Source organism: Paenarthrobacter nitroguajacolicus, from assembly GCF_007786235.1.
In the GTDB taxonomy this organism is placed as follows: Bacteria; Actinomycetota; Actinomycetes; order Actinomycetales; family Micrococcaceae; genus Arthrobacter; species Arthrobacter nitroguajacolicus_A.
The window spans coordinates 1-115,343 of record NZ_VNFK01000011.1 but is presented as its reverse complement, the minus strand read 5'-3'; the positions used below and the strand labels follow the sequence as shown (position 1 = coordinate 115,343).

General features: G+C 63.3%; 98 protein-coding genes, 4 tRNA genes and 2 riboswitches (1 of these 104 running past the window's edge). Of the genes, 46 read left to right on the top strand and 56 right to left on the bottom strand.

Annotation, left to right across the window (positions count from 1 at the left end; translation table 11 throughout):
* From FQP90_RS14850 to FQP90_RS14830, 5 genes are all read right to left on the bottom strand, one after another.
* Window positions 1–313 carry the 5' end (the start) of a sugar ABC transporter ATP-binding protein gene (locus FQP90_RS14850; protein ID WP_144651780.1) on the bottom strand. Its footprint begins 1,217 nt before the window's first position, so only the first 313 of its 1,530 coding nucleotides appear in the window; its start codon is at window positions 311–313; the stop codon falls past the left edge of the window.
* A 63-nt stretch (window positions 314–376) separates the two neighbouring features.
* Complete coding sequence (locus FQP90_RS14845; RefSeq protein ID WP_244296792.1) at window positions 377–1,405, bottom strand: substrate-binding domain-containing protein; 1,029 nt, start codon at window positions 1,403–1,405, stop codon at window positions 377–379.
* Between the two features lie 225 nt (window positions 1,406–1,630).
* On the bottom strand, window positions 1,631–2,407 hold the full coding sequence (locus FQP90_RS14840; protein ID WP_244296791.1) for an SDR family oxidoreductase: 777 nt from the start codon (window positions 2,405–2,407) through the stop codon (window positions 1,631–1,633).
* Window position 2,408: 1 nt separating this feature from the next.
* Window positions 2,409–2,813, bottom strand: coding sequence for a NifU family protein (locus FQP90_RS14835; RefSeq protein ID WP_144651777.1), 405 nt, complete (start codon window positions 2,811–2,813; stop codon window positions 2,409–2,411).
* The gene (locus FQP90_RS14830; RefSeq protein ID WP_144651775.1) at window positions 2,810–3,817 is read right to left on the bottom strand and encodes an amidohydrolase family protein; all 1,008 of its coding nucleotides are present in this window, start codon (window positions 3,815–3,817) and stop codon (window positions 2,810–2,812) included. Before FQP90_RS14830 ends, FQP90_RS14835 begins: the two co-directional genes overlap by 4 nt.
* Window positions 3,818–3,992: 175 nt before the next feature.
* Here FQP90_RS14830 and FQP90_RS14825 point away from each other — a divergent pair, with 175 nt between their 5' ends.
* The 7 genes from FQP90_RS14825 (at window position 3,993) to FQP90_RS14795 (ending at window position 10,050) form a co-directional block, all read left to right on the top strand.
* Window positions 3,993–4,949 carry a LysR family transcriptional regulator gene (locus FQP90_RS14825; protein ID WP_244296790.1) on the top strand — a complete coding sequence of 319 codons (957 nt, stop codon included), beginning with the start codon at window positions 3,993–3,995 and terminating at the stop codon, window positions 4,947–4,949.
* Window positions 4,950–5,074: 125 nt separating this feature from the next.
* A complete protein-coding gene (locus tag FQP90_RS14820) occupies window positions 5,075–5,962 on the top strand; it encodes an NAD-dependent epimerase/dehydratase family protein (protein ID WP_144651773.1) in 888 nt (295 codons plus the stop codon).
* 252 nt (window positions 5,963–6,214) lie between these two features.
* Entirely contained in the window at window positions 6,215–7,009 is a 795-nt protein-coding gene (locus FQP90_RS14815) for an SDR family NAD(P)-dependent oxidoreductase (RefSeq protein WP_144651771.1), read from the top strand.
* Window positions 7,010–7,041: 32 nt separating this feature from the next.
* Window positions 7,042–7,491 carry a hypothetical protein gene (locus tag FQP90_RS14810; RefSeq protein WP_244296789.1) on the top strand — a complete coding sequence of 150 codons (450 nt, stop codon included), beginning with the start codon at window positions 7,042–7,044 and terminating at the stop codon, window positions 7,489–7,491.
* Window positions 7,492–7,502: 11 nt separating this feature from the next.
* On the top strand, window positions 7,503–7,841 hold the full coding sequence (locus tag FQP90_RS14805; RefSeq protein ID WP_144651767.1) for a Dabb family protein: 339 nt from the start codon (window positions 7,503–7,505) through the stop codon (window positions 7,839–7,841).
* Between the two features lie 38 nt (window positions 7,842–7,879).
* Window positions 7,880–8,845, top strand: a complete 966-nt coding sequence (locus FQP90_RS14800; RefSeq protein WP_144651765.1) for an NAD-dependent epimerase/dehydratase family protein — start codon at window positions 7,880–7,882, stop codon at window positions 8,843–8,845.
* Between the two features lie 128 nt (window positions 8,846–8,973).
* The gene (locus FQP90_RS14795; RefSeq protein ID WP_144651764.1) at window positions 8,974–10,050 is read left to right on the top strand and encodes an SDR family oxidoreductase; all 1,077 of its coding nucleotides are present in this window, start codon (window positions 8,974–8,976) and stop codon (window positions 10,048–10,050) included.
* Window positions 10,051–10,123: 73 nt separating this feature from the next.
* On the opposite strand, the gene FQP90_RS14790 is transcribed toward FQP90_RS14795, so the two are convergent.
* The 5 genes from FQP90_RS14790 to FQP90_RS14770 form a co-directional block, all read right to left on the bottom strand.
* Window positions 10,124–11,176 carry a 1-phosphofructokinase family hexose kinase gene (locus FQP90_RS14790; RefSeq protein WP_244296788.1) on the bottom strand — a complete coding sequence of 351 codons (1,053 nt, stop codon included), beginning with the start codon at window positions 11,174–11,176 and terminating at the stop codon, window positions 10,124–10,126.
* Between the two features lie 12 nt (window positions 11,177–11,188).
* On the bottom strand, window positions 11,189–12,130 hold the full coding sequence (locus tag FQP90_RS14785; RefSeq protein ID WP_144651760.1) for a transketolase family protein: 942 nt from the start codon (window positions 12,128–12,130) through the stop codon (window positions 11,189–11,191).
* Window positions 12,127–13,014, bottom strand: a complete 888-nt coding sequence (locus FQP90_RS14780) for a transketolase (protein ID WP_144651758.1) — start codon at window positions 13,012–13,014, stop codon at window positions 12,127–12,129. The genes FQP90_RS14785 and FQP90_RS14780 overlap by 4 nt, the downstream gene beginning before the upstream one ends.
* A gap of 248 nt (window positions 13,015–13,262) precedes the next feature.
* Window positions 13,263–14,009: an IclR family transcriptional regulator gene (locus FQP90_RS14775; protein WP_144651756.1), complete on the bottom strand. Its 747-nt coding sequence runs from the start codon at window positions 14,007–14,009 to the stop codon at window positions 13,263–13,265.
* The gene (locus FQP90_RS14770; RefSeq protein WP_144651754.1) at window positions 13,972–14,802 is read right to left on the bottom strand and encodes an IclR family transcriptional regulator; all 831 of its coding nucleotides are present in this window, start codon (window positions 14,800–14,802) and stop codon (window positions 13,972–13,974) included. The genes FQP90_RS14775 and FQP90_RS14770 overlap by 38 nt, the downstream gene beginning before the upstream one ends.
* A gap of 148 nt (window positions 14,803–14,950) precedes the next feature.
* Here FQP90_RS14770 and FQP90_RS14765 point away from each other — a divergent pair, with 148 nt between their 5' ends.
* Window positions 14,951–16,429, top strand: coding sequence for an NAD-dependent succinate-semialdehyde dehydrogenase (locus FQP90_RS14765; protein ID WP_144651752.1), 1,479 nt, complete (start codon window positions 14,951–14,953; stop codon window positions 16,427–16,429).
* Window positions 16,430–17,103: 674 nt separating this feature from the next.
* Here the strand turns inward: FQP90_RS14765 and FQP90_RS14760 are convergent.
* From FQP90_RS14760 to FQP90_RS14740, 5 genes are all read right to left on the bottom strand, one after another.
* Window positions 17,104–18,612 carry a carboxyl transferase domain-containing protein gene (locus FQP90_RS14760; protein ID WP_144651750.1) on the bottom strand — a complete coding sequence of 503 codons (1,509 nt, stop codon included), beginning with the start codon at window positions 18,610–18,612 and terminating at the stop codon, window positions 17,104–17,106.
* Entirely contained in the window at window positions 18,613–19,887 is a 1,275-nt protein-coding gene (locus FQP90_RS14755; RefSeq protein ID WP_244296787.1) for a CaiB/BaiF CoA transferase family protein, read from the bottom strand.
* Window positions 19,888–19,908: 21 nt separating this feature from the next.
* The gene (locus FQP90_RS14750) at window positions 19,909–21,138 is read right to left on the bottom strand and encodes an amidohydrolase (protein ID WP_144651748.1); all 1,230 of its coding nucleotides are present in this window, start codon (window positions 21,136–21,138) and stop codon (window positions 19,909–19,911) included.
* Window positions 21,139–21,189: 51 nt separating this feature from the next.
* Window positions 21,190–21,924: a hypothetical protein gene (locus tag FQP90_RS14745; protein ID WP_144651746.1), complete on the bottom strand. Its 735-nt coding sequence runs from the start codon at window positions 21,922–21,924 to the stop codon at window positions 21,190–21,192.
* Between the two features lie 80 nt (window positions 21,925–22,004).
* Entirely contained in the window at window positions 22,005–22,766 is a 762-nt protein-coding gene (locus tag FQP90_RS14740) for a DUF5058 family protein (protein ID WP_144651744.1), read from the bottom strand.
* Between the two features lie 272 nt (window positions 22,767–23,038).
* On the opposite strand from FQP90_RS14740, the gene FQP90_RS14735 reads away from it, so the two are divergent.
* Window positions 23,039–24,487 (top strand): amidase family protein, encoded by a 1,449-nt coding sequence (locus FQP90_RS14735; protein WP_144651742.1) that lies wholly within the window; start codon window positions 23,039–23,041, stop codon window positions 24,485–24,487.
* Here the strand turns inward: FQP90_RS14735 and FQP90_RS14730 are convergent.
* The 8 genes from FQP90_RS14730 to FQP90_RS14695 all read right to left on the bottom strand — a co-directional run bounded on the left by FQP90_RS14730 (window position 24,468) and on the right by FQP90_RS14695 (window position 31,945).
* Window positions 24,468–25,424, bottom strand: a complete 957-nt coding sequence (locus FQP90_RS14730) for an Lrp/AsnC family transcriptional regulator (protein ID WP_144651740.1) — start codon at window positions 25,422–25,424, stop codon at window positions 24,468–24,470. The genes FQP90_RS14735 and FQP90_RS14730 overlap by 20 nt on opposite strands.
* A 141-nt stretch (window positions 25,425–25,565) precedes the next feature.
* Window positions 25,566–26,405, bottom strand: a complete 840-nt coding sequence (locus tag FQP90_RS14725) for an aldo/keto reductase (RefSeq protein WP_144651738.1) — start codon at window positions 26,403–26,405, stop codon at window positions 25,566–25,568.
* Window positions 26,406–26,542: 137 nt separating this feature from the next.
* Window positions 26,543–26,983: a hypothetical protein gene (locus tag FQP90_RS14720; RefSeq protein WP_144651736.1), complete on the bottom strand. Its 441-nt coding sequence runs from the start codon at window positions 26,981–26,983 to the stop codon at window positions 26,543–26,545.
* Between the two features lie 8 nt (window positions 26,984–26,991).
* Window positions 26,992–27,645, bottom strand: a complete 654-nt coding sequence (locus tag FQP90_RS14715; RefSeq protein WP_144651734.1) for a bacterial proteasome activator family protein — start codon at window positions 27,643–27,645, stop codon at window positions 26,992–26,994.
* A gap of 79 nt (window positions 27,646–27,724) precedes the next feature.
* Window positions 27,725–27,916, bottom strand: coding sequence for a YbdD/YjiX family protein (locus FQP90_RS14710; RefSeq protein ID WP_144651732.1), 192 nt, complete (start codon window positions 27,914–27,916; stop codon window positions 27,725–27,727).
* Window positions 27,916–30,186, bottom strand: coding sequence for a carbon starvation CstA family protein (locus FQP90_RS14705; RefSeq protein ID WP_144651729.1), 2,271 nt, complete (start codon window positions 30,184–30,186; stop codon window positions 27,916–27,918). The genes FQP90_RS14710 and FQP90_RS14705 overlap by 1 nt, the downstream gene beginning before the upstream one ends.
* A gap of 202 nt (window positions 30,187–30,388) precedes the next feature.
* A complete protein-coding gene (locus FQP90_RS14700; RefSeq protein WP_144651727.1) occupies window positions 30,389–30,931 on the bottom strand; it encodes a PadR family transcriptional regulator in 543 nt (180 codons plus the stop codon).
* Window positions 30,932–30,961: 30 nt separating this feature from the next.
* Window positions 30,962–31,945: an NAD(P)H-quinone oxidoreductase gene (locus FQP90_RS14695; protein ID WP_144651725.1), complete on the bottom strand. Its 984-nt coding sequence runs from the start codon at window positions 31,943–31,945 to the stop codon at window positions 30,962–30,964.
* A gap of 101 nt (window positions 31,946–32,046) precedes the next feature.
* Here FQP90_RS14695 and FQP90_RS14690 point away from each other — a divergent pair.
* From FQP90_RS14690 to FQP90_RS14675, 4 genes are all read left to right on the top strand, one after another.
* Window positions 32,047–32,137: transfer RNA gene (locus tag FQP90_RS14690), tRNA-Ser, on the top strand.
* Between the two features lie 189 nt (window positions 32,138–32,326).
* The gene (locus FQP90_RS14685; RefSeq protein WP_144651723.1) at window positions 32,327–33,112 is read left to right on the top strand and encodes a VOC family protein; all 786 of its coding nucleotides are present in this window, start codon (window positions 32,327–32,329) and stop codon (window positions 33,110–33,112) included.
* 178 nt (window positions 33,113–33,290) lie between these two features.
* Complete coding sequence (locus tag FQP90_RS14680; protein ID WP_167510499.1) at window positions 33,291–33,782, top strand: septum formation family protein; 492 nt, start codon at window positions 33,291–33,293, stop codon at window positions 33,780–33,782.
* Between the two features lie 181 nt (window positions 33,783–33,963).
* Complete coding sequence (locus FQP90_RS14675; protein ID WP_144651719.1) at window positions 33,964–38,499, top strand: ExeM/NucH family extracellular endonuclease; 4,536 nt, start codon at window positions 33,964–33,966, stop codon at window positions 38,497–38,499.
* Between the two features lie 82 nt (window positions 38,500–38,581).
* Here FQP90_RS14675 and cycA read toward each other — a convergent pair whose 3' ends face one another.
* Window positions 38,582–40,042, bottom strand: coding sequence for a D-serine/D-alanine/glycine transporter (cycA, locus tag FQP90_RS14670; RefSeq protein WP_144651717.1), 1,461 nt, complete (start codon window positions 40,040–40,042; stop codon window positions 38,582–38,584).
* 144 nt (window positions 40,043–40,186) lie between these two features.
* A riboswitch (glycine riboswitch) is annotated at window positions 40,187–40,286 on the bottom strand.
* Window positions 40,287–40,360: 74 nt separating this feature from the next.
* On the bottom strand, window positions 40,361–42,310 hold the full coding sequence (locus FQP90_RS14665; RefSeq protein ID WP_144651715.1) for an FAD/NAD(P)-binding protein: 1,950 nt from the start codon (window positions 42,308–42,310) through the stop codon (window positions 40,361–40,363).
* Window positions 42,311–42,370: 60 nt separating this feature from the next.
* Between FQP90_RS14665 and FQP90_RS14660 the strand changes: the two genes are divergently transcribed.
* A complete protein-coding gene (locus FQP90_RS14660; protein ID WP_144651713.1) occupies window positions 42,371–44,623 on the top strand; it encodes a prolyl oligopeptidase family serine peptidase in 2,253 nt (750 codons plus the stop codon).
* Between the two features lie 155 nt (window positions 44,624–44,778).
* Window positions 44,779–44,866 (top strand) — tRNA-Ser (locus FQP90_RS14655).
* Between the two features lie 66 nt (window positions 44,867–44,932).
* On the opposite strand, the gene FQP90_RS14650 is transcribed toward FQP90_RS14655, so the two are convergent.
* Both FQP90_RS14650 and FQP90_RS14645 read right to left on the bottom strand, forming a co-directional pair.
* A complete protein-coding gene (locus FQP90_RS14650; RefSeq protein WP_144651711.1) occupies window positions 44,933–46,363 on the bottom strand; it encodes an MFS transporter in 1,431 nt (476 codons plus the stop codon).
* Window positions 46,364–46,478: 115 nt separating this feature from the next.
* Window positions 46,479–48,644, bottom strand: coding sequence for a RecQ family ATP-dependent DNA helicase (locus FQP90_RS14645; RefSeq protein WP_144651709.1), 2,166 nt, complete (start codon window positions 48,642–48,644; stop codon window positions 46,479–46,481).
* 125 nt (window positions 48,645–48,769) lie between these two features.
* Between FQP90_RS14645 and FQP90_RS14640 the strand changes: the two genes are divergently transcribed.
* The 4 genes from FQP90_RS14640 (at window position 48,770) to FQP90_RS14625 (ending at window position 52,443) form a co-directional block, all read left to right on the top strand.
* Window positions 48,770–50,188 carry a phosphomannomutase/phosphoglucomutase gene (locus tag FQP90_RS14640; protein ID WP_144651707.1) on the top strand — a complete coding sequence of 473 codons (1,419 nt, stop codon included), beginning with the start codon at window positions 48,770–48,772 and terminating at the stop codon, window positions 50,186–50,188.
* A gap of 12 nt (window positions 50,189–50,200) precedes the next feature.
* Window positions 50,201–50,668 carry a hypothetical protein gene (locus tag FQP90_RS14635; RefSeq protein WP_144651705.1) on the top strand — a complete coding sequence of 156 codons (468 nt, stop codon included), beginning with the start codon at window positions 50,201–50,203 and terminating at the stop codon, window positions 50,666–50,668.
* A gap of 22 nt (window positions 50,669–50,690) precedes the next feature.
* Window positions 50,691–51,158, top strand: a complete 468-nt coding sequence (locus FQP90_RS14630) for an RrF2 family transcriptional regulator (protein ID WP_144651703.1) — start codon at window positions 50,691–50,693, stop codon at window positions 51,156–51,158.
* A gap of 127 nt (window positions 51,159–51,285) precedes the next feature.
* Entirely contained in the window at window positions 51,286–52,443 is a 1,158-nt protein-coding gene (locus FQP90_RS14625; protein WP_144651701.1) for a globin domain-containing protein, read from the top strand.
* A gap of 89 nt (window positions 52,444–52,532) precedes the next feature.
* Here FQP90_RS14625 and FQP90_RS14620 read toward each other — a convergent pair whose 3' ends face one another.
* Window positions 52,533–54,359 (bottom strand): phosphoenolpyruvate carboxykinase (GTP), encoded by a 1,827-nt coding sequence (locus FQP90_RS14620; protein WP_144651699.1) that lies wholly within the window; start codon window positions 54,357–54,359, stop codon window positions 52,533–52,535.
* Window positions 54,360–54,643: 284 nt separating this feature from the next.
* Here FQP90_RS14620 and FQP90_RS14615 point away from each other — a divergent pair.
* Window positions 54,644–54,717, top strand: a tRNA-Arg gene (locus FQP90_RS14615).
* A gap of 142 nt (window positions 54,718–54,859) precedes the next feature.
* Here FQP90_RS14615 and FQP90_RS14610 read toward each other — a convergent pair.
* Genes FQP90_RS14610 through FQP90_RS14600 form a run of 3 tightly spaced genes read right to left on the bottom strand, consistent with a single transcriptional unit; the run spans window position 54,860 to window position 57,838 of the window.
* Window positions 54,860–55,816: a fumarylacetoacetate hydrolase family protein gene (locus FQP90_RS14610; protein ID WP_144651697.1), complete on the bottom strand. Its 957-nt coding sequence runs from the start codon at window positions 55,814–55,816 to the stop codon at window positions 54,860–54,862.
* Window positions 55,813–56,598 (bottom strand): cyclase family protein, encoded by a 786-nt coding sequence (locus FQP90_RS14605; RefSeq protein ID WP_144651695.1) that lies wholly within the window; start codon window positions 56,596–56,598, stop codon window positions 55,813–55,815. The genes FQP90_RS14610 and FQP90_RS14605 overlap by 4 nt, the downstream gene beginning before the upstream one ends.
* On the bottom strand, window positions 56,591–57,838 hold the full coding sequence (locus tag FQP90_RS14600) for an MFS transporter (protein ID WP_144651693.1): 1,248 nt from the start codon (window positions 57,836–57,838) through the stop codon (window positions 56,591–56,593). The genes FQP90_RS14605 and FQP90_RS14600 overlap by 8 nt, the downstream gene beginning before the upstream one ends.
* A gap of 156 nt (window positions 57,839–57,994) precedes the next feature.
* Between FQP90_RS14600 and FQP90_RS14595 the strand changes: the two genes are divergently transcribed.
* Window positions 57,995–58,624 carry a TetR/AcrR family transcriptional regulator gene (locus tag FQP90_RS14595; protein ID WP_144651691.1) on the top strand — a complete coding sequence of 210 codons (630 nt, stop codon included), beginning with the start codon at window positions 57,995–57,997 and terminating at the stop codon, window positions 58,622–58,624.
* A 78-nt stretch (window positions 58,625–58,702) separates the two neighbouring features.
* On the opposite strand, the gene FQP90_RS14590 is transcribed toward FQP90_RS14595, so the two are convergent.
* Window positions 58,703–59,431, bottom strand: coding sequence for a FadR/GntR family transcriptional regulator (locus FQP90_RS14590; RefSeq protein ID WP_144651689.1), 729 nt, complete (start codon window positions 59,429–59,431; stop codon window positions 58,703–58,705).
* A 318-nt stretch (window positions 59,432–59,749) separates the two neighbouring features.
* Here FQP90_RS14590 and FQP90_RS14585 point away from each other — a divergent pair, with 318 nt between their 5' ends.
* From FQP90_RS14585 to FQP90_RS14530, 12 genes are all read left to right on the top strand, one after another.
* Window positions 59,750–61,387, top strand: a complete 1,638-nt coding sequence (locus FQP90_RS14585; protein ID WP_144651687.1) for an ABC transporter substrate-binding protein — start codon at window positions 59,750–59,752, stop codon at window positions 61,385–61,387.
* A 100-nt stretch (window positions 61,388–61,487) separates the two neighbouring features.
* Window positions 61,488–62,444, top strand: coding sequence for an ABC transporter permease (locus tag FQP90_RS14580; protein WP_024819607.1), 957 nt, complete (start codon window positions 61,488–61,490; stop codon window positions 62,442–62,444).
* 3 nt (window positions 62,445–62,447) lie between these two features.
* On the top strand, window positions 62,448–64,568 hold the full coding sequence (locus FQP90_RS14575) for a dipeptide/oligopeptide/nickel ABC transporter permease/ATP-binding protein (RefSeq protein ID WP_144651685.1): 2,121 nt from the start codon (window positions 62,448–62,450) through the stop codon (window positions 64,566–64,568).
* Complete coding sequence (locus FQP90_RS14570; protein WP_144651683.1) at window positions 64,565–65,371, top strand: ABC transporter ATP-binding protein; 807 nt, start codon at window positions 64,565–64,567, stop codon at window positions 65,369–65,371. Before FQP90_RS14575 ends, FQP90_RS14570 begins: the two co-directional genes overlap by 4 nt.
* Before the next feature lie 37 nt (window positions 65,372–65,408).
* Window positions 65,409–66,326: a dihydrodipicolinate synthase family protein gene (locus FQP90_RS14565; protein WP_144651681.1), complete on the top strand. Its 918-nt coding sequence runs from the start codon at window positions 65,409–65,411 to the stop codon at window positions 66,324–66,326.
* Between the two features lie 18 nt (window positions 66,327–66,344).
* Entirely contained in the window at window positions 66,345–67,304 is a 960-nt protein-coding gene (locus FQP90_RS14560; RefSeq protein ID WP_144651837.1) for an ROK family protein, read from the top strand.
* Window positions 67,305–67,314: 10 nt separating this feature from the next.
* Complete coding sequence (locus FQP90_RS14555) at window positions 67,315–68,001, top strand: N-acetylmannosamine-6-phosphate 2-epimerase (protein ID WP_144651679.1); 687 nt, start codon at window positions 67,315–67,317, stop codon at window positions 67,999–68,001.
* Between the two features lie 134 nt (window positions 68,002–68,135).
* Window positions 68,136–69,593, top strand: a complete 1,458-nt coding sequence (locus FQP90_RS14550; RefSeq protein WP_144651677.1) for a dihydrolipoyl dehydrogenase family protein — start codon at window positions 68,136–68,138, stop codon at window positions 69,591–69,593.
* 71 nt (window positions 69,594–69,664) lie between these two features.
* On the top strand, window positions 69,665–70,462 hold the full coding sequence (locus tag FQP90_RS14545; protein ID WP_144651675.1) for an ABC transporter ATP-binding protein: 798 nt from the start codon (window positions 69,665–69,667) through the stop codon (window positions 70,460–70,462).
* The gene (locus FQP90_RS14540; protein ID WP_144651673.1) at window positions 70,459–72,495 is read left to right on the top strand and encodes a YhgE/Pip domain-containing protein; all 2,037 of its coding nucleotides are present in this window, start codon (window positions 70,459–70,461) and stop codon (window positions 72,493–72,495) included. Before FQP90_RS14545 ends, FQP90_RS14540 begins: the two co-directional genes overlap by 4 nt.
* Window positions 72,492–73,127 (top strand): TetR/AcrR family transcriptional regulator, encoded by a 636-nt coding sequence (locus tag FQP90_RS14535; protein ID WP_144651671.1) that lies wholly within the window; start codon window positions 72,492–72,494, stop codon window positions 73,125–73,127. Before FQP90_RS14540 ends, FQP90_RS14535 begins: the two co-directional genes overlap by 4 nt.
* Before the next feature lie 152 nt (window positions 73,128–73,279).
* Complete coding sequence (locus tag FQP90_RS14530) at window positions 73,280–73,861, top strand: hypothetical protein (RefSeq protein ID WP_244296786.1); 582 nt, start codon at window positions 73,280–73,282, stop codon at window positions 73,859–73,861.
* A 186-nt stretch (window positions 73,862–74,047) separates the two neighbouring features.
* On the opposite strand, the gene FQP90_RS14525 is transcribed toward FQP90_RS14530, so the two are convergent.
* Genes FQP90_RS14525 through FQP90_RS14500 form a run of 6 tightly spaced genes read right to left on the bottom strand, consistent with a single transcriptional unit; the run spans window position 74,048 to window position 82,368 of the window.
* Window positions 74,048–75,466, bottom strand: a complete 1,419-nt coding sequence (locus FQP90_RS14525; RefSeq protein ID WP_144651667.1) for an NAD(P)/FAD-dependent oxidoreductase — start codon at window positions 75,464–75,466, stop codon at window positions 74,048–74,050.
* A gap of 43 nt (window positions 75,467–75,509) precedes the next feature.
* Window positions 75,510–77,114, bottom strand: coding sequence for a dipeptide ABC transporter ATP-binding protein (locus tag FQP90_RS14520; protein ID WP_144651666.1), 1,605 nt, complete (start codon window positions 77,112–77,114; stop codon window positions 75,510–75,512).
* Window positions 77,111–77,968, bottom strand: coding sequence for an ABC transporter permease (locus FQP90_RS14515; protein ID WP_144651664.1), 858 nt, complete (start codon window positions 77,966–77,968; stop codon window positions 77,111–77,113). The genes FQP90_RS14520 and FQP90_RS14515 overlap by 4 nt, the downstream gene beginning before the upstream one ends.
* Window positions 77,965–78,993: an ABC transporter permease gene (locus FQP90_RS14510; protein WP_144651662.1), complete on the bottom strand. Its 1,029-nt coding sequence runs from the start codon at window positions 78,991–78,993 to the stop codon at window positions 77,965–77,967. Before FQP90_RS14510 ends, FQP90_RS14515 begins: the two co-directional genes overlap by 4 nt.
* Window position 78,994: 1 nt before the next feature.
* Window positions 78,995–80,680, bottom strand: coding sequence for an ABC transporter substrate-binding protein (locus tag FQP90_RS14505; RefSeq protein ID WP_144651660.1), 1,686 nt, complete (start codon window positions 80,678–80,680; stop codon window positions 78,995–78,997).
* A complete protein-coding gene (locus FQP90_RS14500; RefSeq protein WP_144651658.1) occupies window positions 80,677–82,368 on the bottom strand; it encodes an amidohydrolase in 1,692 nt (563 codons plus the stop codon). Before FQP90_RS14500 ends, FQP90_RS14505 begins: the two co-directional genes overlap by 4 nt.
* Before the next feature lie 179 nt (window positions 82,369–82,547).
* Between FQP90_RS14500 and FQP90_RS14495 the strand changes: the two genes are divergently transcribed.
* Together FQP90_RS14495 and FQP90_RS14490 are read left to right on the top strand one after the other, a co-directional pair.
* Window positions 82,548–83,225 (top strand): TetR/AcrR family transcriptional regulator, encoded by a 678-nt coding sequence (locus FQP90_RS14495; protein WP_144651656.1) that lies wholly within the window; start codon window positions 82,548–82,550, stop codon window positions 83,223–83,225.
* 110 nt (window positions 83,226–83,335) lie between these two features.
* The gene (locus tag FQP90_RS14490; RefSeq protein ID WP_144651654.1) at window positions 83,336–84,814 is read left to right on the top strand and encodes a gamma-aminobutyraldehyde dehydrogenase; all 1,479 of its coding nucleotides are present in this window, start codon (window positions 83,336–83,338) and stop codon (window positions 84,812–84,814) included.
* Here FQP90_RS14490 and FQP90_RS14485 read toward each other — a convergent pair.
* Window positions 84,771–85,703, bottom strand: coding sequence for an EamA family transporter (locus FQP90_RS14485; protein WP_144651652.1), 933 nt, complete (start codon window positions 85,701–85,703; stop codon window positions 84,771–84,773). The genes FQP90_RS14490 and FQP90_RS14485 overlap by 44 nt on opposite strands.
* A gap of 72 nt (window positions 85,704–85,775) precedes the next feature.
* Here FQP90_RS14485 and FQP90_RS14480 point away from each other — a divergent pair, with 72 nt between their 5' ends.
* A complete protein-coding gene (locus tag FQP90_RS14480; protein ID WP_144651650.1) occupies window positions 85,776–86,696 on the top strand; it encodes a LysR family transcriptional regulator in 921 nt (306 codons plus the stop codon).
* A 143-nt stretch (window positions 86,697–86,839) separates the two neighbouring features.
* Window positions 86,840–87,139 carry a hypothetical protein gene (locus FQP90_RS14475; protein ID WP_144651648.1) on the top strand — a complete coding sequence of 100 codons (300 nt, stop codon included), beginning with the start codon at window positions 86,840–86,842 and terminating at the stop codon, window positions 87,137–87,139.
* 3 nt (window positions 87,140–87,142) lie between these two features.
* Here FQP90_RS14475 and FQP90_RS14470 read toward each other — a convergent pair whose 3' ends face one another.
* Window positions 87,143–87,667: a SixA phosphatase family protein gene (locus tag FQP90_RS14470; protein ID WP_144651646.1), complete on the bottom strand. Its 525-nt coding sequence runs from the start codon at window positions 87,665–87,667 to the stop codon at window positions 87,143–87,145.
* A 134-nt stretch (window positions 87,668–87,801) separates the two neighbouring features.
* A complete protein-coding gene (locus tag FQP90_RS14465; protein ID WP_090825043.1) occupies window positions 87,802–88,668 on the bottom strand; it encodes a winged helix-turn-helix domain-containing protein in 867 nt (288 codons plus the stop codon).
* A 661-nt stretch (window positions 88,669–89,329) separates the two neighbouring features.
* Here FQP90_RS14465 and FQP90_RS14460 point away from each other — a divergent pair.
* The 4 genes from FQP90_RS14460 to FQP90_RS14445 all read left to right on the top strand — a co-directional run bounded on the left by FQP90_RS14460 (window position 89,330) and on the right by FQP90_RS14445 (window position 93,848).
* Window positions 89,330–90,070: a response regulator transcription factor gene (locus tag FQP90_RS14460; RefSeq protein ID WP_144651644.1), complete on the top strand. Its 741-nt coding sequence runs from the start codon at window positions 89,330–89,332 to the stop codon at window positions 90,068–90,070.
* 3 nt (window positions 90,071–90,073) lie between these two features.
* Window positions 90,074–91,570: a sensor histidine kinase gene (locus FQP90_RS14455; RefSeq protein ID WP_144651642.1), complete on the top strand. Its 1,497-nt coding sequence runs from the start codon at window positions 90,074–90,076 to the stop codon at window positions 91,568–91,570.
* Between the two features lie 132 nt (window positions 91,571–91,702).
* Window positions 91,703–91,863, top strand: a riboswitch (cyclic di-AMP (ydaO/yuaA leader).
* 7 nt (window positions 91,864–91,870) lie between these two features.
* The gene (locus FQP90_RS14450) at window positions 91,871–92,713 is read left to right on the top strand and encodes a hypothetical protein (RefSeq protein ID WP_144651640.1); all 843 of its coding nucleotides are present in this window, start codon (window positions 91,871–91,873) and stop codon (window positions 92,711–92,713) included.
* 172 nt (window positions 92,714–92,885) lie between these two features.
* On the top strand, window positions 92,886–93,848 hold the full coding sequence (locus tag FQP90_RS14445; RefSeq protein WP_144651638.1) for a dolichyl-phosphate beta-glucosyltransferase: 963 nt from the start codon (window positions 92,886–92,888) through the stop codon (window positions 93,846–93,848).
* 19 nt (window positions 93,849–93,867) lie between these two features.
* Here FQP90_RS14445 and FQP90_RS14440 read toward each other — a convergent pair whose 3' ends face one another.
* From FQP90_RS14440 to upp, 5 genes are all read right to left on the bottom strand, one after another.
* The gene (locus tag FQP90_RS14440) at window positions 93,868–95,259 is read right to left on the bottom strand and encodes a pyridoxal phosphate-dependent decarboxylase family protein (RefSeq protein WP_144651636.1); all 1,392 of its coding nucleotides are present in this window, start codon (window positions 95,257–95,259) and stop codon (window positions 93,868–93,870) included.
* A gap of 51 nt (window positions 95,260–95,310) precedes the next feature.
* A complete protein-coding gene (locus FQP90_RS14435; protein ID WP_144651634.1) occupies window positions 95,311–96,000 on the bottom strand; it encodes an HAD-IA family hydrolase in 690 nt (229 codons plus the stop codon).
* Window positions 96,001–96,062: 62 nt separating this feature from the next.
* Complete coding sequence (locus FQP90_RS14430) at window positions 96,063–96,440, bottom strand: VOC family protein (protein WP_144651632.1); 378 nt, start codon at window positions 96,438–96,440, stop codon at window positions 96,063–96,065.
* Between the two features lie 545 nt (window positions 96,441–96,985).
* Window positions 96,986–97,774, bottom strand: coding sequence for a hypothetical protein (locus FQP90_RS23335; RefSeq protein ID WP_167510498.1), 789 nt, complete (start codon window positions 97,772–97,774; stop codon window positions 96,986–96,988).
* A 526-nt stretch (window positions 97,775–98,300) separates the two neighbouring features.
* A complete protein-coding gene (gene upp, locus FQP90_RS14415; protein ID WP_018777973.1) occupies window positions 98,301–98,936 on the bottom strand; it encodes a uracil phosphoribosyltransferase in 636 nt (211 codons plus the stop codon).
* A 22-nt stretch (window positions 98,937–98,958) separates the two neighbouring features.
* Between upp and FQP90_RS14410 the strand changes: the two genes are divergently transcribed.
* Window positions 98,959–99,516: a nucleoside deaminase gene (locus FQP90_RS14410; protein WP_144651629.1), complete on the top strand. Its 558-nt coding sequence runs from the start codon at window positions 98,959–98,961 to the stop codon at window positions 99,514–99,516.
* A gap of 24 nt (window positions 99,517–99,540) precedes the next feature.
* Complete coding sequence (locus tag FQP90_RS14405; RefSeq protein WP_144651627.1) at window positions 99,541–99,921, top strand: VOC family protein; 381 nt, start codon at window positions 99,541–99,543, stop codon at window positions 99,919–99,921.
* Window positions 99,922–99,928: 7 nt separating this feature from the next.
* On the opposite strand, the gene FQP90_RS14400 is transcribed toward FQP90_RS14405, so the two are convergent.
* Genes FQP90_RS14400 through FQP90_RS14385 form a run of 4 tightly spaced genes read right to left on the bottom strand, consistent with a single transcriptional unit; the run spans window position 99,929 to window position 103,562 of the window.
* Entirely contained in the window at window positions 99,929–101,143 is a 1,215-nt protein-coding gene (locus tag FQP90_RS14400; protein ID WP_144651625.1) for a DNA glycosylase AlkZ-like family protein, read from the bottom strand.
* Window positions 101,144–101,165: 22 nt separating this feature from the next.
* Window positions 101,166–102,158: a glycosyltransferase family 4 protein gene (locus FQP90_RS14395; RefSeq protein WP_208760013.1), complete on the bottom strand. Its 993-nt coding sequence runs from the start codon at window positions 102,156–102,158 to the stop codon at window positions 101,166–101,168.
* Entirely contained in the window at window positions 102,159–102,557 is a 399-nt protein-coding gene (locus FQP90_RS14390; RefSeq protein ID WP_144651623.1) for a 6-pyruvoyl trahydropterin synthase family protein, read from the bottom strand.
* A 3-nt stretch (window positions 102,558–102,560) separates the two neighbouring features.
* Window positions 102,561–103,562: a zinc-dependent alcohol dehydrogenase gene (locus tag FQP90_RS14385; RefSeq protein WP_144651621.1), complete on the bottom strand. Its 1,002-nt coding sequence runs from the start codon at window positions 103,560–103,562 to the stop codon at window positions 102,561–102,563.
* 137 nt (window positions 103,563–103,699) lie between these two features.
* Here FQP90_RS14385 and FQP90_RS14380 point away from each other — a divergent pair.
* The 3 genes from FQP90_RS14380 to FQP90_RS14370 all read left to right on the top strand — a co-directional run bounded on the left by FQP90_RS14380 (window position 103,700) and on the right by FQP90_RS14370 (window position 106,706).
* Window positions 103,700–103,789 (top strand) — tRNA-Ser (locus FQP90_RS14380).
* 284 nt (window positions 103,790–104,073) lie between these two features.
* Complete coding sequence (locus tag FQP90_RS14375; protein ID WP_144651619.1) at window positions 104,074–106,134, top strand: alpha/beta hydrolase; 2,061 nt, start codon at window positions 104,074–104,076, stop codon at window positions 106,132–106,134.
* Window positions 106,134–106,706 carry a hypothetical protein gene (locus FQP90_RS14370; protein WP_144651617.1) on the top strand — a complete coding sequence of 191 codons (573 nt, stop codon included), beginning with the start codon at window positions 106,134–106,136 and terminating at the stop codon, window positions 106,704–106,706. Before FQP90_RS14375 ends, FQP90_RS14370 begins: the two co-directional genes overlap by 1 nt.
* Window positions 106,707–106,962: 256 nt before the next feature.
* On the opposite strand, the gene FQP90_RS14365 is transcribed toward FQP90_RS14370, so the two are convergent.
* The 6 genes from FQP90_RS14365 to FQP90_RS14340 all read right to left on the bottom strand — a co-directional run bounded on the left by FQP90_RS14365 (window position 106,963) and on the right by FQP90_RS14340 (window position 115,260).
* Window positions 106,963–107,460, bottom strand: a complete 498-nt coding sequence (locus FQP90_RS14365; protein ID WP_144651616.1) for a hypothetical protein — start codon at window positions 107,458–107,460, stop codon at window positions 106,963–106,965.
* Window positions 107,461–107,551: 91 nt separating this feature from the next.
* Complete coding sequence (locus FQP90_RS14360; RefSeq protein ID WP_144651614.1) at window positions 107,552–107,815, bottom strand: hypothetical protein; 264 nt, start codon at window positions 107,813–107,815, stop codon at window positions 107,552–107,554.
* Window positions 107,802–108,086 carry an alpha/beta hydrolase gene (locus FQP90_RS23880; protein WP_144651833.1) on the bottom strand — a complete coding sequence of 95 codons (285 nt, stop codon included), beginning with the start codon at window positions 108,084–108,086 and terminating at the stop codon, window positions 107,802–107,804. The genes FQP90_RS14360 and FQP90_RS23880 overlap by 14 nt, the downstream gene beginning before the upstream one ends.
* 131 nt (window positions 108,087–108,217) lie before the next feature.
* A complete protein-coding gene (locus FQP90_RS14350; protein WP_144651612.1) occupies window positions 108,218–108,778 on the bottom strand; it encodes a DUF805 domain-containing protein in 561 nt (186 codons plus the stop codon).
* Window positions 108,779–109,437: 659 nt separating this feature from the next.
* Window positions 109,438–109,818 carry a hypothetical protein gene (locus tag FQP90_RS14345; protein WP_144651610.1) on the bottom strand — a complete coding sequence of 127 codons (381 nt, stop codon included), beginning with the start codon at window positions 109,816–109,818 and terminating at the stop codon, window positions 109,438–109,440.
* On the bottom strand, window positions 109,819–115,260 hold the full coding sequence (locus tag FQP90_RS14340) for a DUF6531 domain-containing protein (RefSeq protein WP_144651608.1): 5,442 nt from the start codon (window positions 115,258–115,260) through the stop codon (window positions 109,819–109,821). It abuts the gene before it with no gap.
* Window positions 115,261–115,343 lie beyond the last annotated feature (83 nt).

The window sequence follows — 115,343 nt, the reverse complement described above, 5'->3', positions numbered from 1 at the left end:
CCTGGTGGATGATGGCAACCCCACTGTTCAACGCCGAGGCTGGACCGGTGGGAGCGTAGGGAGTTCCGTTCAGCCACATTTCGCCGGCATCCGGAGATTTGATACCCGCCAGGATGGAGCTCAGGGTGGACTTTCCAGCGCCATTCTCACCGATGAATCCCAGGACCGTTCCCGCCTTCAGCGTGATGTCCACTCCGTGCAGAACTGTGTTGCCGCCGTACTGTTTGGTGAGGCCTATTCCTTTGAGGGCGTTGGGCTCCTCGGTCAGCGTTCCTCCGTTGAGGGGTGCCGGTCCCGTGCTCAGGATTGACATGGATTTCCTTCTTGGTTCGGGGGAAGTGCCGGCCTGCCCGGTACAGGGCAGGCCGGCTCCGTGCTATTTCGCGGGGCCGTAGTATCCGGCGGAACGAGCCTCTTCGAGGTTCTCTTTTGTCACCAGGACGGTTGGCTGCAGTTGCTCCTTTTCAATGGAGGCAGCATCGCCCTTCATCGCTTCAATGGCGGTGCGAACGGCCAACTCGCCCATTTGGAAGGGTTCCTGGGACATCGTGGCCAGAACCTGCCCGGCCTCGATGGCGTCATAGACCTGAGGGAAGCCGTCAACGCTGACGATCTTGAGGTTGGAGCGGCCGGCCTGCGCTGCTGCCTTCGCCGCACCAAGGGCCATTCCGTCATTTTGGGCAAAGATTGCCTGCAGGTCAGGGTTGGCCGTCAGGACATCCTGGGCCACGTTGTAGGCCTTGTTCTCGTCCCAGTCGGCGTTGGTGGTGGAGACCACCTTGATGTCCGGATTCTTTTCCAGAATGCTTCCGCATCCTTTGGAGCGCTCAATCTCTGTGGAGGAACCAAGCACGCCCTTGATGATGGCCAGGTTTCCCTTGCCGCCCATCTGCTTGGCCAGGTAGTCGCAGAGTTCCGTGGAAGCCTTGATGCTGTCGCTGCCAATGAAGGTTGTTACGTCGCCCTGGGGCCGCTGGTCAATGGCAATAACGGGGATGTTTGCCCCCTTGGCCTCCGCAACACCGGCCGCACCGGCCGTCGCATCCTGCATGGCGAAAATGACTGCCCCGACTTGCTGGGTCACCAGGTTCTGAACCTGGTTGACCTGCTGCGAGGAATTGCCGTTTGCATTCAGGATGACGAGTTCATAGCCTTCGTCGGCAGCGGCCTTCTTCATGCCATCAACGGCGGCTACGTAAAACAATGAGTGAAACTCAGGCATCGATACGCCGATGGTCTTTTTGCCCGAACCGCCTGCGTTGGCGGCTCCGTCCGCGCTGCAACCAGTCAGCGCCAGGGCAGCCGTGGCGAGCATCGCCAGAGCAACTCCCGTGGGGCGGCGCAGCTTCCTTTGACGGCCTGCCTGAACAGGGTCCGTTTGCGTTGTACGGCTTGATTCGTTCATCACGATGGGCCTTACCTCTCTGTAAGAAAATCTCGACGGTGTGATGAGGGTTGGGGATGTGAAGCTCTTCGCACTCTCGGGGTAGCGGGGCTTTCCGCTTGCCGGCCCTCGACCGGGCACCTGCGAAGCTATTTCAAGTCTGTGAGGACCGTCACGATAAGTCCAAGTCAAAGATTCTTCGCAGCTGATAACCCTGGGTTATCGCGGGAGGCAGCGAGTTGCGTCCTACCAGGCGGTAAAGCCACCATCCACCACGAGGTCCGCGCCAGTGCAGAAGCTGGCTGCAGACGACAGCAGGAACACCGCGGGCCCTGCCATTTCAAGCGGCTCGGCCGGACGCCCCAAAGGCGTGTTCCGGGTGACGGCCTCGTCCAGGATGCTTGCCACTTCCGCACGGTCATTCATAGGTGTTCTGGTAAAGCCGGGAGAAATGGAATTGACCCGGATACCGTAGGGAGCCCACTCTGTCGCCAACGACTTTGAAAGGTGCGCTACGGCGGCCTTGGAACTGTTGTAGTGCGATTGGAGCATTTCCCGGTGGGAGACGATTCCGGAGATGGATGCCAAATTCACGATCGCGCCCCCACCGTTGCGCTTCATGGCTCGGGCCTGCGCCTGGCAGCTCAGGAACACTCCGGTGACGTTGATCTGGAACACGCGCTCGAACTGCTCCAGGGTCATGTCTTCTGCCGCAACGGCATGGGCAATTCCGGCCGAGTTCACCGCTGCCGTGAGCGGACCCAACGAACTTTCCACCCTTTCCACGGCAGCCTGCATCTGTTCAGGCTTGGTCACATCAGCCGGAATGAACTCAGCGTTCCTTCCGGCCGCCCTGATGGCCTCCAACGTTGCCGAAGCATCACTGGACGGCAGGTCCACCACGGCGACGTGGCTGCCCATTTCCGCCAACGCCGTGGCAATGGCACTACCAATGCCGGACGCCCCGCCCGTCACCATGGTGACGCCGCCGTCGAGTCTGAACGAGAGCTCGGAAGGGTTCACGTCAGCACCTTCCCGCATCGGCCACGGCCGCCGTCTGGCACGCCGCTGGCTGTGTGGGCCGAAGTGGCAGCGACGGCCGTGCAGCCGGCTGCCCAGGGCGGTAATGCGCCGAACTGCCAAGGGTGGCAGCAATCCGGTCCAAGGCCCTCTGGGAAGCGTGGACCTGCGAAGACCTGACACCTTTTACGCCGTCCACCTGCATCAGGCGGGAACGGACCAGACCGGCAAAAGTCACTGATATGGCTGGGCAGGAGTGGCACGCGTTATGGAAATCGACAGTCACCACACCGTCCTCAACTGCTGCGATGGTTAGGTCACCCGAGTGCCCCTTGAGAAGGGGGCGAATGTAGGACAGGGCCTCTTGAAGGTCTTCTTCCCGGGGTTCTGGATTGGCTGCACCCGTCACAGCAGCCCCAATTCCTTCTTCTTCACCTCGAGGTCAATCCCCAGGCCTTTGGCAAAGTTCAAGCCAAAGACCTGCTCCTTGATCTCCGGAGTCAGCTCCGGGTATCCGTACTTGTCCTGGAGTTCCTCGGGCATTTCGAGGTTGGCCCACGTGTCGATGTAGGTCTGCATGTGCGGCCACAGGAAGCCTTCAGATCCGTAGCAAAGCTTGTCCGCTCCGACGAAGAGCAGGGTCTGCCCCAGACGGTGCAGCATCGGGTAGGGCTGAAGGTAATACTGGTTGTGCCACAGCGGAAGCATCAAGTAGATGTTGGGAAAACGGGACGCAATGCTGACCAGCTCATCGACGTAGGGATCGCCGAGGTGGTGGATCCCGAAGTTCAATTCCGGGAAGTCATACGCGGCCATTTGAATGTCATTGGGGCGGAACGCTTCCACCGGCTGCATGCCCAAGGGATAGCCCTTGTGGAACTGCACCATCTTGATGCCGAGCTCGATTGCCTTTTCCCACAGCGGGTAGGCGATCTCCTTGTCATCAGCCCGCCAGTGGTGTTCCTCATCGTGGTACTGGTAGAACTTGAAGCTGACCGCACCCCACTCCTTGACCTGCCGCTCCATCTCTTCCAGCGCGAAGTCCAGCCCTTGCCACACGGGGTCCACGCCGCCGGTGAAGTAAAAACGGGACGGGTTGGAAGCAGCCAGTTGATAGTTCAATTCGGCGGGCCCCAGCGAGTTCTGCCATTGGCCAAAGAGCGGCACCGTGCACACCATCGCGATGTCCGTGTCGGACTGCTCAAAGAGCGTCTTGTTTGCCCATTCGACATCCACAGGATCGTAGTAGTCCGGCTTGTCGGCCGGACCCTTGGTGGCCATGAGCTTATTGAACTGCCCCTGGTTGGTGCGGTGCGCGCGAACCTGCCGGCCGTCACCCCCGGGCCGGATCTGCCGATCGGTGAAATCCTGCGTGTGAACAACGCAGTCGAAGACGAACATTCCGTTTTTCATCGTGTTACCTCCAAGAATCGGTGCACGGCTTCAACAAAATCGTGAATCGGTGCTCCGGGGCGTTTGCATTGCGGCCGCCTGCCGCTGCTTTGAACTGATGTCACCAGCTTGTGTCGCAGCACACAGGAAAGTCCAAGAGCTATTTCCAGCGCCTTGCATAACCTATGCTTATAAGGTGACTTTGAGGCAGATGGAATACCTACTGGTCGTGGCAGAGGAAGGGTCCTTCACCCGGGCGGCTGAACTCCTCCGTGTATCCCAGCCAGGACTAAGCCAACAAATCCGCGCGCTGGAGCGCGCCGCGGGTGGTGAGCTCATAGAGCGAACCACCGGAACGGTGCGGCTGACCCCTGCCGGCCGCGCCTACGCTGAACACGCGCGCATCTCATTGAAGGCTGCCGAGGACGCGAAGCGGGCGGCCCGCGAAGTCCTCAACGGTGAAGCAGGCGAATTGGTGATTGCCACAGTGCACTCCATAGCCGCGGGCATCCTGCCGCCCTCTTTGCTCCGTTGGCATAACGACAACCCAAAGATTCCCGTCACCCTGTTGGAGTTCGCCCACAGGAGGACGTTGGAGGAGTCAGTGGCCTCCGGAACGGGAGATCTGGCGGTCGGACCCACGCCCAAGCAGTGGAGCGGACCGGTCATCGACCTGGGCCATGAGATCTTTGTGCTGTATCTGGCTCCCGAGGACCCCATCCTGAAAGACGTCCAACCGTATGCGGGACAGGCCCCGCAAGGGGCACCCCAGTCCCGCGGGATCCTTCCCGTGAGCTCGCTGCACTCGCATTCCTGGATAACCTTCGAAGGAAATCACGGGCTGGGCGAATTCATCCGCGAGTACATGCAATCCACCAATATCACCCCTGATTTCGTGTTCCACACCGGGCAGATAGACAGCGCCGTCAAGCTGGCAGGAGCGGGCGCCGGTGTTGCGTTGCTCCCAGCCAACGCCCTCCCCATGGACGGGCCCGGGGTGGCTGTGGAACCCTTCCCTCCCCTGACCCGGGACTTGTCTGTGTACAGCCGCACCAAGTTGTCGCCTACCGCCGAGAGGTACGTGGAACTGCTGCAGGAACTGCCAGCCGTGCTGGAACCGCGCAACGGCCGGTCCAAAGAACCCAAGCCATAATCAAACCCGATGGGTCCCACAACGGATTTCTATTAGAGACCCTGCAATTGCCGTGGAACGATGTTCACGGACGTGCATAGCGGAATGCGCAGCACGCGGGGACGTTCAGCCGAAAGGGAATCAGAATGTCTGTACTTGTCACCGGCTCAACCGGGTACCTGGGACTGGCAATTGCCTTACGGCTCAAGATGGCAGGCCATGAGATCTTTGGGCTCACGGACACTGTGACGGGAACGAGGGTCCTGGAGGCCCGTGGGATAACTCCCATTCTGGCCACCCTCGAAGACGGGGAGACCATCCGGAACGTCACGCAACTGGTGGATGCTGTGGTTGATGTTTCAGGGCACTTGCCGGCAGCGAAACTGTTCCTCGCCACGCTGGAGGGTACTGGCAAACGGTACATCCGAAGCAGCACTGCAAGGGTGTACGTGGACGCATCCCTTGGCTCGCTGAACAGGACCGTCCACAAAGAGGGGATGGCGGTCTCTCCGATTCGGGGGATAGCCCAAATCCTCGAAACGGACGCCCGGGTGCAGCAAGCCGCGGAGAGGGACATTCACACCACGGTCCTTCGCCCTTCGATTGCCTACGGGGAGGCTGGCGGTCCTGTGATCGGGGGCCTGATTAAGCGGGCCATCACTGCGGGACAAAGCCTGTACATAGGCCCGGGCGCCAACAGGCAATCCCACGTGTACATCGCCGACGCGGCTGAATCGTTCGCGCTTGCCCTGGCCAAGGCACCCGCAGGGAGTCTCTACAACATCGCTGCCGGCGAATCGTCAGTGGGCGACATCGCCCAGGACATCGCCGGGATCCTCGGATACGCCGATGCCCAGTCATGCACCATGGATACGGCCTACACGGCATACGGCGTGACGTTCGTCGATGGCGTGCTTGCAGGCAACTGCCGCGTGGATGCTACCAAGGCAAGGATTGAACTGGGCTGGCAGCCAAACGGGCCGGGGCTCCAGGACGAATTACGCGAGGGATCGTACTCCTTCATGTGGTCCTGACGAGGCCCCGGGAAGTCATAAGCAGCGCTTTGCCCCTGCATTGCATTCTGGTCTTGGACGCCCGGCCGCCCTTCGTGGAAGCATTGATTTCAAGCCCATTCGAGGGAACCCAGGACCCAAGCAAAAGAACTAAAACGAATATCCACCAATCCTTTGCCCCTCGAACCCGGGACCTTGCGCCGCCTGGCAGCTAGGCTCGGTGTCCTCTGCGAACGTCTGATTTGCATGAACAGAGGAAGGCAAACACGGACCATGAATCAAACTTTCAGCGGCAAAACTGTCCTCATAACAGGGGCGAGCCAGGGAATCGGGCTCGCTGCCGCGGAACTCTTCCTCAAGGAAGGAGCAAACGTTGTTGGAGTCAGCCGCGAACACGTGGAAACGGCGGGCATTGAAGGCGCGGAGGCCGGCAGGCTCCTGCACATTGCCGCGGATCTGGCTCTTCCGGAGTCCCCCGGGCCCGCCGTGCAACAAGCCATTGAACGATTCGGTGGAATAGACGTCCTTGTCAACAACGCTGGGGCGGTGTCGGTCCGGGAGGGCTTCCTGGACGTCACCGACGATATGTGGCGTTCCACCATGGAACTTAACTTCATGGCATATGTGAGGATGTGCCGGGAAGTCCTGCCATCCATGATTGCGGCCGGTTCAGGATCAATCGTCCATGTGGGCTCGGAAGCAGGAAGGACCCCTCTGGTGGATGCCCCGGACTACAGCGTTTCCAAGGCCGCAGTACTGTCTCTGTCCAAGATGCTGTCCCGCGAGTTCGGGCCGAAGGGAATCAGGTCCAATGTAGTTGCACCGGCGCATATCTACACCTCAATGTGGGATCGCCCCGGAGGATTCCTCGACTCCCAGGCCCGCAAATTCGGTGTACCGCGGGAAGAGGCAATCCAAGCGTTCGTCAATGACTCGGGACTGCCGGTAGGGAGGCTGGGGAATGCCGACGACGTCGCCCCAGTCATCCTCTTCCTGGCATCACCCGCCGCAAGCTTCATCACCGGAGCCGAATACACCGTCAACGGAGGCGTCACCACGTTCGTGTGATTCCTCCTCGCCTGCCATCGAGAGGACACCTAGTGACAACCCAGGAAAGCTCGGCCACCGTCCCACGTGGAAGCCAGCGAGCGGGAGCCGTAGTGGCCCGAAACTTCGTTGGCTGGCCGGAAGAAGTCCTCCGCGACTTTCATGAGAACGCCTACAACTTCAACGTCGGACAAAGAATCGTCTCGGAGACCGACCACGTAAGGGTCTGGGAAATCAGGCTGGACCCGGGTCAGCGCCTCCACGCCCACCGTCATGTCCTGGACTACTTCTGGACTGCGGTCACCGCAGGACGCAGCAGGCAGCACGAAGACGACGGCACCACACGGGAAGTGGACTATGCCGTGGGCGATTCGCGTCATTTCCATTTTCTTCCCGGCGAATACCTGCTCCACGATCTGGAAAATATTGGGCTGTCGCCATTGATCTTCGTCACCGTTGAGCACAAGACCCATCCCGGACGAATGAACCACCACAACAGATAGGCCACAGAAAGATGTTCTACCAACTCGTCAGTTTCACCTTTCCCGAGGACATCACCCACGAGGCACGCAGCACCTTTGAAGACGCCTTGAGGAGCCTTCCGGGCAAGATTCCGGATTTGGAGGACGTACGGGTCATCAGGGCCGTCGACGACGTCAACGTCACCGGATACATGTCAGTGTTCCCCTCCGAGGATCACTATCAGCGATACCTCGTTCACCCGGAGCACGCCCCGATCGGAACCATGGCCGAAGCTGTTTGTTCGGCCATCAGCCGGCTCCTCCTGGACGATGACCGTCCCAACGTCCTGCCCCAAGGGCAGCAGGACGAACAACTGAACCACGTGGCCTAAGCAGCCCCCAGACAAACCCCGCAGAGAAAAGGAAAACAATGCATATCTTCGTAACTGGAGCCACTGGCTACATCGGACAGGCGGTGTCACAGAGGTTCCTTCAGGCCGGTCACTCCGTCAGCGGCCTCGTCCGCAGCGAAAGCGGCGCCAAGGCCCTGCGTGCCCGGGACATCAATCCCGTGCTCGGCGGACTCGACGACGCCACCACCCTCCGCGAAGCTGCCCTGGCTGCCGATGCGGTGGTTGACACTGCTACGGCCGATCACGCTGACTCAACGCAGGTGTTCCTCTCGGCCCTGGAAGGAACGGGAAAGAAGTTCATCCGCACCAGCGGAACGGGCGTCTACACAGACCTGGCACAGGGTGAGCTGAACCAGACCGTCTTCACCGAAGACGTGGTCCATGACCCCGCAGAGATCGTGGCCACCCGGTACTCCACCGACCAAGCGGTCACCGAAGCCTCCGGAAGGGGGATCCACACGGTGGTCCTGCGGCCGTCGATGATCTTTGGCGATGGCGCCAGCGAACAATTGCCCTTGCTCATCCGTCAGGCCATCACCTCGGGACGCAGCTTGTATGTGGGCCGAGGCGACAACCGCTGGTCCAACGTGTACATTTCCGATCTTGCCGAGGCCTACCTCCTGGCTTTGGAAAACGCCCCTGCAGGGAGCGTCTACAACCTGGCCTCGGGTGAAGCCCGGATGGGCGACATCGCAGAGACCATCGCCAGGCTGGTGGGCCTGGAGTCAGCAGAGTCATGCCCGCCCGAGGTAGCCTACGAAGCCTTGGGGCAGCGGTGGGTTGACGTAGCAATCTCGAGCAACAGCCGCGTGGATTCGGCAAAAGCCCGGGCCGAGCTCGGTTGGAATCCGGTGGGACCGGACCTGCTTGACGATCTTGGTACCGGCTCGTACAAGCGGATCTGGGCTTACAAGGGAGACCCGCACGACCACGTCCAGGCCGTAGCGGGCGACGACACCCTCCAAGGCGCCGGCTCCCTCTAGGGCCGCTACCGCCGTCGAGCATTAACAAACAACGTGCACCTGCGCGTTCATCTTCGGCATTGGGCCGGGCCACCTGGCCCGGCCCAATGCCATTTCAACCACAGCAGTCAGCTGGGAATGGACATGTGATGAAAGAGTTTCATAGCGAGGGCCCCGGTACGGTACTGGTGGCCGGGGCGCATGGCGTCATTGGACGCGCGGCAGCCCTTCGCCTGGCCGACGACGGCTGGAACGTGGTGACGGTTGCGCGGCGCGGCCCCCTGGAGGAGCTCCACGAACGGAGCACCGTTCGCCACGTCAGCGTCGACCTCCTTGACCCGGCGTCGGTCAGAGAGAATTTCGCCGATCTGGCAAGGGTCACCCATGTGGTGTACGCCGCTTACGTGGACCTCCCGATGAAGGCCGCTGTGGAGCCCAACACCGCCATGCTGGTCAATATCCTCGATGCTTTGGAGGTCACTGGCGCCACCCTCGAGAGAGTCGTCATGGTGGGAGGCGGGAAGTCGTACGGGGAACACCTGGGCCACTACAAGACGCCCGCCAAGGAATCAGACCCCCGGTTCCTTGGACCCATTTTCTACAACAACCAGGAGGACGCGCTGAGGCAGCGCGGCCAGGAGCGCAACTTCTCGTGGACCGTTCTCCGCCCTGATGGCGTGTTCGGTTTCAGCGCCGGATCCCCGATGAACATCGTCAACGGGTTGGCGGTTTTCGCCGCAGTAAGCAAGGAAGAAGGCGTCCCGCTCCGTTTCCCGGGTCTGCCGGGAACATGGAAGGCCCTGCACCAAGCCACGGATGCCGGACTTCTTGCACGGGCCGTTTCGTGGGCCCTGACCGCTCAAGCAGCGCATGCCGAAATCTTCAATGTCACCAACGGTGACAACTTCCGGTGGAACCAACTCTGGGAGGTGCTGGCCGGGTTCTTCGATATGCCGACGGCCGAACCCCAGCCCCTGTCCCTGTCAGATCAGATGGGTGACAAGGACGGGCTGTGGCAGAAGATGGTGGACCGTCACGGACTGCGGCCAACGCCGTGGGACACCATTGCTTCGTGGCCGTTCGTTGACGGCTGGATGGCGTCTGACTTCGACATGGTGCAGAGCACTATCAAGATCAGGCAGGCAGGATTCAATGACTGCGTCGACTCCCACGAGAGCCTGCGAACACACCTGGAATATCTGCGCAGCAACCGGTACATCCCGTAAACGTCCGCGGGCAAGGGAAAGCCAGGGCCCGGACGTTGCGAGACACGGGCCCTGGCAGATCGTGGGCGATAAGTTACCGGGAAAGTACGTAGTCCGGGTCCGGCGCGGACACTGAGATGCCTGCCGGTGAGAAGACGACCCGCGGAAGGATGGTAGTGGCTTCCTGCACGGCGAGCGCACCCCAGGCGACGGCGCGGGCAAGGGCCTCGCAGACCACTTCCGTTGAGTACGGGGCCGCTGATGAGTGCGGCAGTGCGCTGAGGTAGCCCGCAAGTGCGGCGTCTCCGGCTCCCGTGGTGTTGAGGACCCTGGCTGAAGGGCCCCTTGCCCAGAGAACACCATGCTCGTTGACCGCCACCAGCCCGTCGCTTCCCAGGCTGGCCAAGACGGTCCTGATCCCCCTTTGCCGGAGCACGTTGGCGGCGAACACCACATCCCTCATGGTCCGTAGCGCCGTCCCAGTGATCTCAGCCAGCTCTTCCCTGTTGGGCTTGACCAGGTCCACGGGCGTTGCTGATGAGGCCCAAGCTTTAAGGGTTTCTCCAGAGGTATCCAGGCACGTTGAGACTCCTTGCTGATGTGCAGCACGGAAGAGCCTGCCAGGATCGACTTCGCGGCCGGTGCTGCTGTCCACCGGAAGCGAACCGCCCAGGACCAACCAGTCTGCCTGGACCCTTTTGACTTCATCGAGCGTCGCGTCGCAGAGCTGTTGCCATTTCTCCGCAGTCAGCGGTGCTGCATTCTCGTTGAAGTTTGTGGTGGCGCCGTCCGTGTCCACGATGATTGCGTTGACCCTGGTGGCTGCAGTGACTCCCACGGTCTTGAACACCTTGTTGCGTACGCTCTCGCTGCCTTCGGCCAGCTCGAGGTCCTCGTCGTTGATGGGCACCACAGCGATGGCGACGTTTCCAGCGAGGCTCAGGGCACGTGCAACGTTGATGCCTTTGCCTGCCAGGTACGTTTCAACCCTGGTTGCCCTGTTGACGTGCCCCTCTACCATGCGGTCCAGGAAGTAGACCCTGTCAATGGCCGGGGCTGGGGTGAGGGTGACAATGCGTGAAAGGCCGGCGGGCACGCGTTGCTGCACGGCCTTAAGGGGGCTCAAAGTCTGGAGTGGCTTGGACATAATGGAGGTCATTCACTTCCGCGACTTCAGGGTTGCCTTGATGTGCTCCGCAACTTTGGCAGGTGACAGTCCGTATTTGTCCAAAAGGAACTCGTTCGGCGCGGATTCGGACCAATGATCGGCAAGCCCGAGCCTGGTGACTCGTGCAGGCTCTTCGGATCCTGCGGTCAGCTCACAGACCAGGCCCCCGAGTCCTCCGAGAACGCTGTGCTCTTCCACGGTGACAATCAAGGGCGCAGAGCGGAGCTCCTGCAGGAGTTCCTGATCGTCCAAGGGCTTCAGCATCGGAACGTGGATGTGTTTTGCCGTGATTCCTTCTTGCTCAAGGGAATCGAGCGCCTGCGCAACCCTGGAGGTCTGCACCCCGGTTGAGACGACCGTGAGATCGGTTCCGTGGCGCAGGACCACGGGCTTGTGCGGCGCGAACACGTAGTCTTCGTCAAATACGTCCTGGACGGCGTCGCGGGCGAAACGAATGTAGACGGGGCCGTCGTAGTCCGCCACCCACTTGATGGCGGCGCGCGCCTCGGTGGCGTCGGCTGGGGCGATGACCGTCATGTTGGGCATGGCCCGCATGATGGCGAAATCTTCGATGTCCTGGTGTGTCTTGCCGCTCGAGCCGTTGAGCAACCCGGAGTAGGCCGCTGCGATGCGGACTGGGGCCTTGGTCTGGGACACCAGCATCCTGACCTGGTCCAGTGCCCGGTTGGTGAAGAAGACCCCGAACGATGACAGCCATGGCCGGTACCCAAGGGTACTGAGGCCGAAGGCCATGCCGACGATGTTTTGCTCTGCGATGCCAACCTGGATGAACTTTTCCGGATGGGACTCTGCAATGATGTCCGCGCGTGTGGACGTCGCAAGGTCCCCGTCCAGGACCAGGATGCGCTCATCCAGTTCAGACAGTTCTGAAAGCGTCTCTCCCCAAACCTGGCGTTGTGCTTTGGTGCTCACTTGACTGACTCCATCTTCTGGCCGAGTTCTTCCCGGGCGGTCCGCAATTGTTCCTCTGTGGCGATGCCGTTATGCCACTTGTACGTGCCACTGGTAAATGAGACTCCGAACCCCTTGGTGGTGTTCGAAATGATCGCTGTCGGTTTTCCGGAGACTCCGCGGAAAGACTGCGCAAAGGTGAGGGCGTCCGAGATCTCTTTGAGATCGTGCCCATTGATGCTGATGGTGTTCCATCCAAATCCGGTGAACACGGCTTCCAGGTCCACGTGGCCCACGGGCTCGCTGCGGTCGAACCGGTCCCGCGGCCCCGCCGGCCAGCCATACTGCTGCAGGCCATTGACGTCCACGATCGCCGTCAGGTTATCCAGTCCAAAGCGTGGTGCTGATAGGACTGTTTCCCACACCATGCCTTCTCCGAGTTCACCGTCGCCCAACATGACCCAGGTGTGGAAGTCCTTTCCCAGCTTCTTGGCGCCGAGCGCCATGCCGGCGCCGCTGGACAAACCTTGACCCAGCGACCCTGTTGACGCGTCCACTCCAGGGGTCAGGAGCATATCCGGGTGCCCTTGGAGGCGGGAGTTTCCGTGGTCAAAGGTTGCCAGCTCCTCAACGGGAAAGTATCCCCTGAGTGCCAGGACGGTGTAGAGGCCAATTGCGCAGTGACCCTTGGACAGGATGAACCGGTCCCTTTCGGGATTGCGCGGGTTATTCGGATCAATGCGCATGTGCTTGAAGTAGAGGGAGACAAGCACGTCCATGGCAGACATGGGACCGCCGATGTGGCCGGCCTTGCTGGCGGCCACAGTGTCGATGACGCGCCACCGGGCTTCTTGGATGATGCTGCTCATCTCCAGGTCGGTGAGGACCTCAGTTTTCGTATTCATGGGTAAACCTCTCTCAACGAAGTTACGTCAAATGTATCGCCTTGCGGACAGTTTGTCTATGATATGAGAATTAAATGTTGATGCAGGAAACCCGGACTCCCGACGGCGGCGCCCCTCCCTGCCGTGGCGCCACAAAGGGCACAACAAAAGAGCCCCCTTGCGGGGGCTGGAAATAGGGTGGCGGTGAAGGGTCGGGCAACGGCCGGGCGTCAGCGGCCGGAGTCGGCCTGGTCCGTCCCGGCCGGGTGTCACCGACTGGCTTTGAGCACTTCCTGGATCTTGCCAGCAGACGTCAAAAGCTCAGAAGCATACTCAGACTCGTTCCCAAGAATGTCGTCAGTCAGCCCAGCCAGCGATATGGCGCAACTGACCTTGCCGTCCGGGCCGAAGACCGGAGCGCCCAGGGCCGATACTCCCGCGGTCACGTCCTCGCGCGACACACTGTAACCGCGCTGGCGAATCTCCTTGCCGTCGCGCTCCAGACCCTCAAGCGAGGTCAGCGTATTCGGCGTCAACTTCTCAAGGCTGAGACCGGACAATCCCTCAAGGAGGCCCGGAGAATACGCCAAAACTGCCCGGCTAGTTGCCCCTGCATTTACCGGGAGCGTACCTCCGGGGCTGAGGGCCAGCAGAGAGACGCGGGTTCCCCTCACCCAATCCAGGCATGCCACAGTGTTTTCCCGTGGAGCGCAGAGATATACCGTCTGGCCGGTGACGCGATTAAGTCGCTGAAGTTCGCCTTGTGCCGCCCTGGCTTCAGGGAGGGTGTCCAGGACCGCACGCGCCAGGTGCAGTACTTCCACGCCGAGTTGGATGCGCCCATCCTCTGCAGTTGAGGTGAGGCCGACCAGCCTCAACGCATCGGTGAGCCGGTAGACGCTGGGCCGCGGCATATCGAGCTCCTCAGCCAACTCGCTGATGGGCAAGGCTCCCCCGTCTGCGAGAGAATGCAGCAGCTTACTGCTCTTGGCTAGCAGCTGAATTGGCTTGGCCACGGTTCACCCTTCCTGTGAATGACTCTGAGCCCAGCTTCAGGCTCACTGCGCGCGCCGCCTGGGTCACCAGGGCCACCACGTCAATATCCCCGGAGAACAGACGACCGGAAAGTCCGCTGATCGACAGCGCAGCCACGACGTGCCCCTTGTGGTCGAAGATCGGGGCACCAACGCCACCGATGCCGTCAACCCAATCTGCTTCGGCCACCGCCACACCGCTTGCGGCGGTTTCATCGAGGAGCCGCACCAGTTGCTCCCGATCCGGCGCGATCGCGCTGACGGGGGCCCGGGAGGCGGCGTCGCGAAGGTATCGGGCCACGAAGTCGGGGCTTTCAAAAGCCAGAATGGCCCGCGGGGCAACACCCTCGCCAAGTGGCAACGACTCCCCCAGACGAAGGCTATGGATCTGGACGTCGCGTCCGTCGATTCTCTCTATGCACACGGCAGACATTCCGCGGCGAATACAGAGGAAGACGGTCTCCCCGGTGGCCTCATGCAGGCGCGTGAGTTCCGGCAGGGCCAGGCGTCGGACATCCAATTGAGCTTCCAGCCGGGCCCCCAGCCAGAGGAAGTCCAGGCCAAGGCGGAACTTGCCGCGCTTGCTGCCTTGCTCCACCCACCCAATGGCATCCAAGGAGGACAGCAAGCGGTACAGGGAACTGACCGGTTCGCCCGTGGCGTCGGACAACTGCCCCACAGTGAGCTCCCCGGAAGCGGCCAGCGCCTGAAGAACAGCCACCGACTTGGTGACCAGGCCCATGCCACCGACGGAGGCCTCACCAGTGTCAGTCATTTTGTTTCTCTCACCTCGCGGACAACCCTTGGACATTGACGATACGGGGCGCTCCAGCCGCAAGCAAGCAGAGAACTTCTCGCAGTGCAGACAATATGTCCGCAAGGCGATATAATCAGAATCACACCACCCAGCAAGGAGAACAAAGATGACCACTGCTTCGCGCGAGAGCGAGCTGCTCGCCTCCGTACCTACTGGCTTGTTGATTGGCGGCGACTGGCGCGCCGCCACCTCAGGTGCCACGTTCGACGTCGAAGATCCCGCCACCGGCAAGGTCCTGGTGAGCATCGCGGACGCTGGGCCTGAGGACAGTCTGGCCGCACTTGACGCCGCAGCGGCTGCCCAGGCTTCATGGGCGGCCGTTGCGCCCAGGGAACGCGGTGAGATCCTGCGCCGCGCCTTCGAATTGGTCACGGCGCGGGCAGAAGACTTTGCCCTGCTGATGACCCTTGAAATGGGCAAGCCGCTGGCCGAGGCCAGGGGCGAAGTGGCCTATGGGGCCGAATTCCTCCGCTGGTTTTCGGAAGAAGCCGTCCGTGCGTCGGGCCGCTACTCGGTCTCTCCCGACGGGAAGTCCCGGCTTTTGGTTCAAAAGAAGCCGGTAGGTCCCTGCCTCCTGATAACACCGTGGAACTTCCCCCTGGCAATGGCCACCAGGAAGATCGCTCCCGCCGTGGCCGCCGGATGCACCATGGTGCTCAAGCCCGCGAGGTTGACTCCTCTGACATCCCAGCTTTTCGCGCAGGTCATGCAGGAGGCCGGCCTCCCCGCCGGCGTCCTCAACGTCGTCCCATCCACCAGGGCGGGCGCCACCACCGGACCGCTGATCAAGGACTCCCGGCTCCGGAAGCTCTCCTTCACCGGTTCAACCGAGGTCGGCAGGCGACTGCTGTCAGATGCCGCTGAGACGGTGCTGCGCACATCGATGGAGTTGGGTGGGAATGCACCGTTCGTCGTCTTCGACGATGCGGACATCGATGCCGCTGTTGAAGGGGCCATGCTGGCGAAGCTGCGCAACATGGGCGAAGCGTGCACTGCGGCCAACCGGTTCATCGTCCAAGATTCGGTGGCTGATGAATTTACGGAAAAGTTCGCGGCCCGCATGGCGTCGATGACCACCGCGCGCGGAACGGAACCGGGCTCCACTGTGGGGCCGCTGATCGATGCCAAGAGCAGGGACAAAGTCCACGCACTGGTGACGGATGCAGTATCCGCTGGCGCAACGGTCGTCACGGGCGGGACCACCGTGGACGGGCCGGGATACTTCTACGCGCCAACTATCCTCGCGGGAGTTACCGAGGGATCACCCATTCTCTCCGAGGAAATATTCGGCCCCGTCGCGCCAATCGTCACCTTCTCCACCGAGGAGGAAGCGGTCAGGTTGGCAAACAACACCGAGTACGGGCTTGCAGCCTACGTCTTTACCAAGGACCTGGATCGCGGGCTGAGGATGGGAGAGAAACTTGAGACGGGCATGCTGGGCTTGAACGCGGGCGTCATCTCCAATGCAGCGGCTCCCTTCGGTGGAGTGAAGCAATCCGGCCTGGGCCGTGAAGGCGGAGCCGAAGGCATCGAGGAATACCTCTCCACCCAGTACATCGGCATTGCAGTTCCAGCTGGGGCTTAGGCGCGGCACCAAAGCTGCAGCTGCGGTCCGCGGATGCACCGTTGAGTCGACGTCGGGCCGTAGCGCAGCAGGTCAACCGGGATGAGATGGGCAAAGAGCCACCTTGATGGCCGGGAATGGGAAGCTGACGAGTTTGACCGCCAGGCGGTGGACTTCCAGTGTCAGCTGCGAGGCACCTTGAGTTGTATTGCGTGCGGTGCCCCCGCAGTATTTCAGTCTTCATCGGCCAAACGACGGCCCACGTTCAGCGCCAGCCATCGGCATGGTTGTGTGGTGAGGACGCCAGGATGGGGTGTCTTTCGGTACCTCACGTGAGACGGCCAGGAGGGCTTCCCCCCAAAAAAGCGTCAATGGCGGCGAGTTGCGCCTCGCCCCGCTCTGCGACGCAGCTACCACCTTGCCGCTGTGTGCACCCAGCAACCACACGGGCCACACTATCGGCGGGCAGATCCGACTGGGATTCATCACCCTGGAACACTTGGTTCGGGAGGGTGTGTCTCGGGCATGGACGATGAGGACGCGCGACAGACCGCCGTTTTGGTTTTGTGGCACGGGGTCCGCGGCTTCAACTTCCCAAGCACCGGAACGCTTGGATTTCCTGCGGAAACTGGTTCCGGCACGAGTGCATGACTTATTGACCGGCGCCCCGGCCAGACGGCAATAACTCCCGCAACTTAGCTAACCAACGCCCGGTATTTGGCCCGCCTTTGGTGAAGCCCGGGGGCACCCCGCCGCGCCAGGCCTTGAAGTTCGACGGCGATCACCCCACCCAGGCGGTGGCAGAATTCCACCGGGGCGGCCGCCGCATCCGGGATTTCCTCCACCACCACGTCCACCACGCCACAGACCGCGAGTGCCTCGGCGGTGATGCCCTGACTTTCTGCGAGCGCCGCAGCATGCGCAGTGGTCCGGTGGACGATGGCGCTGGCACCTTCCGGTGGCAGCGGCGCGAGCCAGGCGTTCCCTGCGGCGATGGTCCGGTCGGCCGGCAGGAGGGCCAGCGCCCCTCCCCCGGTCCCTTGCCCCAGCAGGACTGACAACGTAGCTGTTCCCACTCCGAGGAGGTCGTACAACGAGCGGGCGATCTCGGCGGCAAGCCCGCCTTCTTCGGCTTCCCGGGACAGGGAGGCGCCCGGCGTGTCGATCACAGTGACCAGCGGCAGCCGCAGTTCGTTGGCCAGACGCATCCCGCGCCGGGCATCCCGCAGTGAGGCCGGTCCCATCGCATTGTTCCGTAGATGCCCCACGAGTACGCACGAGGTGGCGCCGAACCGGGCAAGGGCCACCAGCATGCCGTGGTCCTTGGTGCCGTCACCCGCGCCACGCAGGAGCACAACATTGCCCGCGGCCTGCTGAAGGAGCTCGGCTGTGGATGGCCGCAGGGTGTCCCGGGAACGGAGGACGGACTCCCAGGCGGTCCCCCCGGCTGCCCCGGTCGTGGCGTGCGCGACCGGCGGCACCACAACATCCGCCACAGTGTCCCCGGGCCGAAGCAACTCCAGCACCCGCCTGAAGTAATCCCCCAGCCCTTCGGGCGGAACCACGGCGTCCACCAACCCATGGTCGAACAGGTTCTCCGCGGTTTGGACGCCTGATGGGAAAGCTTCACCATGGAGTGCCTCATAGACGCGCGGACCAAGGAACCCCAGGAGGGCACCCGGCTCGGCAGCAGTCACGTGCCCCAGCGAACCCCACGACGCCATGACGCCCCCAGTGGTCGGATGCCGCAGGTACACCAAGTACGGCAGCCCCGCGGTTCGATGCGCCTGTACAGCGGCCACGATGTCCACCATCGCCAGGAAGGCGGGCGTTCCCTCCTGCATGCGCGTCCCTCCGGACGCCGGCATAGCGACCACCGGCAAGCCAAGGTCCGTGGCGCGTTCGACGGCGGCAACCAGCCTTCGGGCGGTATGGCGCCCAATCGATCCGGCAAGGAAAGCGAAATCGGAGACCACGACGACGACGCGATGGTTGCCTATTCGGCCCTCACCCGTCAGGACAGATTCGTCGCTGCCCGACTTGTCCCGGGCGGAGGCCAAGTCGGCCGCGTACCCAGCGTCGCCGGAACCACCGCCAACCGCCCCGCGAACGGGCGCGTCCCACGAAACAAACGTGCCGGCGTCGAGCAGGTGATCCAGCATTTCCCGGGCACCGAGCCGACGGCGCGTGGCAGTGGCCGCCATTCAGCCCACCTCCGTAGTGGCCAGCCATTCGCGGACGCCTTCACCGTGCTGGTCCAGCAGCGGCGGGGCGGTGTGCGAACGTCGGGTGGATTCGGTTCCGTCGGCCTGATCAAAGAAGCGAAGCGGCGGCCCTGGCAGGGTGACGGACCCCAACAGCGGGTGCTGGACGTCAACCAGCAATCCTTGGGATGCCAGTTGAGGCCATTCGTAAACTTCCTTGAGGGTGCGCACTTTGCCGGCTGGCACTCCCGCCTCTGCGAGCTTGGCCAGCAGCGGTTCGGGATCGTAGGTGGCGAAAGCTGCCTCCACGACCTCAAGGACGCGGGCCCGGTTCCGGACCCGGTCGGCGTTGGTGCCGAGCCCTTCTGCTGCAGGATCGATGCCGAACGCGGAGGTGAACGCAGCCCACAGCTTCTCGCTGCCGACGCTGATCTGCACACTTCCGTTACGGCACCGGAACAGGCCGTAGGGGGCGATTGAAGGATGGTGGTTGCCCTGCGCTTCCGGGGATTCGCCGGCAACAGTGACCTTGGTTCCCTGGAATGCGTGCACGCCCACCAAGGAGGCCAGAAGCGACGTCCGCACTACTTGCCCCCGGCCAGTCTGTTCACGTTCCAGCAGGGCGGCCACCACGCCGTACGCCCCGTACATGCCGGAGAGCAGGTCAGCGATGGGCACACCCACGCGCTGCGGGTCATCCGGACCCGAGCCCGTCAGGGACATGAGCCCGGCCTCGCCCTGGAGGATTTGGTCGTAGCCGCTGCGATGCGATTCCGGGCCGTCGTGGCCGAATCCGGTGATGGACAGGATGACCAAGCGCGGATTGATGCGGTGCATGGCATCGGTGCTGAAGCCAAGCCGTTCCAGGACCCCGGGCCGGAAGTTCTCCACCACAACGTCGGCCCGTTCCAGGAGTTGCCGGAGGACGCTTTGGCCGTCCTCGCTCTTGAGGTCCAGCGCCATGGATTCCTTGTTGCGGTTGCATGACAGGAAGTACGTCGCCTGCGGATCGTCCTTGGGTCCTACGAAGGGCGGCCCCCAGCCACGGGTGTCGTCACCGGTCCCCGGGTTCTCGATCTTGATGACCCTCGCGCCAAGGTCACCCATCATCATGGTCGCGTGCGGGCCTGCGAGCGCCCGGCTGAGGTCCACCACCAGGCGGCCAGCGAGCGGGCCTTGCCTAGTCTGTCCGGCTGTGGCTTCCTGGGCGGCTGGACTCACTGCGAGCGGGCCTTGTTCAGGACGTGTAAACGGTGCGGTCAATGCTGACGTCATGGAGATTCCTTGAAGTGAAAGTCAGTTGCCCAGCCGGGACAGGAGGACGGCGACGGCGGCAGAGACTCCCCCGGCCAGCGAACCTTCCAGCTCGGGAGCGAAGAACGGCGAATGGTTGACGGGGACGGGACCCGGGCTTTGGTGGCCGGCTGCGGGGGTGCCCCCGAACATCCAGAACACTGACGGCACTCCAATGGCGGTGCCCAAGTGTCCGAAATCCTCGCTGCCCATCATGGGCGGGGTGATTTCGACGGCCTCGGAGCCCAGGGCAAGCCGAAGTGCCTCAACAACGGAAGGAACGGCGTCGGGATCGTTGAAGCACTGCGGGAAGCGGTACATTTCCTCAATGTCCGGCCGGGGCGCTCCGGACGCGGCGGCCTCTGCCTCGATGATGCGGCGGACTGCGCCGAGGACTTGGGCGCGGACGTCCTCATCGAAGGTGCGGATGTTGAGGGTGAACTCGGCCGAGGCCGGGATGATGTTTTCCTTGAGTCCCGCGTGGAACGTCCCCACTGTGACCACTGCGGACTTCCGCGGATCCAGTTCGCGGGACACGATGCCCTGCAGCCGGGTGACCATGTGGGCGCCCATCACGATGGGGTCGATGGCGTCCTGCGGCTGGGAACCATGCGACTGCTGGCCGTGGACGGTGACCCGGAGCGAGTCCGCCATGGCAGCAACCGGGCCACTCGAGATCGCCACCGTTCCCACTGGCCGCGGCATGACGTGCTGGCCGAAGACCACTTCCGGCCGAGGTGCCTTATCCCACAGTCCGTCGTCGAGCATGGCCAGTGCACCCGCCGCAGTTTCTTCGCCGGGCTGGAAGATCAGCACCAGTGTCCCCGCCCAAGCGTCCAGGTTGCCGGCCAGCACCTCTGCCGCACCCAGCAGGCTGGCCACGTGGGTGTCGTGGCCACAGCCGTGCATGACCGGCACTACGGTGCCGTCCGGCAGCGTTCCGGTATCCGTGCTGGCGTATTCCAGCCCGGTGGCTTCTTCGATGGGCAGTCCGTCGGAATCGGCGCGGAAGGCCACTACGGGACCATCACCGTTTCGGAGGATGCCCACCACACCGGTTCCGCCGCAGCGGAAGTGCTCAAGGCCCAGGCCGTCCAACTGTTCCTCGATCAACGAGGCCGTGGCGAACTCCTGCATGGAGAGTTCCGGATGTGCGTGGAGGTGCCGGTACAGGGAGTGGAGTTTGGTGGTCTGGTCGGAATCGAGCTGGAGGGCAGTGACTGTTGACGTCATGGGAATCCTGTCTTGCTGGTGGATGGGGGTGCTTGGGTGGTCCGGGCGCCGCTACTCGATGTGGATGGGCTTCGCTTCAGAGATGGCGGCTTTGCCGCGGAAGAACCAGGCCAGCAGGATGGTTCCCAGCACAGCGATGGCGGTGGACACCATCGCGAGCGACGGAACCAGCGGCAGCACGACGAAGACGACGACGGCTGAAACCAGCAGGGCGAACACGGTGGTGCGGGGTTGCTTCATGGACACGATGGCCTGCACCAGGACCGCCCCCAGCACAGTGGGCAGCACATAGAGCCGGGTAACGAGCAGGACCGACGGCGGGATGACGCTGATCAGCCAGCTACCCAGCAGGCCAACGAAGATCGCCAGCGAGATCAGGTGCACCACCGCTGCCCCGCAAATGGCAACGACGGCGGCCAATTCCGCCCGCTTGCTGCCCGGCTTCGCGCCGATGTTGGTTTGGGCGATCAGTGCCGCCGGCAGGAGCTTGTTGGAGATGTTGCCGATCATGAACGCCTGGTACATCGCGGCCGGTCCCAGGATCGGGTAGTACGTGAGCGGTTCGACGATCCAAATGATGCCGAACGTGGCAGCAACCGCGGCGAAGGCGATCCACAGCTGCGCCGGGCCAATATCCAAGCCAGTGGCGAAGACGAGGTACAGCGGCCCTGCCACGGAGATCAGCAGGCCACCGATCATGGTGATCTGGCCCCAGCGGGACGTGGTGCGGTTGAAGTCCGCCATGGCGGTAGAGGTGGTGGCGGGAGCGGAAGTAAGGGAAGACATGAGGGGTGTTCCTTTCGTGCTCAAGGAAGGTGGTGCTCAGGGGATGACGACGGCGGCCGGTTGAGTCAGGTGCGGTGTCGTCAGGAGCCGACGGCCGGACCGACGGCGAGATAGGCGGCGCTCAGACCGATGACGATGGAGATACCGAGTCCCCACTCACGCAGCCAGCTCTTGCCGAGCTTCTTGGCCAGCAACAGGCACGCCCCCATGACCGCCGCGGAGACAACAAAGGACAGCACATGGATAGAGGACTTGGGGAGCTCGGTGAGCCCCAGGCAGGAAAAAGCGCCGATCAGTGCCGCCGCCGGGACGATTGCCATGGCCGCGGGGTTTACGGAGCGGATCTTGGCGTCGCCCTTACGCAGCAGCGGCGTCAGGATCAGGGTGGCGAGCATCCACATGGCTCCGCCAATGCTCATGGCAAAGAACGCGACGGCGAAAACACTCTGCGTGTAGCTGGCATCGCCGAGCTTGGCGCCCATGGAACCTGCCGCGATGCCGGCGGCCGATACGTCGTAAGCGGCGGAACCGATCAGACCGATCCTGGACAGCACGGCCGGCGCACCGAAGAGTCCGAGCAGGGCGATGGCGACGAGCGAAACCGCCAACGAGGGACCGATGGCCGAGACAGCGCCGGAGCGGAAAGAGGTCTTGATGTCCTGTGTGCTCATGTCCACGGAGGGAGCAGCACGCCGGGCCGCCTTCATGAAGATGACGGACTGGATGATGATGACGCCGAACACTCCTGCAACACAGATCCAGAGGACGGGGTTGTTGGCGATCGCCATGATGTCGGTGGAATCGTTGGGGGCGAGCGGTTGAAGAGCCAGGGGTTGGTGCATGGAAACCTCCCAGGTGTGGCCCCTCGGCAATTCCGCAACCGGACGACGCTGTGCGGTATGGGTGCAGTGGGGCAAATCCTTACCCATCGACCAGATCGGCCAGTGGGTTATCAACACCCTCCGCTATGAGCCGGATCACACACAATAGCTGACGGAATCAGCCATCACTGTGGCCGAATCAGTCAAAGCTTGCTGTGAAAGCGTCGGAGGCTTCCCCGAGGAAGTGTGACCCGGCACACTTTCAGGCAGTAGCAATCCAGCAAAGGAGCACCATGCCTGACACCCTTGGCGAGCTGTCCGCCGTCGAACTTTCCGCAGCCATCCGCGACAAGAAGGTCTCGGCGCGCGAAGCCCTGGCCGATCACCTGGAACGCATTTCCGAAGTGAACCCAGTCATCAACGCCGTGGTGACCCTCGACCCGGACGGCGCCCAGGCCCTGGCACACGACGCGGACCAGCTCACAGCCTCAGGGGCTGAGCTTCCGCCCCTGCACGGCGTACCCATGACGCACAAGGACACCAACAACACCGCTGGAATGCGCACCACCCAGGGCTCGCTCGCCCTGCGTGACTTCGTGCCCGACGCCGACGACCTCATCGTTGCGCGGCTGAAGGCCGCAGGTGTTGTCAGTACCGGAAAGTCGAACGTACCGGAGTTCGGCGCGGGGTCGCACACGTTCAACGACCTCTTCGGAACCACCACAAACCCCTACGCGCCCGCCCTGAGCGCCGGCGGCAGCAGCGGCGGGGTGGCCGCCGTCGTCGCCTCACGTGTCCAAAGCCTCGGCGACGGCAGCGACATGGGTGGTTCGCTCCGTATCCCGGCCTCCTTCTGCAACGTGGTGGGCTTCAGGCCGTCGACGGCGGTGATCCCCATGCCGTCCTGCGTCAACGCTTACGCGTGGCTGGGCAGGACCGGACCGATGGCCCGGAGCGTGGAGGACATTGCCTTGTTCATGTCCGTGACAGCAGGCAAGGATCCGCGGGTTCCGCACCCCACGGGGCTGGATCCCGAGGTTTTCCGGTCCAGCCTGGAGACGGACATGCGCGGCGTGCGGATCGGCTGGTCGCGCGACTTTGGCATCGGCGTGCCTGTGGAAGCGGAAATCCTGGACCATCTGGAGCGGCAACTGGCCATCTTCGAGGACCTCGGGGCGATCGTGGAGGAAGCGACCCCGGACTTCAGCGAAGCAGACCTGGTGTTCGGCAACACCCGCGCCATGGACTTCGCCGCCGGACTCGGGCCGATCCTGGAGCGTGCAGGGGAGGTCATCAAGCCCGAAGTGCACTGGAACGTGAACAAGGGCTTCGCCCTGACCGCCCGGGACCTCATCGAGACGGCCGCGGCCCGCACCCGGCTCGAATTAAGCGTCCAGGAGTTCTTCAGTCGCTATGACCTCTTCGCCAGCCCCTGCGCCCAGGTCCTCCCCTTCGACGCAACGCTGCGCTATCCCGCCCAAGTAGCGGGAGTGCCCTCCGAAACCTACCTGGACTGGATGCGGTCGGCCTGCCTGTTGTCCGCTACCGGCCTGCCGGTGCTCAGTGTTCCGGCAGGATTCAGTTCAGGGGGCTTGCCTATCGGTCTCCAACTCGCCAGCAACCACTACACAGATATGCAACTGCTCCGCTACGGGCGTGCCTTCGAACAGCAGACGGGGTACGCCGCCGTCGCCCCTGTCGTCACATCAGCGCCGGCACCGCTTACGACGATGAGCGCATGAGCCGACCACCGCGTTTGCGGGCATCGAGCAGGATGGAAACATCCACTCCAGCGGCGTTCTGGGCCCACTCCGAGTCCGTAATGAAGCGGTAGAGGGACGGCATGTCTTCCACAGTGACGTCGGCCATGATCTGGTAGTCGCCCGCAATCGCCGCGGCATAACGGACAGTGGGAAGCTCCGCCAGGCTCTTGCCCACCTGTTCAACCTGGTGCGGCGAGGCTCGTATCCACAGCAGGGCCTCAACGCCAAGACCGAAAGCCGCCGGCTCAACGATCGCGCGCAAATGGACTTGGTTGTTGGTCAGCAGCCATTCGCTGCGCCGACGTGCCGTGGCTTCCGAGACACCAATCCGGCGCCCCAGCGCTTCGAAACTCATCCGGCCATCGGCACACAGCGCATCGAGGAGCTCGTTGTCCTGGCGGCTGAGCTCCTGCCGCGGCACCAGGATGCCTGAATCGGGGGTGAGGGCCGACCGGAGTGCCTCGGCTTTGTCAGCGGTGAGGATTTCGGGCCGCCAACCGCGGATGGTGCGGAAGTAACGAAGGACGGGATAGCTGGTGGAATCACGCAAACCAATGGTGGAGGGCAACTCATCGGACAAGACGGTGCCTATGTGGGACGGTTCGGTGAGGATCTCGGCCACGCAGTCACCGGTGCCGGTGATGGTGTAGACGAACGTGGTATCCGTCCGCTGCGACAAGGCCTGCGCGGCGGCACGGACCGTCCCGGGCATGCATCGCATCTGCACAAGCACCACAGCAGGCTTGGGGCGGATCCCAACAACAGCAACTGCGCCGGATTCCAACAACTGTGCTCCGCGGCGCGCAACTGTTCGCTCAGCCTCACCAAGGACAGCCGCCATCTTCCGCCAGGGGCAGCGCGGATCAAGCTGCAGGGCAGCAACGATCTGCCGCTCCAATGCGTCAAACACCACCATGCAAGCTCCGTCCGTTGGGGTCGCTCAATTTCACCACGGACTTCGATGCGTTACGATCCAGCGGCGGGTGCCGCCGTCGTGCCTTAACGGCAGATGCCCCGCCCCCAAGCAGGGGCGGGGCATCTGGACCAGGCTTCGCGTCTAGGCGAAGTCGGAGACCGCCGGGTCCGGGCCGATGCGACCTTCGGCACCGCGATCCAGGCCGCTGATGGCCTCGACGTCGGTCGCATCCAGCGTGACGTTGAGCGCCGCGAAGTTTTCCTGAATGCGGGACTCGGTGACGGACTTGGGGATCACCACGTTGCCGATGGCAAGGTGCCAAGCGATGACTACCTGTGCCGGAGTTGCGCCGTGCTTGGCCGCAATCTCAGCGACCGTGGCGTTCTCCAGGAGCTCGCCTCCCTGGCCCAGCGGGGACCATGCCTGGGTCAGGATGCCCTTGGAAGCATTGAACTCACGCAGCTCGGCCTGGTTGAAGAACGGGTGCAGTTCAACCTGGTTGATGGCCGGAACGACGCCGGTTTCATCGATGATGTGCTGCAGGCCTTCCTTGGTGAAGTTGGAGACACCGATGGACTTGACCCGGCCGCGCTTCTTGAGCTCGATCAGGGCCTTCCAAGTGTCAACGTACTTTTCCTGCTTGGGCTGCTGCCAGTGGATCAGGTAGAGGTCCAGGGTCTCCAGGCCGAGGTGGTCCAAGGACTTCTCGAATGCCTCAAGGGTGGACTCATAGCCCTGATCAGCGTTCCACAACTTGGTGGTGATGAAGATTTCCTCGGCGGAAAGGCCGGAGGAAGCGATGGCGCGGCCTACGCCGGCCTCATTGCCATAGATTTTGGCGGTATCGATGTGGCGGAACCCGGCTTCGAATGCCTGGCGCACCACCTTTTCGGCTACATCGTCTTCAACTTGCCACACCCCGTAGCCGAGCTGGGGGATGGTGTTGCCGTCGTTGAAAGTAAGTGTTGGTGACGAAGTCATGTCTGCCATCCTGCCAGCACGGCGCCGCTAAAAGCGCCGAATGTTACGCAGATCAGCTATCCGCTTAACTTCTTGCACGAAGGGAATAAGGGCGCACGCGTGTAGTTGCGTACGCCGGGCATTATTGGGATGGCTGTTTAGGCGTTGAGTTGCCGCTCCGCGTCGGCCACCTGATCGAAAACCGACTCCGCCCGACGCCTGACGGAAAGCGCCCCCACCGGAACCGGGCCAACCGCTAACCGCAACATCGCCGCAGCCTCGGCTGTGGTGGCCAAGGAATTCCCGGCTTTGGACAGCGCCCGATGCACTCCCGCCAGCGCCCCGGGAACATCCAGGCCGTCGCTCGGCGAACGCTTCTGGGCTTCCACGCAGACGGCCCGGACACGGGGAGACAACTCCGCCAACTCGTTGGCTATCTGCACCAACTCGTTGTAGAGCTCGTCATCGTCCACGCCCTCAAGGACCTGGTGATACCGGTCCAGCCCGCGGTGAAAACGGTCGTGGGCGCGGCGCCACAGGCCCTTGCCAAGCTCCAGATCGTCCTTCCGTCCTTGCCGGACGGCCCCAAAGAAACCCACGCGCAGACTCAGAGGTACTGGCCCGGGCCGTGGTCGGGATCTTCCCGGCGTCCTTGCGCCGGAGCGCCGGGCGCACCCGGTGCTGCGGCCCGCTGCGGCTGGCCGTTCTCGCCGATCACGATGCCGGGAGCGATGACGGTTCCCGGCGGGAGCTGGCGGAGCTGCATCTGGGCTGCAGCGTGTTCCTTGGCGGCCTGCTGGGCGGCGATGGCAGCCTGGATGCCATGGAAGAGGCCCTCGAGCCACCCCACCAACTGGGCTTGGGCGATCCGGAGCTCTGCGTCGGAAGGAGCCTTTTCTTCCGGGAGGGGAAGGCTGATGCGCTCCAATTCTTCGATGAGTTCCGGAGCCAGCCCATCTTCAAGTTCCTTGATGGACCGCTCATGGATCTCGGCCAGTCGGCCACGGGCAGCATCGTCCAACGGTGCCGCTTTAACTTCCTCAAGGAGCTGGCGGATCATGGTGCCGATCCGCATCACCTTGGCAGGCTCGTCCACGAGTTCGTGGAGGCTCCCGCCCTTGGGCTTGGAGTCCTTCACGGCTTCCGCCTGCGGGGCTGGTTGCTCCTCCGGGCTTGCCGTACCCTCGTCCAGCGTGGTTCCTTCCACGGGGGTGTCGTCCGAAGCCTCATCCGTGGGCTGAATGTCGTTCAGATCGCTCATTCGTTCATACTCTCATGTGGTTCCCGCCAAGCCCTGTCCGAAGCCCCATTTTGGACTTCGTTCGTAGCGAAACTACAGCTCAACAGCACCGGCCTTGGGGGTTGCTGTCCTGCCGATCCATGCGGTCCCGCCAGAACTCACGTTCAGTCATGGCAGGACCGGCATGGCCGGAGGAGGTGAAGTGTTCAAGGTACTTCCGGTAGGCGTCAGCACCCATGAGCGAACCCAGGTACGTGGCTACGCCCCGAAATCCCCGCACGACGGCCTTCATCAGTGGTGCCCGGCCTTCTGGGTGCGTTTCTCCGCAGGCAGTGCATTCCATTCCGCGAGCAGCTTCTTCTCGGCCGGCGTGGGGATCAGCCCGGCCGGCGCGTACACCTTGGACGGCACTGCCGGGTCCTCGTGGTCCTGGCCACCGCCGGCACGGATGGCCCTCACGGTGGCAATCAGCGCGGCAACGATCACGATGATACTGAGCGTCACGAAGATGACCGACAGCACGCCTTGGATCATGGTGTTCCGGACTACGGCTTCCATGGCCGCCACAGTCTTGGCTGTGCCGAACTCGGTCTTGCCATCGGCCAGGGCCTTGGAGAAGGCCTGGTTGTTGGCGAAATAGCCCACTGCGGGAACCGGCGAGAAAATCTTGTGGAAGCTGGCCGTGATGGTCACTACCGCCGCAAAAGCCAACGGAGCTGCCACGATCCACAACCACTTGAACACTCCGCGCTTGGCCGTAATGGCCAGGCACACGGCCAAGGCGATAGCTGCCAGCAGCTGGTTGGCGATGCCGAACAGCGGGAACAGGGTATTGATGCCGCCCAGCGGATCCGTAACTCCCATCAGGAGCACAGCGCCCCAGGCGCCCACCATGATGGCTGTGCAGAGCCACGCGCCGGGCCGCCAGGAGGCTTCCTTGAACTTGGGGATGAAGTTGCCGATGGAGTCCTGCAGCATGAAGCGGGCAACACGCGTGCCGGCGTCCACTGCGGTAAGGATGAAGAGTGCTTCGAACATGATGGCGAAGTGGTACCAGAAAGCCATCATGCCGGGTCCGCCAATGAACTGCTGCATGATGTGCGCCAAGCCCACCGCCAGGGTAGGAGCACCGCCGGAACGGGAGATGATGCTTTCCTCGCCAACATCCTTCGCAGTCTGGGCCAGCACGTCCGGGGTGATGTTCACATTCGCCAGGCCAAGGCTGTTGACCCACTGCGCCGCGGACTCAACGGTTCCACCGGTCAGGGCAAGTGGGGCGTTCATGGCGAAGTAGATGCCACGGTCGATCGAGATCGCAGCCACCAACGCCATGATGGCCACGAAGGACTCCATCAGCATGCCGCCGTAGCCGATGAAGCGGGTCTGCCGCTCCTTCTCGATCAGCTTCGGAGTGGTTCCCGATGAGATGAGCGCGTGGAATCCGGACAGGGCACCACAAGCGATGGTGACAAAGAGGAACGGGAACAGTGCGCCTGAGAACACGGGGCCGTTCTCACGGCCGGCGAACTCACTGAAGGCCGGGACGGTGATTTCCGGGCGGACCACGATGATGGCGAGGGCGAGCATCACGATCACGCCGATCTTCATGAAGGTGGAGAGGTAGTCGCGCGGAGCCAGGAGCAGCCACACAGGCAGGATCGCGGCGATGAAACCGTAGATGATGATGCCCCAGGCGATGGTGACCTTGTCCAGGTGGAAGAAGGCGGCACCCCACTCGGTGCCTGCCACGGCGCCGCCACCGATGATGGCCGCCATGAGAAGGACGAAGCCGATGATGGACACCTCCATCACCTTGCCCGGGCGGATGAAGCGCAGGTAGACACCCATGAACAGCGCGATGGGGATGGTCATTCCCACCGAGAAGACGCCCCATGGGCTCTCGCCGAGGGCGTTGACCACCACGAGGGCAAGGATTGCCACAATGATGATCATGATGAGCAGGGTGGCGACCAGCGCCGCCGTACCGCCGATGACACCCAGTTCTTCACGTGCCATTTGGCCCAAGGAACGCCCGCCGCGGCGCATGGAGAAGAACATGACCAAGTAGTCCTGCACGGCGCCGGCCAGGACCACGCCGATGATGATCCAGATGGTGCCCGGAAGGTAACCCATCTGGGCCGCGATGACAGGGCCCACCAACGGGCCGGCGCCTGCGATGGCCGCAAAGTGGTGCCCGAACAGGACATTGCGGTCCGTGCGGACGTAGTCCTTGCCGTCTGCCTTGTATTCGGCGGGGGTGGCACGGTGGTCGTCCGGCTTGAGCAGATAGCGCTCAATGACCTTGGAGTAGAAGCGGTAGCCGATCAGGTAGGTGCACACTGCGGCGAAAACGAACCAGATTGCGTTGACAGTTTCGCCGCGAACCAACGCGAGCATGAACCATGCCACGGCTCCCAGCAGCGAGATTGCCACCCAGAGTCCGATCTTGGCCGGAGTCCACTTGCGTTCTTCGGCTTCGCGGACCGAGTCGTCCACGGCAGGTGCGGGCAGCGTAGGATCCAGTCCTTCCGCGAGTCCGGTTTGATCAGGAACCTTGCCCATATCTCCTCCTTGAGAACTGCTGCGGTGATGGGAACTGCTGTAGTGGCGATATTCACGGTGGGGACCGCATCGCCGGTGCCTCCAAGCACACTAACAACCGTCACAGACAAGTAAAGGGGGCACACGCCAACGTGCTCCAAAGGGGCGGTGAGCGGTCACAACCATGCGGCGGATGACCACCATCCGCCGAGACAGGGAAGCCCTAGTTCATTCCCCCATTGCCTTGGGCCTGCACCATTCTCGCCTCACAAAGATCCAACCATCTGACTTCCGCCTCGGCCTGGAAGATCAAGGAATCGAGCACCAGCAGCCACGCAGTGTCCGACGCCCGCTGGTTGGCGGACGCGGCCTTTCGCGCCTGCGTGTGCTCCTGCAGCGCCCTGACGGAAACCTCGCGCTGCGACTGGATCACTTCAGAGGCGTCCACACCCGGAAGCGTTACGGCGAGCGCCAGCTTGATGGCAATCTCGTTTCGCGGCGGATTGCCCCGGTCCACCGCCCCGGCGAACCATGCCCCGACTTCCTCAGCCCCGGCGTCAGTGATGCTGTAGACCACGTGCCCACCGCCGTCGTCGCCGTCTTTACTGACCAGGCCGTCGCGCTCCAGCCGATCCAGCGTCGTGTAGACCTGGCCGATGTTCAACGGCCAGGCCGCCCCGGTCCGGTCCTCGAACTCGACGCGCAGCTCATAGCCGTACCGGGGCCGGTCCTGAAGCAGGGCCAGCAAACTGTGCCGGATGGACATGAGGCTCCTCGCTGCGGTTGGTTGGACGGTTCAGAGGAGCAGGAGGACCTTGCCCACGTGCTCACCGGAGTCAAAGTATTCATGCGCTTCGCGGACCTGATCCAAAGGGAAGGTCTTGGCGACAAGGGGCTTGATGCTGCCGTCGGTGAGCATGGGCCACACCGACTCACGCACGGCGGACATGATGATGCCCTTCTCTGAGACCGGGCGGGGCCTGAGCGCGGTGCCGATAACAGCGGCCCGCTTGCTGAGCAGCTGGCCGAGGTTGATCTCAGCCTTGGTACCACCTTGCAGCCCGATGACGATGAGCCGGCCGTAGTCGGCGAGCGCGTCGATGTTCTGCTGCAGGTACTTGGCACCCACGACGTCGAGGATCACGTCCGCGCCCTTGCCCCCGTTTTGCGCTTTGAGGCTTTCCGCGAAATCTTCTTCGGTGTAGTTGATGGCGATGTCGGCACCCAGGAACGCCTTGGCCGTGCCGACCTTTTCGTCAGTACCCGCCGTGGTGGCCACCTTCGCACCGTAGGCTTTGGCCAATTGGATGGCCATAGTGCCGATGCCGCCGGTCGCGCCGTGGATGAGTACCGTCTCACCGGGCTGAAGCTGCGCCGTCATGATGAGGTTCGAGTACACCGTGGCGGCGACCTCGGGCAGGGCAGCTGCGGTGATCAGGTCCACGCCTTCGGGCACTCTGAGCACCTGCTCGGCGGGCACGGCGACTTGCTGGGCGTAGCCACCCCCGGAGAGCAGCGCCACCACTTTGTCTCCCACGGAGAAGGCTTTGGTGACTCCAGGACCAAACGCCGCGATCCGGCCGGAAATCTCAAGGCCGGGAACTTCCGAGGCCCCGGGAGGCGGCGGGTAGAAGCCGCGCCGCTGCTGAACGTCCGCGCGGTTCAGGCCGGCGGCCACGACGTCGATCAGCACCTCGCCTTGGCCCGGCACCGGAGACGGGACCTGGCGGACTTCAAGGACTTCGGGCCCGCCCGGCTCTGAGATGTAGACGGCTTTCATGACGAACTCCCGGTTTCTTGCTTGTGTTACAGCCCCGGGGCTGGGACTGGAACACGTGATGTTTTGGAACAGCCAACTCCCTATGAAACACTACTAGGCGAGGAAGGTTGTCCGAGCGGCCTAAGGAGCTGGTCTTGAAAACCAGTGTGCGGTAACCCCGTACCAAGGGTTCAAATCCCTTACCTTCCGCCAGCGAGATGCCCCGGGTTCCTGGACCCGGGGCATTTTTTGTTGTCTGCGTACGGGGCCGGGCGGATCTGAGAACTGACACCCGGAAGATCATTGAAACTGTCCGACCCCCCGCATAGTGTTCTGTCTGTCTCCACAACCACTGACTTCAGACGCTGCTTTCGCCGCGCAACAACTCCAGGAGCCTGACCTATGCCTACGCCTGACATCACTCCCGGCGCACCTTGCTGGATCGATTTGATGACGTCCGATACTGAGACGGCCAAGGCCTTCTACACGGCGTTGTTTGGTTGGACCTATGAGACCGGTGACCAGGAAAAGTACGGCGGCTACATCACTGCTTCCAAGGACGGCCGGATGGTTGCGGGCATCATGGAGAAGCAAGCGGACATGGGGGCCATGCCGGATGTCTGGTCCACCTATCTCCGCACGGACGACATCAAGGCAACCACCGAGGCCGCCGCTGCCAACGGAGGCCAGGTGTATTTGGAGCCCATGGAGGTCCCCGAGCAAGGCAGCATGGCCATGTACGGGGATTCCTCCGGCGCGTCCATTGGTGCTTGGCAGTTCGGTGGGATGAAGGGCTACGAGATCGCAGCGGAGGCCGGCGCGCCGGCGTGGCATGAGCTCCTTTCCAAGGACTATGAGTCCGCGGTGGCGTTCTACCAAAAAGTCTTCGGCTGGGACACGGACGTCATGAGCGATACCCCGGAATTCCGCTACACAACCCTTGGCTCCGGCGATGACGCCAAGGCCGGCATCATGGATGCGTCCGGTTTCCTTCCCGAGCAGGTTCCTTCCATGTGGAGCGTTTACTTCGCGGTGGATGACACGGACGCCGCCGTTGAGCAGGCCGTGGCACTCGGCGCCGTGGTCATGCAGCCCGCAGAGGACACGCCTTTCGGGCGGTTGGCCACGTTGTCGGACCCCACGGGTGCAGTCTTCAAAATCATCCAGGACTTGGGCCAGACGGCCTAGACTGTCATCTTTCGGATCCGTTCCGGCTGCCCCCTACCCGCGGGCAGCCGGACGGATCCGCTCATTGCCGGCGTTGGGGGATCTGCCGGCATGGGTTCCTGTCTGGTCCCTCAATCGTCGACCACAGATCCGGCCCCTGGGCTGAGTCACTGTGGTCCTTCTGGGAATGAGGACCCGAATGCTCCACCTATCCAAGACCCTCAGGGCAGCCGCTGCACTTGCCGTGGCATCCGTCGCCCTGGCGGGTTGCTCGCTCATCAGCAGCGGCGACGCGAAACGGGACGACTCCGGGAAACCCACTGAGTCATCGGTGGCAGACGCCTTCAAAGTGAAGGTGGGCGACTGCATCGCAGAACCCTCCGGCACCGAGGTAAAGGATGTGTCCATCATTCCGTGCGAGCAAAGCCACGACCTCGAAGCCTATGCCGCAAAGAACATCGTGGCCGACGCTTACCCGGGCGAAACCGAGGTGGCCACCCAGTCGGAAGAGTTCTGCGGTACCGAGTTCGCCACCTTCGTGGGCGTGCCGTTCGATGAATCCACCCTGGAACTGACGTACTTCTACCCCACAACCGAGACGTGGAAGGCCTCCGACCGGGAGATCGTATGCCTGATCGGCGGCGCGTCCGGCACCCCCACCACGGGCACCCTCAAGGGCGCAGCCAAGTAGTGCTCCGGTGGCCGGGGAACCCTCCGGCCACCGACGCGCCACCTCCCATTCATCCGTTCGTGTTCAGCTATGCCCGAGGCAGCTTTACCCCGGAGTAACTTCCGGGCATATCGCCCACTTCACAAGACAGCGGGCGTCGTCCACAGGGCCCCACAGGGCTCCCTAATGAAAGTTAGAGCGGATGCAACACCAATATTGGAAATCAGCTGCGGGAACGGTCGTGTCGGTCGGGTTGCTTGCAGCCCCGCTGACGGCGGCACCCGCCTTCGCGGCGGACGATCCGGCAGTACCCACCGGCACTTCGCCGGTGGTGATCAATGAGGCGTACCTCAGCGGCGGCAGCACAGGCGCCGCGTTCAAGAACAAGTTCGTGGAGCTCTATAACTCCTCGGATACTCCCGTCAGCCTGGCTGGATGGTCCCTGCAGTACAGATCAGCCACCGCCACCACCGCGCCTACGGGTATTACTCCCCTGACCGGGAGCATCCCGGCCAAGGGCTACTACCTGGTTCAGGGAGCCACGAACAACGGCAGTTCCACAGCGCCGGCACTCCCTGCCGCGGACGTGCAGGCCACGGGAACCTTGAACCCCAGCGGAACCACCGGAACTCTGGTGCTGGCCAAGCAAAGCACCGCAGTATCTCCGCTGCCGTCAGGTTCGGTGACGGGCAACGCTGCCATCGCCGACCTCCTGGGCTACGGCACATCCAACACCTTCGAAACCGCGGTTGCTCAGGCTCCGATCAACAACTCGGACGTCAAGAGCATCAACCGCACCAATGGCGTGGACTCCGACTCCAATGCCGCGGACTTCAGCCTCAGCACTACCATCACACCCACCGGTTCCAACGGCGGGTCAACCCCGCCCACCGACCCGGAGCCAGAACCCGGCGTCAAGACCATCGCCGAGATCCAGGGCAGCGGGACGGCCAGCCCGTTTGTCGGCAGCACGGTGACGACGCGCGGCAAGGTCACCGCCGTGTACGCCACAGGCGGGTTCAACGGCTACTACGTCCAGACCCCCGGAACCGGCGGTGACAGCGGCGGGGCGGCCAGGACGGCGTCGGACGCTGTGTTTGTCTATTCACCCACGACGGCGGGAACGGTCCAGTCGGGCGACTACGTGGAGCTCACCGGTGTGGTCAGCGAATTCGCCAACCAGACCCAGCTCACCGTTGAAGCCGCAGGGTTGAAGAAGCTCACCGAGGCAGCACCCGAGGTCAAGTCCACGCCGTTCGCATTGCCTGCCAACGACGCCGCCCGCGAAAGCCTCGAAGGCATGCTCTTGTCGCCGCAAGGTGACTTCACGGTCACCGACAACTACTCCCTGAACCAGTACGGCGAGATCGGCCTCGCGGCCGGCACGTCGCCCTTGGTACAGCCGACGGCAGTGGCTACCTACGGTTCCCCGGAGTACGCCGCGGTGGTTGCTGACAACACGCTGCGCGGGATCAAGCTCGACGACGGCGCGTCCACCAACTTCCTCAAGGACGCCACCACCAAGGCACAACAGTTGCCTTACCTGACCACGTCCGACCCCGTACGCGTGGGCTCGCCCGCGAAATTCCGGACAGACGTCATCCTGGGCTACGGCAACAACTCCTGGAAGTTCCAGCCCCTTGCCGCGCTGAACCCGGCCAACGCTGAGTCGGTCCAACCGGCAAGCTTCACGGCGACCCGGCCCGAAGGTCCCGCTGACGTTGGAGGCAACCTCAAGCTGGCCTCCTTCAACGTCCTGAACTACTTCCCCACCACCGGTGACCAGCTTGCCGGCTGCGTGTTCTACACCGACCGTGAGGGCAACCCGATCACGGTGAAGGAAGGCTGCAACGCCCGCGGTGCTGCCAACGCAGAGAACTTCGAGCGTCAGCAGGCCAAGATCGTGGCGGCCATCACCAAGTCCGGCGCCGACGTCGTGTCCCTTGAAGAGATCGAGAACTCGGCACAGTTCGGCAAGAACCGCGACGACGCACTGTCCAAGCTGGTGGACGCCCTGAACGTCAAGACGCCTGGTGTGTGGGATTACGTGCGCACGCCGGCCAACGCTCCCCCGCTGAGCGACGAAGATATGATCCGCACTGCGTTCATCTTCAAGAAGGCCGTGGCCGAGCCTGTAGGCGAGTCCATCATCCACAATGACACCGTGGCCTTCGCTAGTGCCCGCAAGCCGCTGGCACAGGTCTTCAAGCCAGTGGGCGGGGACGATGGCAAGAAGTTCATCGCAATCGTGAACCACTTCAAGTCCAAGGGCTCCGCAGCAACACCCGAGGACACCGACAAGGGTCAGGGCGCCTCCAACATCGCACGCACCAAGCAGGCCGAATCGCTGCTCGCCTTCTCCCAGGATCTCCAGGCTTCCAAGGGCACGGACAAGGTCTTCCTGATCGGCGATTTCAACGCCTACTCCAAGGAAGATCCCATCAACGTCCTCACAGGCGCCGGCTACACGGACCTTGAGGTTGGCACAGGAAAGCACTCGTACCTCTTCGGCGGCATGGTGGGTTCCCTGGACCACATCCTGGCATCCCCGGCGGCCCACAAGGTGGTGACCGGAACCGACATTTGGAACATCAACTCCGTGGAGTCCGTTGCGCTGGAGTACAGCAGGTATAACAACAATGTGACCAACTACTATGCCGGTGACGAGTTCCGGGCCAGCGACCACGACCCCGTGGTGGTGGGCCTGAATCTGACCGCGGAAGCACCCTCAAGCGTTGACCTGCAGTTCCTGGGCATCAACGATTTCCACGGCCGGATCGACTCCAACACCGTGCTCTTCGCGGGCACCGTTGAGAAGCTCCGGGCAGCGGCCGCCCCTGGCGCTACCGCCTTCATCTCCGCAGGCGACAACATCGGTGCTTCCCTCTTCGCTTCGTCCGTGGCGAAGGACCAGCCCACCATTGACGTCCTGAACGCGCTGGAACTGCAGGCTTCCGCCGTGGGCAACCACGAATTCGACGGCGGCTGGCAGGACCTGCGCGACCGCGTCGTCGCCGACGGCACCAACGCGAAGTTCGCCTACTTGGGCGCGAACGTTTACCAGAAGGGCACCACCACGCCGGTCCTGCCGGAGTACAAGGTGCTGGACATGAACGGCATGCGCGTGGCGATTATCGGCACGGTCACCCAGGAAGTTCCCTCCTTGGTAACTCCGGCCGGAATTGCCGATCTTGAGTTCGGGGACCCCGTGGAAGCCATCAACCGGGTGGCTGCAAAAATCAAGGCTGAGAACCTGGCAGACCTGATCATTGTGGAGAACCACGACGGCGCCGCTTCCGGCACGCCTGAGGGTGCCACGCTGGAGCAGGAAGTTGCAGCCGGTGGCCCCTTCGCCAAGCTGGTCAACCAGACCACCCCTGACGTCGCGGCGATCTTCACCGGCCACACGCACAAGGAATACGCCTGGGATGCCCCGGTACTGGACGGAAACGGACAGCCCACGGGCAAGACCCGTCCTATCGTCCAGACCGGCAACTACGGCGAAAACGTGGGCAGTGTGACCCTCACGGTAGACACCGTCACCAAATCGGTGACGGCGTACAAGGCCGCGATCGTGGACCGGACCACCGAGACCTCCGAAAGCCTCGTTGCTGCCTACCCGCGGGTGGCGGCAGTGAAGACCATCGTGGACAAAGCCCTTGCCCAGGCAGCGGAGATCGGCAACCAGCCGGTCGGTGCGGTGACCGCTGATATCACCACGGCCTTCACCCCGGACCCGGCGGGCGGCGCCCCCAAGCGGGATGATCGCGCGAGCGAGTCCACGCTGGGCAACCTCGTGGCGGACTCCCTGGTGGACACGCTTAAGGCTCCCGAACTGGGTGCGGCGGAGATCGGCGTCGTGAACCCGGGCGGACTGCGTAACGAGCTTTACTACGCACCGGACGGGACCATCACGTACGCCGAGGCCAACGCGGTCCTGCCGTTCGTGAACAACCTGTGGACCACGTCGCTCACGGGCGCGCAGTTCAAGACCCTTTTGGAGCAGCAGTGGCAGACCAACGCTGACGGGACCATTCCCAGCCGCCCCTACCAGCAGTTGGGGGTGTCCAAGAACGTCAACTACACCTACGATGCTGCCCGCCCCGCAGGAGACCGAATCACCGGTATTTGGGTGAACGGCGCCGTGATCGATCCCGCCAAGCAGTACAGGATCGGAACCTTCAGCTTCCTGGCCACCGGTGGTGACAACTTCCGGGTCTTCAAGGAAGGCGCCAACACGAAGGACACCGGCTTGGTGGATCGCGATGCGTGGATCAAGTACCTGAGGGAACATAACCCGGTGTCACCGGACTTCGCGCGCCGCTCCGTTGCTGTAGCCAACTCCACTGCTGCCGAGGTCAAGGCCGGAGAGTCCATCACGCTGGCCGTGTCCAAGCTCAACCTGACATCGATCGGCAGCCCGGCCAACGCGTCGCTCAACGCCGTCTTCGTGGACGGCCAGGGCGCGGCCGTTGCGCTGGGCTCCGTCCCGGTCACAGCTGGTGCGGCCACGGTGAACCTCAAGGTCCCCGCGGCGGCAGCCGCCGGCACCGGCACCCTGGTGCTGACCGCCGTCGAGAGTGGAACCGTGGTGAAGACTCTGGTGAAGGTGGCCACGAGCGGTCCGAACCCGCCGCAGTGCACCCCGCCAGTCAAGCCGTCCAAGTGGTACGACATTGTGGGCTGGCTGCGGTACGCCTTCGCATGGTTGGAGTACCAAAAGTGCCTGAGGGGCTGACCACTCCCGGCTAAGGCCACATAAGCAGGGCCCTTCACGCAGCCAGCGTGAAGGGCCCTGCTTCTTGTTGTTCAGGCGTGCATTACTTGGTTGCGGGCTCCGGTTCCTGGACGCGCTCTGCGTCCCGCTGCAGCTCCGCTTGGAACGCCGCGTAGCGTGCCAGGTGGGCGGGGCGGCGGCGCAGGATGAACCAGGCAACTCCAAGAATGAGGAACCACACAGGCGTGGCCAGGAGCGCTGCGAGGGTGTCCGGCTGGGTAGTCAAGGCCCAGAGCACGAAAGCGAAGAACGCGAACACCACCCACACCATCACCACGCCACCGGGCATCTTGAACGCCGAGGATTGGTGCAGGTGCGGACGACGTTTCCGGAATGCAAGGTAGCTGGCCAGGATGATCGACCATACGAAGACGAAGCACACTGCGGACACGGTGGTCACCATGTCGAACGCCTTGCCGATGTCCGAACCGGCGTACATGAGGACGACGCCGGACAGCAGCAGGACGCAGGACAGGAACAGGGCGTTGCGGGGTACTTTGCGTCCGGAGAGGGCGCCGAACACCTTGGGCGCGTCGCCCTCCTGGGCGAGGCCGAACACCATGCGGGACGTGGAGTAAATGCCGGAGTTGGCCGAGGACATGGCCGATGTGAGCACCACCAGGTTCACCACGGTGGCCGCTGCCCCAAGACCAGCGAGCGAGAACATGGCGATGAACGGGCTGTGCCCGGCGGCGAACTGGGTCCACGGAGTGACGGACATCAGGATAATGAGGGCACCTACGTAGAACAGCAGCACCCGGATGGGAATCGAGTTGATGGCCTTGGGAAGGTTCTTCTCCGGGTCCTTGGCCTCAGCGGCGGTGGTGCCCACCAGTTCGATGCCCACGAACGCGAACACTGCGATCTGGAAGCCTGCCGCGAAGCCCATGAACTCGTTGGGGAAGAAGCCGCCATGGCTCCACAGGTTGGTGAAGCTGGCCGGTCCGGCATCGGACTGGAAGCCGCTGAAGATCATGAACAAGCCAACAATGATGAGGGCCGCGATGGCCACGATCTTGATGAGCGCGAACCAGAACTCCGTCTCACCGAAAGCCTTCACGGTGGCCAGGTTGAGGAGAAGGAGGATGCCGATGGTGATCAGGCCCGGCACCCAGAGCGGCAGGGATGGCCAAAGTTCCTGGGAGTACCCGGCAATCGCGATCACGTCCGCGATGCCCGTAATGACCCAGCAGAACCAGTACGTCCAGCCGGTGAAGAAGCCGGCCCACGGCCCCAGCAGGTCGGCGGCGAAGTCGCTGAAGGACTTGTAGTTCAGGTTGCTCAGCAGCAGCTCGCCCATGGCACGCATGACGAAGAAGAGCATGAAGCCGATGATCATGTACACGAAAATGACGGACGGACCAGCCGCTGAAATGGTCTTGCCGGACCCCATGAAGAGGCCGGTACCAATAGCTCCGCCGATGGCGATGAGCTGGATGTGGCGGTTGCTGAGCTGACGCTCAAGATGGGGTGAATCGCTGGAAGGTGGGCGCTGAATCGTCAAAGGAACTCCATCGTTCAGGCGGCACGGGGTGCCACGTTGATTCGGGTTCCTCCCCGCTCTGTACGTGGACCTGAGAGTTTCCGCAGGCGTTGGCCTGCTTGCACCTTCGGTGAGCCCGGTAGCCGGACTGCTTTCCAGAGTTGCCTCGCCGCGGCGGTACATGGGCCTGAGAGATTCCTGGGGAGGGTTTGCTCCTACGGCGCCTGACGGGATGTACCGGGCAGGACTCTCCCGCCGCAGATCAAAAGCGCGCACACCCTACTGGGTGATGCAGCTCACACAGTAACGAAGGCTGGAGGCAGTCGCAACCCCGCGTCGCTAGCGGCCCAGAATGCTGCGGGCGATCTCATCGGCATCGCGCAGCGTCCGCTGTCCGCTGGCATACGCCGGTCCGGTGAGCGGGCGCGCCTCCGCAGCGATGGCTGTCCCCCACTGGGACGCAGACAACTGGAGGCCCAGGACGTACAAGTTCTTGGTGATGGATCCGTTCGCCGCCAATGGCCGATAAGGGTGGGGCTCCACATCCAGGCCCGTGGTCTGCATGGGTGTGCCCTCCACCCCCATCATGATCTTGGTACGCACCAGTCCGTCGGCCATGAGCTGTTCCAGCAGCGGCGAGAGGTTGATGCCCACCCTGTTGGCAGGCGACATTGCCTCCACGAGCGTCCTTGCTTCCACGGGCGCATCATGGACCCACGGCGACACCGCCCGGAACACTTTCGCGCCCCGGTCCACGCTGAACTTGGGGTCTGGTCCCACAAAACTCACGACGCCGGCACGCGCCAAGGCGGCCAACTGCTCCGACCGAAGTGCAGGCGCTCCGCTGGCCAGCCCCTCGACGAACGACTCGAACCAGCCGCGCAAACCCGCCAGCCATGATTCGTCCGTAATTCCACCGTCAGCCACCACGGATTTAAGGATTGCCCGTCCGGTGTGGAGGGCACCGATGGCCATCTTCACGGGGTCGGCCTCACCCAATGCCGATCGCCGCGCATCATCGTCCAGGTAAGCAGTGATGGCCACATCCAACTCTCGTCTGGAGGCGAATGTCCGGCCGGCGAGCGGTGCTGCCAAACCCCGGAGATTCAGTCGGCGGGAGGCAACAACGTGCTTTTCCACGAGGTCCCCCACATCGCTTTCCCACTTGGCAGTGGTGTGCGCATGGGGTTGGAGCGCGTCCTCAAGGTCTGCGAGGAACTGTTCCGGATCCTTGATTGCCGTGGGCTGGGATCGGGCCAATGTTGTGTAATAGGCCCAGAGCGCATCGCGGTGCAGCAAGGGCCACAGGTCGTGATCGAAGCCGGGCTGGATTCCCGCCGCCCGGAACCGGTCAACGGCATCTTCCGTCAGGTACCGCATGGTGATGCTGCTGGGATAGTAGCCTGCCAGCCCCGCTTTGGCCCGATACGGCGTTCCCCGGCGGGAGGCAGCGATGATCTTCGGCTCCCGGCCCGAGGCCCGGTACTCAAGCACACCGGCGCCGGGTGAACCGGCCTCGACGAACTTGCCGCCACGGCCCTCCGTCAACTGGCCCATGACGTCGAAGAAGTTCAAGCCCATGCCGCGGACCAGCACCGGCTCATTGTCCGGCACTGCCTGCCAGTCAACATCGGCCGGCGGAGCCGGCGGGAAGTAGAGCAGGCCCTGTTCGTCGGCCGCGCTCTTGAAGGACCGCTGCTCGGGATTCAGTCGGGACTCGATGTGGCCCAACGCGAGGACCACGGAGCCGACGGTGAGCCTGGCACCGTTGGCAAGTTCGACGTCGAACCCGTCTTCCTTTTCACGTTTCACGGGATGCGCAGCAACGGCGAGCGTCTTATGGAAGGTGACCTCGACGCCGTCGGGCAGCCGTTCCAGCAGCCCCTCCAACGTTTGGCGAAGATACCGCCCATACAGGGCACGGCTGGGGAAATCGTGTGACTCGAGGGTGGCAAGCTCCGCCTTTTCGGCGTCGTTGAGTCCCTCGCCATCACGACGCCGGGCCTCACGCCATTGGTCGAACGAACCGCCCGCGAGGGGTGGCGCAAGCTTCGGATCCTCAGGAATGAGGGTGGGATAGAACGATTGGGTATTCATCAGGAACAGCCGCGACTGCTCCGGTTGCCATACGTGGCCTGAACCAGCCGGGTAGGGATCTACGACATCAATGTGCAGCGTGGCGCCTTCAACGCTCTCCGCAGCCCAGTTCGCGAGCAACCGCTCGAGGACGCTGGTGCCCCGAGGGCCAGCCCCCAGCAGGGCAACACGGTTGATTTGCGATTTAGCCACGCTCAAGCCTAACTTCTGCGTGACTTGCTTACCGTGGAACAGTGTTGCTTGGATGGGGCGATGACCACCACAGAAGCTGATCAGTCGCCACTTCCCGAGAATGACACCGCGCCGGCCTCCGGCCCGCGCCACGCAGCGGATGTTGCGCCTGAGCCCACGGATGAGAACGTATGGCTTGAAGACATCCACGGCGAAGAACAGCTGGCGTGGGTCCGCGAGCAAAACGCGCGCACCGAAGACCTGCTGGAAGACGCCGAGTACCAGGCCGTCGAGGCCGGCATCCTGGAGGTCCTCGACTCCACGGACCGCATCGCCATGGTCAACAAGCGCGGTGACTTCTACTACAACTTCTGGAAGGACCAGGAACACCCCAAGGGACTCTGGCGCCGCACCACGTGGGAGAGTTACCTCACCGAGGATCCCGAATGGGACGTGCTGCTGGACATTGATGCCCTTGCCGCTGCTGAAGGCGTTGAGTGGGTGTTCCACGGTGCCGGTTTCCTCCGCCCTTCGGACGGCGAGGAGTACCGCCTTGCCATGGTTTCGCTGTCCCCCGACGGGGGCGACGCCGACCGCCACCGCGAGTTCGACGTCGAAACCCGCACCTTTGTGGAGGGCGGCTTCGACCTCCCAACTGCCAAGGGCAACGTCAGCTGGCTTGACGCCGACACCCTCCTGGTCTCCAGCACCGCGGACGGGCTTCCGGCCACCACGTCCTCTTACGCCCGGACCGGGGTGAAGCTTCGCCGCGGCCAGTCCCTTGCCGACGCTGAGCGCATCTTCGAGATCCCGGAAGACCACATGCTGGCCATGGTGGCGCACGACTCCACCCCGGGATTCGAACGGACTTTCGCCGTTGACTACATCGACTTCTACAACCGCAACACCTGGCTGCTGCGCGACGACTCGTGGGTGGCCATCGATGTCCCCACGGACGTCAACATCAGTGCCCACCGCGACTGGCTGCTGTTCCGCCCGCAGAAAGATTGGGATGTTGCCGGTGTTGGGTATCCTGCCGGGTCCTTGCTTGCCGCCGACTTCGAGGCCTACCTGGCGGGGTCGCGGGAATTCGTGGTGCTGTTCGAACCTGATGCGCACACTTCACTGCAGTCCTGGAGCTGGACCAAGGACTACCTGCTGCTGAACCTCCTGCGCGACGTCTCCTCCGAGATTCGGGTATTGGATCCTGTTCGCCCCGATGCCACCGGGGCGTGGACCTCCACTGTGCTGGATGCCTGCCCTCCCCTGCACGACGTCAACGCCTATGCAGTGGACGACGAGGACGATTCCGATTCCGGTGCGGGAAACGACTTCTGGCTGGTGGCCACGGGGTTCACGACGCCGACCACGTTGACGCGGGGGACGCTCGGTGCCGCGTCGTCAGAGGCGGCACCGGCGACGGCATCCAGCGGCGTGGCGAGCCAGCACGCCGAAGTGAAGCGGTCGCCGTCGTTCTTCAACGAAGCCGACTACGAAGTCCAGCAGCACTTTGCTGTTTCCAAGGACGGGACCAAGGTTCCCTACTTCCAGGTGGCGTCCAAGGACCTGGTGCTGGACGGCCAGAACCCCACCCAGCTTTCCGGCTACGGCGGGTTCGAGGTTTCCCGCACTCCTGCGTACAGCGGAACCATCGGCCGGGCATGGTTGGAGCGGCGCACCTTGGGAGCTACGCCCGACGACGGCACAGCGTCCCATTCTCGCGGTGGCGTGTACGTTGTGGCCAACATCCGGGGCGGCGGCGAGTACGGTCCGTCATGGCATCGCGCAGCCCTTCAGGAGAACCGTCACCGTGCGTACGAGGACTTCGCCGCAGTGGCGAAGGACCTGATCTCGCGAGGGGTCACCAGCCGCCGCCGGCTGGGTTGCGTCGGCGGGTCCAACGGCGGCCTGCTGGTAGGCAACATGCTCACCCAGTACCCGGAACTGTTCGGTGCCGTGTCCTGCGGCGTGCCGCTCCTGGACATGCGCCGCTACACGAAGCTCTCCGCCGGGTACTCATGGATTGCCGAGTATGGCGATCCTGATGTCCCCGGTCAGTGGGAGTTCATCCGTACTTTCTCGCCGTACCACCTGCTTCACGACGGCGTGGAATACCCGGAAACGTTCATTTGGACCGCCACTTCGGATGACCGTGTGGGACCGGTCCAGGCCCGCAAGATGGCAGCGCGCATGCAGGCCATGGGCATTCCCAACGTGTGGTTCCACGAAGCACTGGAGGGCGGGCACGCGGGAGCCTCCGACAACCGACAGGCAGCTGCACTGCAGGCACGGAGCAACCACTTCCTATGGCGTTCACTGGCTGGAATCAACTGACATCTTCCTCCGTGCTCCGATTCGATGGTTCCCTGCGCGGACAGCCGTGCGAACGGCCCATCCGGCAGCGAACCATCGAATTGGGCGGCTGAACGGCCGCGTTTTGCGCTGGGCCGTAGGTTCTGCGTATCCTTGGTGGGCTAGCAATAGCAATTGGAGACGTGCCAGAGCGGCCGAATGGGCTTCACTGCTAATGAAGTGTGGGGCACAACTCCACCGGGGGTTCAAATCCCCCCGTCTCCGCGAATTGGTCCCGGTTTTCGAACCGGGACCTTTTGCGTTTAACGCTCGTATCCGTTGAGTCCCTGATCAGCCGCGCTTCGCTCCGCCGCTGACCTCGGCGCCGGCATGGCGGTGCAGGGTCAGGCTGTCCACAGTGCTGATCAGCATCAGGAGCGCCATGGCAATGAAGGCGCCCTTGTAAGCCCCCACTTGGTCCGCCCCGAACATGCGGGTGGTCTCGAAGAGTCGCAGGAACAAGGCGCCAACAGCGATTCCGGCTGCTGCCGCCAACTGAACGAGCGTTGCCGAGATGGCGTTGGCCGACGGGAGCTGCCCTGGGACGATGTCTGCGTATTGCACCGAGGCGTAGGCCGAGAAACCTATGGAGCGGAACGCCCCGCTGAACAACAGCAAGGCAAAAATAAGTGGTTCGGGCGTCTGGGCATCGAGGAACGCGCACAAAGCGAACGTCACGGCGGACGCGAACGAGGCAAAGACAAGTACGGGCTTGAACCCAAAACGCCTGATGAGCGGCGTGGTGGCGGGTTTGATCCCGATGTTGCCCACGAAGACCGCCGCCACCATGACACCGGCTTTCAGCGGGTCCCAGCCAAATCCGTCCTGGAACATCAATGGCAGCAGAAACGGTACGGAACTGATGGTCAGGCGGTAAATGAAGCCGCCGGTAGAAGTGGCCCGGAAAGTCCTTGTCCCAAAAACAGTGAGGTTGAACAGCGGGACTTTGGCCTTGCCCATCCACCAAACCGCCCCCGCCAAGGACAGCACTCCGGCAATCACCACCACCACTGCAAGTACGTTGGACGCGTGGCCGCCCAACGTTTCCAGGCCCACAACCAAAGCTCCGACTCCCAAGGTGGTCAGGAGCAGCCCAAACCAATCGAGCCGGCGCTTGCCGTCAAACTGCGTTCGCGGCACCAACCTGAGCGCTGCTATGAAAGCGGCGAGCCCAAGGGGAACATTGATGATGAAAATCCAGTGCCATGAAAGGAACGTTGTGAGGGCGCCACCCACCATGGGGGCCAGGACCGGGGCCAGAAGACCAGGCCACACCAAATAGGCCGTGGCGCGGAGGAGTTCGGACTTGGGAGTGCCCCGCAGCACCACCAGCGTGCCCACGGGAACCATCATGGCCCCACCCATGCCCTGTGCCACCCGACTGAGCGTGAGCATGGTCAGGTCGGTGCTCACTGCGCACAGCAGGGAAGCGATGGTGAACACGGAGATCGCAAGGCAAAAGATTCGGCGAGCGCCGAACCGTTCAGCAAGCCAACTACTCAGCGGAATGCCCATGGCTACCGTCACCAGGTACGCCGTCATGGTGATGTTGATGTCGGCCGGAGCCACGCTGAAATCGGACGCGATGCTGGGAATGGCGGTGGTGAGGATGGTCCCGTCCAGGAACTCCATGAAGAACGTTGCCGCCACCAAGAGGGCCAAGCGCGGCCGCCAGGTGGTTTCGTTGGCCGCTTCGACGTCGGTGTTGGGATTTGTGCTCATGGCTCCGGTCCAAGTTCTGGCAGGTAGCCTGCAGCAGGCAGCAGGCGTGTTTGCTCGATCCTATAGACGCAGCGTGGGAGCGATCACAACATGACGCTTTCCTACCAGCTTGCTGCTACCCGGCTTGGGCCAGGGCCAGTGGAAGGACGGCGCCCACCCCGGCCAGCCGCAAGGCCCGGGCGGAGATCGTCATGGTCCAACGGCTGTCGATGAGGTCGTCGACCAACAACACTGGCTGGCCGCCGATCCCGGCGAGGGCTTGGGCAAGTTCCGGTCCCACAACAAGCCTGTCCCAGACGCCAGCGAGCCGGTACGCGCTGTTTCCTCCGCGGCCGCCGGTAGGCCCACCATGCTGGGGCTGCAGCTGACCCAAGTAAGGCATCCGCCCAATGCCGGCTATTCCCTGGGCCAAGGAATCGACCAACAGTGGCTTGCTCCTGGAAGGAACACTGACAACAGCCGCCGGACGGCCAACTCCGCTCCACGGCGTTCCGCCCTCGGCCCCTGACCATTCACGCAGCACCTGGACGCAGGCCTGAAGCATTGCAGGATCAACGGAGCGGTCCGGTGCACCCGCGGCGAACAACTCGCGGAGGGCACCGCCCCAGCCCAAGTCGGTGAGCCTGGCCAGGACCCGCCCTTCCGAGACACTTTCGTTTGGCTTGATCTTGCCCTTGACCGCAACTCCCAGCCGGTCCATGCCGCTGGGCCATTGAAGGCGCGGTTCCGCCGCGATGCCGGCACGCCGGAGGGTCTGGCCCGCAGCGTCGGCTGCCGAGGCTGACACGTCCACGGGGAACCATCGGCCGGCGCAGTTGTCGCAGCGCCCACAGGCGGCTGCTGTCTCGTCATCCAGCACCGAAGTGATGTATTCCATGCGGCAGCCAGCCGTGTCTTGGTAGATCACCATGGAGTCCTGCTCGTCCACCCGCGCTTCGGCGATGCGCGCGTAGCGCTCCGCGTCGTAGCTCCATGGCTGCCCGGTGGAGCGCCAACCTCCGCCAACGCGTTCTACAGCTCCGTCAACGGCGAGGACCTTGAGCAGGAGTTCCAAGGGCGTGCGGCGAAGATCCACCCTGGCTTCCAAAGCGACTGTGGACAATGCCGAACCCGCATCACCGAGGGCACCCAGGACGGCATCGGCTTTCTCGGCGGAGGGCATGGATGCGGTGGCGAAGTACTGCCAGATCTCGCGGTCCTCGGAGCCTGGCAGCAGCAGAACGTCTGCGTTGGCTGCTCCACGGCCTGCGCGGCCAACCTGCTGGTAGTAGGCAACCGGCGACGACGGGGCACCGAGGTGGATAACAAAGCCCAGGTCCGGTTTGTCGAATCCCATCCCCAGGGCCGAGGTAGCCACCAGGGCCTTTACTTGGTTGTCCTTGAGAAGTTGTTCGGCACGTTCCCGATCCGCGGGGTCCGTTCGTCCTGTGTAGGACAGGACGTTGTGGCCGGCTTCAGCCAGCAGCCTGGCTGTGTCCTCGGCCGCGGAGACAGTGAGGGTGTAAATGATTCCGCTGCCAGGCATGTTTGCGAGGTGTGTCAACAGCCACCCGAGCCGGTCCCGGGAGTCTGGCAGGGTCAGGACGCCCAGCCGCAGGGACTCGCGTCCCAACGCTCCACGAATGGTCAGCACTCCGGCGCCGAGTTGTTCCTCGATGTCGTGGACCACCCGGGAATTGGCGGTAGCTGTGGTGGCAAGGACAGGAACCGACTCCGGCAACTGGGCAATAAGGTCGGCGATGCGCCGGTAGTCAGGCCGGAAGTCGTGTCCCCAGTCCGAGATGCAGTGGGCCTCGTCAATAACAAGGAGGCCCGTCCGACGGATGAGTTCCGGAAGCTGGTTCTCCCGGAAGGATGGGTTGGTTAGCCGCTCCGGCGACACCAGGAGGACATCAACTTCGTCTGCCGCCAACTGCGCCAGGACCGTATCCCATTCAAGGGCATTGGCTGAGTTGATGGCTACGGCCCGCACCCCTGCCCGTGCGGCTGCAGCCACTTGGTCACGCATGAGTGCGAGCAGTGGAGACACGATCAGGGTTGGCCCGGCACCGCGCCTTCGCAACAGCAGCGATGCCACAAAGTAGACAGCGGACTTTCCCCAACCGGTGCGCTGGACCACCAAAGCCCGGCGGCCCGCGTCCACCAACGCCTCGATGGCTTCATATTGGCCTTCGTGGAACTGGGCTTCGGGGTGCCCCACCAACTCACGCAGGCACGCCAAGGCCTGCTGTTCGGTGGGAGATTGCACGGAAACGGCAGTGTTTGGGGAGTTGTTGGCCATCAACCCAGTATTCCAGCCGACTCTGACACCCATAACCTTCAGGCCACGCTATGTGGATAGTCCTTGTCCACATAGCGCTCCTGCCGGTTCATGCCCCATTGCGTAGCCACAGTAGGATTGAGCCCGTGACTAGCGAGCAGAACAAGACATTCGACCTCTCGGCATCCTTCAAGGCGTATGACGTCCGCGGGATCGTGGGTGAATCCATCACGGCTGAAATCGTAGAGGCCGTGGGCGCTGCGTTCGTCGACGTCCTGGGCCTTGAGGGCCAGACGGTTCTGGTGGGCGGTGATATGCGCCCTTCATCGCCCGAGTTCAGCCAGGCGTTCGCCAACGGTGCAGCCACGCGCGGAGCGAACGTCCAGTTGCTGGACCTGATCTCCACCGATGAGCTCTACTACGCCTGCGGCGCCCTGAACGCTGCCGGCGCTACGTTCACCGCGAGCCACAACCCGGCCGAGTACAACGGCATCAAGATGGCCAAGGCCGGCGCGCAGCCCATCTCTTCCGAGAGCGGCCTGAAGGAAATCCAGGCCCTCGCCGAGCAGTACCTGAATTCCGGCATCATTCCTGCTGCAGGCAGCCGCGGAGCGATCAGCGTTCGGGACGTCTTGAAGGACTACTCCGAGTACCTGCGCCACTTGGTGGACCTCTCCGGCTCGGGTCCGTTGAAGATCGTGGTGGATGCTGGCAACGGCATGGCTGGACTGACCACCCCTGCGGTGCTCGGCGACAAACTGCTCCCGGCCTTGCCGTTCGACATCGTTCCGCTCTACTTCGAACTGGACGGCTCGTTCCCCAACCACCCCGCCAACCCACTGGAACCGGAAAACCTCCGCGATCTGCAGGCAGCTGTCATCAAGCACGGCGCCGACATCGGCTTGGCATTCGACGGCGACGCGGACCGCTGCTTCGTGATCGACGAAAAGGGCGAGCCTGTTTCCCCGTCCGCGATTACCGGGATGGTGGCCCGACGCGAGATCGCCCGCGCCCAGGCCGCTGGCGAGCAAACCCCGGTGATCATCCATAACCTACTGACCTCAAAAGCGGTTCCTGAGCTCGTGGCCAAGGACGGCGGGCGTGCAGTCCGGACCCGTGTGGGGCACTCCTTCATCAAGGCCGTCATGGCCGAGGAAGGCGCAGTCTTCGGCGGGGAGCACTCCGCTCACTTCTACTTCCGCGATTTCTGGAACGCCGATACCGGCATGCTCGCGGCCATGCACGTCCTTGCAGCCCTGGGTGAGCAGAACGGACCGCTCTCCGAGCTTGGCCGCCAGTACGAGCCGTATGTCTCCTCGGGTGAGATCAACTCCGAGATCGAGGACAAGGCCGGCGCCGTGGAACGCGTCCGGGTGGACTTCGAGAACGAAGACATCGAGATCGACCACATGGACGGCAGCACCTTCACAGCGAAGGACGGCAGCTGGTGGTTCAACCTGCGCCCGTCCAACACCGAGCCCTTCCTGCGATTGAACGCCGAAGCCAAGGACCAGCCCACCATGGAAAAGATCCGCGACCGCGTCCTGGCACTGGTCAGGGCCTAGGAGCTGGGGAGCATGAGCGAGAAGCCCACCCAGAACGCCGCCCCGAGCGACGCCGCTGGCGAATCCGTTCAGGATCGTGAGCTCCGGGAAACCTTGGGGACCGGCCTTGGAACTGCCCAAGAGCACCTGCAGCAGAATGGTGGGTTCTTCCCGTTCGGCATCACCCTCTCCGATGATGGCGAGCTCCGGATAGTGATGGTAACCCCCGGCGAACCCGACGAGGATGGTCACATCGACGCCGGGCAAATGCTGGCCGATCTGCACGAACTGTTGCGCCAAGGCCGCGACGAATTCCGGGCGGTTGCCATCGTCAGTGACGTCAGCCTCCCGGAACATGGCTCCGACGGCATTCATGGCGCGGCAGAGCACCGGGACGGTGAGGTCCGGGCAGCGATCATCCCGTACTCCCCGGCAGCCGAGGGCTTCATCTTTGCCGCAATGGAGCCCGATACCCACGAACCATCCGTCTGGGTGGACTAGACCGACTACCTAGGCTGATCCCATGAAAATCAACGCCTTCGCAGATGTGAGCCTCCGCGCCATTATGGTGTTGGCCGCGGCGCCTGAGGGCATGCTGCTGACCACCCAGGCAGTGGCCGACGCAGTGGGAACACCGTACAACCATGTCAGCAAGGCGATGGTCCGCCTCCGCGCTCTGGGACTCATCGACGTAGAGCGAGGGCGGCTGGGCGGCTCGCGGCTCAATGAATCCGGGCGAAGAGCCACTGTCGGGGAACTCCTGCGTCATCTGGACAGCAGGCAGGATCCGGCGGAATGCCAGTCCCCCACCAAGGATTGCCCGCTCATCAATGAATGTGGACTGCGCCATGCCATGAATCGTGCCAGGGAAGCGTTCTACCGTGAACTCGACACTGTGGTCATCGCGTCCCTGCCCCACGCACGCCAGATGAACCCCGTCTTCCAGTCCATTGGACTCCGGCCGGAATTCAGGACTTCCGTAACGCAGTAACCGGCCCTCAACTACCGGTTTGCGCAACTCTTCTACAGAGAGTAGAAATTGAGGTGTAAATACAAGTATTTCAACTACTTGTATTGGCCGGCCGGGTACGCAGCCCGACCACTACACCAGGAGAACCATGCTCTCGGAAAAATCCCGCCCCCTCATCCAAGCCACCCTCCCGCTGATCGGTTCACGGATCGACGCCATCACCGTCGACTTCTACAACCGGCTTTTCGCTGCACACCCTGAGTTGCTCGACGGCCTCTTCAGCCGGTCGAACCAGCGTTCAGGGGATCAACAGCGGGCCCTCGCCGGCAGCATCGCGGCCTTCGCCACGCACTTGGTCAACAACCCGGATACCCTTCCCGAAAAGGTCCTGTCCCGCATCGCCCACAAGCATGCTTCCCTGGGAATCACTGAAGAACAGTACGCGCTGGTCTACGAGCACCTCTTCGCAGCCATCGCCGCAGACTTGGCCGAGGTCATCACACCTGAGATCGCCGAGGCATGGACTGAGGTCTACTGGCTCATGGCCGATGCCCTGATCAAGCTTGAGAAGGGCCTGTACGCCTCGCAGGCCAACAGTGGGATGTGGATGCCGTGGCGCGTGGCCACCAAGGAACCGGCAGGCAAGGAGGCCATCACCTTCACCTTGGCTCCTGCGGACGACTCCCCCATCACGGAAGCCCAACCCGGGCAATACATCAGTGTCAAGGTCCAGCTCCCCGATGGCCTGCGCCAAGTGCGCCAGTATTCACTGTCCGGCGACGCAGGCACCAGCCGCATCTTCACCACCAAACTGAACGACGGCGGCGAGGTATCCACCGCCCTCCATGTCGGCGTCGAACCTGGCGACATTATCGAAATCTCGAATCCCTACGGCGAGATCACCATCAAGGACGGCGAGGGGCCGATCGTCCTGGCATCGGCCGGCATCGGCTGCACGCCTGCCGCGTCCATCTTGCGCTCCCTCGCAGAAACCGGGACCAACCGAAAGGTCCTGGTCCTTCATGCAGAGAAGGCAATGGAAAACTGGGCACTGAGCGCCCAGATGACGGCCGACGCCGCGACCATCGATGCAGAATTGCAGCTCTGGCTTGAAACTCCGCATCCCGGTGCCAGCCAAGGATTCATGTCCCTGCGCGAAGTGGACCTGCCCGCGGACGCATCACTGTACCTTTGCGGGCCCCTCCCTTTCATGAAGAAGATCCGCGACGAGGCCATCCAGGCCGGGGTCCCAGCCACGAACATCCACTACGAAGTCTTCGGCCCTGACGTTTGGCTCGCCAACTAAGGCAAGGAACGACGGCGGCCCGTCACCTTTCATGCGAAAGGTGACGGGCCGTCGTCGTTCACTTAAGAACGCCGTTGTTCCTAAGAGGTCTAGCCCAGACGGGCCTTGAGGCCGTCCAGCTCGGACTGCAGTGCCGCCGGGAGTGACTCGCCGAAGTTGGCGAACCATTCCTCGATGGATGCCAGCTCGGTTGCCCACTCTGCAGGGTCGACGCGCACCGCGGACTCAACCTCAGCCGGAGTCATGTCCAGGCCTTCGAGATCGATGGACTCGCCGGTCGGAACGAAACCGATCGGAGTTTCCACAGCGTCGGCCTTGCCTTCGAGGCGCTCGATGGCCCACTTGAGCACACGGGCGTTGTCGCCGAAGCCAGGCCAGGCGAAGCCGCCTTCAGCCGTGCGACGGAACCAGTTGACCAGGAAGATCTTGGGCAGCCGCTCCGGGTTGGCCTTGGCAGACAGATTAACCCAGTGGTTCAGGTAGTCGCCTGCGTCGTAGCCGATGAACGGCAGCATGGCCATGGGGTCGCGGCGGACAACGCCAACGGCACCGGCGGCGGCAGCCGTGGTTTCCGAGGACAGCGTGGATCCCATGAAGATGCCGTTGGACCAGCTGCGCGCTTCGGTCACCAGCGGAATGGTGGTCTTGCGGCGACCGCCGAACAGGATTGCGGACAACTCCACGCCCTCGGGGCTGAAGTATTCTTCAGCCAGCATGTCGATCTGGTCGATCGGGGTGCAGAAGCGGGAGTTCGGGTGCGCGGCCGGAGTGTCCGAGTCCGGAGTCCAGGACTCACCCCGCCAGTCGGTCAGGTGTGCGGGAGTTTCCTCTGTCATACCTTCCCACCAGACGCCACCGTCATCGGTCAGCGCGACGTTGGTGAAGATGCTGTTGCCCTTGGCGATGGCGCGCATGGCGTTGGGGTTGGTGCCCCAGCCGGTGCCGGGAGCGACGCCGAACAGGCCCGCTTCGGGGTTGACGGCGCGGAGCTCGCCTTCCTTGCCGAAGCGCATCCACGTGATGTCGTCGCCGAGGGTCTCAACCTTCCAGCCCTTGATGGTGGGGTCGAGCAGCGCGAGGTTGGTCTTGCCGCAAGCGGAGGGGAAAGCAGCTGAGACGTAGTAGGTCTTCTGCTCGGGGGAGGTCAGCTTGAGGATGAGCATGTGCTCAGCCAGCCAACCCTCATCACGCGCCATGACGGAAGCGATGCGGAGGGCGTAGCACTTCTTGCCCAGGAGGGCGTTTCCGCCGTAGCCGGAGCCGAAGGACCAGATGGAGCGCTCTTCCGGGAAGTGCACAATCCACTTGTCCGTGTTGCAGGGCCAGGCGACGTCGGCCTGGCCGGCTTCGAGCGGTGCGCCCAGCGAGTGGAGCGCGGGGACGAAGAAGGCATCCGTCTGGGTGATGCGATCCAGGACGTCAGTACCAATACGGGCCATGATGCGCATGGAGGCGACGACGTAGGCGGAGTCGGTGATCTCGACGCCAAACTTCGGGTCTTCGGCGTCCAGGTGGCCCATGACGAAGGGGATGACGTACATGGTGCGGCCGCGCATGGAGCCGGCGAAAAGTCCGCGCAGCTTCTGCTTCATTTCGGCCGGAGCCATCCAGTTATTGGTGAAGCCTGCGTCGCGCTCGTTCTCCGAGCAGATGAAGGTCTGCTCTTCAACGCGGGCAACATCGGCCGGGTCAGAGAACGCCGCGAAGGAATTCGGGAACGTTTCCGGGTTCAGCCGCTTCAGCGTGCCGGCCTCGACCAGTTCGTCAGTCAGCTTCTTGTTTTCTGCTTCGCTGCCATCGACCCAGTGGATGCGGTCCGGCTGAGTCAGCTCGGCAACTTCCTCAACCCAGGCCAGCAGGCGTGCATGCGTAGTAGGTGCCTTCTCAAGCAGCGGCAGTCGCGCCAGATCGCCCATTGCGGTTCCCTTCCTCGGGTTCAGTGGTGTGTCCTAAACGATAGGGGCCGCGGACCAGACCAATCCGCTGTCAGACATCGGACATCCACGAGGCTGAAATCCAAAAACCGCTAGAAATCAAGGAGGAAGGTTGTTGGAAGGGAGATTTAAGTGACTAAGGTCACGTAGACCGGTCTAGTTGCGCAGATTACAGCTTTTCGATTTGGAACTTCACATGAACTTCTGTAAAGTTTATTGAGGTTCGAGGGGGTCAGAGAAACAGACCGCCGAGAATCACACGAAATGCGCCCATAGCTCAGCTGGATAGAGCGTCTGTCTACGGAACAGAAGGTCAGGGGTTCGAATCCCTTTGGGCGCACAGACAAGACCCGCACCGGTTCGCCGGTGCGGGTCTTTTTTATACCCTAATGACCCAAGCAGCGGCAGGTGAGCCGCCCCGGAAACGCAAAAACCGCCGTCGAGCTTCTCGAGGAAGTACGACGGCGGCCCTTGGCGTCCGCTCAGAGGTTCGGCACGAACGGCACTGGGGGGCCGTAGGCCCGGCCGCGGGCCTTCGGGATCCTGTGGACCGGCGCACCGTCGCCAATGACGTTCGTCAAGGTTCCCAGCCGTTCCACGGTCAAACTGACCACATCATCCCGTTGAAGCGGTGGTGGGGTCATGGATCCATACCATCCCCAGAACTCGGCCAGGCAGCCTCCCCCGCTGGTCCCGGAACCGAGGATGTCGCCGCGCCGCACCCAGGTTCCCCTGCTGGCGTAGGAGACAAGCTCGGCAAAGTTCCACGCCATGTTGGCCAAGGAATCAGCAGCGAGCACCTGCCCGTTCACGGAAACGCTCACGGACAGGTCAAGGAAGCCGTCGGAGGTGATGTCCGCCAGCTCATCCTTGGTCACGAAGATCGGCCCGAGGGACGTGGCTGTGTCTTTGCCTTTCGCAGGGCCCAGTCCAACGGTCATTTCGGCTCGCTGGAGGTCGCGTGCGGACCAATCGTTCATGATCAGGTATCCGGCGATGTGCTGTTCGGCCTCGTCTACGGAAAGGTTGCAGCCGTCCGTTCCGATCACCGCCGCTACTTCCAGTTCGAAGTCGAACTGGTGCGACCCCGGGGCAACCGGAACAGTGGCGTTGTGCCCCGTGGCGGCGTGCGGGTTGGTGAAGTAGAACGACGGCGCGTCGTACCAAGCGTCCGGAATCCCCTTGTCCGCGGCTACTGACCGCAAGGCGCCCACGGTGTGCTGTTCAAAAGTGATGAAGTCCCGGATGGTGGTCACTTCCAGGGGCGGGAGCAACTCGGCGGTGCGGAAGTCCACAAGGTCCCCGTCCGCCGAGGTCCGTGGCCGCGCCATCACATCGAAAGCATCCAGCCCTTCCGGGTAGAGGCGACCCGAAACCAGGTCATCATTGGCTTGCCCAAGGCGCGGAACACCGTCCACCAGGATGCGGAAGAATTTCACGCGTCATCCCCCGACTCAAGAATTGCCACAGCCCGGGTCCACCCGGCTGACGCTCCGTGAATTTTTACCGGGAAGCAGGAGATCTGGAATCCGGTTGCCGGTAGTGCCTCCAGGTTGTGCAACTTCTCGATGTGGCAGTAGCCGATTTCCATGCCGGCTTTGTGGCCTTCCCAAATCAGCGAATTGTCCCCGGTCTCCACGTACTTCTTCGCTGTATGGATAAAGGGAGCGTCCCAGCTCCAGGCATCCGTTCCGGTGACGCGCACACCGCGGCTGGTGAGGAAGAGCGTAGCTTCGCGGCCCATTCCGCAGCCTGTGGAGAGGTAATCGTCCAAACCGTAGCGGGTGCCGGCTGCAGTGTTGACCACCACGATGTCGCCCGGGGCAAGATCGTGGCCTATGCGGCCGAGCTCGGCCTCGACGTCAGCTGCGGTGACGACGTAACCGTCCTCGAAGCTCCGAAAATCCAATTTCACCCCGCGGCCGTAGCACCACTCCAGCGGAACTTCGTCGATGGTGATGGCGCGGGCTCCCCCATCCATGGTGGACGCATAGTGGTACGGCGCGTCCAGGTGGGTGCCAGTGTGGGTGGTGGCAACGACGCGCTCAATGGCCCAGCCTTCCTGCCCGGGAAGGTCCTCTTCTGTCATTCCCGGGAAGTAGGAAACCAGGTCCTTGGCTGTTTCCTGGTGGGTGAAGTAGTCGATGGATGGCGTGAGCCCGGGTGGGTCCGAGGCGATGTTCGCCATGAGGCTAACGGAGAGGTCTACGAGTTTAGGCATGACGTGCGGGTTCCTTTGAAGCGTGTTGATTGGCGGCAGCCTCCTGGGAGAGGGAGCCTTGGTGGGTTTGCGGCAGGAGGAGCATGAGCGCGCCTCCGATCAAAAAGACGACACCTGAGAGGATGAGCCCGGAGGAGAATCCCCAGGAGGCTGCAATCCCGCCCATGGCAAGGGGAGCGAAAGCTGCGACTCCGCGTCCGATGTTGAAGCAAAATCCAGCCCCGGTGGTGCGGATCCTGGTGGGATAGAGCTCCCCCAGGTAGGACCCGAAAAGCCCGGCGAACGTCATGAAGAATGCGTACAGCGGACCCATCCAGAGCAGGGCGGACTGGTTGGTGACCAGTCCGTAAAGCGGCATCAGCAGGCCAGTCCCGGCCAACGAGAGAATGATGGCGTTGCGGCGGCCGATCTTGTCCGCGATCCAGCCGAAGACGATGTAGCCCAAGAACATCCCGAGGTTGAGGACGGTCATGAAGAGCGCCACTTGGCGGGGGTCCAAGCCACGTTCGGTGGACAGGTAGCTCGGCATCCAGGTGGACGCGCCATAGAAGCCGACGAAGGCGCAGATGGCAGCCAGCGTGGCAACGATGGTGCGGCGTCGATAGGTCCCGGTGAAGAGCTCCTTGGCGGTGACGTTGCCGCTGTTGCTGCTGGATTGCCGTGCCGCACGTTCCTGCAGCCATGCTGTGGACTCCGGGAAGAAGAACACCACCATCAGCAGTGGCAGGAGGGCAGACAGCCCGGTCACCAGGAACAGCAACCGCCAATCGGGCATGAAGACGCCTGCTACGAGAGCTGCGCTCGCCCCGCCCAGGGGATAGGCAGCGAGGACGAACGCCACCGCGCGCCCGCGTTGTTCGGCGGGCCAGGTTTCCACGATGTACGTCGAAAGAACGGACCACACACCCCCAAGCCCGATGCCCGCCAGGAAGCGCAAGGCAACGAACACTGCGTAGTTCGGGACGACGAACAGCGCGGAGGTCAACGCCACGAAGACCACCATGGACGCGATAAGGGCAACCCGGCGGCCGCGGTTGTCTGCTATCCAGCCGGTGAGAACACTCGAACACCCCATGCCGAGCAGCGTGGCCGTTGCCAGCAGACCGCCGGCGACGGGAGTGAGGGCCATCTCGGCGCTGATGGCGGGGAGGGCAAAGGACAGCACTGCGATTTCGAGTGCGTCGAAAAGATAGATGATGAACGACCCAATAAGGATGAACCACTTGGTTCCACGTTTCATTGTGGAGATCCCTTCTGAAGCGGGCGACGGTGCCCGAGCCGAAAACAGAACTTAGACACCCGTTCAGTTTCTGTTGGGTTAGAATTTATACACCCATTCAGTTTGTGTCAACGGCCACAGCAACCTGGCCAGGGAGGGACCGATAGGGTGAGAGTCATGTCGACTGAAGTGCAGGGAAACACCGCTGGCACGCGACGCCGCGAACAAATCCTGGACGTGGCCTTGGAGATGTTCGCAGACCGGGGATTCGAGGCCACCACCATGCGCGCCATTGCGGAGGAGATCCGCACCACGGCCCCGCTGGTGATCTACCATTTCGCCACCAAGCTGGACCTCTACAGAGCTGTCTTCGCGCGGTACCAACACCTCAATGAGGAACGCCGGCGCGAAGTGCTGAAGGTGGACACTGCGGCTTCCGACGCAGTGGAAAGGATCGTTGACGCTTTCCTCTTGCCCACGCTGAAGGCCCAGGAAACCGCCGGCGGGAAACTGTTCGCACGGCTCGTCCTCCGGGAAGCCTCAGATCCCGCAGCCCATGAGCGGGGCATCCTCGCAGAGTACTTCGACCCCATGGCCAGGGACTTCATCCACGTCATGCGCACAGCGCTGCCGGACAAACCCCCCGGCTTCCACGAATGGGCCTACTTGTTCGGAGTCGGCGCACTGACAGGCACTGCGCTCCCGCACCGCATCGCCTCCCTGTCCGAGTTGCCGAACATCAACGAGTTCCGTTACGACCACCTGCGCAATGTCCTGGTGGCCGGCTGGCGGGGCACCGGCAGGTAGACCGCCGCGAAAACGGAAGGGCCGCCGTCGTACTTTATGAAAAGTACGACGGCGGCCCTTGCGTTAAGCGCGGAGGGTTCAGTCCCCTACTGCCTCGCCGATGCGGCGGCGGATTCCATCGAAGTGCCGGTTGAGGAGTTCCGAGGCCGAGACCTTGTTCCCCGCGGCGACAGCGGCATAGATGCTGCGGTGCATGGCGGCCGTCTTGACCAGGTCCTCGTTGCCCGGGCCGATCTCCACATGGATCTTCCGGTAGACCTTCCAGAAAACACCCATGAGGTTGATCAGGAGTTCGTTGTTGAGTGGCTCGAACAGGCGCCGGTGGAACTCGGCGTCGGCGGCCACGAAGTTTTCGCCTGCGGCTGCCAGCTCTTCCATCTGCTTCACAGCTTCCTCGATGGATGCCAGCTGTTCCTTGGTCATGACATCCATGGAGGAGCCAATCAGCCCCGACTCCAGCGCCTGGCGCACGTCAACCAACTGCAGCGCCTCGAGCCCCTGATGGCGAAGCGAGAGCCGGCCGCGGAACGTCAGCCCATCAGCCAAGGCATCGAAGTTGCTCGGCGCCACGAACATGCCAAAGCCATGCCGGATCTCGATCACGCCCAAAGCCTGCAGCACCTTGAGGGACTCGCGAAGCGTGTTGCGGCCCACGCCAAGGGCTACCGACAGCTCGCTTTCCGTCGGCAATGGATCGCCTGCCTCGAGCTCACGCTCGAGGATCAATTCCATAATGTCCGACTGCAATGCACGCAGCCGGGCCTGTGCACTGAACCGCGCCTGCGGAACTACACCGGAAGTTGTCATGGCGCTCTCCTTGCCAATGCACCACTCCACAGGAACGCGGAACGGTGCGGTGTTAATATTGAGGCGAGCTTAGTGCCCACCGCAGAATGAGTGACTCGCAACATACAATATCGGATGTCCCACCTCCTTGATAGGTATGGATAAGGATTTCCTCAGATCTTGCTGAGATTTCCACCACGGACCGGCCGCAGCCGGCAAACCGCCAGGCGCGCGGCGGAAACCCAGGCGCCCTTTCTCACTTGACGTTCCGTTGTGACCGCCCTTACAGTTTCCATACGAGCATCGGACGTCCTACATCCGATAACCCACGAAACGCGAATGGTGAGGCACCCTATGAGCAAGACGATCCAAAGCCTGCCGCTGGTCAACGACGCCAGCCGCCGGAACTTCCTGAAGCTAAGCGGCGCAGTTGGTGCAGCAGCCGCCTTCACGGCAACCCTTTCTGCGTGCGGCGGCGCTGCCAGCACCACCACCGGCAACGCAACGAACACTGCTGCAGTGAACAAGGACCTCATCATCGAGGCAGGCATTTCCTACGCGCTCTCCACTGGCTTCGATCCCCTGAGCTCCTCCGGGGCCACGCCCATGGCAGCCAACCTGCATATCTTCGAAGGCCTCATCGAGTTGCACCCGGCAACCCGCCAGCCCTACAACGCCCTTGCTGCGTCGGATCCCAAGAAGATCAACGACACCACCTACCAGGTGACCATTCGCGACGGCGCCAAGTTCCACAACGGCTCCCCCGTCACCACCGAAGACGTCGCTTTCTCCTTCACCCGTGTGATGGACCCGGCGAACAAGTCCCTGTTCTCTCAGTTCATCCCCTTCATTCAGGACGTCAAGCCGCTCGACGAGAAGACGGTTGAGTTCACCCTGAAGTACGCCTTCCCGGGCTTCGGCCCACGCATCTCGGTGGTCAAGATCGTCCCCAAGGCCCTGGCCACAGACCTGAAGGCCTTCGACGCCTCGCCGGTGGGCTCGGGTCCCTACAAGCTCATCTCGGCCGTCAAGGACGACAAGATCGTCTTCGAAGCCTTCGCCGACTACAACGGCCCCAAGCCTGCACTGGCCAAGGGCATGAACTGGCTGCTGCTCTCCGATGCCGCAGCCCGCGTCACGGCTGTCCAGTCCGGCCGCGTCCAGGCGATCGAAGACGTTCCTTACCTGGATGTCGACGGGCTGAAGTCCAAGGTCAAGGTGGAGTCCGTTCAGTCCTTCGGCTTGCTGTTCCTGATGTTCAACTGCGCCAAGGCCCCGTTCGACAACAAGCTGGTCCGCCAGGCACTGCACTACGGCCTGGATAAGGAAGCCATCATCAAGAAGGCACTGTTCGGCAATGCCAAGGCTGCCACCTCCTACTTCCAGGAAGGCCACCCGGACTACGTCAAGGCAAAGAACGTCTACGGCTTCGACTCCTCCAAGGCCGAAGAACTCCTGAAGCAGGCCGGCGTCACAAGCCTCGAGTTCGAACTCCTCACCACAGACACCGCCTGGGTCAAGGATGTGGCCCCACTGATCCTCGAATCCTGGAACAAGATCCCCGGTGTCAAGGTGACGGTCAAGAGCCTCCAGTCCGGCGCTTTGTACAGCGACCGTGTTGGCAAGGGCGACTTCTCCGTGGTGGCAGCCCCCGGCGATCCCTCGGTCTTCGGCAACGACGCGGACCTCCTCCTGAGCTGGTTCTACTCGGGTGCAACCTGGATGGACAAGCGTGCCTTCTGGACCACCCCCGAGCGGACCAAGCTGCAGGAGCTCATGGACAAGGGATCGCAGGCTTCGGGAGACGAAGCCAAGAAGATCGTCGGCGAAATCGTGGACATGGTCTCGGACGAAGTTCCGCTGTACCCGGTGTTCCACCGTCAACTGCCCAGCGCCTGGGACGAAAAGAAGCTCAACGGCTTCCAGCCGCTCCCCACCACCGGTCTGTCGTTCGTCGACGTCGGACGCACGGCCTAAGCACCCCTCGCGTTGCCGGGCCCGCTCTGCGGCCTAAAACCCCCACAGAACCCGCAGAGCGGGCCCCGCAACCAGCACCACCAACCAACCGGAGAACAAATTGGTCACGATATTGCGTCTGCTTGGCCGCAGGCTTGCAGCACTGCCATTGATGATCCTGGGCATTACGTTGCTCGTCTTCCTCGTCCTGCAGGCCGCTCCCGGCGACCAGGCAAGCTCCGCCCTCGGTGACGGCGCAAGCGAAGAAGCGAAGCAGCAGTACCGCCAGGACAATGGCCTGAACGACCCCCTGGTCCTGCAGTACTTCCGATTCCTCGGCAAGCTCCTGCAGTTCGACCTCGGCGTCACCACCCCGCCGGCCAAGTCGGTGGCTTCCATGATCGGCTCGGCGTTCCCCCTGACGCTGCAGCTGACCTTCCTGGGCGTCCTCATCGCCATCGTGTTGTCCCTTGCCTTCGGCATCCTCGGCGCGCTCTACCGCGACAAGTGGCAGGACCAGTTGGTTCGCGTCTTCTCCATTGCCGCGATTGCCACGCCGTCGTTCTGGCTCGGCATCCTGCTCATCCAGTGGTTCGCCCTGGGTGAGAACCCAATGTTCCCTTCGGGCGGTATTGCGACGCCGGAATCAGGCTTCGGCGGTTGGCTCAACTCGATGGCCCTCCCGGCTTTGGCACTCGGCATTCCCGTGTCGGCATCGCTGATCCGCGTGGTCCGGACCTCGATGGTGGAAGAACTGGACCGCGACTACGTCCGAACCGCCATCGGCAATGGTGTCCCCTATCGCGAGGTGGTCTCCAAGAACGTCCTCCGCAACGCGCTCGTCACTCCGGTGACCGTGCTGGGACTCCGCGTCGGCTACTTGCTGGGCGGCGCCGTCGTGATTGAAATGATCTTCGCCTTGCCCGGCATGGGCCAGCTGATCCTCAACGGCATCACCAACCTGGACGTCAACCTGGTCCAGGGCGTGGTGCTCACCATCTCCGTCACCTTCGTTCTGGTGAACATCGTGGTGGACCTTCTCTACCTGCTCATCAACCCCCGAATCAGGACGGTATAGCTCATGCGCAGCAAGCTCGCAGAACGGCTAAGTGCCCCAGGCATACGTTTCAAGGCCCTGCCCTGGGGCTCCCGTATCGCCCTGCTCTTCCTCATTGTGATTGTCCTGGCGGCCATTTTCGCGCCGATCATTGCACCTCACGATCCCCTGGAAACGTTCATTCCGGCCACGCCGCCGGGTGCTGAACACTTCTTCGGCACCGACCGCCTGGGCCGCGACATCTTCTCGCGCCTCTTGTTCGGCGCACAATCGTCGCTCCTGATCGGCCTGGGCGCGGTTGGCCTGGCGATCCTCGCCGGTGCGCTCCTGGGCTCCTTCGCCGCGACGTCCAGCAAGTCCGTGAACGAGATCATCATGCGACTCATGGATATCCTCATGGCGTTCCCGGGCATCGCCCTGGCCGCCGTGCTGCTGGCGGCGTTCGGCAACTCGGTCCCCACCATCATCATCGCGATCGCCATCATCTACACCCCGCAACTGGCCCGCGTGGTCCGCGCCAACGTGCTGGCACAATACGGTGAAGACTACGTCCGTGCCGAGCGCGTCATCGGTGCCGGCCGCTTCTACATCCTGGTCAAGCACATCGTCCGCAACACCGCCGCTCCCGTGCTGGTGTTCGCCACGGTCATGGTGGCCGACGCCATCATCCTGGAAGCCTCGCTGTCCTTCCTCGGCGCCGGCGTTCAGGACCCTGCACCGTCCTGGGGCAACGTGATCTCCTACGGACGCAACCTGGTGCTGTCCGGCGGCTGGTGGGCCACCACCTTCGCGGGCTTGACCATCCTCCTGACTGTGCTGTCCCTGAACATCCTCGCCGAGGGCCTCACCGACGCCATGGTGAACCCGAAACTACGCCGTGCGCCCGTAGTAAAGGACGACGACGGTACTACAGCCGCCGTTGCTATCGATGCACAGGTTGCAACCTCCGTGGCCCAGCCCTCCGTTGTTGAGGAACACGAGCTCGACGGCGTCCGGCCGGCTACCAGCGGTGACCTGACGTCCGACGGCGGCCAGGCAGCCGTGCTCACCGACGTCCGACTCGCAGCCGCGAACCCGCACCTCCTGCTGGACCGTGAGCTGGAACTGCTCGCAGCCATTGAAGCCAAGCGCACCGATCGCCTCCCGCAGGTTTCTCCCGAGGCCCGCAATGTCCTTGAGGTGAAGAACCTGTCCATCCGCTTCCCGGGCCGCTTCGGCGACATCGCGATCGTGGACAATGTGTCCTTCACCGTCCGCGAAGGCGAAACGATGGGCCTGGTGGGCGAATCCGGTTGCGGCAAGTCCATCACCTCTCTGGCCGTCATGGGGCTGCTCCCCAAGACAGCCCAAGTCACCGGCTCCATCACGTTCGACGGCAAGGAGTTGCTGGATCCGAACACCAAGCACAGTAACGTCAAGGCCTACGAGGGCCTCCGCGGCGAGCAGATCGCCATGGTCTACCAGGACGCCTTGAGCTCCTTGAATCCGTCCATGAAGATCAAAGACCAACTCGAACAGCTCACTAAGCGTGGTGGCCGCAAGACTCCTACCGAGCTGCTGGAGATGGTGAAGCTGGATCCCGTCCGGACCCTCGCCAGCTACCCGCATGAGCTCTCCGGCGGGCAACGTCAACGCGTGCTGATCGCTATGGCCCTGTCCCGTTCGCCGAAGATCGTTGTTGCCGACGAGCCCACGACAGCCTTGGACGTCACAGTCCAGAAGCAGGTGGTGGACCTCCTCAACGAACTGCGCGAACAGCTCGGCTTCGCGATGGTATTCGTCAGCCACGACCTCGCGCTGGTGGCTTCCTTAGCGCATCGCATCACCGTCATGTACGCCGGCCAGGTGGTGGAATCCGCACGAGCCTCCGAACTCCTGCAGAACCCCAAACACGAGTACACCCGGGGTCTGCTGGGCGCCGTGCTCTCCATTGAGGCCGACGCCGTCCGGCTGCACCAGATTCCCGGCACCGTCCCGTCGCCCCGGGACTTCGCAACGGGCGACCGCTTCGCGGCCCGCTCACTGCGACCCGACGCCGATCCCCACCAGAAGCTGGTCCTCACCACGGTTTCTTCGGTTGACTCCGCAAACGGTGACGATGCCGACCACTACTGGGCCAGCCACTTGAAGGAGGACGCGAAATGAGCGAGTCAACCGGCAAACCGGTCATCGAACTCAAGGACGTCAAGGTCTACCACCATGCTCGGACCGGTGGCCTGTTCCGGCCGAACATCGTCAAAGCGGTGGACGGCGTGGACTTCACCATCAGCCGCGGCGAAACCGTGGGCATCGTGGGTGAGTCCGGCTGCGGCAAGTCCACGCTCGCTTCAGTGCTTGTGGGACTCCAGCCGCCGACGTCGGGCCAGGTCCTGTTCCACGGGAAGCCCGCCATCAAGCGGAACGCAGCCATGCGCAAGCAGTTTGGACGCTCCGTCTCCGTGGTCTTCCAGGACCCGGCAACGGCACTGAACCCGCGCATGACCATCCAGGACATCCTCACGGATCCGTTGCAGATCCACGGCATCGGCAACGCGGCATCACGCGCCGCCAAGGTCAAGGAACTGTTGGCGCTGGTTGGCTTGCCGCAATCGGCAGCCGAAGTGACGCCGTCGCAGGTTTCCGGCGGCCAGCGCCAGCGTGTGGCGATCGCCCGCGCACTGGCCCTGGACCCGGACATCATCGTGGCGGACGAGCCGACGTCGGCCCTGGACGTTTCCGTCCGGGCGCAGGTCCTGAACCTGCTGTCCGACCTGAAGACCCAGCTGAACCTGGGCATGGTGTTCATTTCCCACGACATCCAAACCGTCCGGTACGTCTCGGACCGCATCTGCGTCATGTACTTCGGCAAGATCGTCGAACAGGGCACAGCCGCGCAGGTCTTCGACAACCCCAGCAACGACTACACCAAGAAGCTGCTGGGCGCCGCGCCGAGCCTGCTTCACATCTAGTTTTTCCCTTCACAAGCTACAAACAACGGAGAATTCTGTGTCCACTCAGTTCCAGGGCGTCATCCCCCCGGTCATCACCCCCCGCCACGCAGACGGCAGCATCGACACCGCGTCGCTGAAGAACGTCACCAAGCACCTGATCGACGGCGGCGTGTCCGGCCTTTTCGTCCTGGGCTCCTCCGGCGAAGTCCCCTACATGACCAACGACGAGCGCGAGCTGGTGGTCTCCACCATCGCTGACGCCAACGCCGGAGCTGTCCCACTGATCGTTGGCGCCAACGAGCAGACCACCAACCGCGTGATCGAGGAAGCCCGCAAGGTCATCGATCTCGGCGCCGACGCGATCGTGGTCACGTCCATGTACTACGCCATCGGCAACGCTGCGGAGACCGAAACCCACTTCCGCAGCATCCACGCCGCCATCGAGAAGCCGATCTTCGCTTACGACGTCCCGGTCCGCACCCACTTCAAGCTGCCCACGGACCTGCTGGTTCGCCTCGGTCGTGATGGTGTCCTTGCTGGCGTCAAGGATTCCTCCGGCGACGACGTTTCTTTCCGCCAGCTGCTCCTCGCAGCCAAGGACATCCCCAACTTCGACATCTTCACCGGTCACGAAGTTGTGGTGGACGGCGCCCTCCTGGGCGGCGCGCAGGGCGTTGTTCCAGGTCTGGGCAACGTTGACCCGGCCGGTTACCGCAGCCTGTTCGACGCCGCGCAGGCCGGCGACTGGGCAGGTGCGGCCCGCGAGCAGGACCGCTTGGCCGACGTCTTCGAGATCGTCTACACCCCCAACGGACGCGTCTCCGGCGGTGCCGCCGGCCTGGGTGCCTTCAAGACCGCGCTGCAGGTGATGGGCGTGATCGAGTCCAACACCATGAGCTCGCCCATGTTGTCCTTGAATGAATCCGAGACGGCTGCGATCCGCGAAATCCTTGAACGGAACGGGCTGGTCTAGGCTTCGATGACCGCTTCCATGACCCACGTGATCGGCGTTGACCTCGGCGGCACCAAAACCGCTGCCGGGGTTGTGTCCCCAGCTGGCGTTGTGCTGATGTCGGAGACCATTCCGACCTTGAACCGGGGTGGTGGCGAAGCGATCCTCGACGCCACCTCTGCGCTGATCGCGGGCTTGGTGGAGCGCGCTGCCGACGCCGGACATACCGTGTCCGGCGTCGGTGTCGGCTCCGCTGGAGTCATTGACGCTGTGGCTGGCACGGTGGTTTCGGCCACCGACGCCATTCGTAGCTGGGCCGGGACTGCCCTTGTTGCGGGGTTGTCCGCGCGCCTCGGCCTTGGCGTCCGCGCCGTCAACGATGTCCATGCCCACGCCCTCGGCGAGGCTTGGCTGGGCGCTGCTGCCGGTTCTTCGAGTTCACTCATGGTGGCGTTTGGCACGGGAGTGGGCGGCAGCTTTGTGCTGGACGGCGCTCCTGTCCTGGGGCACCGCTTTGTCGGCGGGCATGTGGGGCACTTCGCCTCTCCTTACGCCACCTTCGACGGCGTTCCCCTGGCCTGCGTCTGTGGCGCTGCCGGGCACGTGGAGGCGATCGCTTCCGGACCTGCCATCCACGAGTCCTACCTCCGTTTGGGGGGTTCTGTCCTGGATGCTGCAGACACGCGTGGTGTGTTCGCGCTGGCCGCGCCTGACAGCAGCGCCGGCGAAGCCACCGCGAGCACTCTCGCCGCAGCCCAAGCCGTTGAGCTCGGCGCTGCCGCCGCCGGGCAAGCCGTCGGTGGCCTTATCAACATTTTGGACCCTGAAACCGTTGTGGTCTCCGGCGGCCTTGCCGATGCGGGAGACCCCTGGTGGAAGCCCATGGAGATTGCCTTGCGCCGGGAACTGCTCTCGCCACTGCTTTCCGTGCCGGTAGTCCGGGCAACCCTCGGCAACAGCGCTGCCATTGTTGGTGCTGCGAAACTCGTCCTTCAGTAAGGAAGACATCTTGATCCTCACTCCAGCAGGCCTCGAAGGCCTCCGTTCACAGCTGATCGTCTCCTGCCAGGCCTACCCGGGCGAGCCCATGCGCGATCCCCGGACCACCGGGCAGGTGGCCGCCTCGGCCGTGATCGGCGGGGCTGCGGCGATCCGCGTCCAGGGGTTGGCCGACGTGCAGTTCACGCGCACCGCCGTCGAGGTCCCTGTCATTGGCCTGTGGAAGGACGGACACGACGGTGTCTTCATCACTCCCACACTGCGGCACGCCCTCGCTGTGGCGAATGCGGGTGCACACGTTGTGGCGATCGATGGCACCAGGCGTGAACGGCCGGACGGGCTTTCCCTCGCGGAAACGGTGGCCGGAATCCATGCGGAATCCCAGGCCTTGGTCATGGCTGATTGTGGCTCGTTCGACGACGCCGTTGCTGCCGTTGAGGCGGGCGCGGACCTGATCGGGACCACCTTGGCCGGCTACACCGGCGAGCGCACCAAGACCGACGGGCCGGACCTTGAACTCTTGGAACGGATCGCTTCTGCCGGCTTGGGAAAGCCCTTGATCGCCGAAGGCCGCATCCACACGCCCGCCCAGGCCCGTCTGGCCCTCGATGCCGGTGCCTTTGCGGTGGTGGTGGGCACCGCGATCACCCACCCGGCCAGTATCACGGGCTGGTTCAAGGGCGCGATGCACGCGTAAGCAGATTCTGCTGGATCATCCGCAGACCCACCCTGCGCTTTCCCTGCCCGGCGCGAGTTACCAAGGTGCAGCACTGAATGATCCAGCAGAATCAAGCACGCACAACGCGACGACAGCAGTTGTAGGCTTTCCCCATGACTGCCGAGAGCTCCCGGGAATTCGACGTAATAGTGATCGGCGCTGGCGCCGTGGGAGAAAACGTGGCGGACCGTGTGGTTCGCGGCGGCTTGACGGCGGTGATTATCGAGAGCGAGCTGGTGGGCGGTGAGTGCTCCTACTGGGCATGTATCCCGTCCAAAGCCCTCCTCCGCCCGGGGAGCGTCCTCCACGCAGCCCAAGTGGTGCCCGGCGCAACAGAGGCGATCACTGGGACCATAGATGCCGAGGCTGCCCTGAGGCATCGGGACTGGTTCACCAACAACTGGGAGGACGGCGGCCAGGTTGAATGGTTGGACAGCGCCGGCATTGAGCTGATCCGCGGACGCGGCCGGATCACCGGCCCGCGCGAAGTCCAGGTGGACGGGCTCGACGGCAACAGCTACGCACTCAAGGCCCACCACGCCGTGGTGGTGGCCACCGGGTCCACCCCCACCATCCCGGACATCGAGGGTCTGAAGGACGTCCCGTTCTGGACAACCCGGGGTGCCACGGCAGCCAAGGAAGTCCCCCCGCGTTTCGCGGTGCTCGGCGGTGGAGTGGCGGGCGTTGAGATGGCGCAAGCATTTGCCAGGCTCGGCTCGGATGCCACGCTGATTGCCCGCGGCCGCCTGTTGAGCAGCTACCCGGAGGAAGCCGCCAACCTGGTCTTGGCCGGGTTACGCGCCGATGGCGTGACCGTCCATCTTCACACCGACGTCGAGAAGGTGGACAAGAACGACGACGGTTCAGTTACCGTCAGGCTCGACGGTAAGGCGATCACGGCAGACCAACTCCTGGTCGCTTCCGGACGGCACCCCGCGCTGGCCAACCTGGGCCTGGAAAACGTGGGCGTCGAAGCGCGGAACGGCAAACCACTCCGCCTCACCACCGATGCCAGCGGGCTGGTGGAGGGCCCGGCAAGCGATGGCACCAGCGGGCTCTGGCTCTACGCCGCCGGGGATGCTGCGGGCAAGGTACTCCTGACGCACCAGGGCAAATACGAGGCCAGGGCAACCGGTGACGCAATCGTAGCAAGGGCGAGCGGCAAGCTCACCGGCACCCCGAAACCTTGGAGCCCATGGGCGCACACGGCCAACGATCATGCCGTCCCCAGCGTTGTCTTCACTGATCCCGAGGTGGCATCAGTGGGTCCGAGCCTGGAGCAGGCGCTGCTGCAGGGCAAGAACGTCACGGGCGTGGAACTGCCCATCAACGTTTCCGGCTCGCAGCTCTACTCCCCCGACTACAAGGGCTGGGCGCAGATCGTGGTGGACGAGGACCGAAAGGTCATCCTCGGAGCCACCTTCGTAGGCCCGGGCGTTGCCGAGTTACTGCACTCGGCGACCATCGCAATTGTGGGCGAGGTTCCCTTGGACAGGCTCTGGCATGCCGTCCCGTCGTACCCAACCATCAGCGAAGTGTGGCTGCGGCTGCTGGAAAAGTACGGCCTCTGATTTCCTATTTGAACTGACCAGTCAGTTCAGTTAGACTTTCAGCAGACACAAGTTCTGCGAAAGGCTCCATTGTGCTGTCCGTACAGCAACTCCAGATCAACGGCCGCCGGGACGATCTCCTTCCGGCAACCTCCCTCCAAGTCCGCCCCGGCGAACTCCTGCTCGTTGCCGGAGAGGGCCAGGATCAGCGGACCGCATTGGCGTTGGCCCTGAGCGGCCGCATGAAGCCCAGCAACGGCATCCTCAGCTGGGACAACACCACCAAAACCAAGAAGATCCGCCGCGCCAGCGCCCTGGTGGACTCCCCCGGAGTCAACGAGCCAGAACAACACCTCAGCGTCCGGGACCTCGTCACCGAGGACCTGTCCCTCATCCCCCGCCGTTACCGTGGCGCACTGCTGAGCAAGCCCTGGCTGAAGGTCAACAGCTTCGAGGACATCGCCGGACTCTGGATCGAACAACTCCCGGCCGGCCGCCGCCTTGAACTCCTCACCGCGTTGGCCCTGGCAGATCCGGCCACGGACCTCTTGGTGATCGACACCCCGGACCGCCACAGCGCCGACCCCGCGGCCTGGTTGCCCCGGCTTCAGGCATTGGCGTCCGACGACGGGCGGCCGCTTGCCGTCGTCGCAGTCGTTGCTGCCCTCCCGGACAACTGGACCGGCCCCGCTGCGGTGATCGGCAACTCCGTCTCGCACCCCCCTGAACCGGAAGCGCAACCCGCCACCTCCGAGCCCAAAGCCAAGCACGCTGCTGAGCCGGTCCCGGAAACACCGGAAACACCGGAAATACCCCAAGAAGCTGAAACTCCCGCAGCGCCCACAGCTGCGGAACCCGAATCCCAAGACCTCCAAAGGACTGCAAAGTGACTGTTCTGCGGCTTGCCCGCTCCGAACTCAAGCGCATGACCGGCGGGCTCCTGCCCAAGCTGACCATCCTCGCCTTGACCATGGTGCCCTTGCTGTACGGCGCTGTGTACCTCTACGCGAACTGGGATCCCTACGGCAACCTGAACCAGATCGACGCCGCCCTGGTGGTCGAGGACACGGGAGCTACGTCGTCGGACGGAACGGAACTGCAGGCTGGCAGGAAAGTGGCAGACAGCCTGGTTGAGGGCCACGTCTTCAACTGGAAGCAGGTCTCCAGCGCGGAGGACGCAGATGCGGGCGTCCGCACAGGCGAGTACGCCTTCGCGCTCCGAATTCCCAAGGATTTCTCGGCCAACCTGGTCTCCCCCGGCAGCTTCGACGCCGCCAACCAGGCGATGCTCCATGTCACCACCAACGACGCCAACAACTATCTCCTGAGCACCATCGTGGACAAGCTCACCACAGCTGTGCACTCGACGGTGGCCAAGGAAGTGGGCGAGGAAACGGCCAACCAGCTCCTCACCGGTTTCGGCACCATTCACGCGTCGATCGTGAAGGCAGCCGACGGCGCGTCCGAGCTGGCCACGGGTGTTGGAAAACTCAGTGATGGCGCCGCGACCCTCCACACAGGCACCACCCAGTTGGTCACGGGCGCTGACCAGCTTGTTTCCGGGCAAACACAACTTCGAGACGGTGCCGTGCAACTCAATGCAGGTGCCGGCCAACTGAGCTCAGGCCTGAACGAGCTGAAGAACAAGACTGCCACGCTCCCGGCCGACTCCAAGAAACTCGCCGATGGCGCCGCCCAAGTAGCCGCAGGAAATGCCGAGCTCAACGCGAAAGTCCAAGACGTCGTCGGACAGCTTGAAGCCGCGGACAAGGGCCTCCGTAACCGGGTGGTCGAATCCAATACGCGGTTGGTCACCGCGGGTGTGCTGACGCAGGAGCAGGCAGACAAGGTGCTGGCGGACTTCGACGCCGCCGCTGCCTCAAGCCCCGTGACGGACGCCAAGGCCAAGATTTCCGGGGATGCTGCCAAGATCCAGCAGCTCTCGGACGGGTCCGCAGCCGTGAGCGCCGGGGCTTCGGAGCTCGCCGGTGCAACGCCAACACTCACCGACGCGATTTCCAAGGCCGCAGCCGGCGCCGGACAGTTGAATTCCGGCGCATCTACCCTGGCGGCCGGGCAGCAGAGCGCCTTGGAGGGAGCCGTCAAGCTCGACGACGGAGCCCGCCAACTGGACGACGGTGCCGGACAGCTTGCCAGCGGCGCTGTCACGGCCTCCGATGGTTCGCACACCCTGGCCACCGAGCTCGCCAAGGGAGCCGGAGAGATCCCCAACCCGAACGACGAGCAGAAGAGCAGCGTTTCCAAGGTGATCGCTGATCCCGTCGCCGTGGACAACGTCTCGCAAGCCAAGGCAGGTTCCTATGGCGCCGGCCTGGCTCCGTTCTTCCTGACCCTGGCCCTCTGGATTGGCGTGTTCATGCTGGTCCAGGCCATGCGACCCATCACCCAGCGGGCCTTGGCGTCCAACGCCCCGGCGTGGAAAATTGCCGTCGGAGGCTGGCTGCCGTTCTTCGTGGTCTCCGTCCTGCAGGCAACCATCCTCACCCTGGTGGTGAACCTGGGGCTGGGGTTGAATCCCGCGCACCCCATCGGAATGTGGCTGTTCATGCTGGCCGCGGTGATGGCGTTCAGCGCGATCATCCAAGGCATCGTGGCGCTCATGGGCACACCCGGCAAATTCGTGGTGCTGATCCTGCTGGTCCTGCAGCTCGTATCCTCCGGAGGAACGTTCCCGTGGCAGACCACGCCCATGCCACTCCACGTTGTGCATGAGGTCCTGCCCATGGGTTATGTGGTCACCGGCATGCGCCACCTGATCTACGGCGGTGAGCTCAGCATGATCTGGCCTACCGTACTGGGCCTGCTTGGATACACTTTGCTGGGAGCGGCGCTGTCCACGCTAGCCGTCCGCAAGCACAAGATGTGGACCCTCAAGACCCTGAAGCCGGAGATCGCCGTATGAGCACCACCGATCCTGTCCGTTCAGAAGCAGGCACGTCCGGCCAAGCAGAGAAAAAGCTCCGCCCGGAGCGGACCAACGCCACCAAGCAGCGACTCTTCGAAGCCTCCATGGAACTGATCGGTGAACGCGGTGCCGCTGGAGTGACAGTGGACGAGATCGCCGCGGCGGCCGGGGTCTCCAAAGGCACGGTCTACTACAACTTCGGCAGCAAGTCGGACCTCATCGCACAGTTGCTGCGGCACGGCGTGGACATCATGCTGGGCCGCCTCCAAGCCATTGAAGGCCAGAGCGACGATCCCTTGGAGTCCATGAAGAACATGGTGGGTCAGGCCATGGAGTTCATGGATGACTACCCGTCCTTCGCACGCCTGTGGGTCAGCGAAAACTGGCGCACGCCCGGCGAGTGGAGCGCCGTGTTTGCCGAACTTCGCGCTGAACTGCTGGCCGTCATCGGCTCCGCTGTGGAACGGGTCGCCTCCGGGTACAAGGTTGACGAGTCCATTGCCCGCGGAAGCCTGGAAGCGGCCATCTTCGTGGTGGGACTCGACCGCCAGACCTACAACCCGGAGCGAACCCGCGAGCAAAGCGTGGCAGCCGTGATGACCATCATGCACGGCTACGTCATCAGGTAGCCGAGCTTCACGCTGTGGGGCCTGCTCTGCGTGCCATCGCTGCGAAGTGGCGCGCATAGCGGGCCCCACAAGCTTGCGGAACGGTATTCAACTGCAATCTACGACGGCGTGGCGTGGCCACTTGGTCGGCGATGATTAACCTCATGCGTCACATGGGGAACAGCGGGAAGCTTGCGGTGGTGGCCGCCTTCGTCTCGCTCGGGCTGTTGGTGCTGGCCGCCGTGGTCCTCGAGGAGCTGGTGCTGTACCTGTTCCTGGGGAGCGTGCTGGTCTGTTATCTGGCGTCACTGGTGCAGGTCTTCAGCCGCCGCCGCTACCTGGTGGTTTTGCTCGGCGCCGCGGGAACCAGCCTGTTCATTGGTTGCAGCATCGCGTTCCTGCGGATGTGGGGCATTGCGTTCACCCAGGATGCCAACGCCATGGGCAGCGCCGTGAGCACCAAGGACTCAGACATCTACTTCTACTTGGCCGCTGTGGCAGGAATCGGAACGCTGGCAGTGATGTTCCTCGGCGCTGTGGTGCCATCCTTTGGTTCGCGGGCGTCGGCTCCTGCGAACCGGCCTGTGCCTGCCGCAGTGAAGAAGCCGACACCAAGAAAACCGGCCTCCCGTCCAACTGCCCCTGCCAAACGGCCTGCCGCAAAGCGGCCGGTAGCGCCCCGCACGCCAACCACGGCAGCCAAGCGGCCGACGTCGAACACTTCCGCCCAGCGTAAGCCGGCCCCCAAGCGCTGACACACCCAACTGTGTCTACTGCCCTGGCTTGCCGCCTAGCGCGACAAAGACACCCTTGACATCGCCCGGCTCCTCCGGCGGATGGACCGACCGGGCAACGTATCTCCATGACGCCCCGGCGTTGCGGGGCCTGCTCTACGCCCCCACGCGAGGCCCAAACACGCAAAGCGGGCCCCACAATGGGAGTCAGGAGTCGAAACCCAGGCCCACGGCGTCGAGCGCTTTGAGGATGAGGTTCCGCTTCCCCTGGTTGTGGTCCGCCCGGTCCATGGACCAGCGGGTCAGGTTGATGCCCAGGGACGCCAGGGGCTCGGGTGGGAAGGGCAACGGCCGCTTCCTGACCATCTCCACGCGGGTACGCTCCGTATCCAGACCCGCCAACAGGTCCAATAGCACGTCGGCCGCGAACGCCGTAGCGCCTACTCCGAGTCCCGTGAAGCCTGCCGCGTACGCCACCCTGCCTTTGCGGGCAGTGCCGAAGAACGCACAGAACTGCGTACTCGAATCGATGGGTCCGGCCCACTTGTGCGTAAACTTCAGGCCTTCCAACTGCGGGAACGTGGTGAAGAAGTGCGAGGCGATCTTCTCCCACGTGGCGGGCTGATGCTCGTGCCGTTGGTCCACCCGCCGGCCCCAGAAGTACAGGGCGTCGTAGCCACCGAACAGGATCCTGTGGTCCTTGGTGATCCGGTAATAGTGGAACTGGTTGGCCACATCCCCGATCCCCTGGCGCTTGGTCCACCCGATGGCGGCCAACTGTTCGGCGGTGAGAGGCTCCGTCATGAGGGCGTAGTCGTACACCGGCACCGTCATCAACTGGTTCCGCTTGAGCAGCGACGGAAAGACGTTGGTGCCCAGGACCACGTGTCCGGCCTCCACGGAACCGCGTTCGGTGACAACGGTGACGCCCTGCTCGTGGTCCTTCAGTTCGCGTACGCGGGTGCCCTCATGAATCCGGACGCCAAGCTCCGTGGCCACCCGGGCCAGCTCAAGGCCGAGTTTGTAGGGGTGGACCATGGCCACGGAATCCTTGTGCCAGCGGCCGGCGAGATAGGTTGGCGAGTTGACCTCGGCGCGGACGGCGTCCTGGTCCAGGAAGACGCTTCCCGGGCTGTCGTCCTCTTGGAGCCAAGCCACTTGATGGGGTTCCACCGCGACGTTGAGCTCGCCGGTGCGCTCCCACTCGCAGTCCATGCCGTATTTCTCCACGGCCTCCTGCATGCGGTCCAGGTTTTCCATGCCCAGGCGGTCCAAAGTCTCCAACTCGTCCGGCCAACGGTTCTTGCCGTTCTCATGACCGTGGGTGAGGCTGGCCTCGCAGAAGCCGCCGTTGCGGCCGGAGGCTGCCCAGGCCACACGCTCCGCTTCCAGCAGGATCACTGTCCGGCCGGGGTCGCGTTCCTTGGCGCGAAGCGCTGTCCATAGGCCGGTGTATCCGCCGCCCACGATCACGAGGTCGGCGGCAGCGTCGCCGTCGAGTTGCGGGTAGCGCGTGGCAGTGTCCTTCACGTCGTCAATCCAGAAGGGCCGGTGGGCGGCACCTTCCAAGGCCTTGGCGACGACGGCGGGCTGCGGGACGTTCCGTTCGAAAACGGTGGTATTCACGGGAAATTCTCCTGTTTCTGGGGTAAGTTCCTGGCCGGCTTGCTCAGGCAATGACCGGCTCGGCGTCCCACAAGGGCCGGGGACGGGAGGCAATAAGGTTCTTGGTGTAGTCGTCTCCGGGGTCCTCAAGGATTCGTGCCGTGGGGCCTTGTTCCACGATCCGGCCCTGATGCATCACCAGGATCTCGGAGCACAGGCGCGACACCACGGCGAGGTCGTGGGTAACGAAGAGGATCGTGAGCCCAAATTGGTCGCGCAGCTCCTCCACAAGTTCCAGGACCTGCGCCTGGACCGAGACGTCCAAGGCGCTGGTGGCTTCGTCCAGGACCAAAAGCCGTGGGCGGGCAGCGAGCGCTTTGGCCAGCGCCACACGCTGGCGTTGCCCACCCGAAAGGGCTCGCGGCCGTGCGTCGAAGCGTTCCGGTCCGATTCCCACCTTGCCCAGGAGTTCCGCTGCGCTGGCCCTGGCCTGCTTGCGTCCTTGCCGCTGATGGAGCCGGAACACATCGGCCACGGCGTTACCCACGGGAATCCGCGGGTCCAGGGACAGATAGGGATCCTGGAAAACGATCTGGACGTCCTTGGCCAGTACCTTGCGCTCGGCGGCCTTCAGGGTCCGGTGCGGCCGGGGAACGCCTCGCAGCGAGAGTTCACCCGTCGTGGCTGTTTCCAACGCCACCACCAGCCGGGCCAGCGTGGACTTTCCCGATCCCGACTCTCCCACCACGCCCAAGGAACCGCCCTCGGGAAGGCTGAAACCGGCGTTGTCCAAAGCTGTGATGACTTCGCCGCGAGGCAGTTGGTACGTCTTGGACACCCCTGAAACCTCCAGCAAGGGCGCACCCACTGCCGCAGGTGCATCCACATCGGCCACATCAATGACTGGGGTAGCTTCCACCAGCTGCCGGGTGTAGTCCTGCTGCGGCGTCTGGAACACGTTCCGTGTAGGGCCGTGCTCCACCACTGTGCCGCGACGGAGCACGTAGACCCGTTCGCACAGGCTGGCGGCGAGGTTCAGGTCGTGGGTGATGAACAGCATGCCCATGCCCCGAGATTGCTGTTCTTCGCGGAGGAGCCGGACGATCCCGGCCTGGGTTGTGACATCCAAGGCCGTGGTGGGTTCGTCGCAGAGCAGCAGATCCGGCGAGTTCAGCAGCGCAGCGGCAATCATCACGCGCTGGAGCATGCCGCCCGAAAGCTGGTGCGGGTGCTGGTCCATGAGCTCCTTGGCCCGGCGGAGGCCCACTTGTTCAAGCTGCTTCACGGCGCGTTCGGTAGCTTCGGCGCGGGACAACCCGTGAAAACGCAGCAAAGTCTCCGTGAGGAAGTCCCCCACGGTCCGGACCGGATTGATGCCCGCCCGGGGGTCCTGGAAAATCATGGAAGCGTGGCCACGCCTCAGTTCCATGAGCCGTTGCTTGCTGGCCGTCAGGGTATTCAGGCCCTGAACAGACACGGTTCCGGAGAACTCGGAGCCGCCAGGAAACAAGCCCAGCGCGGCCCGCGTGGTCAACGACTTACCTGAGCCGGATTCCCCCACCAAGGCGACCGCTTCGCCGTCGTTCACGTGCAGGGAGACGCTGTCCAGCAGCGGGGGCCTGTCCGCAAAGCCGAGCGTAAAATCTTCAATCTTCAGGAGCTGGCTCATGACAGTTTTCCTCCGATGCGGTCTGAAAGTTCCTCGCCGATGACGTTGACGGCCACCACTACCAGGACCACCACCAACGCTGGCCAGAAAGCGGGCAGAATGTAGCCGCCCAGGAGCGCGCCCCGGGATTCCTCGATCATGGCGCCCCAGTCGCTGGTGGGTGGCTGGACCCCGAGACCGATGAAGGAGAGCGCGGCGAGGTCGGCCAGCACGTAGCCGAAGTTCAACGTCGATTGCGCGCCGACTGTGGGAATGAGGTTGGGCAGCACCCTGCCGAGTACCACCCACGGCGTCCGGAAGCCGAGCACCCGGTACGCCTGCACGTAGGGTCGACTGCGCTCGGCGACCACCAGCGACTGGGCCAGCCTGGCAACGTAGGGCACATAGGCGATGGTCATGGCCAGGATGGGAGCGAAGAGGCCTTTGCCGAACAACGCGATGGCGAGCATGGCCATCAGCAGCGCAGGGAAAGCGAAGAGAAGGTCGAAAACCCGGCCAAGGACCTTCCCCAGCCAGCCTTCGGACCAGCCGGCCACCAGGCCCAGCAACAGGCCCAAGACCGTGGATCCGATCACCACGATGGTTGGCCCCAGCAGCGAGGTCCGTCCACCATGCATGAGCCGGCTGAAAAGGTCGCGGCCCAGCGCGTCAGTGCCCAGCAAGTGCTGCGCGCCGGGACCGGCCAGGACGTTGTTGAGGTCCACATAGTCGGGGTCGTAAGGCGCCAGGACCGGGGCGAACAGCGAAAGGAGTACGACGGCGGCGGCAACGGCGAGCGCGACCCACGCCAATGGTGACAAGAGGCTGCCGTAGCGGCGAAGGCCAGCCTGCGGCAGTGAGATGGCTAAGGTCATCGGGACTCCGTTCCGGCCGCGATTCGCGGATCTATGAGGGGCTGGATGAGGTCAACCACGGTGTTGACCAGGACGAAGGCCGCCACCACCACCATGACGATTGCCTGGACCACGGCGAAGTCCAGCCTGTCGATGGATTGCACCAGGAGCTGCCCGATTCCGGAGAGCCCGAAAGTCCTCTCGATAATGGCGCTGGAGACCAGGAGACCGGCCACCAGCACACCGCTCACCGTGAGAATCGGCCCCAGGGCGTTGCGCAGCACGTGGCGTGCCACCACGGATCCGCGGGTGAGTCCGCGGCTGGTGGCCACTTCCACATGTTCGCGGAGGAGTTGTTCGTTCATGGAGGAGCGTGTCACCCGCGCCACCATGGCGATGTACGTGATGCCCAGGGCGAGCGCCGGGAGGGTGAGGTGCCAGATCCGGTCCCAGCCGCCGTCGCCGCTTCCAAAAGAGGGGAACCAGCCCAAGCCCACGGAGAAGAGTGCCACCAAGGCGATGGCCGCCACGAAGGGTGGCACGGCGCCGGCTGCGGTGAGGGTGATGAGGATGAAACGGTCACCGAAGCCTTTGTTCAGGCTGGCCACGATCCCGGCAAACAGGCCCAGGACGGTGATGAAGACGGCGGCGAGCGCCACGAGTTGAAGGGTGGTGGGCAACCGGCCGAGCAGCACGTCCGAGACGTCCTGGCGGTAGGTCAGCGAGCGTCCCCAGTCACCATGCAGGATGCCGCCGAGCCAGTTCAGGTACTGCTCCCAGGCCGGCTTGTCCAGGCCGAACTGGCGGGTGATCTCTTCCAGGGCTTCGGGCTTGGGGCTGCGTCCCCTGAGCAGGAAGCGTGCCGGGTCGCCGGGGACAAGGAAGCGGGAGAAGAAGACGGCCAGTGATGCCACAAACAGTGTCGCCACCAGGGCAAAAACCTTCTTTGTGATGTAAGCCGCTGGGCGCGCTGCCCTGCTCTTGACCCCTTTGCCCGCCGGACCCTGTGGGGGTGCGGGCGCCTGCGCTTGATCCATTACGGCCATGTCAGAGACCTCCAATTTTGGCTGCCCACGGGAAGTACATGTAGTTGATGGACGGGTCCGCCCCGGTGATGCGTTTGCCCAGCCACATGGTGGTGACGGTTTCGTAGAGGGGCCCCCACACCACTTCGTCGCTGGCCAGTTTGGCGGCCTGGCCCGTGAGCTTGCCGCGGGCGTCAGGGTCCTGCTCGCCGTAGGCGGTGTTCACGAGGTTGTCGAAGTCCGGATTGCTCCAGCCTCCGTAGTTGCTGAAGTCTCCGGTGCGCAGCACGCTGTACATTTCCAAGGGCTCAGTGCTGGACAGGTACCACGAGGTCACCAGCAGGTCCACGTTCCTGCGGGCTTCGGGATCGGAGAACAGGGTGGTGTATTTGTCGTTGGACATGGTCTGGATTTCGGGCTCCAGCCCGATCTCCTTTGCCGCTGATGCAATGGCCCGTGCCGTGATGTCAAAAGCCGCGTTGAGGGAGGCCGTGGCGAAGACGAACTTGCCGCCCTCGGCTCCGGCTTCCTTGATGAGCTTCTTGGCCTCTTCCACGTCGTACGGCGTGGACAGGAGCCCGTCGAAAGCCTCGTCGGTTGTTTCCTGTGAGGCGTCCTTCCACACGTTCCGGGTGGTGAGGGCGTCAGTGCCGGAGGCGTAACCCTGTTCCGCAGCCTTGATCAGGGCTTCCCGGTTGATGGCCATCATCAGCGCCTTGCGAACCCTGACGTCCTGGAACGTGCCGCCGAGGTTGGTGAACACCATGCTTTGCACCGAGGTGTCCTTGCCGAAGTACAGCGAGCCGGCGTCTTTGTTGGCTTTGAGGATGTCCATGGCGTTGGACGGGATGGCGAAGCCCCCGTCTATTTCGCCGGTCTGGAAGGCGTTGATGCGGGACGTGGCATCCGGCAGCATCTTGAAGGTGACCTGTTGGGATTTGGCTTTGAGTTCCGGGTCCCAATAGTCGTCGAAGCGCTTGAGGGTGATGCTTTCCCCGGCTTCCCATTGATCGAATTGGAAGGGCCCGGTGCAGTTCACGCCGGTGCTGGAATTCCCGTAGTCCTTGCCGGCTGCTTCCAGGGTCCTGGCGGACTCCACCACGCCGGTAGCTCCCACCAGGGACGCGTTGAAGACGTAGTCCGGCCGGGTGGTGGTCACCGTGACTTCGAAGTCCCCGGTTTTCTCGATGGACTCCACATTTTGGTAGGCGGAGGCCCAGAAGGAGCCCACTTCGGGGTCCACATGGCGGCTTAGGGAAGCGACAACATCGTCCGCTGTCATCTCGCTGCCGTCGTGGAATTTCACGCCCTGCCGGATGGTGTAGACCCACGTCAGGGGGTCAGGGTTCTCCACGCCGGTGGCCAGGCCGGGCGATGTGGACAGGTTCGCGTTCCAGCGGAAGAGCGACTCGCAGACATTCGACAGGACAGTGTTGTCCGGGTAGTCAAAGGCATAGGCGTAGTCCAGCGAGAACGGTTCCGCGTACATCGCCCAATTGAAGTTCTCGATCTCCTTGGCGGGTGCCGGCGTTGAGTCGGACAGCGTGAACTTGGCTCCCCCGGCGGCGTCGGTCACACCGGCGGGACGGACGCCGCAGCCGCCCAGAACCAGGCCCGCCACGACGGCGGCGACGCCCACCGCTGTGATGCGCGACGGCGTCGTCCGCGGTTTCAGTCTGACGGCGCCTTTCGCTGGTTGCGGCTTCACTGCATCACCGCAGTGTGCTGGTTCCGGCGGGCTGCCGCGCGGTCGTAGACGCACTCGCCCCCGATCCACGTTTGCGTCACCACCGCCTTGTGCAATTCCTGCTGGGGGAGGTCGAAGAGGTTGACGTCCAGGACCGCCAAGTCAGCAAGCTTCCCGGGTTCCAGGGTTCCTGTCTCAGCCTCCATATGGTTGATCCACGCCGTTCCCTGGGTGTAGGCATCCAGGATCTGCTTGAGGCTGAGTTTCTGTGATTCAGGGCCGAGGGGCGGCAGGTCCTCCCCCGGCGCAGTGCGGTTGACGGCCACGTGGATAGCGGCGAGCGGATCGGCAGTGGACACAGGCCAGTCGCTTCCGGCCACCAGTCGCGCCCCGGCTGCAGCAAGCTCCCCAAAGGGGTAGTGCCGCGCCTCGGCGCCCGGTTCCAGGAACGGCAGGGTCAGGGTGTCCAGCTGATCCTCGTGGCAAGCCCAGAGAGCCTGCACGTTGGCTGCGGCTCCGAGCTCCGCAAAGCGCGCCGTGTCCTCGCTGCGGACCACTTGCAGATGTGCCAGGTGGTGTCGGTGATCGTTGGCACCGTTGGCGTCCCTTGCAGTTTGGAGGGCGTCCAAAGCGTCAGTCACGGCACGGTCGCCCAGGGCATGGAAGTGGAGCTGCATCCCGGACGCGTCGATTGCGGTCACGAATTCCTTAAGCTCTCCTGTCTCGAAGAACTCGATGCCGCGGTTGTCCGTATGGTGGCCGTGGTGGTCAAGGTAGACGTGGTGCATGGCGGCCGTGAAGTTCTCGGCGACTCCATCGACCATCACCTTGACCGTGTTGGCACTGAGGACCAGGGGGTTGAAAGAGTCCCGGACGGTATCGCGGCGTTCCACGATGGCTTCCAGCTGGGACAGGCCCGCCGTCCGGTCCCACCACTGACAGGCGGTGACCCGCACTTTGAGGTCGCCCGCGTTGGCGGCGTCCATGTAGACCTTGAGGTTGTCCGCATGGTCGCCTTCGGGGATGGGCACCCAGGCGTCCTGCCAGGCGGTGATCCCTTGGGAAAGCAACAGCTCTTGGGACGCGAGCAAGCCCTGGTAGGCAAGGTTGTAAGGCAATGCAGGTTTGGCCTCGTTGAAGAGGTCCATGGCACCTTCATGGACAGTGCCGGCAGGAGTGCCGTCCGGCTCGCGCTCAAAACGTCCACCGGCGGGATCAGGGGTGTCCCGGCTGATGCCCGCGGCCGCGAACGCCGCAGTATTGGCCCAGGCCCCGTGATGGTCCCGGTTCTGGAGATACACCGGCCTGTCCTGCACCACAGCATCCAGCAAATCCCGCGTCGGCGTTCCTCCGGGGAAGAGGTCCATGGACCAGCCCGCACCGAGGATCCATGGTTGGCCCGGGTTTTGCACAGCGTAACGGGCGACCTTGGCTACGGCCTCCTCCGCGGTGGTCGCCTCCGTGAGGTCGCATTGCAGCATCTCGACGCCGGCGAAGATCGGGTGGATATGGGCATCCTGGAAGCCCGGGACCAGTAACTGGCCGTCCAAGTCCACCCGGCGGGTGTCCGGTGCGGCAGTTCCGTTGACGGCCTCGGGGCTGCCGACGGCGATGATCCGTCCATCCGCGATGGCCAGGTTTGCCCGGATGGGGCCGGCGTCGTTGCCGGTGTACACCCATCCGTTCTCAAACAAAATCTCTGCGTGCACGTTCGAGTCCTTTCGTGGGGAAATTCAACTCTGCGAGACAGACTATGAGCCGGATCACAATTAAGTCAACAGTGTTGACATCAGTGCTGACAAAGACTTTGACTGGTCCTCGGAAGGAGGCAGCCATGAATCATGTAGGTTGATAATCAACCGGGAACGCATGGAAGGCGGACAAACTGATGGTGCAGCCAGCACAGTCGACGGACCGCCGCAGGCGCCTGGACCCGGCCACGATCATTGACGCTGTCCTCCGGATTTCCAGCCAGGAACTCGGCGAGCGGCTGACCGTCCGCAGGCTGGGACAGGAACTTGAGGTAGACGCCACCGCGGTCTACCGGCATTTCCGCAACCGCGACGCCATCGTCCGGGCGGCACTGGACCAGTTGTTCATGACGTCGGTGGAGCGCACCCTGGCATCGGCACGCGATCAGGACTGGCGTACCCGGCTTGAGGCCTACTTGGATGAGCTGCTCAGGGTCTTCATGCAGCACCCCTCCCTCGGCAGCGAATCCTTCGCCACGGATACCTACGGCCCCGGCGAACTCAAGGCCATCGAGTTCGTCCTGCAATGCCTCACCGACGCCGGGCTGGCCGAAGACCGCGTAGTGCACTACTACGCCGCTTTGGAAAGCTACACCCTCGCACTGGGCGCCGGGATTGCGGTGGAGATCCAGCGACTCCCGGACTCCGAGGGCCACGATCCCTGGCTCAACCCCCGGGTCTTCACACGTATTTCAGGGCACCCGCTCCTCGAAAAGCACCACGCAGCACTGCAAACCCTCGATTCCCTCAAGGCCTTCCAGGCCGGCCTCGCAGCCATCCTGGACAGCGCCGAGCGCGAAAGCACGCAGGCCTGACCGCCTGCCTGGCCACCCACGCAACCCGCCCTAACCGCACGACGACACCTCCGGCGTCGTTCATTCAGCACTGCCCTGGCACTGACGCCCGGCAGGGAAAGCATGGCACCATGCACCAGTTCATCAACGGAAAACTGCAGCCCGGCACGTCCGGACAGAGCCTCGACGTCATCAACCCAGCCACCTCAGAAGTGGTGGAATCGGTGGGACTCGCATCGCTGACGGACCTTGAGTCCGCGGTGGCAGCTGCGCGCAGTGCCTTCCCGGCGTGGTCGCGCACCGCCCCTGGCGAACGCGCCGGCATCCTGCAGAAATTCGCCCGCATCATGGAGGAACGCAAGGAAGAGTTTTGCCGGATTGAGAGTTCACAGACCGGGAAGCCACTCCGATTGACCCGGGAATTCGATGTCCCGGGAACCATCGACAACATCGACTTCTTCGCCGGTGCTGCCCGCCACCTCGAAGGCAAAGCCACCGCCGAGTACTCCCCGCATCACACCTCGTCCATCCGGCGCGAGCCCATCGGCGTGGTGGGATCCATTGCGCCGTGGAACTACCCGCTGCAGATGGCGGCGTGGAAGATCCTGCCTGCCATCGCTGCGGGGAACACCATCATCCTGAAGCCCGCCGAGATCACGCCACTGACCGCGCTGATGTTCGCCCAAGCGCTCAGCGATGCGGGACTGCCCGACGGCGTGGTGAACGTGGTGGTGGGCGACGGCGCCACAGTGGGCGCGGCCCTCATGCGGCATCCCAACGTGGATATGGTCTCGTTCACGGGGTCCACCGCCATTGGCCGCACCGTCCTGGAGGCTGCGGCCGTCAACGCCAAGCGCGTGCATCTCGAGTTGGGCGGGAAGGCACCGTTTGTGGTGTTCGACGACGCCAACCTGGACGCCGCTGTGCACGGCGCCGTGGCGGGTTCGCTCATCAACACTGGCCAGGACTGCACGGCGGCCACGCGGGCCATCGTTCACCGGAGCGTTTACGAGGAGTTCGTGGCGAAACTCGCTGCCCGCTTCGAGGGGATCGTCCTGGGCGCCCCCGGAGACACCGATGTGGACCTCGGCCCCCTGGTGTCCTTCAAGCAGCGGGACCACGTGGCGGGCATGGTGGAGCGCGCACGCAGTTACAGCAAGATTGTGGCGGGCGGCTACGCTCCCATCGATGGCCGCCTTGAAAAGGGCGCCTTCTATCGGCCCACAGTGGTGGTTGATGCGGCGCCTGACTCGGAGATCGTACGGGACGAAGTCTTCGGCCCCGTCCTGGTGGTTCTCCCCTTCGACACCGACGACGAAGCCATCCAGCTGGCCAACCACACCGTCTATGGCCTGGCCGCGTCAGCCTGGACGAACAACCTGCAGCGGGCCTTGCGTGCCACCCGCGAGATCAAGGCCGGGTGCGTGTGGGTCAACGACCACGTGCCCATCATTTCCGAGATGCCCCACGGCGGTTTCAAGCAATCCGGCTTCGGCAAGGACATGTCCGCATACTCCTTTGAGGAGTACACCCAGGTGAAGCACGTGATGTTCGAACTGGACGACGTTACCGAGAAGAACTGGCACCGGACCATCTTCGATCTCCGCTGAGCCCTTGCGGTGCCTGGCTTTTCCGTCCAGCGCCGAGTACCGCAGTGGCCACGCCGAGGAGCAGGATCAGCCCACCGGTAATTTCGGCGGGCGTGGGAACCTCATTGAGCACCAGCCACGCCGCCGTCATCCCCACCACCGGGACCAGCAAAGTGAAGGGCACGACGTCGGAACTCGGGTACAGCGACAACAGCCGGTTCCAGATGCCGTAGCCCACGAGTGAGGCAAACACCGCCGTGTAGATGGCACTCAGGATGGTTGCTGGCTGAAGATCGATGAGCGTGGCCCACACGGCGTCCGGACCATCCACCGCCAGCGACAATCCCGCCAGCGGAAGTGGCACCACCGCGCCTGACCACACCACCAAGCCCAGACCGGAGGCAGCCTTGGTATGCCGGGCCACCACGTTACCGATCGCCCAGGACAACGCTGCCGCAAGGACGATCATCAGCGGAAGCACGGGAGCCACGGCGCTTCGCCCCGCCGCCACCACCGCCAAGCCCGCGATGCCCAGCACCACGCCCAGCATCTGCCTCTTGCTGGGCTTCTCGCCAAGGAACCGGGCCGCCAGCAGGACAGTGAACAGTACCTGCGCCTGCAACACCAGGGATGCCAGCCCGGCAGGCATCCCGAGTGCCATGCCCAGGTACAGGAGGCCGAATTGCCCGGCGCTCATGAAAAGCCCGACGCCGATGATCGCCTTCCAGCCAACGTCCGGTTTCCGGATGAAGAAGATGAAGGGAAAGACGACCAGCAGGAAGCGCATGGCCACGAAGAGCAGTGGCGGGACATCGCGACCGTTGGCGTGCAGGCCAAGGTCGATCGCGACGAAGTTGATGCCCCAGAGGACGGCAACCAGGACGGCAAGGGCGGAGTGGCGGAGGTTCACAACTCCACTTTGACTCTCTTTCCGATGAAGCACCAGCGTTGAATTCAGTATGGAACCGAGTAGATTTGCTTCATGATCGACATTTCAGCTTTGCGGGCCCTCGTCGCAGTGGAACAGCATGGATCCGTGGTGGCCGCTTCCGATGTGATGGGGTACAGCCCGTCCGCGGTCTCGCAGCAGATCAAGAAACTCGAAAAGCAGACTGGCGTAGCGGTCCTTGAGCGCAACGGCCGCGGGGTGCTGCTGACGGAGCGCGGCCTGGCGCTTGCTGGCTACGGCCGGCGGATCATGGGTGAGCTGGAGGAACTGCAAGCCACCCTTTTGGCCGATCCTTCGAAGCCCTCCGGGCTGCTGCGACTGGTGGCATTCTCCACGGCCTGCCGTGGGTTGGTGGGGCCAGTCCTGGGTCGCCTGGCCGCCACTCAGTCCACGCTGGACGTCACCGTGCTGGCAGAGGATCCCCGTGAAGCCGTCCAGCGGGTGGCCTCGGGCGAGGCTGAACTCGCCGTGGTGCACAATTGGAACTCAGTCCCCCTGGTGATCCCGGACAACCTGGTGCACGAGGACCTCTGCATCGACCAAGCCGACGTGCTCGTCAACAGCACCCACGCCCTGGCGGGGCGTGCCGCCGTCGAGCGTGAAGACCTGCTGGATGAGACCTGGATCAGCACCCCGGCGGGCGCCATCTGCAACGAGGCACTTCTGCAGATCTTCGCCGGCCTTGGCCGGGTTCCGGACATCCGCGTCTACGATCCTGACTTCTCCACGCACATCGCCATGGTGGAGCAAGGGGTTGCGATCGCGCTGGTTCCACGGCTTGGCAGGCCCGCGCTGCCGGCCGGCGTGGTGGCTGTTCCGGTGGTCAATCCAGTGCAACAGCGTTCAGTGGGGATCGTTTATCGGAAGACCATGACGGCCAGCCCCAATATCCGGCACGCCGTACGCCTGTTGCGGGAAGTGGCCGCCCGGGAACTGCCCGTTCCGCAAGTTTGACGAATGTCACACTCTGGAACATTCGACCGTCGGGCAGATGTTAGCTTAGGCTAACCTTACCTAGCTGCCGCGCCGTCCCGGAGCGCGGCCGTCGACTCTTTGAAGGGGCCCGCACTGTGGAAGCGATCCTATTTCCAACCGACATGAACCACCACCACACGTATGGCCTGGCCAGCTACATCATGATCGACGACGGACTCTATCCGAGCGCCCACAATCGCCGGGATACCTACGCGCTACCCGCCTTCGATATCCGCGGGCAATGGGTCTACCCGAGTCGATACAACGACTACATGGCACCCCAATTGCCGGTGTACATGTTCGACGGCGAATACCTGATCGCCACGGGCCACGGCGAGGAAGCCGCGGGGTTGCCGGTGTTCGAGCTTCGCTGCATGTGCATGCCGCAGCTGGCCTACGGAGACCCAAGCAGCTCGCAATAGTGGCTAGTGGCGGGGCACCTTGAAGTGCGTCAGCCGAGCATCCTGCCCATCGAGTTCAGCCCACGTCTTTTCCGTTTCCATTACCGTCAACGCACTCGTTGGGTAGCGGGTAGCGGCATCCATATACGCGTCGTGGTCCGAATCGCGGGAAGCCAGGTGCATGGCGAGGTCCTGGACCCCGGGCATGTGGGAAATGACCATCAACGTGGTCACTGTGTCTGGAACGTGGTTGATGACCGTCAACATGCGGTTGGCCGAAGCGGAGTACAGACCGTCCTCAAGTTTGGGCGTCGGTGCCTTGTCTCCGAGCTCATCGCACACCCAGGTGCAGGTCTGGCGGGTCCTCAGCGCTGAAGAGCACAGGATGAAATCGGGAACCACACCGTGCTTGAGCAGCCATTTGCCGGCAAGGGGGGCCTCGCGGTGGCCACGTTCCTCCAACGGACGTTCATGATCCGGAACGCCCATGGGCCAATCAGCCTTGGCATGCCGCATGATCACCAGGCGCTTGATGTGATGGTCACTCATAAACCAACCCTATCCGCCCCCTTAGCCGTGGAGGCCAATGCTCACTGGGCACGACCAAAGACGGATGGCGGCACATCCCGATAGCGCCGTTGTTGCGCAGAGGGATGGTGCCGCCATTCGGCTGCAGCAGTAGCTTAGATCGAGTATTCCGGAGCGGCCCAGACGATGACTTCGGGGTGCTCGTAGAAGCGGTAGCCCTGCCCACGGACCGTGCGGACCGTATTGGCCAGGCGGCCAAGCTTGGACCGGAGGCGGCGGATGTGGACATCGATGGTGCGTTCGTTCGGCACCTCTTCGGCGTTGCGCCACAGACCCTCGAGCAGCTCATCGCGGCCAACGGTGCGGGTGCCGTTTTCCACGAGGTAGTTGAGGAGTTCGAATTCCTTGAACGTCAGGTTCAGCGACTCGCCGTCCAGGTGGACTTCGCGGCGCGCAAGGTCGATCAGTACGCCCGACGGACGGGATTCCTGCTGCGGCGCGGGGCGGGCGGCTTCGGTGCGCTGGCGGGAGGCCACCGTCGGGTCACCAAAGGTGGAACGCACGACGTCGAGCGCGGACCCGGGTGCCCCGGCGGGGGCCACGGCGACGGCGGCGTAGCTCTCGGCACCGGTCACGAGGGACTGTGCGTAGGCCCGGATTTCCTGGGCGAGCTTGGCAATGGATGTTCCGGCCGCAGCGGCGGTTTCTTCGTCAATGCCCATGTAGAGCACAAAGCCGCGGGCCACGTTGTCGTTGGCAACAGGGCGGAGCCTGTCCGACTGGGCGATCACCGGGGTGGGCGCAGTCATGGGTGCCGGCTCGGCGGTGGGTACTGCGCGCAACTGGCCATAGGAGTTGGGGTTGTAGCCCTGCGGCACGTAACCGGGAGCCTGCTGGCCTGCGCCTTGCTGGGCAGGAGCATAGCCGGGGCGGTTGCCGAAGCCGGGGCGGAGCCCTGCGTTTGACGCGGCCTTGTTGGCGTTACGGACGGAGATGTGGACGTATCCAGATGCAACTGACATGGAGTGCTTACCTCAAAAGTGAATAGCCGTCATCGCGGCTTCGAATGCTGGTTGTCCCCGCAATGAGTTTGGGGAGGGGCGCCCAACGCTGGGCTAGGGGGCGAATGCCTGAAACTTCTTGGGGTGGAAAGTTAGGCTTGCATTCGACAACAGCGGTCATCATGGCCAGCGGGTGTGCTGGGCCAGGTTGCTGCGGCTGCAGGTGCTGTTGAGTTCTTGTTCACATTGGAAGTGTGCAACGTAACAATGGCAACACGCAAGTAACAAAGCGCCGAACCGTCCACATTTTGAGACGTAGAGGTCTATTGTGTCGCAAATCACAATTCACTGGACGCCATAAATGAATGCCATTTCATTCGGCTGAGACACGAAATATTAGCAATCCAGTGAATGATCTTCGGCAAATAGGGCATCATGTGCACCTTGGTTCCCACGAACCACCCTCGAGCGGAATCTCACGATCTGAAACAGTTGTTGTCCAATCGCGGGTAGTCTCCTTCGACAATTTCCTGCCCGAAATCTGCTACAAGCTGTAGAAACAGCCCGTCAGGCCTATCCCTAGCTTCACCACGCCGGACTCCCACCTCGCTAGTGTTGAGTTCACAGCGTCCTCACAGGACCGGCAAAGCGCTGGCAAACCAGCAGATTGGAGAGTTGTCCCATGGCCTCCTCGCACTCCATGACCAACAACCTTCCCCAGCTCTCCCACCCGGACGGTTCCCCTATCCGTGCTTTGGTGGTGGACGACGAACCCAGCCTCGCCGAATTGATGAGCATGGGCCTGCGCATGGCGGGCTGGTCCGTTGCGGTAGCCGGAGCCGGACCGGAGGCAGTGAAAGTTGCCAAGGACTTCCGGCCGGACGTGCTGGTCCTGGACGTCATGCTGCCCGGTTTCGACGGTGTGGAGGTCCTTAACCGCATCCGTGCTTTCGCCCCGGAAGTTCCCGCCCTGTTCCTCACTGCAAAAGACGCCGTCCAGGACCGCATTGTTGGCTTGGCAGCCGGGGGCGACGACTACGTCACCAAACCTTTCAGCATGGAGGAAGTTCTCCTGCGCCTGCACCGGCTGGTTCAGCGTTCCGGCGTGGCAGCCATGGACACCGCGGAGCTGGTGGTGGGAGACCTCACCCTCAACGTGGACACCCGCGAGGTGACGAGGGCCGGTGAGGACATCTCCTTGACTGCCACCCAGTTCGAACTCTTGCGCTACCTCATGGAAAACCCCAAACGGGTGGTCAGCAAGGCACAGATCCTGGACCGGGTGTGGGACTACGACTTCGGTGGGCAGGCCAACATCGTGGAGCTCTACATCTCCTACCTGCGCAAGAAGATCGAAGCGAACCATCCGCCCATGATCCACACCATTCGCGGTGCGGGATACGTCATCAAGCCTGCGGACTAAACGTTGAGCACACTTTCAGGAGTGGCCAGGAAGTCGCAGCGCAGTTGGCTCAACCCGTCCACCTGGCACCTTCGCACCCGATTGGTCCTGGTGGCCATGGCCCTGTTGGTAGCGATTTGCGCTGCCGTGGGGGTAGTCAGCTACGCCTCCATGGACATGGTGTTCAACAGGCAGCTCGACAGGCAGTTGGAGCAGGCGTCCAGCCGCGCGAATGACTTCGGCAGGCCGCCGTCGAACTTTCCTTCGTCACCGTCCGGAAGGCCTGACCCGTTGGAGGCCCGGGGCCAGGCCGCTGGAACCCTCAACGCGCGGATCGATGGAACCACCGTGAGGAGCTCGGGCTTGATCGACGCCCAAGGCAATCGCGTTTCACTCTCCGCAGACGACGAGCAGGTCCTGTTGTCGCTTCCCAAGGACAGCCGCCCTGTGGACCGTTCGCTGTCCAACGGCGACTACCGGCTGGTGGCCGTGGACACCTCCGGCGACGTGATCGTGACCGGCCTGCCGCTTGCGGACAAGCAAAGCGCCGAGGCCTCGCTCGTATGGACCATGGTGTGGGTTTCGTTGGGCGGCCTGGTGCTGATTGGCCTGGCAGGCACAGTGATCATTCGGCGGACCATGAGGCCGCTTGAGCAGCTCTCCGAAGTGGCCACGAAGGTTTCCCGGCTGCCTCTCGACGCCGGCGAAGTGGCACTTGCGGTGCGCGTACCGCCGTCGGCCTCCCATCCCGGAACGGAAGTGGGCAGCGTTGGCCACGCCCTGAATCAAATGCTGAATAACGTGGCCAGTGCGCTGGAAGCCCGCCAGGAAAGCGAAACCAAGGTCCGCCAGTTCGTGGCGGACGCCTCGCATGAGCTTCGTACACCGCTGACCGCTATCCGCGGCTACACAGAACTGCTGCGGATGACCGAAAACTTCACCGATGACGGCCGGAAATCCCTGGCGCGGGTCCAAAGCCAATCCGAACGGATGACCACGCTGGTGGAGGACCTCCTCCTGCTCGCAAGGTTGGACGAGGGTCAACCAGTAAAGGTCTCGGACGTTGACCTGACGCAGCTGGTGATCGAGACAGTGAGTGATGAGAAAGTCATGGCCCCGGAGCACATCTGGCAGCTTCAGCTCCCGGACGAACCCATCACAGTGAGGGGTGACGCCACACAATTGCACCAGGTGCTGGCCAACCTGCTGTCCAACGCCCGCAAACACACCGATGCCGGCACCACCGTGGTCACCGGAGTCATGCTCTCCGCCGATGGCAGCGCAGTGGTTACGGTAACCGACAACGGACCGGGCATTCCGGAGGATTTCCAAAGCCGGATCTTCTCCCGCTTTGCCCGCGCTGACGCCGCCAGGTCGGGGACGGAGGGCACCTCCGGGTTGGGCCTGTCCATCGTGGAATCCATTGTGGAAGCGCATGGCGGCAGCGTTGAAGTGACCTCCCGTCCAGGGCGTACGGAATTCGCCCTCCGCCTGCCCGCCGTCAGCAACGAGCGCGTGTAACGAATCCGGCAAGGCGACTCACCGGGATCGTGATCTCTGTTACCTAAATGTGACTTCTGGGGAAACCTCCTGTACCGTCGAAAGGGTGGGTCGCCCCAACTGACCCGCATCCGGGATGCGCCGAGCTCTGCCACTTCCCGGAGTCCGTTCTTCTTCGAGGCAGAGACGGGGGACCCAGAGTCTCCGGGCCCAGGCATTTATTGCCGGCCCTTGGGGTGAAGCCGCAGCGTGATGCGCGGCCGGATGACCTCATCCGAACCCGACAGCTAACTCCGCAGGCGCTGAGAGGTAATCACAAACATGTCTGAATTTAATGATCAGACGCGCCCTTCCGCGCGTCACCGCGACGAACACGACGCACCGCTGACCAAGTCGCAGGCAGTCCTTAAGAACGCAGCCCGCCAGGGCAAGTCCGGCCACCGCATGTCGGTTGTTGCCGGTGTTGTGGCCGCCGCACTGGGCGTTGCATCCCTCGGCACGGCCGCCAACGCAGCGTTGACCCTCCCCGAGGCGAGCCGCGTCGCAGAGACCCAGGCGAACGCCCGGATCAGCACCAACAAGTCTGCTGAAATCTCCGCCTCCATGAACGCTGCCGCCGAAAAGGGTGCAGCCGACCGGGCCGCTGCAGACAAGGTAGCCGCTGAAAAGGCGGCCGCGGAGAAGGCTGCCGCCGACCAGGCTGCCGCCGAAAAGGCCGCTGCGGAGAAGGCTGCCGCCGACCAGGCTGCCGCCGAAAAGGCCGCCGCTGACGCTGCTGCCAAGCAAGCTGCCGACGCCGCTGCTGCCGCTGCCGCCGCAGAGGCTGCAGCAGCCGCTGCCGCCCCCAAGGCAGTGGACGATCCCGCAGCCGCCAAGGCCTACGCTGCAAGCATCCTGGGCAACTACGGCTGGGGTCCGGGTGAAATGACTGCCCTGAACACGCTGTGGGAGAAGGAGTCCAACTGGAGGACCACTGCCACGAACGCCTCAAGCGGCGCATACGGCATCGTCCAGTCCCTGCCGGCTTCCAAGATGGCCACGGCCGGTGCCGACTGGCAGACCAACTACCAGACCCAGATCAAGTGGGGCCTGAACTACATCAAGGAACGCTACGGATCCCCGTCGGCTGCCCTGGGCTTCCACTTGGCGAACAACTGGTACTAAGCCAAGCTGTTTGATTGCCGCCCCGGCTTCCGCCGTTTGCCTCAGTTCTTACTGGAGCGGATGGCGGGAACCGGGGCGGCTTCTTTCGTTTTCACAGGTGCTCGCCGGGGCTCACAGTAGTGCCACAGCTTCCGCCTAAAGCCCTCATAATCGGTGGCCGCATTCTGGAAACATGACGCTCACAGATCCAGCCACCAGCGCTCTGCCACGACGGACTCATTCCGCTCGCTTGCGTGGCGGGCCAGCGGCGCTCCAGCAACCACAGCGCCGTCCCGTTGACACCAATGTCATGGTTCCAGTCCTGGACGTCACCCTCCCCGTCTACAACGAAGAAGCCCGCCTGGAACACAGCCTTCGCCAACTGCACGGGCACCTGACGGACTCCTTTCCCCACACATTCCGAATCACCGTGGCGGACAATGCCAGCACCGACAGCACGCTGAGGATCGCCGAACGCCTGGCACGCGAACTCCCTGAACTGTTAGTGGTCCGTTTTCAGGAGCGGGGCCGTGGGAACGCCTTGCGCCGCGTGTGGCAGTCGTCGCCGTCGCCCGTGCTTGCCTACATGGAAGCGGATCTGTCCACTGACCTCTCGGCCTTGGCTCCCCTCGTGGCACCGCTGATCTCCGGCCACTCGGACCTCGCCATCGGCACACGGCTGGCACCGAGCGCCTGCGTCACCCGAAGCCCCCAGCGCGAGTTCATTTCGCGCAGCTACAACTCGTTGCTGCGGACGGTCATGGGGGCGCGCTTCTCCGACGCCCAGTGCGGTTTCAAGGCCATCCGAGCAGACGTGGCCCACCGCCTCCTTCCCTGCACCAGGGACGATGCCTGGTTCTTCGACACCGAACTGCTGGTGATCGCCGAACGTTGCGGTTTGCGCATCCATGAAGTTCCCGTCGACTGGACAGACGACCCCGACTCAAGTGTCGACGTCGTACGGACCGCACTGGCCGACCTGCGCGGCATGGCGCGATTGAAGCGCAACCTGCGCCGCAGTCCCATCAATGAGCTTCGCGCGGAGATGGGCCGGGTTCCTCGCACCGCACGGACTGGCGGCTTCAGTGCGTGGCCGCTTAGCATCTGCACGGTGGTGGCCGCGTATGCGGGGCTGTTCCTGCTGGTGAACCGCTGATTCCGCCAGGAAGCTGAGGCTACGCTTCAGGTTCCGCCTCAAACGCATGCCGCACGGCCGCGATGGAGGCTGCCACGTCCCCGGCGTCAGTGGACCAATTGCTCACTGAGATCCGCAGGATCTCCCGGCCACGCCACGACGATCCGGACATCCACACGGCACCCTCGGCCATCAACCTCTGGGTGACCCTGTGCGTTCGGTCGTCGCTGCCGAAGCTGACGGAGACCTGCGTGAAGACGACGTCGTTAAGGACCTCCACGCCCGGGATCGCGGCAAGGCCCTCAGCCAGAGCTCGGGCATTTGCTGCGAGACGGTCCACCATGGCGATCACACCGTGACGGCCAAGTTGGCGCAGCGCCGCCCACACGGGGATACCGCGGGCGCGCCGGGACAGCTCAGGAACTTTTTCGAACGGGTCCCCCGGCCCGGCATCCGTGGCGATGAAGTAGCTCGTGTGGACGCTGAAAGCCCGCCGGAGGGCCTCCGGACTGGCAACGATGGCCAAGCCGCAGTCGTAGGGAACATTGAGTGTTTTGTGGGCGTCGGTGGCCCAGGAATCGGCGCCCTCCACTCCAGCGATCCGTTCCCGCAACGTTGGGCTGACGGCCGCCCACAAACCAAAAGCGCCGTCCACGTGCACCCAGCCCCCGCGGTCATGGGCCACAGCGACAGCTTCCTCCATGGGATCGAACGCGCCGGAATGCAGGTTGCCCGCTTGCAGGCAGACCAATGATGGCCCGGGTTGCTCATCCATGGCAGCAGCCAGGGCATCAGGCAGGATCCGGCCTTGGTCGTCTGCATCAACGGGTACGCAGGCGCCCAGCCCCAGGTACCGGAGGGCCAAGTCAACGGCTGCGTGCCGTTCCCGTCCGGCAAACGTTGTGATGCGGGGAGCACCTGAAAGGCCCAGCGACTGAAGGTCCCAGCCCGCCTGGTCCATGAGGTATTGACGACCAGCGGCCAGCCCCACGAAGTTCGCGGTGGTGGCACCGGTGGTGAAGCCGACGTCGGAGGTTGCGGGAAGGTGCAGCAGGTCAAGAAGCCAGGCGGCGGCGGATTCTTCGATGGCAGCAGCGGCGGGAGTGGCGAAGCGGAGTCCGGTGTTCTGGTCCCATGCCGAGACCAGCCAGTCGGCGGCCATGGCAGCGGGCAGGGTTCCACCCATAACCCACCCATAGAACCGTCCTGACTGGATGGCCATCAAGCCCGGTTCGGCCAGGGTGGCGAGTTCGTCCACCACGTCGGCTGCTTCAGTTGGCCCGTCCGGGAGGATCGATGCCAAGCTCGCGGCCACCTGATCAGCGTCGGCCGCGGGACGGACAGGACGGTCGGGAACCGACGCCAGCCAGTCCGTCGCGTGGGCCATGGCCCGCTCCAATGCGGCACTGTACGCCTCCGGCATCGCAGACATGCGCACAGCCTACGCCGGGTTTCCGGCTTGGAACAGTCCGCGCAGGAACGGCTACAGCGTCAGCGTGAGGAGGTGGCCGCCGTCGTCATTCTTCACAGCGGTGACCGTCACCGCGGAGTAGTCCGGGATCCGCCACATGCCATCTTCAAGGTCGCCGGCGTCACCGACCACCACGGTCCGCATTCCGGCGGCGCGCGCCGCGGCGATGCCGGCGGGCGCGTCTTCGAAGACAACGACGTCGGCCGGGTCGACTCCCAGCATTGCGGCCGCTTTGAGGTACCCCTCCGGGTGCGGCTTGCCGAGGGCCACGGCTTCGGAAGTGACGGTTGTGGTGGGCATGGGAAGCCCGGCCGCCTGCATGCGGATGCCCGCAAGGGTCGAGTCAGCTGAGGTGACCAAGGCGATGGCGTCGTCCGGTAGCGCTTGCAGCAAAGCCGCGGCGCCCGGCAGCGCGATCACGCCGTCTGTCCGCGTGCGTTCCATGGCGTCCAGCTCAGCAGTCAAAGCCACGACGTCGGCACCCGCCGGAGCGTAACGGCGCACCGTATCGCCGGATCGGACGCCGTGGGAGGTCCGGAGAATCTCCTCAATGTCCAGGCCGTAGCGGCTGGCGAACTCCGACCACACCTGCTCCACGATGGCCGTGGAATCAACCAGTGTGCCGTCCATGTCGAAGAGGACGGCGCGGACGGTCAACACGGTTTGTTGGGCGGGCGTGGCGTGGTCGGCAGGATGGCTCATGGTTCCATCCTGCCGCACGCGTACGGGGAAGGGGCCCACTGTTACTTAGCCGTTGGGCCTACTTAGCCGTTGGGCCGCTGCGGGAGGTACTGCAAGGCCCATTTGTTGCCGTCGGGGTCCGCGAAATAGACGAAATGACCCCAGTCCTGGACATCGACATCGCTGACGTCCACGCCGTTGGCCTTGAGTTGCTCGTGCGCCTTGTTGATGTCTGCCACCACCACTTGCAGGCTGGGCGCCGTTCCCGGAGGGGCATCACTGAGCCCCTCGCCAATGGCGATGGAACACGCCGAACCCGGAGGGGTCAACTGCACAAAGCGGATGCCGTCCATGGGACGCTCATCGAAATCGGCGTTGAAACCGACCTTGTTGACGTAGAAGTCCTTCGCGCGGTCGACGTCGGACACAGGGACAAATACCAGTTCAAGTTTCCAGTCCATGCGCCACAGGCTAACGGGGTCGTCGGGAAACCGGTAGGGGTGTTTGACTTCGATAGCCTAAGCCGTCCTCTGCGGTCTCCCTTTCCTGAATACGAGGGTCATGAGGGAAGTGCAAGCCAGGGCCCCTATGCCGCTGATAACAAGAAACTCGACCAAAGGCGAATGCAAGGCAGTGTCATCAGTGAACGCACGGACGTGCGAAATGGCGAATCCCATGGCTGCGTCTGGAAAAACCAACAGGGCGGCCGGGGTGCCGTAACAATACAGTGCGCGAGACACTGGTTGGATCGCTCCGATGGCGCCCGGTTTTCGTACCAGAAACCAACAAACCGCAGCAGAGACCCCTGTCCACAAGAGGAACCACAAGATGTTGCCTAGGTTGGAGCCGGCCTCAAATGCCCGATAAGACTCGAAGATGCCGAGACCGGAATACTGCGCGGACGTAACATAAACGGCGAAGGATCCGAGTGCCCACGGAACCAAGGCAGCTCCCAGCAGGACCCACTTACGCACGGCATGTCTCGGCATCGTCGAGTCCTCTCTGGCTACCAGTTACAGGTCTGGGACACGGGCCACATTCCAATCCGACTGCGCCAATTTGGATTTGAGTAACGCTCGTACTCTAAGTCGAAGGTTCCCCATTCTGCCAAGCCCCCGAGGACGTGGCATTCCCACTGCTGCCGCATCGAGGGTGTAAACATCCACCATGAATGCTTTGACTGCAGGAGAGACCACCCGGAGCTCAAGAATTGCCCGGCGTTGAAGATCGCGTCGTACCTTCCCCAACCCGAGAGTTCCATGGAAAGCTGATTCATGCCGTAGTAGCTGTTCCAACGCCATTCTGACCAAGTAAACAACTGCCACCATGCGTAGTAGACCTTCGGGTCGGCGACCACCGGGTATGCGAGACCTGGCGTGTTATGTTCCACGACTTGGGTCACAATATTCCCGGACACCTCATAGTGGGTACTCACAGCGGTGCCATTCGCATCAACTGCCCAAGCTGGATGGATCATTCCCTGTTCCGACCCGTCAAGACCCTTGATTGAAATAGCACCGCCGTCAGCCAGCTCAAGGACAACCCCCTCATCGGCATCGATTTTGTAGTCGTACCGTGTGGGCGCTTGCGGGCCATTTATGACCGTCAAAGCCCGAACGGCACCATCTTCAAGCGTTTGAATTCCAACATCAGTCTGTCTGGTTGGGTCCGCAAAGACGGTTGTACCATCCCCGGCCACCGCCGCATCATCAGCCTGACCGCTCGTCGGCAGTTCCAATGAGAGTTGTAATCCGTCCGAGCCTCCGTCCAGCAATGCAGTGGCATCGCCCCCCATCCTTTGAAACTTCTACGGTCGATTCCTTGACATTGGTTGTTACCGAATCGGACGACTCTATGTCGGGTTGCACGGCCACAGCCGAGTCTTGGCCCGCGGAGACCACTGCCTCCTGAATGACGGCGGCCGCCGTCTCAGCAGTTTCCTTACCGGATTCATCATGCTCACTGGCTTGCGCAGCCGCTGGCACCACAAGGGAAATGGCGATGGCCGAAGCACAAGCGAGCGCAGCGAATTGTTTCAATCTCATTCGTCCCCCATCACAATGCGGAGCGGAGGGTCCGCCCACTAGGGAAGTGAGCCAAGGGCACGAATCGTGACGGGAACCACAACGGGGAAGACTTAGTCCGTTATGAGCAGACATGAGTCAAGGAATCCGAATGACGACGGGTACTGCCGGCACTTCACGTCACTGCACCGCGTGAAGCGGCAAGCAAGCAACCTTCCGGCAAGGCGGCATGTGAGCCTACCGCAGTTGCGATAAGCGCACCAAGGCTTGAGAATGAGAAACCGGACCGTGAATGCCTTAACCAGCCACGCCGTAGAGGCGGTCGCCGGCGTCGCCCAGGCCGGGCACGATGTAGGACTTTTCGTTGAGTTTCTCGTCGATCGAGGCCAGGACGATCTTCACGTTGGCGTCAGACAGCTCTTCTTCCAGCTTGGACAGGCCTTCGGGGGCTGCGAGGAGGCAGATGCAGGTTACGTCGGAGGCGCCGCGCTTGAAGAGGAATTTGATGGCCTCGCGCAGGGTGCCGCCGGTGGCGAGCATGGGATCCAGGACAAAGATCTGCCTGCCTGTGAGGTCCTCGGGGAGGCGCTCGGCGTAGGTGATGATGTCCAGCGTCTCTTCGTCGCGGGCCATGCCCAGGAAGCCGACCTCGGCCGTGGGAACCAGCTTGGTCATGCCCTCCAGCATGCCCAGCCCTGCGCGCAGGATGGGGACCACCAGCGGCGTGGGCTTCGTGAAAGCCGTGCCGATGGTCTTGGTGACGGGGGTCTCGATCTCTACTGGCTGGACCTTGACCTCGCGGGTGGCTTCATAAGCCAGCAAGGTGACCAGTTCTTCAGTGAGTTGCCGGAAGACCGGTGAGGGGGTGTTCTTGTCCCGCAGAACGGTGAGCTTGTGAGCGACCAGCGGGTGGTCCACGACGAGTGTGCGCATCCCCCAAAACTATCATTGAGACATGAGCGCCACCGAGCCGTATCACGCAGAACACCTGGCCTGGATGGGCCTTGCCCTGGACGAAGCCCGGTTGGCGTTGAAAACCGACGACGTCCCGATCGGCGCCGTGGTGCTGGGGCCCGACGGCGTCGTGCTGGGTTCCGGACGCAACGAACGGGAGGCGCACGGTGACCCGACCGCCCATGCCGAGGTGGTGGCGATCCGCCAGGCGGCCGCCGCGCTGCAACGGCACGCGCTTGAATTGGGCGAAGGCGGCGACGGTTGGCGGCTCGAGGACTGCACCCTGGTGGTCACCCTGGAGCCGTGCGCCATGTGTGCCGGGGCCATTGTCCTGGCCCGTATTCCCCGCGTCGTTTTCGGCGCGTGGGACGAGAAAGCAGGAGCAGCAGGATCCGTGTTCGATATCCTCCGCGAGCGCCGCCTCAATCACTGGGTAGAGGTCTACGCCGGGGTCCGGGAAGACGAGTGTTCAGCGCTCCTCAAGGACTTCTTCGCCTCACATCGCGCTCCGGCAGGACACGCTCCGGCGGAACACGCTGTAGAGCACCGCCCATCCTGATCCCTTCCTTCACGGGAGCAAGCCATGACAGTTTCGTTCAATCACACCATCGTCTACGCCACGGACAAGCAGCGATCCGCAGAGTTCCTTGCCCGGATCTTCGGTCTCCCGGCACCGAAGCCCATGTGGTCCTTCGTCACGGTGTCCTTCGAGAACGGCGTGACACTGGATTTCCTGGGCGCGGACGGGGACATCACACCGCAGCACTACGCCTTCCTGGTCAGTGAAGAAGAGTTCGACCAGATCTTCCTCAGGATCACCGCAGAACACGTGCCCTACTGGGCCGACCCTGCACGTTCCCGCGGGCAACAGATCAACCACAACGACGGCGGCCGCGGCATCTATTTCACGGACCCCGACGGACATTTCCTGGAGGCGATCACCCGGCCGTACGGTTCGGGCTGATCGTGCCCTACCGCCCTGCCGCCGCGTCCAACGCGTCGATCCGCACCTGACGTGATGCCGGGGAGTCCAGGCTGAACGAACGGAAATCGCCGAGTTCATCGCGGATCCAGGCCTCCACCTCGGCGATCCGTTGGCTCACAGCCGCAGTGGGAGCGTCAAAAGTCCACGCCGCGATCCGTTCCTGACCGGGATCGTATTGCCATAGTCCGATGATCCGCCCACGATCCAGGATGGGGTGGTCCGGCAGGTCGGCCTGAAGTGCCAGCGTGGTGTCCAGGACCTTCTTTCCCTTGTCCCCATCAGCGAACATGTCCCCCGAATTGCGCCTGTGGAGGACCAATGAGTCTGTGCCTGCCAACAGCTGGATTTGTTCGTCACCCGGCTCTTCGAAGTCCGCCAAACGCTCGACGTCGGAAGGCAGCATCCAGAGCACATCTCCACTGGCTGTGGTCACCTCCATGGCACCAATGGAGGCGAGCGCTGCCTTGCTCTGGGCCACCGTAAAGGCAGTGAACCACTGGGTCTGCTTGAACGTCGCTCCCCCGGTCCAGCGCAAGTACCGTTCCAGCAGCAGGCGGCGGGCGCCGTCGTCGTCAAGATCGCTGGGCGGAAGGTCCCAAGCGGTGTACGCATAGCGCTGCTGATCGAGGCGGCCGTTGACGGGGACGCGGCGGATACGGCCATCCGCCTGAAGGAGACCCAACGCCGTGGGAAGCGTGGTGGAGGCGCCCTTCTTCTTGCCCTCCTCGCCCAGGCTGCGGACCGAATCGCCCAGCACGTCCCGGAGTTGCTTGGGGTCCATGGGGCTGCTGGCTTCCTTGAGGGCGTGCTCCACCTCGTCCTCAAGGAGGGTGATTTCGCCGCGTTCGACACCGAGCCTTGCCAAGACTTTGAAAGGGGCAATCGCTGCGTCGCGACCGATCTGGAGGGCCCATGCGTAGTCGGCCTGGCCCAGGACGTAGGTGCAACCTCGGGCAGTCGGGAGTTCGTGGATTCTGAGCGCCCTGACGTCCTTGTCAGCTTGTTCGCGACTGGTTCCTGCCCTGGCGAACAGCGTCAGGTACGGGTTGGCGCCGCCTACGGATCGGGCCCAACCGGCGTGGTCCAAGACTTCCTCTGAGGTTTTGCCTTGGAGCGAACCGTCCAGGCCCTGCTTGTGCCAGGCCCAGGCCCGGAGCCGTTCAGGGGTCAGGGTGTCTGCGGCAGGCGCGATGCTGGTCATGGCCCCATTCTGCACCCGGTTATTAGGGCGAAGCTGTCACGGCTTTCAAAACAATCGCAGCAGTGTTGTCCCAGCCCGAAAGGTTGTCGCGGGCCCGGATGGCGTTTTCATGCCAGGACCCTTGGATTTCGACGTCCGTCAGCCAGCTCCGGAGGGTGTCCGCGAGAGCTTCCCGGATATCCCACACCGCGCCCGCCCCGGTACCGCCCAGCGCCTCCACTGCACCTGTCCCTTGCCGGACAAGGACCGGGACGCCATGTGCCAACGATTCGGTCACCACCATCCCAAAGGACTCGGAGTGCGAAAGCAGGACGCTGAGGTCGGCTTGGTGCCACTGCTCTTCGAGTGAGGTGCCGGTCAGCTCGCCGGTGACACGGATGCGGTTTTGCAGCGCGTGATGTTCGACGGCGGCCCTCACCTCGGCCGCGTACGCCGGGTCAGCTTCCTCCGAACCGATGAGCGCTGCGGTCCAGGGCAGGTCCTTTATCTGGCTCAGGGCCTCTACCAAGTGTGCTTGGTCCTTGTTGGGCAGCAACGCCGCGACAGCAACGATGTGCTTGGGCTGTGAACCCGCGCTGAGGTCTGCTGGTTCGGCGCCGGGGGTGGCCACCGCTATGTCCAGGGAGCCGTGTTTAGCCTGCAATTCAGCGGCGGAGTGGACGCTCGGGCAGATAATCCCGGTCGCGGCCGCCAACGCCTTCGACTCAAGGTCACCGTGCTCCGCCAATGCCATGTGCGAGAGGATCCAGACCTTGGTTCCGGCCTTCACCGCGCCGGCGATCTCCTCCGGAGCCCCACTCGCTACCAGGCCGTCGGCAATCACGGTGGTGCCGCCGTCGAGCGCTTGCGCGAACCGCTGCCGGTCCGCCGGGCTGCCAACCGGCCAGTCGCCGTCGACGGTTACCGTCTCAACGGTGGCGCCGAGGGCCGTCAGGTGCTCGGCGAGTTTGGCGTTGTATTTGTTGCCGCCGGAGCCGTGCCTGACGTTCCCCGGAACCAGGAAGCGGATGTGCACTTACTTGGCCGGAAGCTCCAGCGAGTAGCCGGCCCAGGCGTCGGGGTTCTCGCGGAGGACGACATCGATGCCAGCGAGCGCGGGCCCGTCTTCGGTGTCCTGGATCCGGGTGGCCATGGCGTCTGCGATGTGCTTTGCGAGTGCCTCGGTGGTGGAAAGTTTGCCCTTGAACGCGGGGTGTTCGTCCAGGTTCTTGTAGTTCAGGTCTTCAAGGATTTCTTCGAGAATGCCGCCTGCTGCGCCGATGTCCAGGACGATTGCGTCGTCGTTGAGATCCGGCCGACGGAAGCTGACTTCGGCAACGAACGTGGCCCCGTGGAGACCCTGGGCTGGGCCGAACGCCTCACGGGGAAGGCTGTGGGCGATCATGAAGTGGCGTCGGACGGTCAGGCTGAACATGTATTAATCCTCCGAGTTTGGGTATGCGACCACGTGGCAGAAGCCGCCGGGCTGTTCGAACAACGTGATGAGCGTGGTGGGCAGGTTCTGGAACTGGCATTCGCTGGTCAGGAAAGTGTCGAACAGCGGGTCTTTGAGCTGGTTCGCTGCTTCCTGCAGGCGCTGGGCGTTGGTTCGACGGTGCCTTCTTGGAAGGGCAACGGCGCCCACCTGGCTGGAGCGGATGTTCAGCCGGCGGGCGTGGAAGTCCTCGCCGAGTGGGAGCGTGACTTCCTTGTCCGCGAACCAAGAGAGCTCGATGACGTCCGAATCGTCGCCGGCCAGTTGCAGGCTCAGCTTGAGTCCGTCGTTGGACGCGGAGCAATGGAAGACGATGTCGTTGTCGCTTTTCGCGTCTTCAGGCTCGGCGAATTCGATGCTGAGCATTTCGGCGAGGTTGCGCTTCTCCGGGTCCGCATCCACCAGTTGCAGGCGGCCCAGCGGATACTTCCGCAGGAGCGTCGCCAGGACGCCACCCACCAAGCCACCACCGACGACGGCGACCCGGTCTCCCAGCCTCGGTCCGGCTTCCCAAAGGGCATTGATGGCGACTTCGACGATGCCGGTCAGTACGGCGCGGCGGGCCGGGACGTCCGCGGGGATAGCCGTGAGCTGGCTGGTGGGAACGATGTAAAAGTCCTGGTGCGGGTGGAGGCTGAAGACAGTCTTTCCCCGCCATTCCTCCGGGCCCTCTTCGACGGTGCCAACGCTCAGGTACCCGTACTTCACCGGGCCGGGGAAGTCGCCTTCCTGGTGCGGGGCCTGCATCAGGTCAGCCACGCGTTCCGGGACACGGCCTTCGTGGACCACTCGCTCCGTGCCCCGGCTGACGCCTGAGTACAGGGTCCTGACGAGGGCTTCTCCGGGGCCGGGAGCTTCGATGGTTTCGCGGCGCAGCTCGCCGTTGCCGGTCTCGGTAACCCAGTAGGCCTGGGCTTGGTGTTCTTGCGCGCGCGGAATAGTCATGGTGCTTACGAATCTATCGTTGGGGCGCCGCGGACGGAAGTTGGCTGTGTTAACGGGGCGTTCAGCAACACGCTTCGGGCGCCCGGCGCCGGCCCGTTTTGGGGAACAGGCCCCAACTCCGGTACCCTATTTCAGTTGGTGACGTGTCCGAGCGGCCGAAGGTGCAACACTCGAAATGTTGTTTGGTGTAAAAGCCAACGTGGGTTCAAATCCCACCGTCACCGCCAATGCGAAAGGCCCTGCTTCCCTTGTAAACAAAGGGAAGCAGGGCCTTTTCTTCATGTCCCGGGTCCTGTCCAGCAGTAACGCAGCGGTAACAGAATTTTGCGGCCCTTCACGTCATCAGGCTTCAGAGTTGGGTTCGTCTCTGAAAAACGACTCAGAAGGGCCCAGCGGTCTGCGCTTGGGCGGAAAATCGTAGGAGACATGACCAAGACATTCGGTCGCCCCCCAACCGCGCAAAAGCGGTTATGCTAATCGTTGGATTTATTGTTCTGGTTTGGGGGCAGGCGTGGGGATTGCTTTTGACGACGGCGCAGCCGACGCGCTGATCAGCGCTGCTGACGCGGCTGAGCAGGTTCTTCGGGCCGAAGGCAGCTTCCTGTACGGGGCCGTGGAGCAGGCAGTGCAGGACTTCAAGGGCGGCTACGCGCGCTTGTTCGAGGACGCCTGCGGCATCAGGTCCGATGATCGCGGCAAGCTCTCAGGTGTCCTCGCGGTTCTGGCCGAGGACATCGGCGAGGCCAAGCACAGGGCCCAGCAAGAGAAAGCCCGGCAAAAGAACATGGACGCCTGGCAGCAACGCGACAATATCCGCAAACAGCAATTGCTCTCCGGTGACATCGCGGAAGCATCCGCGACAGTCGCAACCATGATCCTTGACCCGATGCCCGAGAGCACACCGGTCCCTCCACCGGCTGTTTCAGCGGTGTTTTCTCCGCGGAACCGGCCCCGGTTCGTCGGCGGGCCAGGGACCGGAACCACCTCAGCTGACCCAGGCAAACTGCGCGGCTTCGCGTCAGTGTCCCGGACCGCCACGAACACCCTGAACTCACACTTCAGCAGCGTCAAAAACGCCTGGAGCGCATTCACAGCATCGTGCTCCTGGGTGAACATCGAGGCTGAGTCTTTTCTTGCTGGTTTTGAGCGGCTCCTCTCCGCGAACGCAGCAGATGCCGATTGGATAGAGCAGGTCGCCACCGCATTCGAAACAGCAGGGGCCGGCGCCGTAGCCGACAGCATGCTCAACGCGCTTTTCATCCAGTACGCAGCACCAAACCAAGTCGGCTTGAACGACATCGTGGGCCTGAACGCCGCGCAACTGACAACCTGGCTCGCCGTACCTACAAACAAAGCACGACTCCAGGGACTCCTGCAGAACCAGGAATACAACCCTGCCGTGACCGCAGCATGGTGGACCAGCCTCGGCCACACAGTAGATGCCGGCACCGGCAAAGTTACCGTCGGCGAAACCCAGCAACTCCTCATCAATACGTTCCCGGCGATCATCGGAAATCTTCAAGGGGTTTCCTACACTGCAAGAAATCAGGCCAACCAACTGGTACTGACGCAGATGCTGAAAGAATTCGACGTCTACGTGCGCGAGACAGCCAAGGGAACTCGCCCGACTCCACCCGCATGGCTGAATACGCCGGGATACCTCGACCGCCTCAGAGGAGTCAAGAGTGCGATGGAGCCCGGCCGCAGTGGAATTGAGAAGCAACTGATCAGCCTCAATCTGGATCAGCCCGGCGCTGCCATCAGTGTGGGAGATCTCGACGCAGCCAAAGTCACCACTTACCAAGTCCCGGGAGTCGACACGAAGGTGGCAACGAGCATGCCGGATCTAGTCCGGGCCGCCGATGGCCAATACGGGGAGCAATACCGCATTGCCGAGCTGAGTTCGACCACGGCAGGAAACCCTCCGCGGTTGGCAGTGGTGGGATGGCTAGCTTTCGAACCGGCCCCGGCGGCTGGTGTCTTCGACGATGGCAATGCCCGGACAGGCGGGTCGTTCCTGAGCAAGGACATCAACACTCTCGCGGCCGTTCAGAACAGTTTGGGAAACACAGCCAGCAACAACATCTCAGCTCTGTCTTACGGAACGCTGACGGCCCAGGCCGCGGCCGTTGAAGGTGTGGCCGTAGACAGCGTCAACCTCAATGCTGATATCGGCGTACTGAAGGGTGTAGCAGGCGTGCAGGACTTCCATTTGAACCCGGGCGCCGACGTGTACCAAACCAAATTCACCGTGGACAATATCTCCGAAATTGGAAATGCGAGCAGGCAACGTATTCAGGGCTTCCACACCCAGACGTTTCAGGCTCCTCCAGGTGGACCATCGTTCACGGTGCCCATACCCGGGTACGGAGCGACACAGCTTGGAGCAGACGGAACCGGAACAACCGGCGAAGCGTCAGCATTACCAACCGAAAACCACGGCTGGCTCCAGGCAGAAGGCAAACTTGGATACGCTTCCGTAGGCACCGAGTCCAGCCTTAATCAAGCGAATGTCTCGCTCGGCCTAACAGATAGACTGACCAACTCTGGGAAGCCTGTGGTGCCTCACTAATGAAGGAGACACAATTGCTGAACCGACAAAGACTAACGGCAACTGTTTTCACCGCCGTCATGGTCCTTCTGCTCGTATCCGGATGCTTCTCCACACCACAGAGCAATGGTGAAACGGCAAACCCCTCACCCTCAGAATCGACTTCAACGAGCAATCTTCCCAGCAGCGGAGCAGGAACAACGATGACGCCAGAAGCAGCCAGTAGCGAATTATTCGGACTCCTCGACGAGATCCAAGCGATGGCACCGGGCGATTGGACCAATAAGGATGTTCCGGCAGGTGGCTACTGCAACTTCCAGGGAACTGGAAGCGGCAAAGAATTCGGCGGATCCAGGACCAGAGGCCCCCTTAGTGTCACGGACCGCGAGGTGCTCAGGCAAAAAGTCGAGGAATTCTACAAGTCCCGCGGGTACGATGTGAAGGTCTTTGATCAATCAACGGCCACGAACAAGCTCATCATAACCAACGGCTTCGGGCCCGATGGACTGGTTCTCCAGGTTTATACCGGCGATCTCGGCACTACTGTCGCTGGCAATAGCCGCTGCGTTCCTGATCCGCAGGGCAAGGGATAGTCCCGCCGTTTGCCGGTGCGCGGACCATGGGACTGTGTGCCTCGCCGAACGAGAGATCCTTAGGCAAAGGTCAAGAGTTCCAATACACCGGTGGCCTCGGCACTTTAATCGGTGGCAGCAGCCGCTGCGTTCAGGACCCGCAAGGCAGACTGGTTGGTTGGGTGATGATGCTGGCAGGCGTGCGCTCTCCACAGCGTTATCTTTCATCCAAGATTAGGGACCGGCAGCCAGGGTTCGAGGCGGTTGACTCGTGAAGTTATTGTGGCGGGTCTTTCCGAACGACTAGGCCTTCGTCCCCGGGGAGTACTTTGCCCTGATCCCGCTCGGCCTGATCCTCAACGTTGAGCTCCCAAGCGTCTCCCGGCGAGCAGGGGGCAGTGGCACCAACGCTGTACGACTTGTCGGATGCATCAGTATCGAACTCAGCCCGAAGTACGGGACCGCCCTCTGCGAAGACGGTCGGGTGTGTCGTTGGGTTCACGGTGCGTACGGTCATGCCCAGGGATTTCCAATACTCGGCTACGCGTTTGGCGTCTTCAACATGGTTAGTTCCTTGGGGTGCCCAGCGGTCGTAACCATAGCTGGCGCCCTCCTCGCCCGACCCTAGGGAGCACTCCTGCGCCCCCGCGACGCCGTTGCGGGGCCACCAACCGGTGACTTCGAGCTGCTTGGTCGTGTTGATGACGAGTTCGACCGCCCGGTCCCGTCCTTCTCTGGCACTGATGGTCTTTTCCGGCGTCGCCTTGTCTGACATTGTCGTGCTTGGTTCCTTCTCAGCGCATGCGGTTATTGTCATTCCCATCATGAGCACGGCCGTCGCGGCCGTGAGAATTCTTATATGCGTCTTAACCGCTGGCATTCGACATTCCTTCCAGTAGGGCCTTTTGCAGATCAGTCGGCCCTAACGGGACATGCGGGGTGATCTTCTCGGTTTCTCCCCTGATTGCCCAGGCTACGTTTTTTAGAGACTCTGTTCGCTCGTCAAAGTAGCCGGCCTGTTCGCCGCCATCAGGCATGAGACCGTTGCGGTCGGTCACGGCCCGCCCGGCGTCGCCGCCGGTATCAGTGCCGAAGACGTGGGAACCAAACTCAGGTTTAATCGGGTTCACGTGGTGGACACGGCTCCCGGCCAGTCCAGGCCCGCTGGTCCCCGCTTTCGGTTTCGCCGGGTATCTTGTCGCGCGCATGACCGGGGTATACGTGTCCTGCGTTGAGGTCAGCGGCGGTATGGACGTTATCGGGCAGCCCTGCCGAGCCGAGCGTGACGAAGTTATCCACCTTGATACCCGGCTGCGTCAGGGCCACCGCGGCAGTGGTACTCCCGTACGAGTGAGCCACAATATTGAGTTGCGGCGCGCCCTCACCGCGGACTGCAGACAGCGATCTCCCGGCCCATCAGATGGCCGACACAGGGACGCTTACCAGAGCGAGGCCCTGCCACGGGGCGGGCAACAAGAGGAGCAGCCCCACTTCCAGCACGATCAACACTCCCCCCCTCTGATGCCCGCCCGTCAGCGAGGGTCGAAGCGCCGACCTTCCGCCTTTGTCGGCATCAACGCCAGGACGAAAACAATCAGACCGCCAACGAGTGGAACAAGCCCAACGAGTGCGAGCGGACCTGCCAGATTTGCATCATGCAGTCGGCGCCACAGCAACGACAGCTGAGGCACTAACAGGGCCAGCCCTAGAACAGCGACGAGAACGAATCCAACTACCATCAGACTGCCAGTCGGGGCGTTCACAACCCCAGGAGGGGCCTCATAGAACACTTCTTGCCCGGTGGCCGGATCGAAACCCATGGACTGCACATTAGGGTTCTGCTGAGCCCAGGCAATACTGGCCACGAGCCCGACCGTTGTCACGAGGTACGGGACCACCATCACCAGGAAAACGAAAAGCTGACTCCACCAGAACTCACTCCGCGAGGCGCGACCCGCGAACTTCGCATACTTGGCAAAGAACCGCTTCACCGACTTACCAAACGACGCTCCATATAGAGGACCATCCAGCACGCCCGAACCTGTAATCTCCGCAACGCCTCCGCCTGCAGGATCAACAACCTTCATATCCATCTGTCTTCATGTCCTTCCAGAAATTGTTTACAGAAACCAACAAACAAGTATCTTCCAGACGCAAATGTTCTGCGCCGCAATAATCTTTCATCCGGAGAAGATAATACGAATGAGCAGAACGAATAGACCACTGATCAGAATTGGAAACCCCACGCATTTCCAGAACTGCCCGCGTCCCCAGTTAGACACGTCTTGACCCGAGCTATCGCAACATCCCGTCATTCGTCAGGGCAAGCCTCCCGACCCTCGAAGACTGATGCTCGGCAGTGTTCTACTCACCTAAAATATCCACTTTCATCCAGCACTATCACGGCTAGAAACACCTGAAAGGAAATACACACCAGAATGGTAGCTGGGCCCGAAATACGAGCCAGCGCACGCGCCTCGCCACGAGAACGATGCGTCCCCAATATCCGTTCAGAAATCCAAAACAGGAGTATACCCACTGCGGACAGTAGTAGAAGTAAAAGTGCAGGAATCGACCCGCCGTGATAAGTTATCTCGGCACTTAACGGAGCACTCATGAAAACGAATATGGTAATACCAAGACTCACCAAGATGCCAAATAGACAAATGACATCCAAGTAGCTACTTATCTTTTTTTCCAATCAAATGCTTTCTTCTGGCACTGAACACAAACCACAGTCACCAGCTAAACGCTAACGCTCTTCTCCGGCAGTCAGTGTCAGTCCAACCAATAGACCGAGAGGGCAGCCCGTCCACAGCGCACCGCCCGTCAAGCCAATCACCGGGATAACGCTGGAAAGAGCCGCGAAGGCTAAGCTGCCCAAGATGATGGTGGCACCAAACGACAGCGTGGCGGCGAAGTTGGATTTCCAATACGTTACACATCCAATGCCAATGGCGCTGGCAATAAGGACAATAGTGTTGGCAATCCATACGGATATTCCAAACTCTTCAGTCCTATTTACGCACAGAACCAACATGAGAATTCCCGGTATAACGACCCCGGACCAGTAATACCATTCCGGAGCGGCTCGTTTGCTGGGGATTACCTTTTTTTCGCTTTCATTCATCATTTATTTCGTCCACATTTCATCGGTGTAAAAATTTGCACCGCTTCCTATTAGTCCATTAGCAGTCTCGGTCATCACGGTGCTCTTGGTAAAGTATCCAGCCGGGGAAGGTGTGCTGGGTCCGATAAGATCCCCGTAGCCCTGTGGAATTTTGCCACGAATTGCGGACAAAGTGGAGGTCCCTGTGCCCGCCATGACGGACGACACCCCGGACTTAATCGGGTCGAAGGCTTCACCATTCACACCACTCTTCACGACTTCTCCCGCGAATCCAGCCCCGATATTGATGCCCAATGTCGAACCAAACTGGAGGCCCTTGTTAGCAGCGTGTCCAGCCGCGGGGCTCAGTGCCCCGCTGATGACACCCGTGGCGGCGCCTCCAACTGCGCTACCCAACAGTCCTTGGGCTGTCCAGGGGCCACCGTTCTGAAAGCGTTCACGGACATAATCTACGCTCCCGGCTGCGCCTCCTGATGCACCACTGCCGACCATGTCTTTCAACAAATTTGCGCCGAACCTCCGTGCAATGACGGAGGCATTGCCAGTCGCACGAGTTATCGTCGAAGTCGCGACATTTGAAGCCATACTCCGCGCAGCCTGGCCCGCCACCACTCTTCCAACAACCAGTGAAGCAGACTTAGCAACGATCATTCCCGCGCCACCGCCGACCACACCCATAACACCGCTGCCAATGGCTTGCCCCCAATTGACCTGGCCGGTGGTTGCTTTTTGGATGACGACGTCGGCGCCGAAGCTCATCAATCCCATGCCCGCGAGTTGGCCGCCTGGGACGAACATCAACACGGCCCCGCCCACCACAGCAGCACCACCGACGACGTATTCCCAGTTGTCTCCGAGCCAGTCTCCTGCCGCCGCGAACGCGCCGCGGGAGGAGCCGTCGTAGGCTTTCAGGTCAGCGTCGGTCAGGGGCCGCAGGCCGGTGGGGTCAGTGGTGTTGAGGGGGTCGTTTCCGGCGTAGGCGTAGGGGTTTCCGTCCCAGCCCGCGCCCAGGACGGGGGCGAGGGGGTCGGTGGAGAGGAAGCCCCGGGTGGCCGGGTCGTAGGCCCTGGCGCCGAGCCATTCGAGTCCGGCGATGTCGATCCCGCCACCTGCGGTCAGGGTGATCCCGGCGGGCAACACACCACTCAAACCCGCATCAGCAACTCCAGGGCTGCCCGGGCTGGGGGTGGTGGGGGTGCCGAGGACGGCCCAGGGATCGTGCTGGTCGGTAGGTCGGACGGCACGCCACCCCGGAGCGGTCCACGCGTCGCCGATGCCGGTGACACCGCCGGGCAGGGACAACACCTGGGTGGTGTTGATCCCGGCCAGGGTCGGTACCGGTGCGGCGGTGTCCCACCACAACGGTGTCCCGTCCACGGTGGCGAGTTCCCCGATCGCGTCGACGTGGAGCCGGTGCCGGGATTCCTCTGCCCCGTCCCGATCCTTTTCGATGGTGCCGGTGAGGTAGCCGGTGGGGCCCCAGGCGTATTCGGTCCAGGACCCGCCCGGGTCGATCACCCGGACCCGACGCCCTAACCCGTCATACACGTACTCCGTCCGGGAACCGTCAGGTTCGGTGACAGTAAGGAGCTGGCCTGCGGCGTCGTACGTGTAGGTGCGTGCCCCGTGCGGGGTGGTTTCGCGGAGAAGCCGGCCACCGGCGTCGTACTCCCACTCCACCACCTTGGGGGTGGTTCCTGTTTCTGTGGTGGTGGTGGCGGAGGTCAGTTGCCCGGCGGTGTCGTACGCGTACCGGGTCGTGGCCCCGTTCCGGGCCAGACCGGTGATCCGTCCGCCGTCCTCACGGCCGATCAGGGTCACCTCCGTGGCATCCGGGGTATCGGTGTGGGTGCGGGTGTGCTCTGCAAGGTTCCCTCCCCGGTACACCCATTCCTGGGCATAGCTCCCGGCGGTCGCAGAAACGATCCGCCCGGACGGGTCATACGCGAAGGCCGCGTCCCCCAGCAACGGGTTCGAAACCTTCACAACCCTCCCGGCGGGGTCGCGGGTGTAGGTGGTGGTGGTTCCGGTGGGGTCGGTGAACACGGTGCGGTTCCCGTCGCCGTCGTAACCCCACGACAGTGCCTGCGTCCCGTTCCCGTTGGACTTTCGGGTGAGGAGTCCGCGCCGGTCAAAGCACAGTTCGTGCTCCACCGCGTACCCCGCCCCGCCGGTGTGGTCCGTGATGACCACCCGCCGGCCCGCCGTGTCGCGTTCGATGGCGGCGATCAGGGCACCGTCCACCGAGGCCGACGCTTCCCGACCGGCGGTGTCGTAGCTCCAGGTGGTGGTGTGCCCGTCCGGGTCCGTCTGGGACAACTGCCGCCCCGCCGGGTCATACGTCGCGGTGGTGACCCGCCCGAGCGGGTCCGTGACCGTCTCGACCTGGTCCGTGGCCGTATACGTCCGGGTGGTCACCCCACCGGTGGGGTCCGTGATCCTAGTGAGCCGGCCGCGGGTGTCGTACTCGAACCGGGTCCTGCCCCCGACCCCGTTGATGGTCCCTGTCAGTTCCCCGGCGAGGTTGTATTCAAAGCGGCGGGTCCCGTACCAGGAATCCTGGGCGAAACTCAGCCGCCCGCACCGGTCGTACCCGTACCGGGCCGTCCCCTCCCCCGGAGTATGCCGTGCGGTCAACCGCCCACACGCATCGTAGGCGAACGTCTCGACCTCCCCGGTGGGCAGTCTCCTCGCGGTGAGGCGCTGGTCCGGGTCGTAGGACAATTCCGTGACCGCCCCGACCGGGTCAATACTGCGGAAGGGTCGGCCGCAGTGGTCGTACTCGAACCGGGTCACCGCCCCCGTGGGTGAGGTGATCGAGGTGATCTTCCCGGCAGCATCGCGGCCCAAGACGGTCAACCCGCCCTCACCATCGACCAACTCGACCGGGTTCCCCGCCGCGTCATAAGACACCAGCTCCGCGGACCCATCCGCGGACTCGACCCGGGTGGGGCGGCCGTACTCATCAAAACTCAAAGCCGTGGTGGTAAACGCGTCGGTCAGGGTCGCGGTCCCGTTGATCCGGTCGGTGACCGCTCCGGTCCGGACCCCGGTCGGATCCACGACGGCGGTGAGGGCACCGACTGTGTCGTACTCCCGCACCCAGTCATGCCCGGCAGGGTCCGTCACCGCGATGAGCCTGGAGAGGTTGTCGTGGGTGAACCCCCACGACGCCCCGTCGGGCAACACCGCGGCGGTGAGGTTCCCGAGCTCATCAACCACCCGCTCGATACTGCGCCCGAGCGGGTCCGTGGTGCGGACCAGCTCCCCGTTGGGGGCGTACTCGAACACCGTCCGGCCCCCATCCGGGGCAACCACTGCGGTGGTCCGGCCCGCGGTGTCGTGCTCGAACGCCCACACCGCCCCGTCCGGATCCACCCGACGCACCAACACCCCGGCAGCGTCATAACCGAACCGGGTCTCAGCCCCCGACGGGGTCAACGCCGTCACCGGCCTGCCGGCCTGGTCCCGGACAATCCGGGCGGTATCTCCGGCGGCGTTGGACGTGGCGGTCAGGTCCCCGAACGTGTCGTACTCAAAGCCGATCGTGACCCCTGCAGGGTCGGTGACCTGGGTCAGGAGCCCGTCCCGCCACACCAGCACGGTCCGGCCACCCAACGGATCCACCACCACGGACGGGTCCCGGGACAGGTCATCGGCGTACTCATAAGCCACGACGGCACCGGACGCGGTGACCAGGGTGGTGATGCGGTCGTGGTCGTCCCACCCATACGTCAGGTCCGCGCCCTCCGGGGTCACGGTCCGGATCTTCCGTCCACGGGTGTCATAGCCGTGGACCGTGACAGCACCATCACGCTCGGTCAAAGACACCAAATTCCCGTGCCCGTCATAAGACATGGACTGACGCCGGTCCTCCGCATCCAACACCCCCACCAGGCGGCCCTTGCCATCAGCAACCCACGAATTAGACCGCGACCCGTCCTCATCGGAGACCACCGTGACCCGGCCCGGCAGATACGCGAACCTCGTCCGCCGCCCATGCTGTGTGACCTGCAAAACAACCCGGCCGGCCTCGTCATAGCTGTTCTCGGCCTCCACCACACCCGCAGCCGAAACCACCGAACCGATCAGGCCCCGCTCGTTCCACCGATACACCCGGGTGCCGGTCTCCGTGCCCACCGTAACCAACCGGCCCGTGGCGTCATACCCGTACTCAACCCGGCGCCCATCCGATGAACGAACCACCGCCACCACACCACCGACGTAATCAATCTCCACGAACCGGCCCCGCACATGCACCAACCGGTCAACCGCCCCCGGCCCGCCGCCGTCGACCGCTTCACTGCGGTGGGCCGAGATGGTCCGCCCGGGCCCCGCCCCGGTCCCGAGCCACACCCCGGCGGTGGTGTAAGCCCACCAGGCGCCCTGGTTATCGGTCACGACCAACACCTCAGTGACACCTGTAGGGACCGAGGTCAGCTCCGCCAGGAACGGTTCCGTGGCCGGGTGGCGGGTGAGCCAAAAGTTCTCTCCGACAGCGCGGGCCCAGCCCGCACCCTCACGGGGGAAATCCACCGCCCGCCCATCAGCCATCACCCACCGGCAGCCCTCATCAGTGAGGACCAAGTGCTGATCCAGCACCGACGCCCACCCCGGACCAAACACCCCGTCACCGGCCAGGCCCGAGCCGAGGGAGTTATACATCCGCGTGAGAACCAGGCCCGCGGCCGCCCCGGCGAACCCCAGATCCGTTTCCGGCTCAATGAAGTTACCCGTGGCCGTGTTCACCGGATCATTCGCATACCCACTCGAGGGCACCGCCCCGGCCGCCGTGGGCGGATCAATGACCAGGCCCGTCCGGGTCCCCGACACCCCCGCCGCGGCCAACGCCTCGTTCACCGCCGCGTCCGACAGGGTCGAAACCGCGCCCTCACCACCAGCGGCAGCAAACGCATCCGCGACCACCACCGCCCACGCCGCATCAGCCTCATTCAACCGCAAATACTGCCGGAACGCCGCAACCACACCCGCGGCGTCGATCCGGCCCCACCCGCACCGGTCCGCGAACGAAGACAACTCCCCCTCCAAGGACCCCGGCACCGACGCAACACCCTCATCAAGCCCACGCGAGGACGCCGCGAAACTCCGCAACGACTCCGGACGCGCCGACGACGTCCCGCCCCCATACCCGCCACCCGGGCCCGGAGTCTCCCGCGACCCCGACACCGGGGACTCCGAAGGGAACGACGGCGCGTTCCCCGGCTCCATATTCGGACGCGCCTCCTCACCCCAGAGGCTGTCACCAAACTGCTCAAGCCAGTTCCGGTTGTTATGCCGCCGCACCCACTCGTTGTTCCGCCGACGCCGGTCATCCTCGTCCCGCGCCTCGGAAATCATGGTCCCCACATACCCGGCAACCGTGCGCAGCGCCGCGGCCAGTGACTCCGCGTCCCGGGACGCCGTGGCCGCGTTCGCCGCGAACACCTCCGAAAAATGCCCCCGGAAATCCTCCCGCGCCCCCGACACCAACGGGGCCCGTGACCCCGAATGCTCCTGAACCCGCGACG

Excerpts from the sequence above, each read along its gene's own strand:
- FQP90_RS14600 (WP_144651693.1), bottom strand. The coding sequence starts at position 57,838 with ATGAAACGTGGAACCAAGTGGTTCATCCTTATTGGGTCGTTCATCATC.
- FQP90_RS14535 (WP_144651671.1), top strand. The coding sequence starts at position 72,492 with ATGAGCACCACCGATCCTGTCCGTTCAGAAGCAGGCACGTCCGGCCAA.
- FQP90_RS23335 (WP_167510498.1), bottom strand. The coding sequence starts at position 97,774 with ATGGGGGGCGATGCCACTGCATTGCTGGACGGAGGCTCGGACGGATTA.
- FQP90_RS14570 (WP_144651683.1), top strand. The coding sequence starts at position 64,565 with ATGAGCGAGTCAACCGGCAAACCGGTCATCGAACTCAAGGACGTCAAG.
- FQP90_RS14740 (WP_144651744.1), bottom strand. The coding sequence starts at position 22,766 with ATGCACCAACCCCTGGCTCTTCAACCGCTCGCCCCCAACGATTCCACC.
- FQP90_RS14530 (WP_244296786.1), top strand. The coding sequence starts at position 73,280 with ATGGGGAACAGCGGGAAGCTTGCGGTGGTGGCCGCCTTCGTCTCGCTC.
- FQP90_RS14735 (WP_144651742.1), top strand. The coding sequence starts at position 23,039 with ATGCCTGACACCCTTGGCGAGCTGTCCGCCGTCGAACTTTCCGCAGCC.
- FQP90_RS14370 (WP_144651617.1), top strand. The coding sequence starts at position 106,134 with ATGAAGGAGACACAATTGCTGAACCGACAAAGACTAACGGCAACTGTT.
- FQP90_RS14605 (WP_144651695.1), bottom strand. The coding sequence starts at position 56,598 with ATGCCTAAACTCGTAGACCTCTCCGTTAGCCTCATGGCGAACATCGCC.
- FQP90_RS14695 (WP_144651725.1), bottom strand. The coding sequence starts at position 31,945 with ATGAAAGCCGTCTACATCTCAGAGCCGGGCGGGCCCGAAGTCCTTGAA.
- FQP90_RS14745 (WP_144651746.1), bottom strand. The coding sequence starts at position 21,924 with ATGTCTTCCCTTACTTCCGCTCCCGCCACCACCTCTACCGCCATGGCG.
- FQP90_RS14400 (WP_144651625.1), bottom strand. The coding sequence starts at position 101,143 with ATGACCAGCATCGCGCCTGCCGCAGACACCCTGACCCCTGAACGGCTC.
- FQP90_RS14585 (WP_144651687.1), top strand. The coding sequence starts at position 59,750 with ATGGTGAGGCACCCTATGAGCAAGACGATCCAAAGCCTGCCGCTGGTC.
- FQP90_RS14645 (WP_144651709.1), bottom strand. The coding sequence starts at position 48,644 with ATGGCCAACAACTCCCCAAACACTGCCGTTTCCGTGCAATCTCCCACC.
- FQP90_RS14430 (WP_144651632.1), bottom strand. The coding sequence starts at position 96,440 with ATGGACTGGAAACTTGAACTGGTATTTGTCCCTGTGTCCGACGTCGAC.
- FQP90_RS14405 (WP_144651627.1), top strand. The coding sequence starts at position 99,541 with ATGACAGTTTCGTTCAATCACACCATCGTCTACGCCACGGACAAGCAG.
- FQP90_RS14345 (WP_144651610.1), bottom strand. The coding sequence starts at position 109,818 with ATGATGAATGAAAGCGAAAAAAAGGTAATCCCCAGCAAACGAGCCGCT.
- FQP90_RS14410 (WP_144651629.1), top strand. The coding sequence starts at position 98,959 with ATGAGCGCCACCGAGCCGTATCACGCAGAACACCTGGCCTGGATGGGC.
- FQP90_RS14560 (WP_144651837.1), top strand. The coding sequence starts at position 66,345 with ATGACCCACGTGATCGGCGTTGACCTCGGCGGCACCAAAACCGCTGCC.
- FQP90_RS14550 (WP_144651677.1), top strand. The coding sequence starts at position 68,136 with ATGACTGCCGAGAGCTCCCGGGAATTCGACGTAATAGTGATCGGCGCT.
- FQP90_RS14755 (WP_244296787.1), bottom strand. The coding sequence starts at position 19,887 with ATGACGTCAGCATTGACCGCACCGTTTACACGTCCTGAACAAGGCCCG.
- FQP90_RS14625 (WP_144651701.1), top strand. The coding sequence starts at position 51,286 with ATGCTCTCGGAAAAATCCCGCCCCCTCATCCAAGCCACCCTCCCGCTG.
- FQP90_RS14435 (WP_144651634.1), bottom strand. The coding sequence starts at position 96,000 with ATGAGCCATCCTGCCGACCACGCCACGCCCGCCCAACAAACCGTGTTG.
- FQP90_RS14750 (WP_144651748.1), bottom strand. The coding sequence starts at position 21,138 with ATGACGTCAACAGTCACTGCCCTCCAGCTCGATTCCGACCAGACCACC.
- FQP90_RS14465 (WP_090825043.1), bottom strand. The coding sequence starts at position 88,668 with ATGTCAGTTGCATCTGGATACGTCCACATCTCCGTCCGTAACGCCAAC.
- FQP90_RS14350 (WP_144651612.1), bottom strand. The coding sequence starts at position 108,778 with ATGGATATGAAGGTTGTTGATCCTGCAGGCGGAGGCGTTGCGGAGATT.
- FQP90_RS14675 (WP_144651719.1), top strand. The coding sequence starts at position 33,964 with ATGCAACACCAATATTGGAAATCAGCTGCGGGAACGGTCGTGTCGGTC.
- FQP90_RS14635 (WP_144651705.1), top strand. The coding sequence starts at position 50,201 with ATGAGCGAGAAGCCCACCCAGAACGCCGCCCCGAGCGACGCCGCTGGC.
- FQP90_RS14705 (WP_144651729.1), bottom strand. The coding sequence starts at position 30,186 with ATGGGCAAGGTTCCTGATCAAACCGGACTCGCGGAAGGACTGGATCCT.
- FQP90_RS14650 (WP_144651711.1), bottom strand. The coding sequence starts at position 46,363 with ATGAGCACAAATCCCAACACCGACGTCGAAGCGGCCAACGAAACCACC.
- FQP90_RS14595 (WP_144651691.1), top strand. The coding sequence starts at position 57,995 with ATGTCGACTGAAGTGCAGGGAAACACCGCTGGCACGCGACGCCGCGAA.
- FQP90_RS14510 (WP_144651662.1), bottom strand. The coding sequence starts at position 78,993 with ATGGCCGTAATGGATCAAGCGCAGGCGCCCGCACCCCCACAGGGTCCG.
- FQP90_RS14765 (WP_144651752.1), top strand. The coding sequence starts at position 14,951 with ATGACCACTGCTTCGCGCGAGAGCGAGCTGCTCGCCTCCGTACCTACT.
- FQP90_RS14460 (WP_144651644.1), top strand. The coding sequence starts at position 89,330 with ATGGCCTCCTCGCACTCCATGACCAACAACCTTCCCCAGCTCTCCCAC.
- FQP90_RS14770 (WP_144651754.1), bottom strand. The coding sequence starts at position 14,802 with ATGACTGACACTGGTGAGGCCTCCGTCGGTGGCATGGGCCTGGTCACC.
- FQP90_RS14470 (WP_144651646.1), bottom strand. The coding sequence starts at position 87,667 with ATGAGTGACCATCACATCAAGCGCCTGGTGATCATGCGGCATGCCAAG.
- FQP90_RS14790 (WP_244296788.1), bottom strand. The coding sequence starts at position 11,176 with ATGTCCAAGCCACTCCAGACTTTGAGCCCCCTTAAGGCCGTGCAGCAA.
- FQP90_RS14830 (WP_144651775.1), bottom strand. The coding sequence starts at position 3,817 with ATGAAAAACGGAATGTTCGTCTTCGACTGCGTTGTTCACACGCAGGAT.
- FQP90_RS14820 (WP_144651773.1), top strand. The coding sequence starts at position 5,075 with ATGTCTGTACTTGTCACCGGCTCAACCGGGTACCTGGGACTGGCAATT.
- FQP90_RS14815 (WP_144651771.1), top strand. The coding sequence starts at position 6,215 with ATGAATCAAACTTTCAGCGGCAAAACTGTCCTCATAACAGGGGCGAGC.
- FQP90_RS14795 (WP_144651764.1), top strand. The coding sequence starts at position 8,974 with ATGAAAGAGTTTCATAGCGAGGGCCCCGGTACGGTACTGGTGGCCGGG.
- FQP90_RS14730 (WP_144651740.1), bottom strand. The coding sequence starts at position 25,424 with ATGGTGGTGTTTGACGCATTGGAGCGGCAGATCGTTGCTGCCCTGCAG.
- FQP90_RS14365 (WP_144651616.1), bottom strand. The coding sequence starts at position 107,460 with ATGTCAGACAAGGCGACGCCGGAAAAGACCATCAGTGCCAGAGAAGGA.
- FQP90_RS14700 (WP_144651727.1), bottom strand. The coding sequence starts at position 30,931 with ATGTCCATCCGGCACAGTTTGCTGGCCCTGCTTCAGGACCGGCCCCGG.
- FQP90_RS14495 (WP_144651656.1), top strand. The coding sequence starts at position 82,548 with ATGGTGCAGCCAGCACAGTCGACGGACCGCCGCAGGCGCCTGGACCCG.
- FQP90_RS14805 (WP_144651767.1), top strand. The coding sequence starts at position 7,503 with ATGTTCTACCAACTCGTCAGTTTCACCTTTCCCGAGGACATCACCCAC.
- FQP90_RS14620 (WP_144651699.1), bottom strand. The coding sequence starts at position 54,359 with ATGGGCGATCTGGCGCGACTGCCGCTGCTTGAGAAGGCACCTACTACG.
- FQP90_RS14685 (WP_144651723.1), top strand. The coding sequence starts at position 32,327 with ATGCCTACGCCTGACATCACTCCCGGCGCACCTTGCTGGATCGATTTG.
- FQP90_RS14445 (WP_144651638.1), top strand. The coding sequence starts at position 92,886 with ATGACGCTCACAGATCCAGCCACCAGCGCTCTGCCACGACGGACTCAT.
- FQP90_RS14680 (WP_167510499.1), top strand. The coding sequence starts at position 33,291 with ATGCTCCACCTATCCAAGACCCTCAGGGCAGCCGCTGCACTTGCCGTG.
- FQP90_RS14780 (WP_144651758.1), bottom strand. The coding sequence starts at position 13,014 with ATGAATACGAAAACTGAGGTCCTCACCGACCTGGAGATGAGCAGCATC.
- FQP90_RS14520 (WP_144651666.1), bottom strand. The coding sequence starts at position 77,114 with ATGAGCCAGCTCCTGAAGATTGAAGATTTTACGCTCGGCTTTGCGGAC.
- FQP90_RS14440 (WP_144651636.1), bottom strand. The coding sequence starts at position 95,259 with ATGTCTGCGATGCCGGAGGCGTACAGTGCCGCATTGGAGCGGGCCATG.
- FQP90_RS14390 (WP_144651623.1), bottom strand. The coding sequence starts at position 102,557 with ATGTTCAGCCTGACCGTCCGACGCCACTTCATGATCGCCCACAGCCTT.
- FQP90_RS14760 (WP_144651750.1), bottom strand. The coding sequence starts at position 18,612 with ATGGCGGCCACTGCCACGCGCCGTCGGCTCGGTGCCCGGGAAATGCTG.
- upp (WP_018777973.1), bottom strand. The coding sequence starts at position 98,936 with ATGCGCACACTCGTCGTGGACCACCCGCTGGTCGCTCACAAGCTCACC.
- FQP90_RS14630 (WP_144651703.1), top strand. The coding sequence starts at position 50,691 with ATGAAAATCAACGCCTTCGCAGATGTGAGCCTCCGCGCCATTATGGTG.
- FQP90_RS14480 (WP_144651650.1), top strand. The coding sequence starts at position 85,776 with ATGATCGACATTTCAGCTTTGCGGGCCCTCGTCGCAGTGGAACAGCAT.
- FQP90_RS14845 (WP_244296792.1), bottom strand. The coding sequence starts at position 1,405 with ATGAACGAATCAAGCCGTACAACGCAAACGGACCCTGTTCAGGCAGGC.
- FQP90_RS14660 (WP_144651713.1), top strand. The coding sequence starts at position 42,371 with ATGACCACCACAGAAGCTGATCAGTCGCCACTTCCCGAGAATGACACC.
- FQP90_RS14725 (WP_144651738.1), bottom strand. The coding sequence starts at position 26,405 with ATGACTTCGTCACCAACACTTACTTTCAACGACGGCAACACCATCCCC.
- FQP90_RS14715 (WP_144651734.1), bottom strand. The coding sequence starts at position 27,645 with ATGAGCGATCTGAACGACATTCAGCCCACGGATGAGGCTTCGGACGAC.
- FQP90_RS14590 (WP_144651689.1), bottom strand. The coding sequence starts at position 59,431 with ATGACAACTTCCGGTGTAGTTCCGCAGGCGCGGTTCAGTGCACAGGCC.
- FQP90_RS14490 (WP_144651654.1), top strand. The coding sequence starts at position 83,336 with ATGCACCAGTTCATCAACGGAAAACTGCAGCCCGGCACGTCCGGACAG.
- FQP90_RS14515 (WP_144651664.1), bottom strand. The coding sequence starts at position 77,968 with ATGACCTTAGCCATCTCACTGCCGCAGGCTGGCCTTCGCCGCTACGGC.
- FQP90_RS14450 (WP_144651640.1), top strand. The coding sequence starts at position 91,871 with ATGTCTGAATTTAATGATCAGACGCGCCCTTCCGCGCGTCACCGCGAC.
- FQP90_RS14575 (WP_144651685.1), top strand. The coding sequence starts at position 62,448 with ATGCGCAGCAAGCTCGCAGAACGGCTAAGTGCCCCAGGCATACGTTTC.
- FQP90_RS14385 (WP_144651621.1), bottom strand. The coding sequence starts at position 103,562 with ATGACTATTCCGCGCGCGCAAGAACACCAAGCCCAGGCCTACTGGGTT.
- FQP90_RS14710 (WP_144651732.1), bottom strand. The coding sequence starts at position 27,916 with ATGAAGGCCGTCGTGCGGGGATTTCGGGGCGTAGCCACGTACCTGGGT.
- FQP90_RS14800 (WP_144651765.1), top strand. The coding sequence starts at position 7,880 with ATGCATATCTTCGTAACTGGAGCCACTGGCTACATCGGACAGGCGGTG.
- FQP90_RS14475 (WP_144651648.1), top strand. The coding sequence starts at position 86,840 with ATGAACCACCACCACACGTATGGCCTGGCCAGCTACATCATGATCGAC.